The sequence below is a fragment of the Paraburkholderia sp. GAS41 genome (assembly GCF_050436545.1).
Classification (GTDB): Bacteria; Pseudomonadota; Gammaproteobacteria; order Burkholderiales; family Burkholderiaceae; genus Paraburkholderia.
In genome coordinates, this window is the sequence record NZ_JBNDMK010000014.1 from 1 (window position 1) to 114,446 (window position 114,446).

The 114,446-nt window shown below is 62.1% G+C and carries 101 protein-coding genes, 1 pseudogene and 1 riboswitch (1 of these 103 running past the window's edge); of the genes and pseudogenes, 70 read left to right on the forward strand and 32 right to left on the reverse strand.

From position 1 onward, the window contains the following. Positions 1 to 158: 158 nt before the first annotated feature. Positions 159 to 1,442 carry a 4-aminobutyrate--2-oxoglutarate transaminase gene (locus tag P3T43_RS19500; RefSeq protein ID WP_429282679.1) on the reverse strand — a complete coding sequence of 428 codons (1,284 nt, stop codon included), beginning with the start codon at positions 1,440 to 1,442 and terminating at the stop codon, positions 159 to 161. 121 nt (positions 1,443 to 1,563) lie between these two features. On the opposite strand from P3T43_RS19500, the gene P3T43_RS19505 reads away from it, so the two are divergent. Next, complete coding sequence (locus P3T43_RS19505) at positions 1,564 to 3,066, forward strand: PLP-dependent aminotransferase family protein (protein ID WP_429282680.1); 1,503 nt, start codon at positions 1,564 to 1,566, stop codon at positions 3,064 to 3,066. A 17-nt stretch (positions 3,067 to 3,083) separates the two neighbouring features. Here the strand turns inward: P3T43_RS19505 and phnE are convergent, their stop codons facing one another. Genes phnE through phnC form a run of 3 tightly spaced genes read right to left on the reverse strand, consistent with a single transcriptional unit; the run spans position 3,084 to position 5,804 of the window. Continuing rightward, positions 3,084 to 3,908, reverse strand: coding sequence for a phosphonate ABC transporter, permease protein PhnE (gene phnE, locus P3T43_RS19510; RefSeq protein WP_429282681.1), 825 nt, complete (start codon positions 3,906 to 3,908; stop codon positions 3,084 to 3,086). Then, positions 3,905 to 4,870, reverse strand: a complete 966-nt coding sequence (phnD, locus tag P3T43_RS19515; RefSeq protein ID WP_429282682.1) for a phosphonate ABC transporter substrate-binding protein — start codon at positions 4,868 to 4,870, stop codon at positions 3,905 to 3,907. Before phnD ends, phnE begins: the two co-directional genes overlap by 4 nt. A 58-nt stretch (positions 4,871 to 4,928) precedes the next feature. Continuing rightward, positions 4,929 to 5,804 carry a phosphonate ABC transporter ATP-binding protein gene (gene phnC / locus P3T43_RS19520; protein ID WP_429282683.1) on the reverse strand — a complete coding sequence of 292 codons (876 nt, stop codon included), beginning with the start codon at positions 5,802 to 5,804 and terminating at the stop codon, positions 4,929 to 4,931. A gap of 262 nt (positions 5,805 to 6,066) precedes the next feature. Here phnC and P3T43_RS19525 point away from each other — a divergent pair, with 262 nt between their 5' ends. Both P3T43_RS19525 and P3T43_RS19530 read left to right on the forward strand, forming a co-directional pair. Beyond that, positions 6,067 to 6,906, forward strand: a complete 840-nt coding sequence (locus P3T43_RS19525) for a hypothetical protein (protein ID WP_429282684.1) — start codon at positions 6,067 to 6,069, stop codon at positions 6,904 to 6,906. Between the two features lie 173 nt (positions 6,907 to 7,079). Further along, a complete protein-coding gene (locus P3T43_RS19530; protein WP_429282685.1) occupies positions 7,080 to 10,136 on the forward strand; it encodes an EAL domain-containing protein in 3,057 nt (1,018 codons plus the stop codon). Here P3T43_RS19530 and P3T43_RS19535 read toward each other — a convergent pair. Beyond that, positions 10,035 to 10,412 (reverse strand): SDR family NAD(P)-dependent oxidoreductase, encoded by a 378-nt coding sequence (locus P3T43_RS19535; RefSeq protein WP_429282686.1) that lies wholly within the window; start codon positions 10,410 to 10,412, stop codon positions 10,035 to 10,037. The two genes, P3T43_RS19530 and P3T43_RS19535, sit on opposite strands and share 102 nt — an antisense overlap. A 261-nt stretch (positions 10,413 to 10,673) precedes the next feature. Here P3T43_RS19535 and P3T43_RS19540 point away from each other — a divergent pair, with 261 nt between their 5' ends. Beyond that, positions 10,674 to 11,234 (forward strand): MarR family winged helix-turn-helix transcriptional regulator, encoded by a 561-nt coding sequence (locus tag P3T43_RS19540; protein ID WP_429282687.1) that lies wholly within the window; start codon positions 10,674 to 10,676, stop codon positions 11,232 to 11,234. Between the two features lie 110 nt (positions 11,235 to 11,344). Then, positions 11,345 to 11,740: a tautomerase family protein gene (locus P3T43_RS19545; protein ID WP_238213078.1), complete on the forward strand. Its 396-nt coding sequence runs from the start codon at positions 11,345 to 11,347 to the stop codon at positions 11,738 to 11,740. A gap of 12 nt (positions 11,741 to 11,752) precedes the next feature. Here P3T43_RS19545 and P3T43_RS19550 read toward each other — a convergent pair whose 3' ends face one another. Then, positions 11,753 to 12,700: a GlxA family transcriptional regulator gene (locus tag P3T43_RS19550; RefSeq protein ID WP_429282843.1), complete on the reverse strand. Its 948-nt coding sequence runs from the start codon at positions 12,698 to 12,700 to the stop codon at positions 11,753 to 11,755. Positions 12,701 to 12,879: 179 nt separating this feature from the next. On the opposite strand from P3T43_RS19550, the gene P3T43_RS19555 reads away from it, so the two are divergent. Together P3T43_RS19555 and P3T43_RS19560 are read left to right on the forward strand one after the other, a co-directional pair. Beyond that, a complete protein-coding gene (locus P3T43_RS19555; protein ID WP_429282688.1) occupies positions 12,880 to 13,698 on the forward strand; it encodes an SDR family NAD(P)-dependent oxidoreductase in 819 nt (272 codons plus the stop codon). Between the two features lie 33 nt (positions 13,699 to 13,731). Then, the gene (locus P3T43_RS19560; RefSeq protein ID WP_429282689.1) at positions 13,732 to 14,598 is read left to right on the forward strand and encodes a type 1 glutamine amidotransferase domain-containing protein; all 867 of its coding nucleotides are present in this window, start codon (positions 13,732 to 13,734) and stop codon (positions 14,596 to 14,598) included. A gap of 162 nt (positions 14,599 to 14,760) precedes the next feature. On the opposite strand, the pseudogene P3T43_RS19565 reads toward P3T43_RS19560, so the two are convergent. Next, positions 14,761 to 15,411, reverse strand: a pseudogene (locus tag P3T43_RS19565) (branched-chain amino acid ABC transporter substrate-binding protein); the annotation flags it as partial. A 253-nt stretch (positions 15,412 to 15,664) separates the two neighbouring features. On the opposite strand from P3T43_RS19565, the gene P3T43_RS19570 reads away from it, so the two are divergent. From P3T43_RS19570 to P3T43_RS19615, 10 genes are all read left to right on the forward strand, one after another. Further along, positions 15,665 to 15,895 (forward strand): hypothetical protein, encoded by a 231-nt coding sequence (locus P3T43_RS19570; protein ID WP_429282690.1) that lies wholly within the window; start codon positions 15,665 to 15,667, stop codon positions 15,893 to 15,895. A 36-nt stretch (positions 15,896 to 15,931) separates the two neighbouring features. Then, positions 15,932 to 16,114 carry an AraC family transcriptional regulator gene (locus P3T43_RS19575; RefSeq protein ID WP_429282844.1) on the forward strand — a complete coding sequence of 61 codons (183 nt, stop codon included), beginning with the start codon at positions 15,932 to 15,934 and terminating at the stop codon, positions 16,112 to 16,114. A gap of 106 nt (positions 16,115 to 16,220) precedes the next feature. Then, entirely contained in the window at positions 16,221 to 17,264 is a 1,044-nt protein-coding gene (locus P3T43_RS19580) for a M14 family zinc carboxypeptidase (protein WP_429282691.1), read from the forward strand. After that, positions 17,261 to 18,037 carry an alpha/beta fold hydrolase gene (locus P3T43_RS19585; protein WP_429282692.1) on the forward strand — a complete coding sequence of 259 codons (777 nt, stop codon included), beginning with the start codon at positions 17,261 to 17,263 and terminating at the stop codon, positions 18,035 to 18,037. Before P3T43_RS19580 ends, P3T43_RS19585 begins: the two co-directional genes overlap by 4 nt. Positions 18,038 to 18,107: 70 nt before the next feature. Then, complete coding sequence (locus tag P3T43_RS19590) at positions 18,108 to 18,653, forward strand: DUF3455 domain-containing protein (protein WP_429282693.1); 546 nt, start codon at positions 18,108 to 18,110, stop codon at positions 18,651 to 18,653. An 881-nt stretch (positions 18,654 to 19,534) separates the two neighbouring features. Further along, the gene (locus P3T43_RS19595) at positions 19,535 to 20,767 is read left to right on the forward strand and encodes a hypothetical protein (protein ID WP_429282694.1); all 1,233 of its coding nucleotides are present in this window, start codon (positions 19,535 to 19,537) and stop codon (positions 20,765 to 20,767) included. A 16-nt stretch (positions 20,768 to 20,783) separates the two neighbouring features. Next, positions 20,784 to 22,016 (forward strand): hypothetical protein, encoded by a 1,233-nt coding sequence (locus P3T43_RS19600; protein ID WP_429282695.1) that lies wholly within the window; start codon positions 20,784 to 20,786, stop codon positions 22,014 to 22,016. Between the two features lie 206 nt (positions 22,017 to 22,222). Then, the gene (locus P3T43_RS19605) at positions 22,223 to 22,738 is read left to right on the forward strand and encodes a hypothetical protein (protein ID WP_429282696.1); all 516 of its coding nucleotides are present in this window, start codon (positions 22,223 to 22,225) and stop codon (positions 22,736 to 22,738) included. A 3-nt stretch (positions 22,739 to 22,741) separates the two neighbouring features. Continuing rightward, complete coding sequence (locus P3T43_RS19610; protein WP_429282697.1) at positions 22,742 to 23,434, forward strand: C39 family peptidase; 693 nt, start codon at positions 22,742 to 22,744, stop codon at positions 23,432 to 23,434. A 5-nt stretch (positions 23,435 to 23,439) separates the two neighbouring features. Further along, entirely contained in the window at positions 23,440 to 24,738 is a 1,299-nt protein-coding gene (locus tag P3T43_RS19615) for a hypothetical protein (protein WP_429282698.1), read from the forward strand. Between the two features lie 45 nt (positions 24,739 to 24,783). Here P3T43_RS19615 and P3T43_RS19620 read toward each other — a convergent pair whose 3' ends face one another. Next, entirely contained in the window at positions 24,784 to 26,172 is a 1,389-nt protein-coding gene (locus tag P3T43_RS19620; RefSeq protein ID WP_429282699.1) for an acetate kinase, read from the reverse strand. Positions 26,173 to 26,733: 561 nt separating this feature from the next. On the opposite strand from P3T43_RS19620, the gene P3T43_RS19625 reads away from it, so the two are divergent. The 3 genes from P3T43_RS19625 (at position 26,734) to P3T43_RS19635 (ending at position 33,729) form a co-directional block, all read left to right on the forward strand. Next, positions 26,734 to 31,569 (forward strand): NAD-glutamate dehydrogenase, encoded by a 4,836-nt coding sequence (locus tag P3T43_RS19625; RefSeq protein ID WP_429282700.1) that lies wholly within the window; start codon positions 26,734 to 26,736, stop codon positions 31,567 to 31,569. A 153-nt stretch (positions 31,570 to 31,722) separates the two neighbouring features. After that, positions 31,723 to 32,787 (forward strand): selenide, water dikinase SelD, encoded by a 1,065-nt coding sequence (gene selD / locus P3T43_RS19630; protein ID WP_429282701.1) that lies wholly within the window; start codon positions 31,723 to 31,725, stop codon positions 32,785 to 32,787. Then, a complete protein-coding gene (locus P3T43_RS19635; protein ID WP_429282702.1) occupies positions 32,788 to 33,729 on the forward strand; it encodes a cation diffusion facilitator family transporter in 942 nt (313 codons plus the stop codon). Between the two features lie 78 nt (positions 33,730 to 33,807). Here the strand turns inward: P3T43_RS19635 and P3T43_RS19640 are convergent, their stop codons facing one another. Beyond that, complete coding sequence (locus P3T43_RS19640) at positions 33,808 to 34,788, reverse strand: aldo/keto reductase (RefSeq protein ID WP_429282703.1); 981 nt, start codon at positions 34,786 to 34,788, stop codon at positions 33,808 to 33,810. Positions 34,789 to 35,027: 239 nt separating this feature from the next. On the opposite strand from P3T43_RS19640, the gene P3T43_RS19645 reads away from it, so the two are divergent. After that, the gene (locus tag P3T43_RS19645) at positions 35,028 to 36,098 is read left to right on the forward strand and encodes a purine nucleoside permease (protein ID WP_429282704.1); all 1,071 of its coding nucleotides are present in this window, start codon (positions 35,028 to 35,030) and stop codon (positions 36,096 to 36,098) included. A 178-nt stretch (positions 36,099 to 36,276) separates the two neighbouring features. On the opposite strand, the gene P3T43_RS19650 is transcribed toward P3T43_RS19645, so the two are convergent. Beyond that, on the reverse strand, positions 36,277 to 36,579 hold the full coding sequence (locus P3T43_RS19650) for a DUF4148 domain-containing protein (RefSeq protein ID WP_429282705.1): 303 nt from the start codon (positions 36,577 to 36,579) through the stop codon (positions 36,277 to 36,279). A gap of 169 nt (positions 36,580 to 36,748) precedes the next feature. Beyond that, a complete protein-coding gene (locus P3T43_RS19655) occupies positions 36,749 to 37,753 on the reverse strand; it encodes a LysR family transcriptional regulator (protein WP_429282706.1) in 1,005 nt (334 codons plus the stop codon). A gap of 193 nt (positions 37,754 to 37,946) precedes the next feature. Between P3T43_RS19655 and P3T43_RS19660 the strand changes: the two genes are divergently transcribed. From P3T43_RS19660 to P3T43_RS19685, 6 genes are all read left to right on the forward strand, one after another. Next, on the forward strand, positions 37,947 to 38,813 hold the full coding sequence (locus P3T43_RS19660) for an alpha/beta hydrolase (RefSeq protein ID WP_429282707.1): 867 nt from the start codon (positions 37,947 to 37,949) through the stop codon (positions 38,811 to 38,813). Positions 38,814 to 38,856: 43 nt separating this feature from the next. Further along, positions 38,857 to 40,077, forward strand: coding sequence for an efflux RND transporter periplasmic adaptor subunit (locus P3T43_RS19665; protein WP_429282708.1), 1,221 nt, complete (start codon positions 38,857 to 38,859; stop codon positions 40,075 to 40,077). Between the two features lie 64 nt (positions 40,078 to 40,141). Then, on the forward strand, positions 40,142 to 43,327 hold the full coding sequence (locus tag P3T43_RS19670; protein ID WP_429282709.1) for an efflux RND transporter permease subunit: 3,186 nt from the start codon (positions 40,142 to 40,144) through the stop codon (positions 43,325 to 43,327). Positions 43,328 to 43,338: 11 nt separating this feature from the next. Next, positions 43,339 to 44,910 carry an efflux transporter outer membrane subunit gene (locus P3T43_RS19675; RefSeq protein ID WP_429282710.1) on the forward strand — a complete coding sequence of 524 codons (1,572 nt, stop codon included), beginning with the start codon at positions 43,339 to 43,341 and terminating at the stop codon, positions 44,908 to 44,910. Positions 44,911 to 45,143: 233 nt separating this feature from the next. After that, on the forward strand, positions 45,144 to 46,346 hold the full coding sequence (locus P3T43_RS19680; RefSeq protein ID WP_429282711.1) for an acyl-CoA dehydrogenase family protein: 1,203 nt from the start codon (positions 45,144 to 45,146) through the stop codon (positions 46,344 to 46,346). 61 nt (positions 46,347 to 46,407) lie between these two features. Further along, the gene (locus tag P3T43_RS19685) at positions 46,408 to 47,733 is read left to right on the forward strand and encodes an Nramp family divalent metal transporter (protein ID WP_429282712.1); all 1,326 of its coding nucleotides are present in this window, start codon (positions 46,408 to 46,410) and stop codon (positions 47,731 to 47,733) included. A gap of 59 nt (positions 47,734 to 47,792) precedes the next feature. On the opposite strand, the gene flhC is transcribed toward P3T43_RS19685, so the two are convergent. The 3 genes from flhC to P3T43_RS19700 all read right to left on the reverse strand — a co-directional run bounded on the left by flhC (position 47,793) and on the right by P3T43_RS19700 (position 50,369). Next, entirely contained in the window at positions 47,793 to 48,392 is a 600-nt protein-coding gene (flhC, locus tag P3T43_RS19690) for a flagellar transcriptional regulator FlhC (RefSeq protein WP_429282713.1), read from the reverse strand. 13 nt (positions 48,393 to 48,405) lie between these two features. Next, entirely contained in the window at positions 48,406 to 48,726 is a 321-nt protein-coding gene (flhD, locus tag P3T43_RS19695) for a flagellar transcriptional regulator FlhD (protein ID WP_429282714.1), read from the reverse strand. A gap of 767 nt (positions 48,727 to 49,493) precedes the next feature. Beyond that, positions 49,494 to 50,369, reverse strand: a complete 876-nt coding sequence (locus P3T43_RS19700) for a helix-turn-helix domain-containing protein (protein ID WP_429282715.1) — start codon at positions 50,367 to 50,369, stop codon at positions 49,494 to 49,496. A 227-nt stretch (positions 50,370 to 50,596) separates the two neighbouring features. On the opposite strand from P3T43_RS19700, the gene P3T43_RS19705 reads away from it, so the two are divergent. From P3T43_RS19705 to P3T43_RS19735, 7 genes are all read left to right on the forward strand, one after another. Further along, the gene (locus tag P3T43_RS19705) at positions 50,597 to 50,851 is read left to right on the forward strand and encodes a type II toxin-antitoxin system RelE family toxin (RefSeq protein WP_429282716.1); all 255 of its coding nucleotides are present in this window, start codon (positions 50,597 to 50,599) and stop codon (positions 50,849 to 50,851) included. Further along, on the forward strand, positions 50,835 to 51,161 hold the full coding sequence (locus tag P3T43_RS19710; protein WP_429282717.1) for a helix-turn-helix domain-containing protein: 327 nt from the start codon (positions 50,835 to 50,837) through the stop codon (positions 51,159 to 51,161). Before P3T43_RS19705 ends, P3T43_RS19710 begins: the two co-directional genes overlap by 17 nt. Positions 51,162 to 51,472: 311 nt before the next feature. Beyond that, positions 51,473 to 51,754: a hypothetical protein gene (locus P3T43_RS19715; RefSeq protein WP_429282718.1), complete on the forward strand. Its 282-nt coding sequence runs from the start codon at positions 51,473 to 51,475 to the stop codon at positions 51,752 to 51,754. 431 nt (positions 51,755 to 52,185) lie between these two features. Then, positions 52,186 to 52,515: a DUF3876 domain-containing protein gene (locus tag P3T43_RS19720; protein WP_429282719.1), complete on the forward strand. Its 330-nt coding sequence runs from the start codon at positions 52,186 to 52,188 to the stop codon at positions 52,513 to 52,515. A 114-nt stretch (positions 52,516 to 52,629) separates the two neighbouring features. Beyond that, positions 52,630 to 53,511 (forward strand): cytochrome c oxidase assembly protein, encoded by an 882-nt coding sequence (locus P3T43_RS19725; protein ID WP_429282720.1) that lies wholly within the window; start codon positions 52,630 to 52,632, stop codon positions 53,509 to 53,511. A 35-nt stretch (positions 53,512 to 53,546) separates the two neighbouring features. Then, on the forward strand, positions 53,547 to 54,719 hold the full coding sequence (gene solA / locus P3T43_RS19730; RefSeq protein ID WP_429282721.1) for an N-methyl-L-tryptophan oxidase: 1,173 nt from the start codon (positions 53,547 to 53,549) through the stop codon (positions 54,717 to 54,719). Between the two features lie 69 nt (positions 54,720 to 54,788). Beyond that, complete coding sequence (locus tag P3T43_RS19735) at positions 54,789 to 55,772, forward strand: alpha/beta hydrolase family protein (RefSeq protein WP_429282722.1); 984 nt, start codon at positions 54,789 to 54,791, stop codon at positions 55,770 to 55,772. A gap of 92 nt (positions 55,773 to 55,864) precedes the next feature. Here the strand turns inward: P3T43_RS19735 and P3T43_RS19740 are convergent, their stop codons facing one another. The 4 genes from P3T43_RS19740 to P3T43_RS19755 all read right to left on the reverse strand — a co-directional run bounded on the left by P3T43_RS19740 (position 55,865) and on the right by P3T43_RS19755 (position 58,956). Continuing rightward, the gene (locus P3T43_RS19740; RefSeq protein ID WP_429282723.1) at positions 55,865 to 56,266 is read right to left on the reverse strand and encodes a hypothetical protein; all 402 of its coding nucleotides are present in this window, start codon (positions 56,264 to 56,266) and stop codon (positions 55,865 to 55,867) included. Positions 56,267 to 56,427: 161 nt separating this feature from the next. Continuing rightward, complete coding sequence (locus P3T43_RS19745; protein ID WP_429282724.1) at positions 56,428 to 57,870, reverse strand: catalase; 1,443 nt, start codon at positions 57,868 to 57,870, stop codon at positions 56,428 to 56,430. 102 nt (positions 57,871 to 57,972) lie between these two features. Then, positions 57,973 to 58,671, reverse strand: coding sequence for an HD domain-containing protein (locus P3T43_RS19750; RefSeq protein WP_429282725.1), 699 nt, complete (start codon positions 58,669 to 58,671; stop codon positions 57,973 to 57,975). Between the two features lie 102 nt (positions 58,672 to 58,773). Further along, the gene (locus tag P3T43_RS19755; RefSeq protein WP_429282726.1) at positions 58,774 to 58,956 is read right to left on the reverse strand and encodes a hypothetical protein; all 183 of its coding nucleotides are present in this window, start codon (positions 58,954 to 58,956) and stop codon (positions 58,774 to 58,776) included. Positions 58,957 to 59,310: 354 nt separating this feature from the next. Here P3T43_RS19755 and P3T43_RS19760 point away from each other — a divergent pair, with 354 nt between their 5' ends. Both P3T43_RS19760 and P3T43_RS19765 read left to right on the forward strand, forming a co-directional pair. Next, complete coding sequence (locus tag P3T43_RS19760; RefSeq protein WP_429282845.1) at positions 59,311 to 59,859, forward strand: N-acetyltransferase family protein; 549 nt, start codon at positions 59,311 to 59,313, stop codon at positions 59,857 to 59,859. Positions 59,860 to 59,996: 137 nt separating this feature from the next. Continuing rightward, positions 59,997 to 60,473: a VOC family protein gene (locus P3T43_RS19765; RefSeq protein ID WP_429282727.1), complete on the forward strand. Its 477-nt coding sequence runs from the start codon at positions 59,997 to 59,999 to the stop codon at positions 60,471 to 60,473. Between the two features lie 75 nt (positions 60,474 to 60,548). Here the strand turns inward: P3T43_RS19765 and P3T43_RS19770 are convergent, their stop codons facing one another. Next, a complete protein-coding gene (locus tag P3T43_RS19770; protein WP_429282728.1) occupies positions 60,549 to 61,391 on the reverse strand; it encodes an EamA family transporter in 843 nt (280 codons plus the stop codon). Between the two features lie 99 nt (positions 61,392 to 61,490). On the opposite strand from P3T43_RS19770, the gene gcvA reads away from it, so the two are divergent. Next, positions 61,491 to 62,402: a transcriptional regulator GcvA gene (gene gcvA / locus P3T43_RS19775; protein WP_429282729.1), complete on the forward strand. Its 912-nt coding sequence runs from the start codon at positions 61,491 to 61,493 to the stop codon at positions 62,400 to 62,402. Here gcvA and P3T43_RS19780 read toward each other — a convergent pair. Then, on the reverse strand, positions 62,399 to 62,989 hold the full coding sequence (locus P3T43_RS19780; protein WP_429282730.1) for a TMEM165/GDT1 family protein: 591 nt from the start codon (positions 62,987 to 62,989) through the stop codon (positions 62,399 to 62,401). The genes gcvA and P3T43_RS19780 overlap by 4 nt on opposite strands. A gap of 14 nt (positions 62,990 to 63,003) precedes the next feature. Then, a riboswitch (yybP-ykoY riboswitch) is annotated at positions 63,004 to 63,186 on the reverse strand. A gap of 119 nt (positions 63,187 to 63,305) precedes the next feature. On the opposite strand from P3T43_RS19780, the gene mntP reads away from it, so the two are divergent. The 3 genes from mntP to P3T43_RS19795 all read left to right on the forward strand — a co-directional run bounded on the left by mntP (position 63,306) and on the right by P3T43_RS19795 (position 65,660). After that, positions 63,306 to 63,875 carry a manganese efflux pump MntP gene (mntP, locus tag P3T43_RS19785; RefSeq protein ID WP_429282731.1) on the forward strand — a complete coding sequence of 190 codons (570 nt, stop codon included), beginning with the start codon at positions 63,306 to 63,308 and terminating at the stop codon, positions 63,873 to 63,875. 428 nt (positions 63,876 to 64,303) lie between these two features. Continuing rightward, positions 64,304 to 65,395: a TonB-dependent receptor plug domain-containing protein gene (locus tag P3T43_RS19790; RefSeq protein ID WP_429282732.1), complete on the forward strand. Its 1,092-nt coding sequence runs from the start codon at positions 64,304 to 64,306 to the stop codon at positions 65,393 to 65,395. Between the two features lie 16 nt (positions 65,396 to 65,411). Further along, positions 65,412 to 65,660 carry a hypothetical protein gene (locus P3T43_RS19795; protein ID WP_429282733.1) on the forward strand — a complete coding sequence of 83 codons (249 nt, stop codon included), beginning with the start codon at positions 65,412 to 65,414 and terminating at the stop codon, positions 65,658 to 65,660. 17 nt (positions 65,661 to 65,677) lie between these two features. Here P3T43_RS19795 and P3T43_RS19800 read toward each other — a convergent pair whose 3' ends face one another. Further along, on the reverse strand, positions 65,678 to 66,769 hold the full coding sequence (locus P3T43_RS19800; protein WP_429282734.1) for a LysR family transcriptional regulator: 1,092 nt from the start codon (positions 66,767 to 66,769) through the stop codon (positions 65,678 to 65,680). 124 nt (positions 66,770 to 66,893) lie between these two features. Here P3T43_RS19800 and P3T43_RS19805 point away from each other — a divergent pair, with 124 nt between their 5' ends. Continuing rightward, a complete protein-coding gene (locus P3T43_RS19805) occupies positions 66,894 to 67,844 on the forward strand; it encodes an aromatic alcohol reductase (RefSeq protein WP_429282735.1) in 951 nt (316 codons plus the stop codon). A 116-nt stretch (positions 67,845 to 67,960) separates the two neighbouring features. Here P3T43_RS19805 and P3T43_RS19810 read toward each other — a convergent pair whose 3' ends face one another. Further along, the gene (locus P3T43_RS19810; RefSeq protein ID WP_429282736.1) at positions 67,961 to 69,055 is read right to left on the reverse strand and encodes an MBL fold metallo-hydrolase; all 1,095 of its coding nucleotides are present in this window, start codon (positions 69,053 to 69,055) and stop codon (positions 67,961 to 67,963) included. Positions 69,056 to 69,139: 84 nt separating this feature from the next. On the opposite strand from P3T43_RS19810, the gene P3T43_RS19815 reads away from it, so the two are divergent. The 3 genes from P3T43_RS19815 to msrA all read left to right on the forward strand — a co-directional run bounded on the left by P3T43_RS19815 (position 69,140) and on the right by msrA (position 72,654). Beyond that, entirely contained in the window at positions 69,140 to 69,754 is a 615-nt protein-coding gene (locus tag P3T43_RS19815; protein WP_429282737.1) for a TetR/AcrR family transcriptional regulator, read from the forward strand. A 276-nt stretch (positions 69,755 to 70,030) separates the two neighbouring features. Further along, on the forward strand, positions 70,031 to 71,980 hold the full coding sequence (locus tag P3T43_RS19820) for a putative bifunctional diguanylate cyclase/phosphodiesterase (protein ID WP_429282738.1): 1,950 nt from the start codon (positions 70,031 to 70,033) through the stop codon (positions 71,978 to 71,980). A gap of 170 nt (positions 71,981 to 72,150) precedes the next feature. Next, complete coding sequence (gene msrA / locus P3T43_RS19825; protein WP_429282739.1) at positions 72,151 to 72,654, forward strand: peptide-methionine (S)-S-oxide reductase MsrA; 504 nt, start codon at positions 72,151 to 72,153, stop codon at positions 72,652 to 72,654. A 113-nt stretch (positions 72,655 to 72,767) separates the two neighbouring features. Here msrA and P3T43_RS19830 read toward each other — a convergent pair whose 3' ends face one another. After that, a complete protein-coding gene (locus P3T43_RS19830) occupies positions 72,768 to 73,334 on the reverse strand; it encodes a thioredoxin family protein (RefSeq protein ID WP_429282740.1) in 567 nt (188 codons plus the stop codon). Between the two features lie 200 nt (positions 73,335 to 73,534). Between P3T43_RS19830 and P3T43_RS19835 the strand changes: the two genes are divergently transcribed. From P3T43_RS19835 to P3T43_RS19845, 3 genes are all read left to right on the forward strand, one after another. Then, positions 73,535 to 73,906, forward strand: a complete 372-nt coding sequence (locus P3T43_RS19835) for a GFA family protein (RefSeq protein ID WP_429282741.1) — start codon at positions 73,535 to 73,537, stop codon at positions 73,904 to 73,906. A 189-nt stretch (positions 73,907 to 74,095) separates the two neighbouring features. Beyond that, positions 74,096 to 75,127: an alpha/beta fold hydrolase gene (locus P3T43_RS19840; RefSeq protein WP_429282742.1), complete on the forward strand. Its 1,032-nt coding sequence runs from the start codon at positions 74,096 to 74,098 to the stop codon at positions 75,125 to 75,127. 347 nt (positions 75,128 to 75,474) lie between these two features. Next, on the forward strand, positions 75,475 to 75,870 hold the full coding sequence (locus P3T43_RS19845; protein WP_429282743.1) for a hypothetical protein: 396 nt from the start codon (positions 75,475 to 75,477) through the stop codon (positions 75,868 to 75,870). A gap of 96 nt (positions 75,871 to 75,966) precedes the next feature. On the opposite strand, the gene P3T43_RS19850 is transcribed toward P3T43_RS19845, so the two are convergent. Both P3T43_RS19850 and P3T43_RS19855 read right to left on the reverse strand, forming a co-directional pair. After that, positions 75,967 to 76,368 carry a VOC family protein gene (locus P3T43_RS19850; protein WP_429282744.1) on the reverse strand — a complete coding sequence of 134 codons (402 nt, stop codon included), beginning with the start codon at positions 76,366 to 76,368 and terminating at the stop codon, positions 75,967 to 75,969. A 317-nt stretch (positions 76,369 to 76,685) separates the two neighbouring features. Continuing rightward, the gene (locus P3T43_RS19855; protein ID WP_429282745.1) at positions 76,686 to 77,327 is read right to left on the reverse strand and encodes a TetR/AcrR family transcriptional regulator; all 642 of its coding nucleotides are present in this window, start codon (positions 77,325 to 77,327) and stop codon (positions 76,686 to 76,688) included. A 201-nt stretch (positions 77,328 to 77,528) separates the two neighbouring features. Between P3T43_RS19855 and P3T43_RS19860 the strand changes: the two genes are divergently transcribed. Then, positions 77,529 to 78,680, forward strand: a complete 1,152-nt coding sequence (locus P3T43_RS19860; RefSeq protein WP_429282746.1) for a serine hydrolase domain-containing protein — start codon at positions 77,529 to 77,531, stop codon at positions 78,678 to 78,680. 89 nt (positions 78,681 to 78,769) lie between these two features. Next, positions 78,770 to 79,264 (forward strand): NUDIX domain-containing protein, encoded by a 495-nt coding sequence (locus tag P3T43_RS19865; protein WP_429282747.1) that lies wholly within the window; start codon positions 78,770 to 78,772, stop codon positions 79,262 to 79,264. A gap of 49 nt (positions 79,265 to 79,313) precedes the next feature. Here the strand turns inward: P3T43_RS19865 and P3T43_RS19870 are convergent, their stop codons facing one another. Then, on the reverse strand, positions 79,314 to 79,652 hold the full coding sequence (locus tag P3T43_RS19870; protein WP_429282748.1) for a c-type cytochrome: 339 nt from the start codon (positions 79,650 to 79,652) through the stop codon (positions 79,314 to 79,316). A gap of 522 nt (positions 79,653 to 80,174) precedes the next feature. On the opposite strand from P3T43_RS19870, the gene P3T43_RS19875 reads away from it, so the two are divergent. The 4 genes from P3T43_RS19875 (at position 80,175) to P3T43_RS19890 (ending at position 85,969) form a co-directional block, all read left to right on the forward strand. Beyond that, on the forward strand, positions 80,175 to 81,695 hold the full coding sequence (locus P3T43_RS19875; RefSeq protein ID WP_429282749.1) for a CoA-acylating methylmalonate-semialdehyde dehydrogenase: 1,521 nt from the start codon (positions 80,175 to 80,177) through the stop codon (positions 81,693 to 81,695). 79 nt (positions 81,696 to 81,774) lie between these two features. Then, positions 81,775 to 82,767 (forward strand): DnaJ C-terminal domain-containing protein, encoded by a 993-nt coding sequence (locus P3T43_RS19880; RefSeq protein ID WP_429282750.1) that lies wholly within the window; start codon positions 81,775 to 81,777, stop codon positions 82,765 to 82,767. Between the two features lie 204 nt (positions 82,768 to 82,971). Continuing rightward, a complete protein-coding gene (locus P3T43_RS19885) occupies positions 82,972 to 85,569 on the forward strand; it encodes a DNA-binding protein (RefSeq protein WP_429282751.1) in 2,598 nt (865 codons plus the stop codon). Positions 85,570 to 85,675: 106 nt separating this feature from the next. Continuing rightward, positions 85,676 to 85,969, forward strand: a complete 294-nt coding sequence (locus P3T43_RS19890; protein ID WP_429282752.1) for a hypothetical protein — start codon at positions 85,676 to 85,678, stop codon at positions 85,967 to 85,969. A gap of 33 nt (positions 85,970 to 86,002) precedes the next feature. Here P3T43_RS19890 and glgA read toward each other — a convergent pair whose 3' ends face one another. After that, positions 86,003 to 87,583 carry a glycogen synthase GlgA gene (gene glgA, locus P3T43_RS19895; RefSeq protein ID WP_429282753.1) on the reverse strand — a complete coding sequence of 527 codons (1,581 nt, stop codon included), beginning with the start codon at positions 87,581 to 87,583 and terminating at the stop codon, positions 86,003 to 86,005. Between the two features lie 500 nt (positions 87,584 to 88,083). Here glgA and P3T43_RS19900 point away from each other — a divergent pair, with 500 nt between their 5' ends. The 6 genes from P3T43_RS19900 to P3T43_RS19925 all read left to right on the forward strand — a co-directional run bounded on the left by P3T43_RS19900 (position 88,084) and on the right by P3T43_RS19925 (position 93,302). After that, positions 88,084 to 88,377, forward strand: coding sequence for a hypothetical protein (locus tag P3T43_RS19900; RefSeq protein ID WP_429282754.1), 294 nt, complete (start codon positions 88,084 to 88,086; stop codon positions 88,375 to 88,377). A gap of 368 nt (positions 88,378 to 88,745) precedes the next feature. Next, entirely contained in the window at positions 88,746 to 89,399 is a 654-nt protein-coding gene (locus P3T43_RS19905; protein ID WP_429282755.1) for a peroxiredoxin, read from the forward strand. Positions 89,400 to 89,452: 53 nt separating this feature from the next. Continuing rightward, complete coding sequence (locus tag P3T43_RS19910; protein ID WP_429282846.1) at positions 89,453 to 90,523, forward strand: rhodanese-like domain-containing protein; 1,071 nt, start codon at positions 89,453 to 89,455, stop codon at positions 90,521 to 90,523. A 108-nt stretch (positions 90,524 to 90,631) separates the two neighbouring features. After that, entirely contained in the window at positions 90,632 to 91,033 is a 402-nt protein-coding gene (locus P3T43_RS19915) for a DUF302 domain-containing protein (RefSeq protein WP_429282756.1), read from the forward strand. 149 nt (positions 91,034 to 91,182) lie between these two features. Beyond that, complete coding sequence (locus P3T43_RS19920; protein ID WP_429282757.1) at positions 91,183 to 91,404, forward strand: hypothetical protein; 222 nt, start codon at positions 91,183 to 91,185, stop codon at positions 91,402 to 91,404. Positions 91,405 to 91,472: 68 nt separating this feature from the next. Continuing rightward, the gene (locus tag P3T43_RS19925) at positions 91,473 to 93,302 is read left to right on the forward strand and encodes an ABC transporter transmembrane domain-containing protein (protein WP_429282758.1); all 1,830 of its coding nucleotides are present in this window, start codon (positions 91,473 to 91,475) and stop codon (positions 93,300 to 93,302) included. 73 nt (positions 93,303 to 93,375) lie between these two features. Here the strand turns inward: P3T43_RS19925 and P3T43_RS19930 are convergent, their stop codons facing one another. Continuing rightward, positions 93,376 to 94,608, reverse strand: a complete 1,233-nt coding sequence (locus P3T43_RS19930) for an NAD(P)/FAD-dependent oxidoreductase (RefSeq protein WP_429282847.1) — start codon at positions 94,606 to 94,608, stop codon at positions 93,376 to 93,378. A 206-nt stretch (positions 94,609 to 94,814) separates the two neighbouring features. Next, positions 94,815 to 95,090, reverse strand: coding sequence for a hypothetical protein (locus tag P3T43_RS19935; RefSeq protein ID WP_429282759.1), 276 nt, complete (start codon positions 95,088 to 95,090; stop codon positions 94,815 to 94,817). A 348-nt stretch (positions 95,091 to 95,438) separates the two neighbouring features. Between P3T43_RS19935 and deoC the strand changes: the two genes are divergently transcribed. From deoC to P3T43_RS19975, 8 genes are all read left to right on the forward strand, one after another. Beyond that, positions 95,439 to 96,452: a deoxyribose-phosphate aldolase gene (gene deoC / locus P3T43_RS19940; RefSeq protein WP_429282760.1), complete on the forward strand. Its 1,014-nt coding sequence runs from the start codon at positions 95,439 to 95,441 to the stop codon at positions 96,450 to 96,452. Positions 96,453 to 96,465: 13 nt separating this feature from the next. Continuing rightward, a complete protein-coding gene (locus P3T43_RS19945; protein ID WP_429282761.1) occupies positions 96,466 to 98,847 on the forward strand; it encodes an aldehyde dehydrogenase family protein in 2,382 nt (793 codons plus the stop codon). A gap of 50 nt (positions 98,848 to 98,897) precedes the next feature. Then, entirely contained in the window at positions 98,898 to 99,374 is a 477-nt protein-coding gene (locus P3T43_RS19950; protein ID WP_429282762.1) for an RbsD/FucU family protein, read from the forward strand. Then, positions 99,371 to 100,333, forward strand: a complete 963-nt coding sequence (rbsK, locus tag P3T43_RS19955; RefSeq protein WP_429282763.1) for a ribokinase — start codon at positions 99,371 to 99,373, stop codon at positions 100,331 to 100,333. Before P3T43_RS19950 ends, rbsK begins: the two co-directional genes overlap by 4 nt. 88 nt (positions 100,334 to 100,421) lie before the next feature. Then, positions 100,422 to 101,450, forward strand: coding sequence for an ABC transporter permease (locus P3T43_RS19960; RefSeq protein WP_429282764.1), 1,029 nt, complete (start codon positions 100,422 to 100,424; stop codon positions 101,448 to 101,450). A 125-nt stretch (positions 101,451 to 101,575) separates the two neighbouring features. Further along, positions 101,576 to 102,580, forward strand: a complete 1,005-nt coding sequence (locus P3T43_RS19965) for a substrate-binding domain-containing protein (RefSeq protein ID WP_429282765.1) — start codon at positions 101,576 to 101,578, stop codon at positions 102,578 to 102,580. 158 nt (positions 102,581 to 102,738) lie between these two features. Then, positions 102,739 to 104,271, forward strand: coding sequence for a sugar ABC transporter ATP-binding protein (locus P3T43_RS19970; RefSeq protein WP_429282766.1), 1,533 nt, complete (start codon positions 102,739 to 102,741; stop codon positions 104,269 to 104,271). A gap of 25 nt (positions 104,272 to 104,296) precedes the next feature. After that, positions 104,297 to 105,343: an ABC transporter permease gene (locus tag P3T43_RS19975; protein WP_429282767.1), complete on the forward strand. Its 1,047-nt coding sequence runs from the start codon at positions 104,297 to 104,299 to the stop codon at positions 105,341 to 105,343. Between the two features lie 39 nt (positions 105,344 to 105,382). On the opposite strand, the gene P3T43_RS19980 is transcribed toward P3T43_RS19975, so the two are convergent. Beyond that, entirely contained in the window at positions 105,383 to 105,739 is a 357-nt protein-coding gene (locus P3T43_RS19980; protein ID WP_429282768.1) for a hypothetical protein, read from the reverse strand. A 241-nt stretch (positions 105,740 to 105,980) separates the two neighbouring features. Beyond that, positions 105,981 to 107,297, reverse strand: a complete 1,317-nt coding sequence (locus P3T43_RS19985) for an MFS transporter (protein WP_429282769.1) — start codon at positions 107,295 to 107,297, stop codon at positions 105,981 to 105,983. Positions 107,298 to 107,608: 311 nt separating this feature from the next. Between P3T43_RS19985 and P3T43_RS19990 the strand changes: the two genes are divergently transcribed. From P3T43_RS19990 to P3T43_RS20000, 3 genes are all read left to right on the forward strand, one after another. Next, positions 107,609 to 108,364: an N-acyl amino acid synthase FeeM domain-containing protein gene (locus tag P3T43_RS19990; RefSeq protein WP_429282770.1), complete on the forward strand. Its 756-nt coding sequence runs from the start codon at positions 107,609 to 107,611 to the stop codon at positions 108,362 to 108,364. 144 nt (positions 108,365 to 108,508) lie between these two features. Then, positions 108,509 to 111,484 carry a putative bifunctional diguanylate cyclase/phosphodiesterase gene (locus tag P3T43_RS19995; protein WP_429282771.1) on the forward strand — a complete coding sequence of 992 codons (2,976 nt, stop codon included), beginning with the start codon at positions 108,509 to 108,511 and terminating at the stop codon, positions 111,482 to 111,484. 223 nt (positions 111,485 to 111,707) lie between these two features. Further along, entirely contained in the window at positions 111,708 to 113,864 is a 2,157-nt protein-coding gene (locus P3T43_RS20000; RefSeq protein WP_429282772.1) for a tetratricopeptide repeat protein, read from the forward strand. A gap of 93 nt (positions 113,865 to 113,957) precedes the next feature. Here P3T43_RS20000 and P3T43_RS20005 read toward each other — a convergent pair whose 3' ends face one another. Further along, positions 113,958 to 114,446 carry the 3' portion of a DeoR/GlpR family DNA-binding transcription regulator gene (locus P3T43_RS20005; protein ID WP_429282848.1) on the reverse strand. The gene runs 237 nt beyond the window's last position, so only the last 489 of its 726 coding nucleotides appear in the window; its start codon lies beyond the right edge, outside the window; its stop codon occupies positions 113,958 to 113,960.

Here is a 114,446-nt window from a genome sequence, read left to right on the forward strand (position 1 = left end):
CCAAAAACCAAAAACCAAAAACCAAAAACCAAAAACCAAAAACCAAAAACCAAAAACCAAAAACCAAAAACCAAAAACCAAAAACCAAAAACCAAGAAACCGCCTTCGCGGCAAACGCGATCAAAACCCCACTCACCGCGAAGGCAAAAAAATCAAAATCAAACCATCACAGAAACACTCTCCCGAACCACATCTTCAAGAATGGCGAGAGCCTCGTCGAAGACACTCTCCTGCACTGTAAGCGGGAACAAAAACCGAACAACATTCGAATACACACCACAAACAAGCAACAACAACCCGCGCTCAAGCGCGCGCGCCTGCACCCGCTTGGTAAACTCCGCATCCGGCTCATGTGTACCCGCCTTGCAGAACTCAACCGCAATCATCGCCCCAGGCCCGCGCACGTCTGCAATCTGCGGAACCTCGCTCTGCAACGCAACCAGCTTCGCCTTCAACCGGTCGCCCAGCACCACAGCCCGCTCGCAGAGCTTCTCTTCATCAATGATGTCGAGCACCGCATGCGCAGAGGCCACAGCAAGAGGATTCCCCGCATACGTGCCGCCCAGACCGCCCGGCGCGGCCGCATCCATGATCTCCGCGCGGCCCACTACACCCGACAACGGCATCCCGCCCGCCAGGCTCTTGGCGATCGTCATCAAATCCGGCACGACGTCGTAATGGTGCATCGCAAACAACTTGCCGGTACGCGCAAAACCGGTCTGCACTTCATCGGCAATCAGCAGAATTCCGTGCTCGTTGCACAGCTTGCGCAACGCCCGCACGAATTCCGCCGGCGCCGGATAGAAGCCGCCCTCACCCTGGACCGGTTCGAAAATGATCGCTGCCACGCGCTTCGGATCGATGTCGGCCTTGAGCAGATACTCGATCGCCTTCAACGAATCCGCCGTCGTCACGCCGTGCAGCGGATTCGGGAACGGAGCGTGGAACACGTCACCCGGGAACGGGCCAAAGCCGATCTTGTACGGCGCCACCTTGCCCGTCAGCGCCATGCCCATCATCGTGCGTCCGTGGAAGCCGCCCGTGAACGCAATGACGCCCGGCCGGCCCGTCGCGGCACGGGCAATCTTGATGGCGTTTTCCACCGCCTCGGCACCCGTCGTGAAGAACGCCGTCTTCTTAGGATGATCGCCGGGCGCACGCTCGTTGATCTTCTCCGCCAGCGAGACGTACGACTCGTACGGCACGATCTGATACGCCGTGTGCGTGAACTGATCCAGTTGCGCGCGGATCGCCTCGACGATCTTCGGATGCCGGTGGCCGGTGTTGCACACCGCAATCCCCGCCGCAAAATCGATGAAACGCCGGCCCTCGACGTCCCACAACTCGGCATTCTCGGCGCGTGCCGCGTAAAAATCGCACATCACCCCAACGCCCCGTGGCGTGGCGGCATCCTTGCGGCTCTTCAGATCAGCATTCTTCATTGTCATCTCCGTCATTCCTGGTTTGGCAGATGCCGTCCACACGGCTCGGCACATGCAGCGACTATAATTAGATTTGGCTCCGGAGTTCAGAGCCATTTAAATAAAAATGTAGGAGCCAATTATGCGTGCAAGCGTTTTGTCAGACTGGCTGGCGCAACGCCTTGACCGGGGCAACGGTCAGCCGATCTACCGCCAGCTCCATCGCTTGCTGCAGCAGGCCATCCTGTCGCGCGAACTGCCCGCCGGCAGCAAGGTGCCGTCTTCCCGCCTGCTAGCCAATGAACTCGGGATCGCCCGCAACACGGTGACGCAGGTCTACGAGCAACTCGCGCTCGAGGGTTATGTCACCTCCACCACCGGTCGCGGCACCTTTGTGGCCGATAGCGCCCCCGACGAAATCGTCGGGGCGCCGGACGCCGCAGCGCCCGCGGCTGCCGCACCGCAGCCGCTCTCCGCGCGGCGTGCGCTGTCCACCCGCGGCGCGCGGCTGATCGCCGGGGCGGGGGTGTCGAAGCGTCAATGGGGGGCGTTCATGCCAGGGGTGCCGGATGTTTCGAAGTTTCCGGCGCGGGTCTGGAGCCGTTTGCAGGCGAAGTATTGGCGCCGCTTGCGCCCCGATCTGCTGACCTATGCGCCGGGTGGCGGTCTCGCCTTGTTGCGCCACGCACTGGCCGACTATTTGCGCACCTCGCGTTCGGTGCGCTGCACGCCTGAGCAGATCATCATCACCACCGGGATTCACCAGTCGGTCGATCTGGCGGTGCGTCTGCTGACGGATTCCGGCGACGTCATCTGGACCGAAGACCCGTGCTATTGGGGCGTGCGCAGCGTCCTGCACGTGTCGGGGCTGCAATCGCGTCCCATTGCCGTCGACGCCGAAGGGATCAACCCGTCCGCCGAGGATCTCGCCCAGCCGCCCAAGCTGATGCTGGTGACGCCATCGCACCAGTATCCGCTCGGCATGGTGATGAGCCTCGCGCGGCGTCGCATGTTGCTCGAATACGCGCGCCAGCATCAATGCTGGATCATCGAGGACGACTACGACAGCGAGTTTCGCTATGGCAGCCGTCCGCTGGCTTCGCTACAGGGACTGGATACGGCGGGGCAGGTGATCTACGTGGGCAGTTTCGGCAAAACGCTGTTCCCCGGACTGCGCATCGGCTACCTCGTCGTGCCCGAGGCGCTCGCCGAGAGTTTCGCGACCGCCAGCGCCGAGCTGTATCGCGAAGGACAGCTGCTGCAGCAGGCGGTGCTCGCGGAATTCATCGCGGAGGGGCATTTCACGTCGCACATCCGCAAGATGCGCACGCTCTACGGGCAACGCCGCCAGACCGTGCTCGATGCCGCCGCGCGTCGCTACGGCGACGCGTTACCGGCGGTCGGTGGCGATGCGGGCCTGCACGTGGTGATGCAATTGCCGGCAGGCGCCGACGATCGTGCCGTTGCCGCGGCCGCGCTGGAGCGCAATATCGTCGTGCGGCCGCTGTCCGGATATTACGCGCAGCCGCAGCATGCGCCTTCGGGTTTGCTGATTGGCTACGCGTGCGTGCCGGATGAGGACATCGCGCCGGCCTTCAATACGCTGGCCGACGCGATTGACGCGAGCTTGCTGCAGTTCGCCTGACGCAGCCGCGGGCTGGCTCAGATCACTTTTTCCCGCAACCACGCGGAGACGAGGTCGATGGCCGTGACCACCGCAATCACCATGATCAGCACCGCCGAGGTGGACGCGTAGTCGAACGAGCGGATCGCTTCGTACAGCACCACGCCGATCCCGCCTGCGCCCACCATGCCCACCACCATCGCCGAACGCACGTTCGATTCGAAGCGGTACAGTGCGTACGAGATCCACAGCGGCAGCACTTGCGGCAGCACCGCGTAGACGATCTCATCGAGACTGGTAGCGCCGGTCGCGCGCACGCCTTCTGCCGGCCGTGGGTCGATGGCTTCGACGGCTTCCGCGAACAGCTTCGCCAGCACGCCAGTGGTATGCACCCACAAGGCGAGAACGCCGGCGAACGGGCCGAGCCCGACCGCGACGATGAACAGCATCGCAAAGACCATTTCGTTGATCGCGCGACAGGCGTCCATCAGACGGCGCACCGGTTGCACGACCCACTGCGGCGCCATGTTGCGCGCACACATCAGCCCGCACGGCACGGCGCACACGAGCGACAGCACCGTACCCCACACCGCCACTGATAACGTCACATACATTTCGTGCGCATAGGTGCGCCATTCGGCGAAATTCGGCGGGAAGAAGTCTTTGGCGAACTGGCCCATGTTGCCGGCGTCCGACCATAGATCGAGCGGCCGCATCTCCGCGCCGTGCCAGCCGACGCCCAACACGGCAATCAGCACGATCCAGCCGAGCAGCGACATCCAGCTTCGCTTGCCAGCTGCTGCTTCCACCGCAGCGCCGGCGGGCGGCGCTACGTGGGCGCGGGTCAGGTCGGCGGCGCTCATTGCTTGGTGGTGTCCGCGTTCAGCGCGCTCAGCTTCGCATCGAGCGCGGCGAGCTGGGTTTTGCGCTCGTCGTCGGACAGATGCGTGTCGGCCTGGATCTTCTGCTTCTGGGCGAACAGCGTGATCTGGCGAATCGGCAGCAGCTGCGCATCGGACGAAGCCACGAAGCCGCTATAGCCGGTAATCCCCGCCATTACGGCCTTTTCGTGCGGATCGGTCTTGCCGTAGTTGATGAAGAACGCACGCACCTTGTCTTTCGTGGCCTGCGGCAAATCCTTGCGCCACACCAGCGGATCCGACGCGATCAGGTCCGAACGCCACAGCACGCGGACCTGAGCGAACTTGTCCGGATGATCCCGCTGCAACGTGTCGAGCGCGTCGGTGTTGCAGGTCGCGATATCGACCTTGTTGTTCACCACGGCCAGCAGGTTCGCCTCGTGGCTCGACGGCAACACGGCCTTGAACGACGTGTTGACCGGCGCATTGTGGCGGGCAAACAGGTAGTAGGCCGGAACGAGCGTGCCCGAGGTCGAATTCGGATCGCCGAAGCCGAGCGTCACGTCCTTGGTATTCTTGAATACATCGTCAAGCGTCTTGAAGCGGCTATTGACGTTGGTGAGCAGCACCGACCGGTAGCCCGCGTCGCCGTTCGCGTAGGTGATCTTGGCAAACACTTCGCCGTTGGCGCGGTCCACCGCTTCGATCGCCGACGCGTTGCCGAAGTAGCCCACCTGCACCTTGTTGAAGCGCATGGCTTCGATGATGCCGGCGTAATCGGTGGCAAAAAAGGCTTTGACGTGCAGGCCGGTTTGCTTGCTCATGTCGTCGACCAGCGGTTGCCAGTGCTGCGCGAGCACCGCGGACGAATCGGTCGAGATGATGCCGAGACTGAAGTCTTCGGCGTGAGCGGCGAGGCAGGCGAACGCGGCCGCGCCGGCGATCAGTGAGCGCAGGAATTTCATCGGGTTAATCCAGTAGCTGAAGAAGGGCTGACAGTAGATAGGAGTGCAATGCGGTCTCTCAGGCGGAGTGCGCCGGATCCAGCGCAAACGCGTAGAGCTGCGGCCTGGGTGCGTCCGCGTCCGTCCCGTTGATTTGGGCAAGCGGCGCGCTGCTGGTGGTTTCTTCGAGCAGTTCGCGCGCGTCGTCGCCGTAGAGCTGCTTCAGCAGCGCGGGCGTGAGCGCGGCGGACGGTCCGTCGTAGACGATCTTGCCGCGTCGCAGGGCGACGGTGCGCGGGCAATACTGCATGGCGATGTCGACCTGATGCAGCGAGACCAGCACCGTGAGGCCGTGATCGCGATTCAGGTTGCGCAGCATGTCCATGACACGCCGCGACGATTCCGGGTCGAGCGAGGCAATCGGTTCATCGGCGAGCACGATGCGGGCGCGTTGCACCAGCGCACGGGCCAGCGCCGCGCGTTGCTGCTGACCGCCGGAGAGCGTCGCCGCGCGTTCCCGCGCGTGCTCCGCGATGCCGACTTCGCTGAGCGCCGCCAGCGAAAGCGCCCGCTCGCTGCGCGGGAAGCGTCCGGTGATACGCCGCCAGAAAGGCAAGCGCGCGAGCGCGCCGATCAGCACATTGGCTTCGACGGAAAGGCGGTTGACGAGGTTGAACTGCTGGAACACAAAGCCAATGTCGCGACGAATCCGCCGGACTTCGCGTACGAGGCGGCCGTTGTGCTGGATCGGCCGGCCGAGAATCGAGATCTGCGACGGCTGCGGATCCGAGACCGTGAAGCCGGCGATATGCCGCAGCAGCGTCGATTTGCCCGAACCCGAGGCGCCGATCAGCGCCACCATCTCGCCAGGCGCGACGCGCAGATCGATTTCATCGAGCGCCTTGCGGCCATTGGTGAACGTCTTGCTCAGCCGTTCGATACGGATTGCTTCCATACGTGTCCCGTCGATGCATCCGGCAAGTGCCAGAAAGTGTTGGACATTCTAGGAAGGCTCTGTGACGGTTGAGTGAAGGTATCTCAACGTCTAGACGACTATATCTTTTGATGACCATGCGTGCCGGAACGCAAAGCCTCGAACAGTCCGCGATATGTCAGCGGCGTGACACCAGGCGAGCTCCCGAAAGCCGCCAGTTAATGATCGTGCGAAGCTCCAGGTGCTGCCACTAGTCGGTGGTAGTTCAACCTGGAGATCAAAAATGCTAGAAAACACACGTGAAGTCGGGGCAGTCGATTCGTCCGCCACATTGGCCATGCCTGTTGAGACGGTCACCCAGCCTGACGTTGCGTTGGCGGGAGGGCGCGAAGGACGTCTGCCGTTCACCGTGCGGGTCGTCGACGATGACGAAGCACTTGCCCGGGCACTCAGGATGCGACAGGCGGCTTATCATCGGCACGTGCCGGAGTTTGCCCGGACCATGGATCAGCCGGAGACTTACGATCGAGACCCGGGTGGGCTGGTATTGCTGGCGGAGTCGAAACTTGGCCGGAGTCCGGTCGGCACGATGCGGATCCAGAGCAACTGCTTCCGGCCGCTCGCGCTCGAGCAGTCGCTGGAGCTGCCAGACTGGCTATCCGGGCGCCTCGCGGGCGCAACCCGGCTGGGCGTCGAAGCCGGCGAGGCCGGCCGGATGGTGAAAATGGGCTTGTTCAAGGCGCTTTATTTATACTGCGTGCGTGAACGGATCGACTGGATGGCCATTGCAGCGCGGACCCCGCTGGACCGACAATACGCCGCGCTGCAGTTTTGCGATGTTTTCGGCGTAAAGGAGTTTATTCCGCTTGCCCACGCCGCTAACATCCCGCACCGTATCATGGCATTCGAGGTCGGTACGACCGAGCGCCGGTGGCGCGAAGCGGCTCACCCGCTTTATGATTTCATGCTGGCTACGCATCATCCGGACATCGACCTGAGCGCCGCACCCTCACTCGATTGGCCCGATGCAGCGAAGCCCGTGCGAGATCAACGCAGGCAGATGACGGGCTCCGGGTCGAATTCCGCGGACGCCATGCACCGCCAGACCAGCCTGACGCAGTGAGCGTCCCGGCGCGCCGCCAGTTGGTGCAGTGGGGCGCAACAGGTAGAGTTGTAGTGAAATGATGGAACAGGTCGCCTGCGTCTGCGGGCGCGTGCGACCTCTAATAAGACCCGCCAACTGCCTGCACGAGTGGTCTGGCGGGACAACCCACGCTATCTTGATGGATACGCTGTATGGAATGGTTTGCAGGGGCGCGGCACGGGACATGGATCCGCTCGAGGCTGTCGATACATGCATTCTCGTTGCTGTTTTCCTACTACGCTGTCCCGGTTGCCATCGGCATTCTGTCGGTGCTGGTTTGGGCGTATCCGGCCGACCAGCCTGAAGTCGATACGAGCGTGCCGCTGTCGATGCGCGTACTGAGCGATCCGGGCGGGCGCATGAGTACCGAAAGCGCCGCTGCCGCGCTGGGTGCCCAAAGTTTGCGCATGAGCTATGACACCCATTTGAGCGAGGCCCCGGTCTGGTTTTCAGTCGCGGTGCCGGATACCGGCACGAGCAGCGCGGACCAGACGGGTGGGCTGCTGGCCGGGAGCGCAATCCTCCTTCCTTCCCGCCATATCCAGCAGATCAACTGTTTCGACGGCAAGACGCTTACGCCGATCGGCAACGTTTCGAGGAACGTGGAGTCGTCCGGCAACCTGACACGTTCGGGCAGCGGCATCGCCGTGTCCAACACGACCGGCGACGTCATTTGCCGGGCCATTTTCAGCGGCCCGGCGTTTCTCAGCGCGTCCGAACTGTCGGTGGACGACCTGAAGCAAAGAAACGATACGTTCTTTAGGCGATCGGGCTTGCTTGAGGGCGGCCTCGTCACGCTGGCGGCGTTCGTGCTGATTACCGCGATCGTCAACCGTGACTGGGTGTACGTCCTGTTCGCCGCGTGGCTCTTTGGCAATCTGCGACTCGGCGCGATCTCGATGGGTTGGGACGATCAATGGCTGGGTTATCCGATTCCGCTCGGCTGGATTTCATTGATCCGCAAAATCACCGTGCCGGTTTATTACGTTTTGACCTGCACGCTCTTTCAGACACTTTTCAAGAATGACCTGCCGCGCATAGGCTACCAGCGCTGGTTCAGCGCCGTTCTGTGCCTCGGGCCCGTGTTGCTGGTCGCCTCGATCGTTCTGCCCGTTCCGCTTTACCTGCCGTTGATGTGGAGCATCGCCAGCTTCGCGATCGCGGTACTCGTTTTCATGCTGGTCCGGCTGCTGCTGGTCGCACCGTCGAGAACCGCGCTCTGGTACAGCGCAGCATTGGGTGTCGCGTTGCTGGCGAGCCTCTCGGAGGTCATTTCGGCGGTCTTCAAGACGCGCGTTTTCATGCCGGCGCTCAACAGCGTGACGGCGGCGCTCGTCTCCAGCCTGATGGCGGCGCTTGCCATTGCCGAGCAGATCCGCGCCGAACGCTCCGAGCGCGTACGTGCGCAGGCCGAATTGCGTCATGCTTATGAAGCCACGCCGGTCGGGCTGTTTACGCTCGCCCCCGATGGGCGCTTCGTGCGCTGCAACCCGGCACTCGAGACCATGCTGGGAATGGCGCGGGGCGACGTCCGCCGGCACTGGAACGACTATTTCCCGGAGGGCAGCTGGAAGCGCATTTATCGCGAGGCTTTGGACGGCGGTTCGGTCGAGGTCGAACTGTCGCGCGATGACGCGAAGGCCGCCGCTAACCCGGCCGCTGTGACCGGCGAAGGGCTCACCGCGTACGACGAAGTGGTTGCGGCGCCCCGCGGCGGCGGCGACCACCGTCGCCACTACCTGGTCAAGGCCGCCTACGCGGGTGCGCAACTGGAAGGGTCGGTTCAGGATGTCACCGAACGGCACCAGGCGATCGACACCTTGAGTTTTCTGGCAGACCACGATCCGTTGACCGGTGCCCTGAACCGGCGCGGCATTGACCGGTTCATGGCCGAGGCGGCTCGGGCGCCGCTTGGCGGGGCCGTCTCGTTGACGATTGCCTATCTGGATCTCGACCGTTTCAAGCTGATCAACGACCTGTTTGGTCATCACGTCGGCGATGAGGTGCTGAAGCAGGTTTGCCTGCGTATCGAGGCGGGGCTGCGTCCGGCGGACCGCGTATGTCGCATCGGCGGCGACGAGTTCGTCATTCTGTTCCATGCAACGCCGGTTGCACTGGCGACCACGGCCGCGCAGGCGATCATCGATGCGATTGACCGGGAGCCGTACAAGATTGGCCGGCGAGCCTTCCACGTGCGGGCCTCGCTGGGACTGATCGAGTCGCCGCCCGGATTGCGCGCGGAGGAGGCGATTTCCGCGGCCGACAGCGCATGCCGTGAAGCGAAGCTGAACGGTAACGGTCGGGTGGTCGTTTATACGCGCGAAGCACCGATGTTTGCTGAACGGGCAAGTGAACTGAGCCTGATCGAAACGTTCAGTGGCGAACTCCCGCTTTCGGGCCTGTTTCTCGAAATGCAGCCGATCATGTCGTTGAAAACACCTTACGACGCGCTCGACTTCGAAGTCCTGCTGCGCATGCGCGGTCCTGACGGCGCGGTGATTCCGCCGGTCAAGGTCGTGTCCGCCGCGGAAGCCAACGGCACCATTTCCGCGCTCGACAAATGGGTGATCGAGACGACCTTGAAGTGGATCGACCGCAATCGCACCAGGCTCACGCATACCTTCTTCGTGTCCGTCAACGTGAGCGGCGCGTCGTTGAACGACGAGCACTTCGTCGCTGAGATCGACACACTGTTCCGGCGCTACCGGCACGTGGTTCCGCTGCTTTGCCTCGAGATCACCGAGGGTGTGGCGCTCCATGACCTGAACAACACCCGGCGTCTGGTCGACAGCGTGCAACGCATGGGCGCGAAGGTTGCGCTGGACGATTTCGGCGCAGGCTATACATCGTTCCCGTACTTGAGAGATCTGCCTGCTGACGCATTGAAAATTGATGGCGGCTTCGTCCGGAAAATTCACGAGCTTTCCGCGAATGGGGCGATTGTCGAAGCCATCGTCGGGCTAGCGCGCAATCTCGGCATGCAGAGCATTGCGGAGTGGGTCGAAGACGCGCGAACTCTTGAGGTTCTGCAATCGATGGGGGTGGATTACGTTCAGGGCTTCGCGATTGCGCGCCCGCAATCGCCGGACGTTATCCTGGCGGCTACGTCAGCGGCTGATTTCATTAAAGATCCTGACATTCTTGCTTTGATTGGGCCGCGGACGGCGCTGTCGTCGCAAGATGAGCATGCGCCGCGGTCGTTGCATTGAGTAGTAGCTCTGAACTCGAACACGGTGTAGGCCGCCGAGCGGCGCAGGCGCTGCGTACCCTGCATTCGCGAACACGATGTCGAGATGGCCAGCCTCGCGCTTAATTAGCTCATAGAGGCGATCCATATCGGCGGGACGGGTCACGTCAGCCGTCACCGCCACTGCGCGCTCACCCAGCGCCCTGGTCGCTTCCTCGAGTTCTGCCTTTCTGCGGCCGGTGATGTAGACGCGCGCCGCTCCCTGCCAGTCCGATGCCTGAATTTGCGCCTGTGACAAGCGCGATTTTTCCGTTGAGTTTCATTGGTTGTCCAAAATGCTAAATAAAAAGTTGATGAATGCGCTCCGGCGCGCGGCTTGCCTCGCGTCAGTGACCGGCCGGCACACCTGTCGGGCCACCGGGCAGGAATCGACTCTGGTTCGCGCTGGAACCGGAGAGCGGCAATAACATGAGTGCTCAAGTAAAATAAGTGAGGGCTCAAGTATATGTCAGGGCGATGGGCACTTGTCAATAGTGCTGTACTCAATCATTATTCGAGCATGACAAAAAATTCTGGCGAAACGAAGATGGGGCGCAATCGGAGCAAGGCGCGAACCGAAGAGAAGGACCTGCTCGCGGAACTGACCTGTACCAATACCGCGGTGCGGCTGGCCGCCCGGCGCCTTGGCACGCTGTATGACGAGGCGTTCGACGCAGTCGGCCTGAAGGCGACCCAGGTGAGCGTGTTGGCCGAGATCGACCGGCTGACGGCGGAAAATGATGGCGCGCCGCCCACGTTGCAGGACCTGGCGATCCGGCTCGCTATCCAGATTTCCGCCGTGACGCATGCGCTTCGGCCGCTGATTCGCGACGGCCTGGTCGAACTGCGGCCCGATGAGACGGATGGGCGGGCCAAACGCGCCGCGCTCACGCGCATGGGCGCAGCGCGGGTTCGTCAGGCGTTCATGCACTGGACCGAGGTGAACGAGCGGGTCGAGGGGGTGCTGGGGCGAAAATCGGCCGCGGCGTTGCGCGCGCTCGCCGATCACATCGCGTCGGATGAATTCCTCGCCGCCTACGAAAGCGCCCGCGCAAAGGGTCCCGCCGCGCCTGGCACGTAGTACACGGCAAAGGAACGCGATCACTCGCGTGTCCGGAAACCTTGCGCATCTGGCATTGGAGAAGCGCCAGATCCAATGAAAAAATGGGGCTTTCAAGGAGTGTGACGACGATGCCCTACCTGCAACTGGACGTGAACGACCACTATTCAGTGGAAGACAAGCGGCGCCTGGCGCTGAAGATGAGCGAGACCTATGCGCGAATGATGTCGGTTGACATCAGGCGAATCAGCGTAGCCATTCGGGAGCTGGGAGAGGGCGGTGTCTGGCGGATTCCCGAAGCCGGTGAAGAGCCCACCCCGGTTGCGGTCATGATGCTCGACATCAGAAAGGGCAGGCCGCCCGAGCTGCGCATGGACGTGGCCAAAGCGCTGTGCGCGCACTGCATCGACATTCTCGGCCTGCGTGAAGACCGGCTCAACGTCGAATTTACCCAGCATTCCGGGGACGAAATGTATCACCCGGCGCTGGGCGGCTATAGCCCGGAGTGGACGCCGGGCGAGCAGTAAGGCGAACCACGCTTAAAGCGCAAGGGGCGTGACACCCGACGCCCGCTGTATGGTTTGCGGTGGCTGACCGAATGCACGCAGGAACGCTTGACGCATCCGCTCCCGGTCACCAAAGCCCGTCTCTCTCGCAACGATCTCGATGGGATGGCGCGTCGTCTCCATCATCAGACGGGCGGCTTCAACGCGAAGCCGCTCGACTGCCTTGGCGGGCGATTGCCCCGTTTCCTCACGAAACACACGGCTGAACTGGCGCGGACTGAGCCGTGCCGCTTCTGCCAGCCGTTCGACCGACAAATCGCTCGCCAGATTTTCACTCGCGAAGGTGAGCGACATCTGAACGCGGTCCGAGCGCGCGCTCATCTCCAGCAACGCCGAAAACTGCGACTGGCCGCCACCGCGACGCTGATAAAGCACGAGCTTGCGCGCGACCATGCGCGAGGTGTCCAGCCCGAAGTCGTTTTCGATGATCGCCAGCGCGAGATCCATGCCGGCGCTCATGCCAGCCGAGGTCCAGATCTGTCCATCCACGACGAAGATGCGGTCTTCTTCGAGCTGGACGTCTGGATACTGCTTCTGGAAGTCACGCGCGTGGAACCAGTGGGTCGTTGCGCGCTTTCCATCCAGCAGACCTGCAGCGGCCAGAACAAAGGCTCCCGTGCAGATCGACGCAATTCGCCGTGAATGAAGCTGCGCTTCCCGAAGGTAATCCAACAGCGCAGCCGAAGGCAGGTGGCATTCGTTGTCGCCCGCCACGATGAGCGTGTCATAGCCCTCTTTGGCAAGCGGTTCGGTATTGACCGAAAAGCCCTGGGACGAAGCGATAGGTCCGCCGTGCTCGGACACGATGCTGAATTTGTAAGCGGATTCGCCGCGCAGCAGGTTGGCGTATTCGAACACGCTCGCCACTGCGAGCGCGAGCGACTGGAAGTTGGGATAGATAACAAGTCCGACGGTATGCATGGATGCCTCGCGAGTCATGGCTTGATTCGTTGAAGGTAGCACAGAACGGACAGAAGCGCCGAAGAAGGCATGGCATAAATCCTTGCATATATGGCATTGAGGTCGAGGGGAGCGGCGGTCAGAATTCACTCCATGAACTGACGCCCTGTTGGTTCAACCACTCACTCAAAGGATTGAAAATGACTTCCTCTACTCAAGGTTTCGCTCTGATCACCGGCGCATCGGCTGGCATTGGCGCCATCTACGCTGACCGTCTCGCCAGGCGCGGCTTCGACCTCATTCTGGTGGCACGTAACCAGAGCCGACTGGACGCGCTCGCCGAACGCCTCACGAAAGAGACGGGCCGTTCGATCGAAACCATCGCCGCGGATCTCAACGACAAGGCTGCGCTGGCAAAAGTCGAAACGCTGCTGCGCGAAGACTCGCGCATCACGATGCTGGTGAATAACGCGGGCGTCGGCTCGGTTGCATCGGTTCTCGACGGTCACGTCGACTCCATGGAGTCGATGATCGACCTGAACATCACGGCACTGACGCGGCTCACCTATGCGGTTGCGCCCGCCTTCGTCGCGAGAGGCGCGGGCACGATCATCAACATCAGCTCGGTGGTCGGCATTGCAGTCGAGCTGCTCAACGGTGTCTACAGCGCCTCGAAATCGTACGTGCTGAGCTTCGGCCACGCGCTGCAACGCGACCTCGCAGGCAAGGGCGTGCAGGTGCAGACCGTGCTGCCGGCAGCGACGGCCACCGAGTTCTGGGACGTCGCCGGCTATGCGAAGCAAAAGGAAGCCGCCAGCACGATGACCGCCGACGATCTGGTGGATGCCGCGCTCGCCGGCCTCGATCAGGGCGAACTCGTGACCATCCCGACGCTGCACGACGGCGACGACTGGACGAAGTGGGAAGCCGACCGTCGCGCGCTGGCTCCCCGGTTCGCGAATGCCAAGGCCGCGCCGCGCTACGCGTCGAACGTCACAAGCGCCACGACCGCCCAGTAAGCCCACCCACCCATACTGCGATAAAGATCGATCATGAACCTCCTTAAATTCGGCGCCGCCGCGCTCGCGATGGCCACTACCTTTGCATTGCCGGTGGGCGCGTCGGCACAGTCACGCGGCAAGGTCCTCGTCGTCATGTCGAGCGCGCACGAGCTGGACCTGCGCGATGGCAAGCGCTACGAGACCGGCTACTACCTGAACGAGTTCGTCGTGCCGTATCGCAAGCTTGTCGAAGCAGGCTACGAGCCGGTCATTGCGAACCCGAAAGGCGACATGCCCGTCATGGATGCCAATTCGAACAACAAGATGTTCTTCGGCGGCGATGATGCCGCGCGCGCTGACGCATTGAAGTACGCGCAAGGCATCGCGCAGTTGAAGCATCCGAAGACGCTTGCTTCAGTGGTCGCCGAGGGAACGGACGGCTATGTCGGGCTGTTCATTCCGGGCGGCCACGCGCCGATGGTCGATCTGCTGAAGGACCGCAATCTCGGCAAGATCCTGGTCAGCCTCCATGACAGCGGTCGTCCGACGGGAATCATCTGCCACGGCCCCATCGTGCTGCTGTCCACGCTGAAAGATCCGGATGCCTTCGTCGCATCGATGATCGCCAATGACGGCAAGGCGAATTCGCTTGCCGCAGGGTGGCCGTATGCCGGTTATCGCCTGACCGTGTTCTCCACGGGCGAAGAGCAACAACTCGAAGGCCCGAACGGTCTCGGCGGCGATGTTCAGTTCTATCCGGTGAATGCACTCGCAGAAGCGGGTGCGCATGTCGATACGGTTGCGAACTGGCACAGCAACGTCGTCGTCGATCGCGAACTGATCACGGGTCAGCAGCCGATGTCGGCACCGGAATTCGGTGACATGCTGGTGGCGAAACTGCAAGCGCGCACGCACTGATCCCCGAATCCTGCGCACGCTCGTGAAAGGACTGGATGCGTCGTATCCAGTCCTTTTTTACGGGTTTCCCGATGACCTGAAAGCCCTTCCTGTCCTGGCAACGGACATTACGCCGGCACCTGAAAGGCGGCATTAGAGTTGCCATCCGTCACGCCGCAATGTTCACATTTTCACGGTATCCAGAAGCGTCTTTTTCCCCGATTTGTAGAAGTAGAGCGAGACCACGCCGTGTCGCAAGTCGCCCTTCGCATCGAAAGTCGTTTCACCGATCACGCCGGTGTAATCCGTACTCGGCATCTCAGCCAGAATCTTCGCCTTGTCGACCGATTGTGCCCGCTTCATTGCGTCGACGACGATATACACGGCGTCATAGGCAAACGGTGCACAGATGTGGATGGGTTGACCAAAACGCTTGTCGTATTTCGCTTCGAACGCGTTACCGTCAGTCATTTTCTCGAGCGAAATGCCGGCTTCCGAGCAGACGACGTTGTCAGCGGCGTCGGCGGCGAGGTCCGACAGTTTGTCGGAACACATACCGTCCCCCGACAACATCTTCGCGCGCAAGCCGAGCTGTTTCGCCTGTTTCGCAAACGGACCACCCGTGTCGTCCGAGCCACCGTACGTGATCGCGTCGGGGTTTTCTCCCTTGATTTTGGTCAAGATCGCGTGGAAATCGACGGCCTTGTCATTGGTCGCGTCGTGTGACACGACGTTCAGGCCCAGCGACTGCGCCGTCTGAGTCGCCGTGCGCGGATCATTTGCGTCGTCTTGGGCGTCTAGCTGCAGCGTAATCTTCTGACCACCGATCGTGACTGAAGAATTCTGAAATCAGACGCCACATTTCGACAGGGTTTGAGCACATGGGAAAGTGTCCGCAGGAGCCGACCCTCGCCACGCTCACGCCATGCTCGCGGAGCTTCGGCAAGTAGGAGAGCGCTTCGTTCTGTTCGCCATACATGAACATGCGGGGACAACGCAGTGACAGGAAGCGTCGCAGCAAATCTCCGTGATCGGACAACTCGACCATCGACATGAAGATGCCCCTGACTGCGGGAGCACTTACCTTATGCCGGAGGACTACGGTGGCCCTGTGGGCTTTCGTCTCTTCACGCAGCGTCCGGAGGGCGTGAACGGCTTCATCATCCAGAACGCCAACGCATACATCGAAGGCGTGGGCGACGCACCCAAAAAGGTTCTACTGTCGTTGTGGCAGAAACGAACCGCCGAGACGGAACAGCCCGCACGGGACTTTGTCAGCCTGGAAGGCACCCGGCATCAGTGGCTGGTTATCAAGTAGCGTTACCCTGCACTGAAAACCTGCTCGCAAATCCAGCTGCGCAAGCGGCTGGATGCGAGCGCCGAACGCCTGCGCGATCCGCGCTTCAACCGATACAAGATCACCAGCATCGCGTATCAACGTGGATTCAAGGACCCGGCGCATTTCAGTCGCGTGTTCTCGAAACGGTTTGGCGTGACACCTCGGGCATGGCGGGCATGCGAAGGAATGTCGATCTGAGCCGCCTCGCCAACCCGCCGCCTCGCCGGACGCGCTTCACACGAAGCAGCTATATTGAGGGGCAGCATGAGGCACTGTCCCTGGAACGGCCCCCATCGAGCGATCAATGACCACAGCCAAAGCGCTTAGTTTGTTGCCTGAAAGCTTCGCCGAGTACGACGACCTGAAGGCACTGCTCGACGAGGGTTCACGCTGGTTCGACACCCGCAGTGTGGCAAGCGTCGAAATCAGCGATCGCAGGTTCGAACTTTTTGTCGCGAGCGTCGGGAGCAAAGACCCGCGCGCCCCCGCAGTCGGCTTTTTCGGCGGAATTCATGGCCTGGAGCGCATCGGCACGCGCCTGGTGCTGGAATACATGCGGTCGCTCATCTCCCGGCTGGAATGGGACGAGATTCTCATGCGTCAGCTCGAGTCGATCCGAATTTACTGCGTGCCGATCTGCAATCCGGGCGGCATGTGGGCGGCCACACGAGCCAATCCAAACGGCGTCGACCTGATGCGCAACGCCCCGCAGGATGCCGACGAACGCGTCCCGCCGCTCGCGGGCGGCCAGCGCCTCGGTCCGTGGCTGCCGTGGTATCGCGGACGGCGCGACGCTCCCATGGAGGTCGAGGCCGCAGCCTTGCTGAAGCTGGTTGAAAGCGAACTGGCTTCACGGCCGCTCAGCTTCGCACTCGATTGTCATTCGGGCTACGGCTGGAGCGACAGCATCTGGTTTCCGTACGCGCGCACTCGCAAGCTGATGCCGCATCTGCCCGAGATGTACATGCTCAAGACCATGTTCGAACGTGCTCATCCGCATCACGGCTATGCATTTGAACCACAGAGCCATCAGTATCTGCTGCATGGCGATCTATGGGACTGCGCGTACGACCGCGCGCCCGCGGAGAACGTGTTTTTGCCGATGACGCTCGAACTCGGCTCATGGCTGTGGATCAAGAAGAATCCGCGCCAGCTGTTTTCCCGCCAGGGCATGTTCAATCCCGTGAAAGCGCATCGTACGGCTCGCGTGCTGCGGCGCCACGCCAACCTGCTCGAATTCCTGACCCGCGCCGCGTTTGCCTCGCAGCGCTGGCTGCCGCAGGGCGGCGGCCGCCAGCAGCTGCTGGATCACGCCATTGAGCATTGGTACCGGGCGGCCAGCGTATGAGTACGTGGATCCTGCTGCGTGGACTGACACGCGAGACGCGTCACTGGGGCCGGTTTCCCGCCATCCTGCGGGACGCGGTCAGGACCGACAGCGTGCTGCAGCTCGACCTGCCGGGCAACGGCGCGCTTGCCGATCAGCGCGCGCCGGCCGACGTGGCCGCGATGGTCGGCTTCGTGCGGCTCGCGGTATCGCAAAGCAGCGTGCCGGGTCCGTACCGGGTGCTGGCGATGTCGCTGGGTGGCATGGTGGCGACCGCATGGGCGCAACAGTATCCCGACGACATCGAGCGGCTGGTGCTGATCAATACGAGCATGCGGCCGTTCAGCAGCATGACAGAGCGCCTGCGTCCGCAGGCATGGCCCGGACTACTGCGGGTAGCGCGTGACTGGCGCCGCGCGTCGGAGGCGGAGGCCGGCATTCACCGCTTGACCTGCAACAACCCGGCCGGCCTCGCGGACGATCTCGCGGCGTGGCGCGCGATTCACGAGAGCGCGCCGGTGAGCCGCGCCAATGCGCTGCGTCAGCTATGGGCGGCAGCCCGTTTTGACGCAGGCACGACGGCACCGCGCTGCGGCACCCTGGTCCTTTCCTCGGCCGCCGACCAGCTGGTCAACCCGGTATGTTCGACACGCCTGGCGGCGGCGTGGGGCGCGACGCATCTCCAGCATCCGTCCGCGGGACACGACTTGCCGCACGACGACCCGGTCTGGACGAGCGAGGCGGTCGGCGCATGGTTGCCGGAAATAGCGGACGCCGCCGGCAACAGGTTTTGAAACGACGTGTCCTGAAACGGTGCGATTAGAAATCGCACGCTGCCATCCATGCCTGTGAGGAGATCACTAAATGTATTCGCGTTTTGCGTCGCGTCGCACGTCGGCGCACATTTTCACCCGTCTAGCGCTTGCGCTTGCCTGCAGCGTCGCCGCGGTTGGCAGCGCGTTGGCACAAAGCGCGGTTCCGGCCGCGCTTACCCCAGCTGACGCCACGCACGTCGTCGCCACGCTCAAGGCAGGCGGTACGCAGATCTACCTCTGCAAACGCGATGCGAACAACGCACTCTCGTGGGTCTTCAAGGCACCGAGCGCCGAACTGTACGACGCGTCGGGCGAGCTGATCGTCACGCACAGCGCGGGGCCTACCTGGGCCGCCGCGGACGGCAGCAAGATCACCGGAGCAGTCCTGCAGCAGGCGCCAAGCGCCGATCAACCCGGCAGCATCCCGCTCCTGTTGCTGCGCGCCACCAACGGCGCTGGCCCCGGTTTGCTGGCTACGGTTCGCTACGTCCAACGGCTCGACACGCACGGCGGCGCAGCGCCCAGCGGTTCTTGCACGCAGGAAGGACAGGAAGGCCGCAGCCCGTATATTGCCGTCTACCGTTTTCTGGACTAGGGGCGCGCGGCCGCAACGGGGGATTGGCAAGCCGGCTTGCGATGTGGGGTTGTGCGGGCATGCGGGGTAGCACGCACAACGCCCGGCCCCACTGTGGCGTAGCGAACCGAATTCGCACCCGGCGCCGGACAAACTGGTTTCATGAAGCAGATACAGGAATTCGCTTTCGAATAAAACAAGCCACGTCGATACACATACCGTCAGTTACTAGTCTCACGCAGACAATCTGTGCTGGTTGATTAAAAGTCAGTTCCGTTAATGTCGTAATATCTGCATAATGCAAATGCTTAACAAGCCGGTGCGGATTCATTGAAGTTAGCGTAATGTGGTGTCAAGGTTTTATATCTGTTTTATACTTCGCGAAACGCGTTGAAAGACGTTGAGATTTCAGAAGATCGGACCAGGTAAATTTGACTGTTTCGATGCTGCATTTACGTTTTTCAAGCTAGCGAAAAGGTGTGCTTCGACCCCCTGTGAAACGCGTGTTTGATCTTGAGAAGGTAAGCTGGGAAAGGGTTTGCGGCCGATTCGCGCGATGCGACGTCATTCTATCCGGTTTCTTCTCATCAATTACGTATGTCAAAATAGAAACGTTTTTAATTTTATTGTCTTGCATTAAGGATCGCGTATAACAGTTTGAATTAAAATGTTTGTGCGAACGCACATAGACTTTATACCTGAGTGATGCGGCTTTTGGGCGTTGCATCCGAGAAACAAAATATACAGGTAAAAACCCCAAGAAAAAATTCCCACGCTGTCACAACGGCAAATTCTCCTTTTATTTCAATGCGTTACGTGCATGGCATCGCCTATGCATCGTGGTGCGGCGGATTGGTGCAGTCGGCCAAGCCCACCCCCGATTGACCCATCAGGAGGATTTCATGCGAAAGACTTTACTGGCGACCGCTGCGGCCTTGGCTTTAGGGTTCAGTGGCTACGCGATGGCAAATCCATGTAGTGACACCCAGTCGTCCTGTGATCAGAAAAGTAGTACGGGTAACAACAGCCTCGAGAGCACCGCAACCTCGGCTCAAACGAGCACAACTGGCAGCAACGCCAATGAGATTGCTTCTGGTGCTAGCGTCTGGCAGGACTCCGGTAACACGACCAAAGTAGTTGCACTGAGCAAGCTCGACGGCTACGTCAGTAACGTCGGCGTGTCCGGGATCGGCAACTACGCCACCAACTATGGCAACGCAACCGGCGGAAGTGGCGGCAAAGGTGGTTCCGGCTGGGGCGGCTCCGCGGCTGGTGGCAGTGGCGGCAACGGCGGCGCTGGCGGCAGCGGCGGCAGCGGCGGTAACGGGAACAATGGCAGCGCGACGGCAGGCAGTGCAACCAACGGCAGCGCAACGGCCGGCAAGGGCATTGCGGGCAACGGCGGCACAGGCGGCTCAGCGCATGCCGGCGGCACGCAAGGCGGCAGCGGCTCCGGCTCGGGCGGCTACGCAGCAGCAGGTAGCCTCGCAGGTGGCGGCTGGGCTGCGGCTGGCGGCGGCGGGGTAGGCGGCAGCGGCGGCGCAGGCGGCAGCGGCGGATCCGGCGGGCACGGCGGCGGCGGTTCTGCTGGCGACAGCTCGATGGTGACGGCAACGTCGGCAGGCGGTGCGGGCGCAGCAGGCGCAGCAGGCGGCGCGGGCGGCGGCACGGGCGGCGCTGGGTCGGGTACCGGTGGCGCAGCAACGACTGGCGCGGTTACGGGCACCGGCGGAGCAGGCGCTGGCGCTGGCGGCAATGGCGGTGCAGCAACCGCCACGGCGGCGGCAGGCGGTGCAGGCGGCACGGGCACCGGCGGCAGCGCGACCAACGGCGGCGCGAGCACCATGGCATCGAACGGCAGCGCAACCGGTGGTGTGGGTGCGGCTGGCGCAGCTGGCGGTGCAGGCGGCGCGGGTGCCACGGGCACGGGCGGCGTGGGCAATGGTGCCGTCGGCGGAGCCGGCGGCGCGGGCGGAGCCAACGCTGTGACGGCAGGTACGTTCGACATGGCTAACACCATGACGGGCGCAGCTCAATCGGCAGCCGGCATCGTGGTCATGAACCAGAACAGCGGGGCGGCGTCGCTTATACAGCAGGCCGTTACTGTTCAGGCAAATCTGACTGTCGGCCACTAGTCCTCAGGAGGCTGTAATGCGAAAAACTCTAATGGCGACCGCTGTAGCCCTGGCGCTGGGTTGCAGTGGGTACGCAATGGCCAATCCGTGTGCTGACGGCACGAAGTCGTGCGATCAGTCGTCTACCAGCGGGGCCAACAGTCTGACCGCATCCGCAACCAACACCCAAGGGTCGACGACCGGTGACAACGCCAACGAAGTCGCTGCGAATGCGAGTGTCACTCAGGACTCCTTCAACAACTCGACGGTCGTTGCGTTGAGCAAGCTGGATGGGTCGGTGACGCACCTCGGCGTATCGGGTATCGGCAACGTTGCCAGCAACTGGGGTAACGCATCTGGTGGTAGCGGCGGCAAGGCCGGTAACGGTTATGGCGGCGATGGCTACGGCGGCAATGGCGGCAATGCCGGCAACAGCGGCAACGGCGGCAATGGCGGCTCAGCCAAGAACGGCAGCGCAAGCGCAGGCAACGTCAAGAACGGCAGTGCCACGGCTGGTACCGGCTATGGCGGCGACGGCGGCAAAGGCGGTTCAGCCAGCGCCGGCGGCACGCAGGGCGGCAACGGCTGGGGCGGTGGCGGATCGGCGCTTAGTGCGAGCGCAGCCGGCGGCGGTTCCGCTATCGGTCTGGGTGGTGGCGATAGCGGCAACGGCGGCAAGGGCGGTGGTGGCGGCGGCGGCGGCAATGGTGGTTCCGCGAACGCTGGCAAGACCTCAAGTGCGGCCGCGAACTCGGCAGGCGGCGCAGGCGGAGCAGGTGGCGCAGGCGGAGCGGGCGCTGGCGCTGGCGGGGCCGGAACCGGCACTGCCGGTGCTGGGACGACTGGCGCCGTCGCGGCGACCGGCGGCGCAGGTGCTGGTACGGGCGGGGCCGGCGGCGCAGCGTCGGCGTCGGCGGGCGCAGGCGGCGCGGGCGGCACGGGTACCGGCGGTAGCGGTACCAATGGCAGCTCGATGTCGACGGCCAGCAATGGCAGCGGGACCGGAGGCGCAGGTGGAGCAGGCGCGGCAGGTGTGGCAGGCGCCGCAGGCGCGACCGGAACCGGTGGTGTTGGCAACGGTGGTGTAGGCGGAGCGGGAGGCGCAGGCGGTGGCAACAGCGTCAATGCGGGTTCGTTCGATATGAGCAATACGATGACGGCGGCAGCACAGTCGGCAGCGGGCATATCGGTGATGAACCAGACCAGCGGTGCTGCGTCCTTCGTGCAACAGGCGGTTACTGTCCAGGCCAATCTGACTGTTGGACATTGAGTCAGCGTGACCTGTATGTGATTGCCCGGGGGAATCTGCCGTGGGACGTTCACCGACGTCACACGGCACTTCCCCACCGTCAGGAGGATCAGGCGGCCAGGTTCGACACCCGGCCGCCCTTTCGCCCGGCGCCGCTCGAAGATAACCAACGGATATCCGGCCTTCGTGCAGTTGCTGCTGACTGCCCGCAGACCAAGGAGACACCCATGCAAGCGCGAAAGAGCATTTCGCTGCTGGTACTACCCGTCGTGATGGTGATGGCCCCCTTCGCTGCGCAGGCTGCTGACGAACCGGCTTCTCCACCGCCACCGGCGCAAGCCGTCGCAACGGCTGAGGGACCGGCGGCAACCGCGAGTGCGCATGTGTTCGTCATACCCGCGCCCGCTTCCACGACCGCCACCTCTGCGGCCGACGCTTCTGCAACCCCGTCCGGGACCACCGCCAGTGCAACGGCTGTGCAGCCGGCGTCGCAGAATGGCTTTGGGGTCGCCATGTCGAATGATCAGCTCGACGAACATCGCGGTGGCGATGCATTGATCGGGCAGAACTATCTCACCGGTTCGGTTGCCAGCAACTCGGCCTACAAGGTCGAGACCGGTTCGAACTCGATCAGCGACGGTTCGTTCACCAACTCCAATGGGTTGCCGACGGTCATCCAGAATACCGGGGCCAACGTGCTGATCCAGAACGCAACCGTGCTGAATGTACGCTTTGGGAATTGAGCGATGAAACCCCTCGCTCTGTGCATCGCGCTTTCGCTCTCGTGCGGGCTGGCGACGTCGGCCGCTATCGCGGATCCGATCGATGTCGTCGACGCGTCGGGCAGCTTTTACGCATTGCACGTGACGAGCCTGAAGGAGGCGCGCTTCAAGCGGACCATCAGGCAGCAGTACGACTTCAGTTGCGGCTCGGCGGCGGTGGCGACGCTCCTCACCTATCAATACCATTTTCCGGTGACCGAGCAGCAGGCCTTCGGCGAGATGTACGAGCACGGCAATCAGGCGAAGATCCGCAAGGAAGGGTTCTCTCTGCTCGACATTCGCAACTTTTTGCTGGCGCACGACTTCGCGGCCGATGGCTATGAGGCGCCGCTGGAAAAACTCGAGCAGACCAAGACGCCGGCCATCGTGCTGATCGTCGAGCACGGCTATCACCACTTCGTCGTGATCAAGGGCTTGCGCAATGGACGCGTTCTGATCGGCGATCCGGCCACCGGCACACGGGCGATGTCGAAAGAAAGTTTCATGGAAAAGTGGCAAGACCGTGTGCTGTTCGTGATTCACAACAGGCATGAGCAGGCGACGTTCAACGATGCGAGTGACTGGCATGTCGCGCCGGATGCGCCGTTATATACGGGCATTCCTCGCGAAGGTCTGTTCACCGTGGTGGTACCGAAACTCGGCCCGGGCGAATTCTGAGAACCATGATGAAACCTGAACACCTGAAGCTCGCGCGCATCGTTACGGTGGTGTGCGGTGGAATGTCCTCGCTGGGCGCCGGTGCGATGGGCAGCGATTCGCCGATGGTCACATCTGGGCGGATCATACCGTTGCTGAGTGCGCCGCAGGGCTCCGCGGTGGATGTAACGGATGTGACGTTGCCGGATAAGGCGCCCGTGACGGCGTATGCCATGTTGGACTCCGCGCCTGCGCTGGATATCGCATCGGTGCCGGTGGAGTCTTCCGGTGGGCCGGCGGTCGCAAGCGCAGAGTCTGACGATGCGCATGCGGTGAAGGCGAGTATCGCGCTCTCAGGCGATGCTACGCCGGTGACGGTTAGTCTTGCATCGAACGTGGCGGATGTTGCGGATACCATGCACGTGGCAGATGTGGCTGATGGTGTAGATGTCCCGCATGTGGCGAAAGCAGCGGATGTTGTAGACGTCCAGGACGTTGCGAAAGCAGCGGATGTTGTAGACGTCCAGGACGTTGCGAAAGTAGCTGATGTTGCAGACGTTCCGCGCGTGGCAGCGGTAGCGGATGTTGTAGACGTTCCGCATGTGGCAGAAGTGGCGGATGCTGTAGACGTCCCGAGCGCGGCAAAAGTGGCAAAGGTAGTAGAACTCCCACACGTGACACCTGCCGCACCCGTAGCAGACGTACCCACCCCACCCGCAACCGCTCAAAGGCCGCGCGACCAGGCGGTATTGAAACTCGGCAGCACTGTCGATGTCATCACGATGGCGGCGCATCGCATTCAGTCCGCGGACACGGGTACTCAAACACCTGACGTAGCCGTCGAACACCAGGCAGACGCGGTCACGCCGCGCGCAGCGAAAATAGATGATGCCGATCCGGCTTGGGCCTCCGCTGATCTCGTTGCAGTCAACGAAAACCGTCTGGACGATATGCGCGGCGGCTTCGACGCAGGCTCCGGCCTTGTGGTGTCGTTCGGCATTACGCGGGAGGCGTTCGTGAACGGCAATCTCGTCACGTCGACGAGCTTCAACATTCCGAACATTGCGCAGATGACCCCGCAGCAGGCCCAGATGCTCATGAATGCCAACGCCGGCGCGCTGGTTCAGAACGGACTGGGCAACACCGTGCAGCCGGGCGGGCTGCCTGGCGTGACTGGCGCGGTCATTCAGAACACGTTGAGCAATCAGCAGATTCAGGCGCTGACGACCATCAACACCACCGTCAATTCGCTATCGGCGTTCAAGTCAATGAATCTCGGTCAGACGCTGAACAGCGCGCTGATCGGCGCCGTGCGCACCCGATAGCGGTTCAGGGTCCGCGTCTGCTGCGAGAAAATCACTCAGGATGACTTAGAAGAAGGACATCGGCACGCGCAGAGTGAGCGTCACGTCAGGCGTGTCGCGTGTCAGCCCGGCGCCGATCGAAAAGTTGAGGGTGGTTTTCGGCGTCAGCCGATACGAATAGCCAATCAACAGGGTGCCCAGAATTTCCCGTACCGAGCCGACCACGGTCTGGCCGTTCTCCGAAGTGGGCTGAACGATGTCCATATCGTAACCGAGGCTGACCGAGGCCTTCTCATTCAGCGCGAGGCCCATGCCGACGCTGAAATCCCAGATGTCGCCCGGTTGGACGTGACCGAGGTTCTCCTGCACGCCGTTGACGAGCGTGAGACTCTCGCCTTTGCCGAAGTTGTGCAGATAGCTGAAGTTGCCGAAGAACACGACCGGGTCGGTCGGGAAGAGCCAGGTGAGACCTGGCTGGACCGCCCAGAAGCCCGATCCGGTCGGTTGCTGCAGCGGCAAACCGGTTCCGGTTGTATTGGCCACGCAGGTCGTGACGCAGTCGGTCACGACGTCGAACGGACTCTTGCCGGTGGCGGTCTTCACGCGCAGCCAGCCGACATAGTAGAACTTGTCGGGGCCGCCTTCGTTGAGCTGATAACGCATCGTCATTTCAACGTCGCCGATGCCGTTACCGTTACTGCTGATCACGCTGTTAGCCGCGGCGCCGGTGAAGATCTGCCGGGCCACCGTATCGTTGGTCTGGTACACGTAAGGTACGCGGACTTCGAATTCCAGACGATTCGTCAGGCCATAACGAAACGCAAGGCCGCCCGTCAACGTGGTCGTTTTCACCTCGCTCACATTGATGAGCCCGATCAGCAGCGCGGGAATGATCGTGTACCCGACCAGCGAAAGCTGATTCTCCGACGAGTACGCAAACTGGAAGTATGGTTCGACGACCAGCGTGCCCTTTGGTGTGAGCACGCCCGGCTGGTCGAAGATCGGTGCCACGGCAGGCGGACGCGAGTCCTCGATCGGTGCTTCGCCGACCGGCTGGGCAGGCTGCTGGGCAACATTGGTGGGATTCTGCGCGTTCTGCGCGTTCGCTGCTGGAGCCGCCCCCTGGGCCGCTGGCGCTGCGTTGCCAAGCGGTAGCCCGTTGGCATCTTCTCCACCGGTGCCACGCTCCGTGTCGAGCTTATTTGGCTCGAGTGCATGACTCAGTCGCGCGAAGTTCGCCTCTTCGTCGGCGAGCTTGCGCTTGATCGCATCGAGCTCCTGAATCCGTTGATTGAGTTCGTCGCGCAACGCGTTGATGCTGGCCTGGTCGGCCGGCGAAGCCTGGGCAGCCTGCGCGGCTTGTGTCTCAAGCGATTGCGCGTGCGCTTCTGCATTGAACAGCAGCAGCGCTGCATAGCTGATGGCACCGATGCGTCGATATGGCAGGCTCTTCATGGTTCCCTCTCCCATGATCCGGCTTGAATATCCCCCGGCAAAGTTTCGACAACAAGCCAGGGAGGGACATCAGATCCCTGAGCGCTGCGGCACGAACGGGCATCACCATGAGCACCACGGTCCAGCTTCATCGTGGAGCGCCTGACGAGACGCATGGAGATATAGTCGGTTTTACTAAATACCTGACTTTTGTTATCCGCTAATCGCCTCTGAGGCTGGCCATAAAAGACTAGCGTATCCATCGCATGGACGCTAATGAGGCGAACCCTGGGATGTGACATTTACGCATCATGGGCTGTACATTATATAAACTGCTTTGGACTCCGTTACGTTTAAAAGGCCGAAAAAAATCTGTTCGATAGATCACATTACGGTGCATCGGAATCGATAGAGGAGGGTGCCGCCGCACCGCGTCATGGAACCCGTCGGCACGCCTCGGCATACGCCGGATTCATCCGGCGCGCGGCAGGTGTTGTGCGCGCGCACAATGCCTTTTGGGCTAGCTGGCGCATAATCCGGTTGTGCCATTTCCGTTGATTGCCGCCCGTCGTGGAGGAGATCATGCAAGCGAAGAACGAAGAATCCGTTGCGCACCTGCTGAACGATGTCGTCGAATTCGCTCATGGACGATTGCCAGAACCGGCATTTGCCATCGTCGAGCCTTTCCTGCGTCACTATTACGACTTCGTCGACGCCGACGATCTGCAAAGCCGGGCGATAGCCGATCTGTATGGCGCCGCGCTGGCGCATTGGCAAACGGCGCAGCGTTTCGTTCCCGGCAGTCAACGGCTGCGCGTCTATAACCCCATCCTCGAACAGCACGGCTGGCATTCCGATCACACGGTGATCGAAATCGTCAACGACGACATGCCGTTTCTGGTCGATTCGGTCTCGATGGCGGTCAACCGGCTGGGGCTTGCGCTGCATTCGGTGGTGCATCCGGTGTTTCGCATCTGGCGCGGCGCGGATGGCAGCATCGTGCGGGTCGGGCAGGGCGCGGAAGATGCAGGCGACAAGCAATCGCAACTGGCTTCGTTCATTCACTTCGAAGTGGATCGCTGCGGCGACGCTGCCAAGCTGGACGGACTGCGGGACGATATCGCCAAAGTGCTCGGCGACGTGCGCGCGGCGGTGGAGGATTGGCCGAAGATCGTCGAGATCGCGCGCGCCACCATCAAGGATATGAAAGCGCGCGAAAGCGGCGTGGAAGCTGCCGAAGCGCGGGCCTTCCTCGAATGGATGGCGGACGACCACTTCACCTTCCTGGGTCAGCGCGACTACGAACTGGTGTCGCACGATGTGGGCTTCGGTCTGCGCGCGCTGCCGGAATCGGGTCTTGGTATTCTGCGCGACACGTTGCGGCCCATTGGCGCGGCCGACGTGACGCCGTTGCCGGCCGCGGCCGCGCAGATCATCACCGGCGCCTCGCCGATTTTCCTGACCAAAGCGAACTCGCGCGCCACCGTGCACCGCCCCGGCTATCTCGACTACGTGGGCATCAAGCTGACCGGCGCGGATGGCAAGACCATCGGCGAACGGCGTTTTATCGGCCTGTATACGTCGACCGCCTATTTTGTGTCCGCGGCCGAGATTCCGATTGTGCGCCGCAAGTGCGCGAACATCGTGCGGCGGGCCGGTTTCTTGCCGAAGGGGCATCTGGCGAAATCGCTGGTGACGGTGCTCGAAACCTATCCGCGCGACGAACTGTTTCAGGCCGAAGAGGACCAGCTCTACGACATCGCGCTCGGCGTGCTGCGTCTCCAGGAGCATCAGCGCACCCGGCTGTTCGTGCGGCGCGATCGCTTCGACCGCTTCGTGTCGTGTCTGGTGTTCGTGCCGCGCGACAAGTACAACACCGACTTGCGGCGGCGCATCGCCAATCTGCTCACCGAAGCATTCAACGGCGCGAGCGTCGAATTTACGCCCTTGCTTTCGGAGTCGACCCTCGCGCGGATTCACTTCGTCGTGCACGCCGAACCGGGCGCGATGCCGGACGTCGACACCCGTGAACTCGAGGCGCGGCTGGTGCAGGTGACGCGCCGCTGGCAGGACGATCTGGCCGACGCGCTGCTCGATGCGTTTGGCGAGGAGCAGGGCAACCGGCTGCTGCAGCACTACGCCGATTCATTTCCCGCCGGTTACCGTGACGATTATCCGGCCCGTACGGCGGTGCGCGACATCGAACTGATCGAACGCCTGCAAGGCAGCGAACGGATTGCGATGAACCTGTACCGTCCCATCGAGTCCGGACCGCGTGCGTTTCGCTTCAAGGTGTATCGCGCAGGACATCCGATCGCCTTGTCGCGCAGCTTGCCGATGCTCGAGCATCTCGGAGTGCGCGTCGATGAAGAGCGGCCCTACCTGATCGAAGCGCTCGACGCGACGCCCGCGTGGGTTCACGACTTCGGCCTCGAACTCGCGGACGATACCGAATTCGACATCGAGCGCGTGAAGAAGCTCTTCGAAGACGCCTTCGAGCAGGTCTGGACCGGCGAGATCGAAAGCGACGATTTCAACCGGCTCGTGCTGCGTGCGCAGCTTGGGGCTCGCGAAGTGACGATCTTGCGCGCCTATGCGAAGTATCTGCGCCAGGTCGGCTCAACGTTTAGTGATGCTTACATCGAGCGCGCGCTGACGGGCAATCCCACGATTGCCCGCAAGCTGGTCGAACTGTTCGTGGCGCGCTTCGATCCGGCGCTCGGCGCCAGCCGCGAAGCGCACGTGGAGTTGCTGCTCAAATGGATCGATACCGCGCTCGATCAGGTGCCGAATCTCGATGAGGACCGCATCCTGCGGCAGTTTCTCGGCGTCATCAAGGCCACCCAGCGCACCAATTACTATCGGCTGGATCAGGAAGGGCGTCCGAAGCCGTATCTGTCGCTCAAGTTCAATCCGGCCCAGGTGCCGGGCCTGCCTGAACCCAAACCGATGTTTGAAATCTGGGTATATTCGCCGCGCGTCGAAGGCGTGCATCTGCGCGGCGGACGTGCTGCGCGGGGCGGCTTGCGCTGGTCCGACCGGCGCGAGGACTTCCGCACGGAAGTGCTCGGCCTGATGAAAGCGCAGATGGTGAAAAACGTGGTGATCGTGCCGGTTGGCTCCAAGGGCGGCTTCGTGGTGAAGAACCCGCCGCCGGCCAGCGACCGCGAAGCGTGGCTGCGCGAGGGCATCGCCTGCTATCAGACCTTCCTGCGCGGGCTGCTCGATCTGACCGACAACCTGGCCGGCAACGAGATCGTGCCGCCGCCCGACGTGGTGCGGCACGATCCCGACGATCCTTATCTGGTGGTGGCGGCGGACAAGGGCACCGCGACGTTTTCCGATTACGCCAATGCCATTTCGCAGGAATACGGCTTCTGGCTCGACGATGCATTCGCGTCGGGCGGCTCGGTCGGCTACGACCACAAGAAGATGGCCATCACGGCACGCGGCGCCTGGGAGTCGGTGAAGCGGCATTTCCGCGAGATGGGCGTCGATACCCAGGCCACGGATTTCAGCGTGGTGGGTGTCGGCGACATGTCGGGCGACGTGTTCGGCAACGGCATGCTGCTGTCGCCGCATATCAGGCTGGTGGCCGCGTTCGATCACCGGCATATCTTTCTCGATCCGCAACCCGATCCCGCCACCAGTCTGGCCGAGCGCGGGCGCCTGTTTATCCTCGAACGGTCCAGCTGGGCCGACTACGATCCTGCCTTGATTTCCGCTGGCGGCGGCGTGTTTCCGCGCACGGCGAAAACGATACCGGTGTCGAGCGCCATGCAGGCCGTGCTCGGCATCAATGCTGCTGCGCTTGCGCCGAACGAACTGATTCGCGCGATCCTGCAGGCGCCGGTGGATCTGCTCTACAACGGCGGTGTCGGCACCTACGTCAAGGCGAGCCGTGAGACCAACGCGCAGGTGGGCGACCGCACCAACGACGCGCTACGCGTCAACGGCGCGGAGCTGCGCTGCAAGGTGGTGGCGGAGGGCGGCAACCTCGGACTCACGCATCTGGGACGTATCGAGTTTGCATTGCGCGGAGGCCGTATCAATACCGACGCCATCGACAACTCAGCCGGCGTCGATTGTTCGGACCACGAAGTCAACATCAAGATTCTGCTCGGCCTCGTGGTGAAAGACGGCGAGATGACCGAGAAGCAACGCAATGCGCTACTCGCCGATATGACCGATGAAGTCGGCCTGCTGGTGCTGCAGGACAACTACTATCAGACCCAGGCGCTGTCGATTGCCGGGCGCTACAGCGTCGAACTGTTCGATGCGGAGACGCGCTTCATGCGCTGGCTCGAACGCGCGGGGCGTTTGAATCGCGTGATCGAATTTTTGCCGACCGACGAGGAAATAGCGGAACGGCAAGCCGCAAAACAAGGCTTGACCTCGCCGGAGCGCGCGGTCCTGCTCGCCTACAGCAAGATGTGGCTATACGACGCGCTGCTGGAATCGGACATGCCGGAAGACCCGTTGGTGAGCAGCATGCTGATCGACTATTTTCCGAAGCCGTTGCGGCAGCGCTTCCGCGAGCCGATGCATCGTCATCCGCTGCGGCGCGAAATCCTTGCCACGTATCTGACCAATGCGCTGATCAACCGGGTAGGCTGCGAATTCGTCCATCGGCTCATGGAGGAGACCGATGCGCAGCCAGGCGATATCGTGCGGGCCTGCATCATGGCGCGCGACGTGTTCGATCTCGACGACGTGTGGCGCAACATCGATGCGCTCGACAACCGGGTGGCCGACGATGTCCAGGCAAGCATGTTTGTCGAGGTGGCGCGGCTCGTCGAGCGCGCGGCGCTGTGGTTCCTGCGGCAACTGCAATCCGGCGCCGTCAGCGACACCACGGACCTGCTGACGCGTTGCCGCGACGCGGCACAACGGCTCGCCTCGCAATGGCCGGCGCTGTTGCCGGCCGCCGATCTGGAAGCGCTGTCGGAGCGTCAGCGAATCCTCGTGGATGCGGGCGTGGATAGCGAACTCGCGGTGCGGGTGGCGAGCGGCGAGATCTCGGCTGCGGTGCTCGACATTGCCGAGGTGGCGGCCCGCTGCGGCAAGAATCTCGAACGGGTGGCAGGGGTGTATTTCGAGCTCGGCACGCTCCTCAACTACGGCTGGATCGGCGAGCGGGCGAATGCGTTGGCCACGCCGACCCATTGGGACACGCTGGCGCGTGCCGCCGCGCTTGCCGAACTGGCCCGCCTCAAACGGGCCCTGACAACGAGCGCGCTGGCCGGGGCCGACGAAGCCTCCACGCCCGATCAACTGGTCGAAACGTGGCAGGAAAAACGCGCCGCGCCGCTCGAACGCTATGCGCGTCTGCTGGCCGATCTGCGTGCATCGGGTGGTTCGAGCCTTTCGGTGCTGCTGGTGATCGTGCGGGAAATGGCGTTGCTCGAACGGGCTTGAGCAGGTTGTGCAGGTTGGGCAGGGGACGGCGCCGGGGCTGACGTGGCGGGCGCCGTCATGGCGCCAGTTGGACGGATGAGGCAAGGATTGCCCATAATGCTGACTATTGCCTTCCGGCTCAATCCGCACTTCACCACTCCGTCCTGACTCGCCATGACCGATCACGTTGCTTCAAATCCTGCTGTGCCGCGCCTCACGAGTCTCTCGCATGGCGGCGGCTGTGGCTGCAAGATTGCGCCCGGCGTGCTGTCCGATCTGCTCAGACGCAGCGTGCCGCTGCCGGCCTTTCCCGACCTGCTGGTGGGCACGGAAACCGCTGACGATGCCGCCGTCTATCGCCTGAACGACGAGCAGGCGATTATCGCCACCACCGACTTCTTCATGCCGATCGTCGACGATCCGTACGACTTCGGCCGCATTGCGGCGACCAACGCACTGTCCGATGTCTACGCGATGGGCGGCAAGCCGATTCTCGCGCTCGCGCTGGTCGGCATGCCGATCAACGTCTTGCCGCACGATGTCATCGCCGCCATCCTGCGCGGTGGCGAAGATGTGTGCACTCAGGCGGGCATTCCCGTGGCCGGCGGTCATTCGATCGATTCGGTCGAGCCGATCTATGGCCTCGCCGCACTGGGCCTGGTTCACCCGCAGCGCATCAAACGCAATGCGTCGGCTCGGGCCGGCGACGTGCTGGTGCTCGGCAAACCGCTGGGCGTGGGCGTGCTGTCCGCGGCGCTGAAGAAGAACCAGCTCGACGACGCGGGCTATGCGGCGATGATCGCCAACACCACCAAGCTCAATCGTCCGGGTACGGATCTCGCCGCCTTGCCGGGCGTGCATGCGCTCACCGACGTGACCGGCTTCGGCCTGCTCGGTCATACGCTGGAACTGGCGCGTGGCGCGGGCTTGAGCGCTCATTTGCGCTACGCGGATCTGCCCTGGCTCGCGGGCGTCGAAGCGTTCGCCACGGCCGGCGTGATTACCGGCGCGTCGGGACGCAACTGGGCTTCGTATGGCGAGAGCATTGCGCTGGGCGCCGGGCTTCCTGCAATCGCCCAGGCGCTGCTCACTGATCCGCAAACCTCCGGTGGCCTGCTGGTCTCCTGCACGCCCGATAGCGTCGACGACGTGCTGGCGATTTTCCGCGCGGACGGCTTCAATAGCGCGACCGTGATCGGCGAAATGCGGGACGGTGCGCCGCGTGTCGAGGTCGCGTAAATGACGGAGACGAAAGAGGAATCGCCGAAAGCCATCCTTTACGCGCTCGCCGCCAACCTCGGGATCGCAGTGTGCAAGTTTGCCGCTGCGATCTTTTCGCAGTCCGGTTCGATGTTCGCCGAGGCGATTCACTCCACGGCCGACTGCGGCAACCAGCTCTTGCTGCTATTCGGCCTGCGCGAGGCGCGCAAACCGCCGAGCCCGCTGCATCCCATGGGCGCCGGTCGCGAGATCAACTTCTATTCGCTGCTGGTGGCCTTGCTGCTGTTCTTTGTCGGCGGGGCTTTCTCCGTCTATGAGGGACTACACCGTCTGTTCGAACCCGAGCCGCTTTCCCATGCCTATGTGGCGTTGATCGTGCTCGGGGTCTCGGTGGTGCTCGAATCGTTGTCGCTCGCAGGGGCGGTCAAGGAGATACGCAAGACCCATCCGGACAAGTCCATGTGGCGCTGGTTTCGTGAAACGCGCGAATCGGACCTGCTGGTGGTCGCGGGCGAAGACATCGCCGCATTGTTCGGCCTTGCCATCGCCTTCGTTGCGGTGCTGCTGACCATGATCACCGGCAAGCCGCTGTACGACGCGCTCGGTTCGATCGGCGTGGGCCTGCTGCTGATGGTGATTGCGTGGCTGGTGGCGCGCGAGGTGAAGTCGATGATCGTCGGCGAATCGGCGGGTCCGGAAGTGCGGCGCGCCATCGAAGCGCATTTGCTGGCGCGTGCCGAGATTCGCAGCATCATCAATATCATCACGCTCCAATGGGGCCGCGACGTGGTGGTCGCGGTGCAGGCGGAGATGATCGAGTATCCCAGCGGCCGTGCGATGGTCGACGCCATCAACGTGGTGGAAGCGGACTTGCAGGCGACCTTCCCGCAAGTGCGCTGGGTGTTCTTCGAACCGGAAGTGCCGCGCGAGCAACGCGGCACTTCGTCACCTGACGCATGATGCTGCGGGGGCCTCGCGTGAGCGTATTGACGCGTTGACGCTTGACGAGGCCCGCGACCCTGCTACGCGGCCGGGTGCTTATTTGAACCCTGTTACTGCATGCGGCACATACAGTTCCTCTAGCTGCTTCACTTCGTCCGCGCTGAGTTTGAGCGAAAGCGCCGCGACGGCATCGTCCAGATGATGCGCCTTGGTGGCGCCCACAATCGGCGCGCTGATCACGCTCTTTTGCAGCACCCACGCGAGGGCAACCTGAGCGCGCGGCACACCGCGACTGGCTGCAATTTCGCTGACCCGTTCGACGACGCGGCGATCCGCGTCTTCCGTCTGTGCGTACAACGAACGACCGAATTCGTCGGTCTCCGAACGGGCGCTGCTGGTGTTCCAGTCGCGCGTGAGGCGGCCGCGCGCGAGCGGGCTCCAGGGAATCACGCCGATCCCTTCGCTTTCGCACAGCGGCAGCATCTCGCGTTCTTCTTCGCGGTACAACAGGTTCACGTAATTCTGCATCGTCACGAAGCGGGTCCAGCCGTGTTGTTCGGCCACATGCAGCGCTTTGGAAAATTGCCACGCGTACATTGAGGACGCGCCGATATACCGCGCCTTGCCCGCCTTCACGACGTCATGGAGCGCCTCCATGGTTTCCTCGATTGGCGTGGCGTAGTCCCAGCGGTGGATCTGATACAGGTCCACGTAGTCGGTGCCAAGTCGCTTCAGACTCGCGTCGATCTCCGCCATGATGACCTTGCGCGACAGGCCCATGCCGTTCGGACCGGCATGCATGCGGCCGTGGACTTTGGTCGCAAGCACGATCTCGTCGCGCTTGGCCATGTCCTTCAGCGCACGGCCGACGATCTCTTCACTGGTGCCGTCGGAGTAGACGTTGGCCGTATCGAAGAAGTTGATGCCGTGATCGAGGGCCTGTTTGATAAACGGACGCGATTCGCTCTCGCCAATCGTCCACGGATGGTTGCCGCGATCGGACGCGCCGTAACTCATGCAACCGAGGCAAAGTCGGGAGACATCGAGGCCCGTGCGGCCGAGTTTCACATAGTCCATGGTCCTGCTCCTGTGAGTGATGCAGATTGCAGATCGCGTTGATCAACGCGTCTTCGATAATCGGGCGCGATGCGAACGGCGTGAATCAGCCATGGCGCATACGGTGTTGAAGCATATTCGATATTGGAGCAGACTTCACGGGCCAAGGGGAACGTGCCGCTCCACCAGGCTTTGCGCCGGTCCGCTCCGCAGGCAGTGAAGCCCTCCCAATCCGTGTAACCGAAAAAGGAAGGACACCGATGCTGACTCGTATTCTTGCGGCAAGCGCCGCGTTGACATTTGGGGCGTGCGCAGCGGTATCGACTGCCCCGGCCCAGGCTGATGACGGCACCTTGACGCCAGGCGCAGACGCCTCGCATGGACGCCCCGTCAAGGTCGTGATCATTTCGATGTTTGGCCCGGAAGGGCAGGTCTGGCTCGATCATCTCGGGCCCTGGCAGAGTATTCCGGTTGATGGACTGTCGCCTGATTATCCCGCGGTTAACTGCAACAGGCAGGACGTCTGTGTGATGACCACCGGCATGGGACATGCGAACGCCGCCGCGTCGATCATGGCGCTGACCTTCTCGCCGCGCTTCGATCTGCGGCACACCTATTTCATGGTGGCCGGGATCGCCGGCATCGATCCGATGCGCGGCACGGTGGGGTCGGCCGCGTGGGCGAAGTATCTGGTCGACTTCGGCATTCAGTGGGAAATCGATGGTCGTGAAATTCCGCCGAACTGGAACACCGGATATCTCGGCATTAATACGCAGAATCCCACGCAGAAGCCACCATTGGACTATCGCACCGAAGTGTTCCAGCTCAATACGCAACTCGCCGACGCTGCGTTTGCGTTATCGCGCAACGTCACGCTGACGGACAACGCGCAGGCGCAAGCGGCGCGTGCCCGCTATGGCTACGCGCCGGCTGATTTGCCGCCAACGGTGATTCAGTGCGATACGCTCGCGGGCGACACGTGGTGGTCGGGCACGCTGCTCGGCGAGCGCGCGCGCGACTGGACCAAAATTCTGACCGACGGCAAAGGCGTGTATTGCACGACGCAGCAGGAAGACAACGCGACTTATGAAGCGCTGACGCGCGCGGCGAGCGTGCATCGCGTCGACCTCAACCGGGTCGCGGTGTTGCGCGCGGGCTCCGATTTCGACCGGCCGTATGCGGGCCAGACGAGCGCAGATAATCTGCTGAACTACGCAGCGCAAGGGGGTTTTACGATTGCGATCAGCAACCTGTTTCTCGCCGGCAATCCACTTGTGCAGCAGATTGTGACGCACTGGAACCAGTGGCGCGAAGGCGTGCCTCAACAGTGATTCGTAGCACGAAACACGCGGGCGCGCGCGACGATCCACGATCGCCACGCGCGCCTTTTTTCACGCCGCTTGTCTGTCCGCTTACTGCTGCGCCGGACGGAATGGAATCCACACAGGGGTGTCGCTATTCCAGTGATCGAGTTCTGATGGGCTCATGATGTACTCCTGCATTCTTCAATTATTCGCCACGCGCGAGGCTCGCTGTGCCTTCGTTGCTTTGGCCATCGGCGGCAAAACGTGCGGCCTGGCGCTGGCCTTCGAGACTCAGGTTCGGATAAGTGGTCTTGTTCAGTGCGGGCAGCGTGCCTTCGCGATACGACGCAGCGATTTCCGCCTTCACGTCCGCACGCGTCACGTGGCTGCGGCCCACTGACGTCTGACCATATGTACCGGCATGGCCGATTCCACCGCCACCGCCTGCAAACGCCGGTGCGCTGACGGCGAGCGAGAGAACAACTGCTGCGAAGAGATTGCGTTTCATGATTCACTCCTGTCGATTCGTTTGCGGCGCGTAGCAGCGCTGCGACAGGGTGAAATGTAGGCTTTGACGACCGGCGGATAAATCGTCGTTCAACGAAATGAATTATCGTGATTTCAGAACAATCGCGGCACACGGGCCGCGATTGCAGTACTTCGTATTGCGGGGCGGATCAGGCGACCCACTCCGTAATTACCGGTGTATCGAGCCCCGGCGCCGATTCGCGCTCCTCGAAAGTGCGTTTCGAGCAAGGCGTATCGAGGCTGCAGCGACCGCTCAGCAACGGGCAACGGTCGAATAACTCCGCAATCCAGTCAACGAACACGCGCACTTTGGGCGACAGATGGCGGCTGTGAGGATAGACCGCCGAAATCGGCATGGGCAGCGGTTTGAGTTCGGGCAGTACCTCGACCAGTTGGCCCGACTGCAAATGCGGCAGCACCATAAAAAGGGCCGGCTGGATCAGGCCGAAGCCTTCGAGACCACAGGTGACATAGGCGTCGGCGTCGTTGACCGACACCGTGCCCTTCATTTTCACCTCGATTTCCTTGCTGTCAACCATGAAGGACCAGTCCATGATGCGCCCTGTGCGGCTCGAAAAATAATTGACGGCACTGTGCGACTGGAGATCTTCGAGCGTTTGCGGTGTGCCGTTTTTCTGCAGATAAGCCGGCGCCGCGCACGTCACCCCTTCGAAGATGCCGATGCGGCGCGCTACCAGCGACGAATCCTGCAACGCCCCGACGCGCACCACGCAATCGACACCCTCTTGCAACAGATCGACGGGCCGGTCAGTCAGGCCGAGTTGCAAGTCGATATCCGGGTAACGCGTATGGAATTCACACAGGGACGGGATCACCAGCAGCCGCCCAATCGAGCCCGGCATGTCGATGCGCAGCTTGCCATGCGGCTTCTTGTTGCCGCTCTGGAAACTGGCTTCGGTCTCCTCGACATCCGCCAGAATGCGCACGCAGCGCTCGTAGTACGCGGCGCCGTCCGGCGTGAGCGACAGGCGGCGCGTCGTGCGATGCATGAGACGCGTGCCGAGGAACGATTCGAGATTCTGGATGATGGTGGTGACCGAGGCGCGCGGCAGATCGAGCGTTTCCGCGGCACGGGTGAAGCTATTCGTGTCGACGACACGGGTGAACACTTGCATGGCCTGAAGACGGTCCATGGCTGACCTCCAAAAGGGGCGGGCGGCCCGCAATGCCAATCGACTGGGCGAGGATTAGCCCGGTTTGACCGGGGCGCGGATTCGATTGTTGGGGCATGCCGAATTGTGTTGCCGGATTATAGGCATTTATTTAGGAGTCTGCCGAAGCCACAATTCGCACCATTCCAGTAATGAAGCTCTTGCGCTGTCCGATATGAATGCATTCAAACCGCCGTACTCCTCATTTGTGCCGTCTGACGTCGTGCAGGCGGCGGATGCACCGGCGGCACGCGCGTCACTCGACGTGACCGACGTGACGATCGAGGGGCACGCGCAGGACATCATGTTGCGTTTGTATCGCCCGGCCGCAAAAAGTGCGCTACCCGTACTGCTTTATTTTCATGGCGGTGGCTTCGTGCGCGGTTCGCTCGCCGACGCCGACTTCGCCGCGCGCTATTTCGCAGAGCATTTACCGGCGCTCGTCGTGTCAGTGGGTTATTCGCTGGCGCCGCAGTTTCCGTTTCCCGCCGCGCCCGAAGATGCGCACCGTGCGGCGCTGTGGGTACAGACCCGGGCACGGGCGTTCGGTGGCAATACGAAACATATTGGCGTCGCGGGACACGACGCGGGTGGCCAGCTTGCCAATTGCCTCGCGTTTATCGCGCGCGATCGCGGCGACGTCCGGATCGGCGCTCAAGCGTTGTTCGGACCCATGCTGGACCCGAGTCTGACGCGCCTTGGCGACGAACAGCGGCTCGGCTCCGATATCACCGCGAAGGAGTGCGCGGCCTGCTATCGCGCGTATTTGCCGCAGGCTTCGCAGCGCATGCATCCGTATGCCGCGCCGCTCGAATCGTCGCGTCTGGCGGGCTTGCCGGCCACCTTGATTGCGACCGCGCAAAACGATGTGCTGCACGTCGAAGCCGAAAAATATGCCAGCAACCTGATCGATGCAGGCGTGCTGACCCAGGTGGTGCGTTATCCGAGCGTCTCGCATGCGGCGCTGGCCGATCATGCGCCCGCGCTGCAGGAAGCCGTGCGCTTCTTCCAGTGGCGTTTCGACGCCCGCGCCCACCGATAAACCGATTTCAATCCTACTAACTATCAAAACTCGGGAGCTGTTCATGTCTATTTTTTCTACCAAGCGCCATCGTCTGGCGCTAGCCGTACTGACTGTTGTCGTGATCGCCGGGCTCGGGACCTTCGGCGCAATTCGCGTCGATGCCAGCGCGCCTGCCCAGGCCGCGCCGACCATCGTGCCGGAAGTGGACGTGGCGGCGGTGATCGAGAAAACCATCACCGACTGGCAAAGCTATTCGGGGCGCCTGCAGGCGGTGGAGAAAGTCGAGGTGCGTCCGCAGGTGTCGGGTACGATCGTTTCGGTGGATTTCAAGGACGGTGCGCTCGTCAAGAAAGGCGACACGCTGTTCGTGATCGATCCGCGCCCGTATCAGGCGGAAGTGGACCGCGCCGCGGCGCAACTGGCGGCGGCGCAGGCGCAGGCCGGTTATACGCAGAGCGACTGGGAACGCGCGCAACGTCTGATCGGCGATAACGCCATCGCCAAACGCGACTATGACGAGAAGCAGAACGCCGCGCGCGGCGCGAGCGCCAACGTCAAGGCCGCGCAGGCCGCGCTCGAAACCGCGCAGATCAACCTGGGCTATACCAAGGTGATCGCGCCGGTGGCGGGGCGCGTGTCGCGGGCTGAAATTACCGTGGGCAACGTGGTCTCGGCGGGCGCCAGTTCGCCGCCGCTGACGACGCTGGTGTCGGTCTCACCGATCTACGCCTCGTTCGATGCCGACGAGCAGACCTATCTGCAATACATCGGTCGCGAGAAAGACGGCACCAAGGTGCCGGTGCAGTTGGGTCTTGCCGACGAAGCGGGCTATTCGCGCACCGGCGTGATCGATTCGGTCGACAACCAGCTCGATACCTCCTCCGGCACGATCCGCGTGCGCGCACGTTTCGACAATCAGGACGGCATGCTGATTCCGGGCCTCTATGCGCGTATCAAGGTGAGTGGTAGCGCGCCGCACACGGCGGTGCTGATCGACGATGCCGCGGTCGGCACCGATCAGGACAAGAAGTTCGTGTTCGTGGTCGACAAGAGCGATCAGGTCGTTTACCGCGAGGTGTCGCTGGGCGCGATGCAGGGCAATTTGCGGGTCGTCAAGTCAGGCCTGCAAAGCGGCGACCGGATCGTCGTCAACGGCACGCAACGTGTGCGTCCGGGCGAGACCGTGCGCGCGCACGCGGTGCCAATGAACGGCGACGACGCTGCGGACAGCGCCTCGGTCGCACAGACGCAGGGCCATGCGAAAACGCAGAAGAGCTCGTGAGCCGCGTGCTTAACGGTTGCTTTTTGCGCGTCGCTTCCCCGCGCTTCAATTTCAAGAGCCTCTCATGAACATATCTAAATTCTTCATCGACCGGCCGATCTTTGCGGGCGTGCTATCGGTCCTGATCCTGCTGGCGGGCGTGATTTCGCTCTTCAAGCTGCCGATCTCCGAGTACCCCGAAGTGGTGCCGCCTTCGGTGGTGGTGCATGCGCAGTATCCGGGCGCCAATCCGAAAGTGATTGCCGAAGCCGTGGCGTCGCCGCTCGAAGAGCAGATCAACGGCGTCGAAAACATGCTGTATATGCAGTCGCAAGCGAATAGCGACGGCAACCTGACCTTGACGGTGACGTTCAAGCTCGGCACCAATCCGGACCTCGCGACGCAACTGGTGCAGAACCGCGTCAATCAGGCGTTGCCGCGCCTGCCGGACGACGTGCAGCGTCTGGGCGTGACGACCATCAAGAGCTCGCCGACGCTCACGATGGTGGTCCACCTGATCTCGCCGAACAATCAGTACGACATGACGTATCTGCGCAATTACGCGCTGCTGAACGTCAAGGACCGGCTCGAACGTATCCAGGGCGTGGGCGAAGTGCAGTTGTGGGGCTCGGGTGACTACGCCATGCGCGTCTGGCTCGATCCGCAAAAGGTGGCGCAACGCGGCCTGACGGCGACCGATGTCGTGAATGCGATCCGCGAGCAGAACATTCAGGTGGCCGCCGGCGTGATTGGCGCATCGCCTTCGGTGCCGGGCACGCAACTGCAGTTGTCGGTGAATGCGCGCGGCCGTTTGCAGACCACGGGTGAGTTCGGCGACATCGTCGTCAAGACCGCGCCGGATGGTGCCGTAACCTATTTGCGCGACATCGCGCGCATCGAACTGGCTGCATCGGAATACGGCCTGCGTTCGCTGCTGGACAACAAACCGGCCGTGGCGCTCGCGATCAACCAGGCTCCGGGTGCGAACTCGCTGCAGATCTCGGATCAGGTGCGCGAGCAGATGAAGGAACTGAAGGAAGACATGCCGGCGGGCGTCGACTACAAGATCGTCTACGACCCGACCCAGTTCGTGCGTTCGAGTATCGAGGCCGTGATTCACACGCTGCTCGAAGCGATCGCACTGGTGGTGATCGTGGTGATCGTGTTCCTGCAGACGTGGCGTGCATCGATCATTCCGTTGATCGCGGTGCCGGTGTCGATCGTGGGGACCTTCTCGCTGCTGCTCGCGTTTGGCTTCTCGATCAATGCGCTGTCGCTGTTCGGGATGGTGCTGGCGATCGGGATCGTGGTCGACGATGCGATCGTGGTGGTGGAGAACGTCGAGCGGAATATTGAAAGCGGGCTCAGTGCGCGCGATGCGACCTATAAGGCCATGCAGGAAGTGAGCGGGCCGATTATCGCCATTGCGTTGACGCTGGTCGCCGTGTTCGTGCCGCTCGCGTTCATGACCGGTTTGACGGGCCAGTTCTACAAGCAGTTCGCCATGACCATCGCGATCTCGACGGTGATCTCGGCCTTCAATTCGTTGACGCTGTCGCCGGCGCTGTCTGCGATGCTGCTGCGCAGCCATGGCGCGAAGCCGGACTTCCTGACACGGGTGATGGATCGCGTGCTGGGCCGCTTTTTCAAGGGCTTCAACAAGGTGTTCCACCGTGGTTCGAGCGCCTATGGGCGAGGTGTGACCGGCGTGTTGCGGCGTAAGGGCGGCATGCTGGCGGTCTATGCCATCTTGCTCGGCGCGACGGTGTTGATCACGCGTATCGTGCCGGGCGGCTTCGTGCCGGCGCAGGACAAGGAATACCTGATCGCGTTTGCGCAGTTGCCCAACGGTGCTTCGCTCGACCGGACCGAGAAGGTGATCCGCGATATGAGCTCGATTGCGCTGAAGCAACCGGGTGTCGAAAGCGCGGTGGCGTTCCCGGGCCTCTCGGTGAATGGCTTTACCAATAGTTCGAGCGCCGGGATCGTGTTCGTCACGCTCAAGCCGTTCAAGGAACGCGGCAACAAGGCGCTTTCCGCTGGTGCGATTGCGGGTGCATTGAACCAGCAGTACGGCGCGATCAAGGATTCGTTCGTGGCCGTGTTCCCACCGCCGCCGGTGTTGGGTCTCGGCACGCTGGGCGGCTTCAAGATGCAGCTGGAGGATCACGGCGCGCTGGGTTACGCCGAGTTGAACAAGGCGACGGAAGCGTTCATCAAGAAGGCCGCGACCACGCCCGAACTGGGACCGACCTTCTCGAGCTATCAGATCAACGTGCCGCAACTGAATGTGGATCTGGACCGCGTCAAGGCCAAGCAACTGGGTGTGCCGGTGACGGACGTGTTCGACACCATGCAGATCTATCTGGGCTCGCTGTACGTGAACGACTTCAACCGTTTTGGGCGGGTGTACCAGGTGCGCGTGCAAGCCGATGCGCCGTTCCGTCAGCGTGCCGACGACATCGGGCAACTGAAGACGCGCAATGCGGCTGGCGACATGGTGCCGCTGTCGTCGCTGGTGACGGTGACGCCGACCTTCGGTCCGGAAATGGTGGTGCGCTACAACGGCTATACGGCGGCCGACATCAACGGTGGACCGGCGCCCGGTTTCTCCTCGGGGCAGGCTCAGGCCGCAGCCGAACGTGTAGCTGCAGAAACCTTGCCGCGTGGCGTGAAGCTCGAATGGACCGACCTGACGTATCAGCAGATCATCGCCGGCAATGCGGGTATGTGGGTGTTCCCGATCAGCGTGCTGCTGGTGTTCCTGGTGCTGGCGGCGCTGTATGAAAGCCTGACGCTGCCGCTCGCCGTGATCCTGATCGTGCCGATGAGCTTGCTGTCGGCGTTGACCGGGGTCTGGCTCACGCATGGCGACAACAATATCTTCACGCAGATTGGTTTGATGGTGCTGGTGGGGCTTGCCTCGAAGAACGCGATTCTGATTGTCGAGTTCGCTCGCGAACTCGAACACGACGGACACACGCCGCTGTCGGCGGCTATCGAAGCGAGCCGCATGCGGCTGCGCCCGATCCTGATGACGTCGATCGCTTTCGTCATGGGCGTGGTGCCGCTGGTGCTGTCGAGCGGGGCGGGTTCGGAGATGCGTCACGCGATGGGGATCGCGGTGTTCTTCGGCATGCTCGGCGTCACGCTGTTCGGCCTGATGCTGACCCCTGTGTTCTACGTGGTACTGCGTACGCTCGCCGGCGGCAAGATTCACGTCGCGCAAAAAGACTCGCCGCACTATGCGTTGCCGGTCACGGACGCTTGAGGAGAAAAACAATGAAACGGTTTGAATCATTACCAGGGTGGGGCCGGGCGGCGGCGAGCGGTTTGCTGGTAGCGCTGCTCGCAGCGTGCTCGGTGGAGCCGACCTATAAGCGTCCGGACGTCGACACGTCGGCGGCATTCAAGGAAGCGCCGGTCATCTCGGCCCAGGACGCCGGCACGTGGAAGCCGGCGCAACCTGCCGACGACGCGCATCGCGGCGAATGGTGGCGCGTCTTCGGCGACCCGACGCTCGACGATCTGGAGCAGCAGGCGGCAGCGGCCAACCAGGACCTGAAGGCCGCAGCGGCACGCGTGCAGCAGTCGCGGGCGTCGTTGCAGGCCGCCCGTTCCGACTGGTTCCCGAAACTCGATGCCGGTTTTGGACCGACGCGCGAAACCTTGTCGCCGGCTTCGCAGTTCCTGCCGCAGAGCAATGGTCCGGAAACCACGACGTTGTGGCGCGCACAGGGCACGGTGTCGTACGAGACGGATCTGTTTGGACGGGTCGGCTCGAACGTGAACGCGACCCAGGCCGATGCGCAGCAGAGCGAAGCATTGTTCCGTTCGGTACAACTGGCCTTGCAGGCGGATGTCGCGCAGAACTATTTCCAGCTGCGCGAACTCGATACCGACCAGGACCTGTATCGTCAGACGGTAACCTTGCGGGAAAACACGCTGAAGCTGATCCAGCGGCGCTTCAACGAAGGCGATATCAGCGAACTCGATCTGGCGCAGGCTCGTAACGAACTGGCGAGTGCGCGTGCGGATGCGGTGGGCGTGGCACGTCAACGCGCGGCGTCCGAGCATAGCCTCGCGATCCTGCTAGGCAAGGCGCCGGCGAACTTCTCGTTCCCGGAAACGCCGCTCGCGCCGGTCACCGCACGCGTGCCGCCGGGCTTGCCGTCGGCGTTGCTGGAGCGCCGTCCGGACGTGGCGGCCGCTGAGCGCGCGATGGCCGCGGCCAATGCGCGGGTCGGGCTGGCGAAGTCGGCATTCTTCCCGAAGCTTGATATCACCGGTGCAGCCGGGTTTGAATCGGTCACGCTGGCTGACCTGTTCATGTGGTCGAGCCGGACGTTCCTGCTCGGACCGTTCGCCGGCACGGCGTTGACGATGCCGCTGTTCGACGGTGGCCGTCGCAAGGCCAATCTGGCCCAGGCGCGCAGTAAGTACGACGAAGATGTCGCGCAGTATCGTCAGCAGGTTCTGGTGGCCTTCAAGGAAGTCGAAGACAACCTTTCCGATCTGCGATTGCTCGACGACCAGATTCAGGCGCAGGACGACGCGGTCAACGCCTCGCAGCGCGCTTCGCACCTGTCGCAGACGCAGTATCAGGAAGGGCAGGTGAGCTATCTGGATGTGATCGACAGCGAGCGGCAAGTGTTGCAGACGCAGTTGCAGGCGAGTCATCTGGAAGGCACGCAAGCAGTCTCGACGGTCAACCTGATTCGCGCGCTGGGCGGTGGTTGGGGCGCGGATGGTGCGGCCTCGGATGCGCCGGTGGCAGCGGCGCCCGCATCCGGTGCCACTGTGGCCAGTGCGGCTGTGAAGGATGTGCCGCAGCAGCAGGTGGCGAAGCAGTGATGGTCTAGCGGTCAGCGGTAAAAGCCGTACGACAAAGGGCTGAGCTTATGCGCTCAGCCCTTTGTCGTTTATCGCCCGGCGCGATTTCCTTTTCAACATCCCTTCGTAGACCGCCGTTTGGCGCGCGTCTATCATGCCAGGCTGCGCAATGAAAACGCGCATAATGCACCCGTATTCGACACTGACAGGACCGCGTTCGGACTACGTGCGAGCGCCGTTTATCCGGAGATTGCATGAACGAATTGGGCCATCCCGCGGCGTCTGATCCGCGGACGTCAGCCGCGCCGCGCGATCTGTCGAGTCTGCTGGAAGCCTTGCGCGCCACCGCTGCAGAGCGCGATCGCGACGGCGGACACGCCGCGCAGGAAAAACAGTGGATTGCAGACGCGGGACTGCTTACGCTTGCCGTGCCGCGCGAATTCGGCGGCCAGGGCGCGCCCTGGCCCGCGATCTACGAAACGATTCGCGCGATCGCCCGGGTGGACAGCGCGCTGGCGCATCTGCTGGGCTTCCAGTGCCTGCAGGTGGTGAGCGTCGACGTCTGGGGCAATCAGGCGCAACGAGCCCGCTATCTGCGTGGCACCGTCGAGGCGCGCTGGTGGTGGGGCAACGCCGTCAATCCGCTCGACACCCGACTGGTTGCAACCGCAACGACCGACGGTGGCTTCCGGCTGAACGGGCAGAAAGGTTTTTGCTCGGGCACGCGCGGCTCGCAGATGATGACCGTGTCGGCTCAGGACCCGCAATCCGGCAAACCGATTTTCGCGGTGGTGCCGACCACGCGAGAAGGCATCACGGTCCACGAGGACTGGAATCCGATCGGCCAGCGGCAGACCGATAGCGGCAGTGTGTCGTTTGCCGAAGTCAAGATCGACGCGGACGAAGTGCTGCACCGCTCCGAGACCTTGCCCATCCCACACGCCACGTTGCGCACGCTGGTGTCGCAACTGGTGCTGACCAACCTGTTCGTCGGCATTGCGCAAGGCGCGCTGGAAGAAGCGCGCCGCTACGTGACGCAGAACGGGCGGCCCTGGATCAGTTCGGGAGTCGAGAAGGCCACCGACGATCCGTATCTGATCCAGCGTTTCGGTGAAATGCGTCTGCAGACCCTCGGCGCGGAAGCGTTGACCGAGCGCGCCGCGCAGGCGCTCGAGATTGCGTGGCAAAAGGGCGCAGCCCTCACGGCCGAAGAACGGGCGCACGTGGCGCTTGCCACTTCGGAAGCGAAGATCCTCGCGCATCGGGCCGCGCTCGAAGTCAGCCAGAACCTGTTCGATGCATGCGGGGCGCGCGCCACCCACGCGCCGCTCGCGCTGGATCGATTCTGGCGCAATGCCCGCGTCCATACCCTGCACGATCCGCTCGACTACCGTGTGCGCGACGTGGGACGTTATGCGTTGAGCGGCACATTGCCGGACGTTTCTTTGTACACTTGAGCACGATTGCGGCGCGCGACGAGGGGCGCCGCTACTACGTCTGTCTCAAGAGGGCACCGGCTTGTTCAATCTCCCGACTACCGCAACTGCGCCGTTCTGCCCGTCCGAGGTGCAGGGTACGGTCGCCGTCCCGCAAGGCGCGCCGCTATGGAAGCGGATCCTGCAGTTCGCGGGCCCTGGCCTGCTGATTTCGATTGGCTACATGGACCCGGGCAACTGGGCTACCGACATCGAAGCCGGCTCGCGTTACGGTTATAGCCTGCTGTTCGTCGTAGTGCTGTCGAGTCTCGCGGCGATGGCGCTGCAGTGTCTGAGCATGCGGCTCGGCATTGCGACCGGCCAGGACCTCGCGCAATTGTCGCGCAGCCGCTACTCGCCGGCGGTGGCTCGCGTGCAATGGTTTCTCGCCGAAGTGTCGATCGTTGCCTGCGATCTCGCGGAAGTGCTGGGCGGCGCACTCGCGTTTCATCTGCTGTTCAAGTGCTCGCTGACGACGGGCGTGATCCTGACGGCATTCGATACGCTGATCGTGCTCGGCCTGAAGGGCAAGAACTTCCGCGACCTCGAAGCGATCATTCTCGGCCTGATCGCCACCATCGGCATTGGCTACCTCGTGCAACTGGTGCTGGTGCATCCGCACTGGCCGTCGGTGGTGACGGGGCTGCTGCCGTCGTGGCATGCCATCAATTCGCGCGAGCCGCTGTATCTGTCAATTGGCATCCTCGGGGCGACCGTGATGCCGCACAACCTGTATCTGCATTCGTCGATCGTGCAGACGCGCGCGGTCAAGCGCGATTCGCGCAGCATCGCCTCGGCTATCAGTCTGTCGCGGCTCGATACGATCGTCGCGCTGGTGATCGCACTGCTGATCAACGCGGCGATCCTGATTCTCGCGGCGGCCGCCTTCAATGCAACCGGGCACAACCAGGTCACGGATATCGAAGACGCTTACCGTTTGCTTGCGCCGATCGTCGGCACGGGACTCGCTGCCGTGCTGTTCGCCATCACGCTACTCGCGTCCGGACAAAGTTCGACGTTCACCGGCACCGTTGCCGGGCAAGTCATCATGGAAGGCTTTCTTAAGCTGAAGATTCCCTGCTGGCAGCGCCGCTTCATCACCCGCGCGCTGGCGCTGATTCCAGCGCTGGTCGGCGTTCGGATGCTGGGTAACGGCGCGGTCGGCACGCTGCTGGTCGCAAGCCAGGTGGTGTTGAGCCTGCAATTGCCGTTCGCGCTCTATCCGTTGATCCGCATGACCAACGACCGGGCGCTGATGGGCGAATTTGCCAATCGTCTGCCGACCCGGTTGCTCGCGTGGGTGCTGTTCGTCGTGATTAGCGCGGCGAACGTCTGGCTGGTGGTGCAGACAGTGGGATGGTTGGGGTAAGGACCAAGAATAAAGACCGGGCAGCCGGCCTGCAGCGAGCCAACCGGACTACGGCTGGCTCAGGCGGCTTCCGCGATCTGCATGGCTTCGAGCGCTTGCTGGGCTACTTGTGCTTCTTGCGCTTCCAGCTTGGCCGCTGCGGCGGCTTTCTTGGTTTTGCCGGCGCGCGAGGGCGGCTGGCAGGCGCCACAAACGACGTTGTGCTGCAAGTCGTGCTTGTGCGCGACGAACTTGCCAGTGCAACGGCAGCAGGGCGTCAGTTGCAGGATGTTGGCGTCGAAAAAGCGCACCAGCGTCCACGCACGCGTCAGATCGAGCACCGGTTCGGTGTCGCTGTGGTTGCAATGTTCGAGATACAGCCGGTAACCCTTCGTCAGCGCGTCCAGATGCGAGCAACGTGCTTCATTCTTGAGGAACAGGTACGTGTTGTAGAACAGCGATGCGTGGATGTTGGCCAGCCACGTCATGTACCAGTCTGCCGAGAACGGCAACATACCTTTGGGCGGCGATACGCCTTTCACCTCGCGATAGAGGCGGATCATGCGGTCGCGCGACAGCGTCAGTTCGCTCTCGAGCACTTGCATGCGCGCGCCGAGTTCGATCAGCGCGATGGCGCGGAATACTTCCTGTGCGTCTTCCGTCAGGCTTCGCTTGAGCATCGCAGTCACCTCTTTAAGCGAATTGCTCTGCGGGCTGGCCTGCAAGCAGGATAGCCGCATGCGTCGGCGCCACTTCAGCGTGCCGGGTCGTTTGCGTCAACGCCGACAACATGGCGTGATCGTTGAAACGGAAGAAGCACAGAAGCTGATCGGAAGAGGCCAGTTTGACGATTTGCGCAAGCGACAGCCCGGCAAGCAAATCGGCCAGTTCCGACGACAAACCCAAGCGGAACATCCCGACCGGTTTGTCCTCGCGCAACATACGTTGTGCGAGCATGATGTAAGACAAATTAATCTCGCGGATAGATTCCCGCGTCTCGCTGCTACGGTCCATTTTTGCTTTTCCGAAGCCCCGAATTGCTGTGTCGGCTTATTTGCGCCGTTATGCTTTTTGTACCTAGCCGGACACTGATGAACTCCGGCTACATTTAATTCTCGACACCCGGTCCTGCGACTTTGATACAGGATGTTACATCTCGTAACACCTTGGAAGCAATTGTATGAAGAGCATTTCAGGAAATCAATACCTTCTCAAAAAAATATCTCACAAAAATACAACATTCATCGGTAACTCTTTCATGTCGCCGTAATAGAAGCGCCAACGGCGGCATCCAGAAGCAGGCGAAGTCCGCCGAACCGGCCTCTGGCCTAGCGAAGCAGCTTCCCCGGGAATGTTGTGAGGAAATTCCTGGCCCGCTCTGTGATTACCCTAATAGCCAAATGAATTTAGAAAGCTAAAAGAAAGAATGCGGAATATTGAGTAATAAATACTGCTTCGCAAGAGGCGTATGGCGTGAATGAGGATGTAACAAGTTGGTGCCACCCTGGTTACAAACTCCGAGGCAAATGTAACGCGTTACAGATTCTGCCGATCCATACCCTGACCGATCGGTCAGTTGAGGTCGGAGACATCCAATTAGGGGCTGATGGTGGGTTGGTCTGGTGTGGTTGGCGGGAACAATCCGCCGATCGTCAGCGCGACGGACATGCTGCCTGACACTGAGATCCCAATAGGTGGATCGATAAGACAACCTGGTACAAAAGCCGTGCAGTGGGGCCGGGAGGTCCAGTTGTCAGATAAACCGGGCTATCAATGCCGCCTTATTCCTCGTTTTTATTGGCAGCGTGGGAGGACGGGGCTTCGGCGTAAGCACGCAGCGCTGCGGCGGTTTGCGGATCGGCGGGGAAAAACGCTTCGATGGCGAGCTCGGAGAGCGTGACGTCGACGGGAGTGCCGAACACCGTCGTGGTGCTGTAGAACGACAGCACGCCGAGCGGCGTACGCAGACGCAGCGGCACGGCAATCTGGTGGAAGACGGTATTGCTGTCGTCGTCCGGACTCTGTGCGCCAAACGGCGCGGGATAACCGGCCAACTCGTCGCGCAGTGCGGCGAGCGTGTCATCTGCACTGGCGTCGACCTGGCGTTGCAGCCGCGCCAGCACATGCGCGCGCCACGCGTGCCAGTTGACGATCGACGACGCGATGCCCTCTGGATGCAGGCTCAGACGCAACGCATTGACTGGCGCTTCCAGAAGCGCGGCGCTTGCGCTGCCGACCAGCGGCGCGAGCGCGCGGTTGGCCGCGACGATCGTCCAATGCCGGTCGACTGCAAGCGCCGGATAGGGCTCATGTCCCTTCAATACTAGTTCCACTGCTTCGCGGGCGGCGCTCAGTTGCGGGTCGGTCAACGGCCGCTCGCGAAACAGCGGCGCATAGCCGGCCGCGACCAGCAGCGCGTTGCGGGCGCGCAGCGGAACCTCTAGCCGCTCGGCGAGGTGCATCACCATTTCGCGGCTGGGCACGGCGCGGCCCGATTCGACGAAGCTCAGATGGCGGGTCGAAATCTCGGCTTCCGTCGCCAGCAGCAATTGGCTCATCCGGCGCCGCTGGCGCCATTCGCGCAGTAATTCGCCGACGTTGCGGCTGACCGACGGTTTGCCCGACGGAATGGCTTGGGGTAGGGAGAGGGTGCTCATGGAGGGATCATAGTCAACGCTGACCAGGAATCCATTACCTGGGAGGTTATGGCGAAGAGCGGGCCTTCTTCTTGACGCCCGGCGCCGTAATAAACCTTTTGGGCGCACGCGGCAATGTGGATGCCTCAACTCTTCTACGACGCCCTTTTTAAGATGGGCTTCGCCGCGCCTCGCTTAGACTTATATGGAGACGATTTTTGACTTATATTTAACTTATAATTTGATCGATGACTGCAATAAACTGGACGCAAAAGGCCACCAGGCAGTTGCGCAAACTGGATCGCCAGCAGCAGGTTGCGATACGCGATGGAATCGGCAGGCTGGCGGCGATACCGGAATGCTGGGAGGTCAAGTCGCTGACGCATCGTCAATATGGCTACCGGCTCCGGGTAGGCAACCACCGGGTGCTGTTCAACTGGGACGGCGCAATCAACGTCGTCGAAATGGAAGAAATCAGGACGCGCGATGAAGGAACTGGCTGATATTCAGGTCATCAATGGGCCTGATGGAAAACCGGCGTTCGTGGTCATTCCTTATGTGGACTTCGTCAAGCAGCTGAACGCGGGGCGCGGGCTGATTCCGCATGATGTCGTGAGCCGCACGGTCGATGGCGTGACGCTGATGCGCGCGTGGCGGGAGCATCGCGGTCTCACGCAAGCGGAAGTCGCCAGGCGCCTCGATATCAGCCAGTCGGCGTATGCGCAGCAGGAAGCCAGCGACCGCCTGCGCAAGTCATCGCGCGACAAGATTGCCGCGGCGCTGGGTATCGCGCCGGAACAGCTCGATCTCTGAAGGCAATCCGGCGCCGTCAGCGGCGAGCCTTCGAATGGTGCGCTTGCCCGGCGTGCTTGTCCTTAGTGAAGTGCCAACGCTTCGAATGTGCCCGTGCGAGCGGCGCCGCGGGCTACATCAGCAGTCCTCCGCCTTAATTCCATTACCTCCTGCGTAATCGACTCGCGACGCTCCGTTGCCGATTCTTCATTCCGAGCCCGCCGCAAACACACGGTTTGAGAGGTGTAGCGCTCACCCTGGTGAAGCACTCTGTCTGACGCCCACGCGCATTGCGTGAGGTCGCGAGCCTGCCAGACTTCAAGGAGACGATCATGCACGAGTCTCGTGCCGCTGGTTTTGGCGTGAAGTTTGCGTTCACGCGCATGTTCGGCGTTCTCGACGCGGCCAGTACGAGCGTCGCCGGTTTTGCGCTACTGGCCGGCACGCGGGCGTTTGCTTTCACTGCGCTGCTGGCGTGGCGTGAGCCGGTGCTGGGCGGCGCGGGTCTCGTGCTGCTAGGGCTGGTGGGCTGGCTGCGCTGGTGTTGCAGCAAACGCAACGGGGCAGGCGCGTCGCCGGCAGGTCAACGCCGCGTGAATGCTGATGCGGTGTAGCCTCGCCCCGAGGCGCAAATGGCCCGGCACCCCGGGTGTCTGCCTGTGCCCGGTACGCCAGATTAACAAAGGAATGCCAGGCAATTATCGAAGGAAAATTGCCAATTGTGATCTCAGTTTTGACGAGATTTTCGCTATTGCTGCATAGCGGAATTTGATAAAAAAATTGGGAATTTTTATGGTATTTCCATTGAGTTGAGGCAATGGAAAGGATTCGCGTGTGCGAACTCTGGCGGGCGCTCTGCACCTTGCTACCACGCGCTCGGAGTGAACAATTTTCATTGACACAATGAACCGGATTGACGTGGATTTATGTATTATCAAGGGCATTGTTTGAAATGGATTGGGCGTAGAAATTTGCCCTTTTATTCAGACCAAACGCTGCCGCTTCGAAGGCCGGCTGACAAAACGATCATAAAACGGGGGACCTCATGATACGGGGCAGTGTAGTGGTGCTGGCTGCTGTGGCGCTGGGTTTGCTCGGCGGCTGCGGGGCCAGGGATGGCGACGAATTCGTCGGGAAATGGCAGAGCGCCAAGACCAGGCAAAGTGTGGAGATCTCGCGGAACGACGATGGTTTCATCATCGCCAATACCACGGGTGGCGGCACGAAGGGCGTGGCGATCGCGGCGGCCTACCGGAACGGTTCGCTGGAGGTCAACACCGGCGGCGGCACCGAAAGCATCGCCTATAACAAGGAACACGACCTGATCGTGTTGCCGACCATGGCGGGCGCCACGCCGTTCACCCGCGTGAAGTGAGATTTCGCCGCAGGCTGTCCCGCTGCCAGGCACCTGCTAACATGCGGGTCTGTGGGCCGAACCATGGCAACATCGGTCTGGCCGCGCAGCCCCGCTGTTACTGTCGAATTCATCATGTCGCTGATTAGCCTGCTTGATCCGTGGGAGCCGTCGTTCACGCTCGTCGCCGTTTTCGTCGTCGTTGCGGTGCTGTTTGCGCGCGGTTCGCGTCGCGTGCGCATCAGCATGGCGCGGCGGCTGGCCTTCTGGATCGGCCTCGGGCTGTTCTATATCGCGCTCCATACCCGGCTCGATTACTACGCCGAACACCAGTTCTTCGTCCATCGTCTGCAGCATCTGGTGCTGCACCACCTCGCGCCGCTGATCCTGATGGCCGCCTATCCGGGCAGTGCGCTACGCGCCGGCCTGCCGCTGCGCTGGCGTAGCGCGCTGCGCCGCTGGCAACGCACGAAACCCGCGCGGATCGTGGCGGCCGTCGTGCTGAACCCGGCTTTTATCTCGGTGGCCTTCGTCGTCTCGGTGGTGTTCTGGCTGATTCCATCCGTCCAGTTCGTGGCCATGCTCGACTGGCGCATCTATACGTTCATGAACTGGTCGGTGGCGGTGAGTGGGCTGCTCTACTGGTGGATGCTGCTCGATCATCGCCCATGCCCGCCTAGCCGGACCCGGCCGGGCTTGCGTGTGCTCTCGCCGGTGATCACGATGACGCCGCAGATTCTGGTCGGCGCCATCATCACCTTCTCCTCGCAAGATCTCTATCCGATCTTCACGTTATGCGGCCGGGCGTTTACTTCGGTGCCGCCTTCGCTGGATCAAAGCCTGGGCGGTCTGATCATGTGGGTGCCCGCCGGTGTGCTCGAAGCGATCGGCGCGATGATGGCGTTGCGCCACGTCATGCGCCTGTCGACGTTGCCATCCCGGGTTCCACCCAAGGCACGCCGCGGCGCGGCCCGCAGCGACGCCGGTACGTCTGCGGCCACCAAAGCGGCAAGCTAACCTTCCAGATATCGTCAACTGAATAAGGGAATGCTGTGCAGGCAGAGCGATGCGATGTGGTGGTAGTGGGTTTAGGCGCGATGGGCGCAGCGACGCTGTTCCAGCTCGCGAAAGCCGGAGTGAAGGCGGTGGGCATCGACCGGTTCGCGCCGCCGCACGATCAGGGATCGAGTCACGGCGACACGCGTATCACCCGGCTCGCGGTGGGAGAAGGGGCCGCTTACGTGCCACTGGTGCACCGGTCTCATCAGATCTGGCGCGAACTCGAGGCGCACAGCGATGAAGCGCTATTCGAACAGTGCGGCGTCCTCGTGATGAGTTCGACCACGACTGCGGCATCGCATCATGGCGCGGAAGATTTTGTTGCGCAGACCATCGAACTGGCGCGCACCTATGGCATTGCTCACGAAATTCTGACGTCGTCGCAGATCCATGCACGTTTCCCGCAATTCGGGCCGATCCGCGATGGCGCGATAGGCTATTTCGAACCTGAAGGGGGCTTCGTGCGGCCGGAGCGGTGCATCGCGACGCAATTGGCCGCTGCGCAGGCGCTCGGTGCCACCTTGATCACGGGTACAACCGTCTCCGCGCTGGAATCGGAGGACGGTGTGGTTCGGATCAAAGCCGGCGAGCGCACCCTGGTCGCTGACAAGGTCATCGTCTGCGCCGGCATGTGGTCCGCCAGTCTGTTGGGTGAGCCATTCAGCAGCTTGTTGAAGGTCTGCAGGCAAAAGCTGTTCTGGTTCAAGCTTGCCGATCCGGTGATCTTCCCCGAAGTGTCGCCGAGCTTCATTCTGGTTCATGGTCCGCGGGAAACCGACTCATGCTATGGATTTCCGCCCATTCCCGGCGAAGGCAGCATGAAGATTGCGACCGAGCACTACCTGCCGCTCCAGTCGGTCGACGCGCTCGATCGCACCGTCTCCGCAGCAGAAGTCGACGAGATGTATCGAACCCAGGTGGCTGGCAATATCGCGGGTGTGACGCCGGAATTGGTCAAGGCGCGCGTGTGCACCTACACGGTGACCCCCGACCATGGTTTCATCATCGACGATCATCCAACGCTCGACAACGTCACCGTGATTTCAGCCTGTTCGGGCCACGGATTCAAGCATTCAGCGGCGATTGGTGAAGCGGTGGCGCAGCGGTGTCTGAGCGGAGCGAGCCAGATCGATCTATCCGCGTTTTCGTTGAGCCGGTTTGCCTGAACACGCTGACGTGCGGACACGGCCTTTCACGACCGCGTGAGGCGACCGGCACCCAGCAAGGAGACTGTCGTGAGACTTGCCGCCGTACTCGCTACCGTCATTGCCCTCGTTACCGCACCGGTCTTCGCCGCGAGTGTCGGTTTCGAGGAAGTGAAGATACCGAACGGCGACGAGCTGCCGCTGACGGTTGGAATCTGGTATCCAACCGATGCGCCCGCGACGCAACACGCGCTCGGCGATATTAGCCAGGTGGTGGCGCCGGATGCTCCGCTCGCGGGCTATGATCTGCCCTTGGTCGTGATGTCGCACGGCGGCGGTGGCTCGTACAGCGGGCACAACGACACGGCACTCGCGCTGGCGCAGGCGGGGTTCGTCGCAGCGGCGGTCAGCCATGCAGGCGACACGTTCGACGACCAGAGCCGGGTCTTGCAGCCATGGCTGCGTGTGGTCCAGTTGCGCCGGCTGGTGGACTATATGCTCGGTGCGTGGCCTGGGCACGCAAGACTCGACGCACAGCGCATCGGTGCATTCGGTTTTTCCAATGGCGGGCTTACCGTGCTCGTCGCCGCGGGCGGCGTGCCGGATCTTGCCGCGATCGGTCCGTATTGCGAGGCGCATCCAGAGCATGATCTGTGCGCGGCGTTAAAGCATGCCGGCGTCGATGTGCACGTTGGTTCGGATGTTCCCGCCAGCGTCTGGACGCACGACCCGCGCATCAAGGCGGTGGTCGTCGCTGCGCCGGCCTTCGGTTTCGCTTTCAGCCGCGCTGGGCTAAATGGTGTGCACGTGCCGGTTCAACTCTGGCGAGCGGCGCAGGATCGTCATCAGCCGGACCCGTACTATGAGGAAGTCGTGCGCGCAGACTTGCCTCGCCCGCCCGAATATCACGTGGTCGAGAACGCGGGCCACTATGATTTCCTGCCAGCGTGTGGCGCATCCATGGCGCGGAACAGGCCGGATATCTGCACCAGTTTGCCGGGCTTCGGCCGGGCGGCATTTCATGAACAGTTCAACGCCGAAGTGGTGCGGTTTTTCCGCACGACGCTGCGATAAGAAACGCCCGGTGATCTACGTGCCGGCATGCGTGGCGGTGCGTTTTGAAGGGCCGCGGCGAATGACGCAAGCGCAAGCACGCATGAAGTCCGTCACTGGGCGCATTGCAGATCCTGCTTAGGCACCACGATGATGACCGGGTAGGTGCCGTGGTCGAGTTCCACGCGCGCAGTCACGGTGGTCGTCACGCTGTCGCTATCGTCGTAGACGCTCGCTTGCTCGTGCTGCAGGCTTGTGATGCCCGTACAGGCAGACGCGCGGCCTTCGTCGGAGACATCGCATTTGATCGGGTGGTCAACCACATAGCGGACTTTGTCTCGGTCAGGGAGCGCAAGATATTCACGAATGGCCTGTGCCGACCCGCCCACGCCGGTGACATAGCCCGTGTCGCATGACTGTCTGGGCGCCGCGCTGCTGCTGGATGCCTGGGCTAGTGCAACTGGGCTGGCGGCCACGAGGATCGTCGCGAATGTCGATGCAAGAAGGGATCTCATGGGCAACACGGTTATCGGATCGAAGTGCCCGATTGTAGTGGGATTTTGCCGGGCGGGTGATCTCTCTCGGGTGATCGAAAATTATGGGGGCTGGTTAAAAGCCCACAAGTTTGCCGATCACCCAAGCTTCGTGCCCAAAAGGGCGAAGCGATCTACGCGGATTACCCGTTCAGCATTTCAATTGCGTTGGCGACTCCCGCACCGTAAGCGGGATCCGCCTTCGTGCAGTGCTCGATGTGCAATTGTTGAATCGGCTTCGATACCCCTGTCAGCGCCCGCGCCGTGTTTTCGAACAAGGTCTGCTGTTGCGTGGGCGTCATCAGACGGAACAGCGCGCCGGGTTGCGAATAGTAGTCGTCGTCCACGCGATGATTCCAGTGATCGGCGGCACCTTCAACCGACAGCGGCGGTTCGCGGAAATCGGGCTGCTCCTGCCATTCGCCGCGCGTGTTAGGCTCGTAGGGTGTCGCGCCGCCGGCGTTGGTGTCGACGCGCATGAGGCCGTCCCGATGGTAGCTGTGCACGTATTTGGCGCCGCGCGGCGCGTTCACCGGGATCTGATGGAAATTCACGCTCAGACGATAGCGCTGAGCGTCGCCATAGGAGAAGAGCCGCCCCTGCAGCATTTTGTCGGGTGAGAAACTGATACCTGGCACGACATTGGCGGGCGAAAACGCGGCCTGCTCGACATCGGCGAAGTGGTTCTCCGCATTGCGATTCAACTCGAACACGCCGACTTCGATAAGCGGGTAGTCGCTTTTCGGCCAGACCTTGGTCAGATCGAATGGGTTGATGCGATAGCTGCCTGCATCGTTCTCCGGCATGATCTGCACCAGCAGCGTCCAGCGCGGGAAGTCCTTACGCTCGATCGATTCGTAAAGGTCGCGATGATGCGTCTCGCGATCACGGCCAACCCGCGCTTCGGCCTCGGCGTCGCTCAGATTCTCGATGCCTTGCTGTGAGCGGAAATGGAACTTTACCCAATGCCGTTCATTATTGGCATTGATGAAACTGAATGTGTGGCTGCCGAACCCGTGCATATGGCGGAACGTCTTCGGAATGCCCCGATCGCTCATCACGATCGTGACCTGGTGCAAGGCTTCCGGCAACTGCGTCCAGAAGTCCCAGTTGCTTTCCGCGCTGCGCAAACCCGTGCGCGGATCGCGCTTGATGGCGTGGTTCAGGTCGGGAAATTTGAGGGGGTCGCGCAGGAAAAAAACCGGCGTATTGTTGCCGACCAGGTCCCAATTGCCTTCCTCGGTATAGAACTTGAGTGCGAAGCCGCGAATGTCACGTTCCGCGTCGGCCGCGCCGCGTTCGCCCGCAACGGTGGAAAAGCGCGCAAACATCTCCGTCTTCTTGCCGATCTCCGAGAAGATTCTGGCGCGCGTATATTGCGTGATGTCGTGCGTCACGGTGAATGTGCCGAATGCGCCCGAACCCTTCGCGTGCATGCGCCGTTCAGGAATTACCTCGCGATCGAAGTGCGCCAGCTTTTCAAGGAACCACACGTCCTCCAGCAACGCCGGGCCGCGTGGTCCGACGGTCTTGATGTTCTGGTTGTCGACGACAGGAGCGCCGAATGAAGTGGTGAGTTTCGCCATGTTTATCAACTCCTTTGATGTCAAAGTTGTAGAGCACGATAACGAGAAGCGCAACCGCGCTCATTCAGGGCGAGTGCGCGCTCCCCTATCTTTCTACCACTCCTATGCGTTCTGTGTGTCAGAACATCCGCAACCAGCGCCATGTGCATGGCCGGCCTGGCTGTCGTCCCATGCTGAACCGAGAATGATCTGGCAGAAATTCAGGCGCTTGTAGGTCGGATCGCGAAGCTCGAGCACATCGGCCTTGACGTTGCCGAACGTGGTTTCGGGCTTCTTGATGGTGCCGTGCGCGAAGGCGTCGATGATGTCGTTTTTGAACGACTGCTCGCGCGGGTGCGCGGCCACCACCTGAATGCGTTGTTCTTCGCTGAACTCGTTATACGCGAGCCCCAGCACGTCCATTTCGACGCCCGCGGTGACCAGCGCGACCACCGGCTTCATGTGTTCGGGCACGCCCGGCGTCGTATGCAAGGCGATGGACGCCCACACCTGTTCGATGTCGTATTCGTTCGCGCCGTATTGCGTGAGGAAGTCACGCGCAGCGTTGGCGCCATCGACTTCGAAGCGGTTCGTCTTGCTGCTGTACGCATCGATCAGTCCCATATCGTGGAACATGGCGCCGATGTACAACAGTTCCGGATCGAACTTCAATTTTTTGCGCTCACCGGCGAGTGCACCAAACAGGTACACGCGGCGGGAGTGGTTGTAGAGCAGATCGGGTTCGGTGTCGCGCACCAGTTCGGTGGCGGCGCGCGCCATGATGCTGTCGGGGATCTTGATGCCGGCGATGGTCGTAGTCATGGGATGTTCCTCAATGGTAAGAGATGGGAAGTCGGGTGAAGCATTAGCGAGCGTCGCAGCCGGTCTCAATGAAGCGCCCCGACAACGAAGCCATTCCGTTGATCAGGTGATGAAACCCGGTGAAATAGGGTCGCTCGCGGGAAACGTCAGCATTAAATACTCGTCCAGAAGATACTCTTTGTCCGCGTGCAGAGTGATTTCGGAGCCCTTCGCAAATGGGGCACCGGCATGCGTACGAGAACCCCGTGCGGTAGCGCCCGAAAGGTGTTCGACAGGCTGGTTCATGGCATCCGTCCGAGGTCGTGTTGATGCAGACCAGTATTGGTCAACGCCGCCTGGCGGGCAACGATAAAGGACGGTGCAACCCTGCCAGGCACACGACGTTTTCTGCCGTGCTGGCAGAGTCGGAGGAACTATTGGGATGATTGTTTTTTTTGTAGCGGAGATCTTCAGTGAGTCCGGACGCAGGCGCTTCATGTCGAAGAACGGCTCATTGATTGCATGAGATGGACAATCTTCCTTTCCATGCATGAGCGGTGCATCATGTGTTTTTGGCGTCGAAGTTGAGCGGCCCAGGGCTTTGTGCCGCGATCTCGATCCGACCCACGAGGCACGCGGGGAGAACACGGGGGAGTGTCAATGGTTCAAAGCGGGATTCGGATTCGCGATGCGCTAACGGCGGACATGTCTGCCGTTCAGGCTATCTATGCATATCACGTGTCGAATGGCAGCGCCTCATTCGAAGAAGCGCCGCCTGCTACTGACGAGATGATCCGGCGCCACGACGCGGTGTCGAAGTCGGGGCTGCCTTACCTCGTGGCAGAAATGCAGGGTCGCGTGGTGGGCTATGCCTACGCGACGGCCTATCGGCCTCGTCCTGCCTATCGCTACACCATCGAAGATTCAGTCTATGTGGAACATGGCCTCGACCGTCATGGAATCGGACGGGCGCTGCTCACGGAATTGATCGCCCGGTGCGAACTGGGGCCGTGGCGGCAGATGCTCGCCGTGATAGGTAACAGTGGCAATGAGGGGTCGCTGGCGCTGCATGAGCGTCTTGGATTCCGCACGGTCGGCACGCTGAGATCGGTTGGCTTCAAGTTCGGCCAATGGGTGGACACGGTGTTGATGCAGCGGGAGTTAGGACGTGGCGCAGCGAGTTTGCCGTCCGGTCTCGGGGATAGGTGAGGCTGTCCGCGAGAGACGGTAGCGCGCCAGCGTCTCGACGGGCCGATCGCGTCGACGGCGCTATAGTGGGTGCTGCCTGCGCGTGGCGGTGCAAGCCGTCATATACGGATGGCGCGTGTTTGTGAAAGGAGATTGCGATGGCCGAGCTTGTCACTTGTCTGTGGTTCGATCAAGGCAGAGCGCGCGAGGCAGCGGAATTTTATGCCGCCACGTTTCCCGATAGTCACGTCGATGCGGGCCATGTCTCGCCTATAGCGGGCGTGGGACAAGGCGCGGAACTGACGGTCGAGTTCACCGTGCTTGGCCGGCGCTTCGTCGGCCTGAATGGCGGGCCGAACTTCAAGCCGAATGAGGCGGTGAGTTTCATGGTCCAGACGGATAGTCAGCAAGAAACCGACCGATACTGGAACGCGATTCTCGGCCATGGTGGCACCGAATCGGCGTGTGGCTGGTGTAAGGACCGCTGGGGCTTCTCGTGGCAGATCACGCCCCGGCGGCTGCTCGAACTCGTCGGCGGAGCGGATCTCGACGCCGCAAAGCGTGCAATGGACGCGATGATGAGCATGAAGAAGATCGACATTGCGACGATAGAACGCGCGGCAGCGGGCAAGTAAGAGCGGCGGACTAGAACGCGTGCGCGTTTTGCGGTCTATGCTTGCCACGCATTCGCGGATCGGCGCGGTGCCGCGTCATAGCCCGAGGCACACCGCGCCGCCAGCGACGATCACGCAGGCCAGCCAGCGTTTGCGACTGACCGCTTCGCGCAGAAACACGCGGCCAATCAGCACCGCGAACACGACGCTGGTCTCACGCAATGCGGATACCATGCCCATCGCACCCGACTGCAGCGCCCAGATCACGATGCCATACGCCGCGATCGACACCAGGCCGCCAATCAGCGACGAGCCCACGGTCATGGGCGCAGCCCGGAGCGGCGCCCATAGCGCCGCGCTCCCGCGCCTCGCGACGAACAGCAGCGGCATCAGCCAATAAAACAGGAACATCCACGCGGTGTAGGCGAGCGCCTCGCCGCCCGATAGGCGCACGCCAATGCCGTCGATCACGGTGTAGAGCGCGATCGTCACACCCGTGGTCAACGCGGCGAGCACACCCGCCCGCGACACGTGCTGCCCCTGCAGCGCGATGGCGACGATGCCTCCCGATATCATCACGATCCCCAGCACGTGCAAAGGGCCGATGGCCTCATGCGCAAAGAGCGCTGCGCCGAGCGTGACCAGCAGCGGCGACGAGCCGCGTGCGATCGGGTACGCCAGCGCCAGATCGTTGCGGCGGTACGAGCGCACGAGGGTGACGTTGTAGACGATATGCACGAGGCCCGAGGCGATCAGATACGGCCACGCCGCATGCGCGGGCCTCGGCGTGAACAGGATCACGAACGTGGCCACCGCCCCGATGGCGATACTCATCCACGTCATGGACAGGAAGCGGTCGTCGTTGCTGTGGAGCATCGCGTTCCAGCTCGCGTGAAGCAGGGCGGCAAAAAGGACGAAAACGCCGGCATAACTGAGCATGCGAATCCTGGAGAAGGAATTTTGTAAGAAGGATATCTATCTTGTCGCTCGCCAACAAACCAGATAAATTGACTGTTCACGTTAGATAAACTCTTGCGAATGAAGCGGCCCCTGCCTCCACTCAATGCGCTGCGTGCCTTCGAGGCGGCAGGCCGCCTCGGCAGCTTCAAGGACGCGGCCGCGGAATTGCACGTCACTCAAGGTGCGGTGAGCCAGCACGTGCGGCTGCTGGAAGCGTGGTTAGGGGCATCGCTATTCGAACGACACAACCGGCGTGTGCTGCTGACGTCGGCGGCGAAGGCTTATCTGGCGCAAATCGGCCCGTTGTTCGAGCAGCTCGGCCAGGCAACCGCCCGATATGGTTTGCCTGAAACGGTTTCGCGCACGCTCTCGGTGAATGCGTCGGCCACTTTCGCATTGCGCTGGCTGGTGCCGCGCCTGGCGCAATTTCGCACGCAGCATCCTGCCGTGGAGGTCAACCTCGAGACATCGAACGAGTCCGTGGAAAGTCTTAAGGACACCTACGACATCGTCATTCGCGGCGGTCCCGACACGTTTTACGGCTATTCGATGCAGCCTTTCCTGATCGAGGAACGGCTGCCGGTCTGCAGCGCTGCGCTGTTGCAGCAACTGCCGCTGCGCAGTCCAAGCGATCTGCGGCAGCATACGTTGCTGCACACATCGAGCTTGCCGCGACTCTGGCCGGACTGGCTGGCGCGGGTGGCGATGCCCGCGCTCAAACCCGCCGCGACGCTGACCTTTGACCACTTCTATCTGACGTTGCAGGCTGCCATCGACGGAGTCGGCATTGCCATGGGTCCGCTTGCGCTGGTATCCGACGATCTCGCCGCCGGCCGCCTGGTCGCGCCGTTCGATGGCCCGCGTCTGCCGTCGCGGAGCTATTGCACTTATGTTCCCGATCGAAAGCTGACGGACGACCTCGTCGTGCTATTCCGCGCGTGGCTCGAGCGTGAAGGGATGCGGTCGTCCGAAGCTAACGAGCGGCGTTAAAACATGGGATGGGCCGCAGGATAGAGGGCCGTTCTCAACGCGAGTCCACCGAGCACGACGAAGATGATGGCAGCGAGGATGTGGACGGCTTTCGTCGGCAAGCGGTCGGCGAACTTGTGTCCGAGGTAAATGACCGGCACGTTCGCCAGCATCATGCCAAGTGTCGTACCCGCGACGACGCCAAAGAACTCGTGAAAACGCGCGGCGAGCGCGATAGTCACGATTTGCGTCTTGTCGCCCATTTCGGCGAGAAAGAAGGTCACGGCCGTCGTGCCGAAGACGCCCAGCGTATTCTTCGTGACTGCCGAGTCGGCGTCGTCCAGTTTGTCCGGAATGAGGATCCACACGGCCATGACCGCAAACGATGCCACTACGGCCCAATTCAGGATGTTTGGACTGAGCACGCTCGCGAGCCATGCCCCCAGGGCACCGGATGCCGCATGGTTGATGAGCGTCGCGGCCAGCACGCCGAGGACGATGGGAATGGGCTTGCGATACCGCGCGGCCAGTACGAGGGACAGCAGTTGAGTTTTATCGCCGATTTCGGCGAGTCCGACGACACTGGTCGAAACGAGGAACGATTGCATGGGACTCTTGTACCCGGGCCGCGCTGATCAAACGCGATGACGCGCATTCCGGCGACCCGGTTAGGTCGGAATGCGTGTCATCGGTCTTGCCAGACATTTAGCTGCGTACGCCATGGTGAGTCTCGCGACTCGCCAAGTATGTTGACGTGCGCCCCCGAACATCGCGTTCGAGGCGGCTACTCCCCAATGAGCAGGGGGATTCTATCGCGCCATCTATTGAAAATGCAACCTTGCAGTCGGAAGACGGCGGACAGAGTGGGGCATCGCGGGTAGCGGGTTATATTACGTCATCCTTTCATCGATGGCGCGTGCTCATATGAACCCTGTCGCAACACTGTTCCTTGCTTTTGCCATGTCTACCGATGCCTTCGCGGCTGCAATCGGCAAAGGCACCACACTGCATCGTCCGCGCTGGAGCGAAGCCGTCCGGACGGGACTGATCTTTGGTGTTATCGAAGCATTGACGCCTTTGGCCGGATGGTTCGTGGGTAAAGCAGCCGCACACTATGTCTCCGCGTGGGATCACTGGATCGCCTTCACGTTGCTGTTCATTCTGGGCGCGCGCATGGTCGTCAACAGCTTCGGCGCGGAAAAGGTGGCTGAGCAGAAACCCGCCAGCCATTCATTCTGGGTACTTGCGTTGACCGGCTTCGCAACGAGTATCGATGCGATGGCGGTCGGCGCGGGCCTCGCTTTCGTCGACGTCAACATCTATGCGACGGCTGCCGCAATCGGTCTCGCCACCATGGCGATGGTCACACTGGGTGTCATGCTCGGCCGCGTAGTCGGCCACGTGGTGGGCAGGCGCGCAGAAGCAGCGGGCGGTGTGGTGCTGATTGGAATTGGCAGCGCGATCCTTGTCGAACATCTGCAGCTATTCCGCTGACCGTCGATTGACGACTTCGCGATGGCGGGTAGATCCGCCGGTCGTTGCACCAGCGCATCCTCTCCGTAAAAAAATCTGAACCGACGCGGAATAAAGTCGCCGGTCCCTTCGTTTGTTCGTCTGTTAATAAGAATCACCTTGATTTGCATTAACTCAACGATGCCGCGGAATTGCAGCAGGCAAGGCAGTCACAACGACTGTCGAATCCTGCGGAAACCGTAAGGAATCTGTCATGAGAACACGAACAGGGGATTCACGATGAGCGTAAAGGGGAGCCGGGAGACGAAACGGCTGGTCGATGTGTACAGATACATTGGCAGCACGGTGTTTTCTCTGGCGGTATGGGCGACGCTGGAACAAGCTGACTGGCGCAGCAGGAAGCGCCACAAGCGCTGTCCTCGCAAAACGGGCCAACAGGGACGACGACATTGCCGGCGGTTCACGTCAACGGCAAGGCACCGTCCGACTATGGTCCGTTCGGCGGCAACGACAATGTGGACGATCCGAAACAGGTCGTCGGCGCCAGCAAGACCGGCACGAAGCTGCAAGACCTGCCTGCCAACGTCCAGATCATCCCGCGCGCGTTGCTGTCCGAACAGGGCGTGACGATGTTGCGGGAGAGTGTCAGCAACGCGAGCGGAATCAACGTGGGTGGTCAGGATAGCAAGGGCTATTACGACCACTTCCTGATTCGCGGCCTGAACGCGCAGATCTATAGCGACGGCTTCTCCGACGGCGATCTGCTCGGCGGGATTTCGCATTCGCTGAATGGCGTCGAACGGATTGAAATTCTCGAGGGACCCGGTTCTGCGTTGTTCGGAAGCGGACCTCCGGGCCGGACCATCAATATCGTCCACTACACGCCGTCGCCTGAATTCCATCTGGGGGGAAGCGTGGAGGCGGGCTCGTTCGGCACTCTCTCGACCACCGACTACATCACCGGCCCCACGGGCATCGTGGGTCTGAACTACCGGGTGGACGCAACGTTCTCGCGTTCCGATGGTTTTCGCGATCTGTACAGCCGCGACGACGAGATCAGGCCGCAGCTTCAGTGGCAGCTGGGCAGCCATACGATCAACTTCGCACTCGACCTGCGGCAGATTCACGAAACGCCGGATTCCTATGGGCTGATTTATTTCCATGGATCGCCCATCAGCGATGTTTCGATCGATTCGAAGTACTCAACGCCCTTTGCGTTCGCGAACGGGAACATCGTTCGCCCGACGCTCTCGGACGCGTGGAAGGTGAACGACTTCCTGACGATCAACAATCGCTTCTCCTATCTGCACCGCACGCTCGACGTATTAAGCAACGGCGACAGTACCAGCACGAAGATCGTCGGCGATGAAGTCGTCGGGCGGCAGCTTCGCCAGCAGGACGACAATGACAACAGCTTTGACTATCAGCTCGAGCCGGTCTGGAAATTCGCAACCGGAAGCGTCGGACACACGCTGCTGACGGGCTTCGAATTCCAGCATCAGACGATCGATACGAGCCGCACCACCGCGGACGACTTATGATTTCTCGATTGCGGGCATGCCGGGTTTCCACATTGGTGCGGGTGTGAATTACGTGGGCAAGAGCTACAGCGACATTACCGACGTCAATTCAATTCCGTCCTATGTGATTGCCAACGCCGCCTTCGGCTATGAGACGCGGAAGTGGGGCGTCGACGTCAACGTCCATAATCTCACCGACCGGCGATATTTCGTGGCGGCTAATGCGGCCGGCGCCTATGTGGGTCAACCGCTGAGTGCGTTCGTGAACCTGCATGGGAATATCTGACCCGTGCCGGGTACGCGCTACCCGGCACCATGCTGCGCAAAAATTTCCATGATCCAGTCGACGAACACCTTGACCGCGGTCGCCACGTTGCGGCCGTTTGCATAAACGATAGAAATCGGCACGGGCGTGGATCGTGCGTCGCCCAGCACCTCTTTCAGACGGCCACTCTTGAGGTAAGGCGAGGCCACCAGTTCGGACAACTGGACAAGCCCCAGTCCTTCAAGCGCGCATTGCAGATAGGCTTCAGTTTCATTGACGGAAAAGCGGCTTTGCATCGTCATCGCGAGCGTTTCGCCGTCCACGGTAAAGCGCCAGTCGAGTGGCCTGCCCGTCGCGTTCGACAGGTAGTTTACGACGCGATGTCCGCGCAGTGCCACGACGCTCTCAGGTTCGCCGTGTTCTTTCAGATACCGCGGCGAAGCGCAGGTGATCCAGCTTAGTTCTCCCAGGCGGCGGGCGACCAGGGACGAATCGGTCAGCTCGCCGGTGCGGATGACGCAGTCTATGCCGTCGTATATCAGGTCGGCAGGCCGATCGCTCAGACCGAGTACGAGCTCGATGTCCGGAAAGCGTTGCTCGAACTCGCGTAACGCGGGCAGCACGATCGCGCGCCCGAGCACGCCTGGCATATCGACCCGCACGCGTCCGCGGGGCGACGCGGCGTCGCTCGTGAGGCCGGTTTCTGCTTGCGCGATGTCCGCGAGGATGGCACGGCACGACGCATGGTAGCGCTCGCCCGCATCGGTCAGGCTGAGGGTTCGGGTGCTTCGCCGCAACAGCACGGTATCCAGATGCCGCTCGAGGTTCTTGATCGTCGTCGTGACGCTGGAGCGTGGCATCGATAGCGTCTCTGCCGCCTTGCTGAAGCTTCGCGCTTCGACGACACGCACGAAGATGGCCATCGCTTGAAGTTTGTCCATTGGACCGGGCAGGCATCCCAGGGGGCCGGCAGGTCGCTGCTCTCTGCTCTCTGCTGGCGGTTGGCAAGCAATCGCCATCTTACTGCCAATACAGGCGCAGCAAGCCGGCCGGCTTTTGCTTCGATCGGGGCGGTTCGTCGCGAGTGCGTTCTGAATTCCACCACAACGAACAATGCCGTTCGGGTCCAACACTACACTGCGAACGTCGTGCTGATATCGGTCAGCGAAACCAGGTAGCCAATTCGCCAGGAACTGCTGACAGTGTCATGGCACGCTCTCTACATTCAATCTGTCATTTCCGAAGGGTACGCAAATGCTGCATAACAACTCGATTCTTGTCCTTGGTGCCGGCGAGCTGGGTATGGCGATGCTGCGCAGTCTGGTGCGCCGTCGCGCGGGTGTTTCGGTTCCTTCCGTTGCCGTGCTTCTGCGTCCGTCGACTATCGATTCGAACGAGCCGCATAAACGAAAGGATATTGACGAGCTGCGGGCACTGGGCGTCGAGCTGATTCCCGGTGACCTGTCCGGTCAGTCCGCGGCTGATCTCGCCACAGTCTTTGCCCGCTTCGATACGCTGATTTCGTGCACAGGTTTCGTAGGTGGCAGCGGCGTGCAGCGCAAGATCGCGCGCGCCGCACTGGGGGCCGGGGTCAAACGGTACTTCCCCTGGCAGTTCGGCGTCGATTACGACGTGATAGGCCGGGGCAGCGCGCAGGATCTGTTCGACGAGCAGCTCGATGTGCGCGATCTTCTCCGCGCCCAGGATCAGACAGAGTGGGTCATCGTCTCGACCGGCATGTTCACCAGTTTCCTGTTCGAGCCGTCTTTCGGCGTGGTGGATCTCGCACGGAACACGGTCAATGCGCTTGGAAGCTGGGATAACGCCGTGACGGTGACAACGGCGGACGACATCGGCGCGCTCACCGCGGAGATCGTGTTTGCCGAGCCGCGTTTCGTGAACGAGGTCGTGCATGTGGCCGGTGACACGATTACTTATCGGCAACTGGCGGATGCGCTCGATGCATTGCTGGACCGCACTGTCCAACGTGTGGCGTGGAGCGTCCCGCAACTGGAGCGCGAGTTAGCCGAAGAGCCTGGCGATTCGCTCAGAAAATACCGCGCTGTGTTCGCCGCCGGACAAGGGGTGGCGTGGGACAAAAACCAGACTTTCAACGCGCAACGTGGGATTACTGTTTGCGGGCTGGAGGACTGGATGCGCCAGAACCTGTCGACGGATGCGGACGCTTGGCTGCAGGCAACGTAATCAAGCTAATGACGCGGCCTGCTTTGCGCTGTTTCGTTTCAAGCTTCCGCAAAAGTCGTGGGCGTGACGTTTCCTTCAAGGTGCCGGCGCAGGTAAGGCTTGGCGTATCGGCTAGGTCACGTGGGCAGCGAATTCAGGCTGTAACTGCCCGCGGCGGCGGGATTGCGCCACCAGCGCTCGCCGCGATGCGGTGCGGCCAAATCCAGCCGCTCGCCCATGCGCGGTGTGGCGAGCGGAATGCCGCGCGCCGTGGTGAGGCCCGTCACGCGCTCGAACGGCTCCTGCCAGCGATGCATCGCCAGATCGAAGGTCCCGTTGTGCACCGGCATGAGCCAGCGGCCGCGCAGATCGACGTGCGCCTGCACGGTTTGTTCGGGCTGCATATGAACGTAGGGCCATTGGGCGTCGTAGGCGCCGGTTTCGAGGAAGGTCACGTCGAACGGTCCAAAGCGCTCGCCGATGGCCTTGAAGCCGTCGAAGTAACCGGTGTCGCCACTGAAGAAAACCCGCAGATCGTCATCGATGATGACCCACGAGGCCCACAAGGTACTGTTACCGTCGAACAGGCTGCGGCCGGAGAAATGCTGAGCCGGCGTCGCCGTGAAGGCGAGGCCGTCGATCTCCGTGCCCTGCCACCAGTCAAACTGACGCACCTTCGACGCATCGATACCCCATTCGATCAACCGGTCGCCGACACCCAGCGGCGTCAGAAACACGCCAGTTTTGCCGGCGAGAGCAAGCACGGTCTCATGGTCGAGGTGGTCATAGTGATCGTGCGACAGAATCACGCCGCGCAGTGGCGGCAGGTCGTCGAGCGCAATGGGCGGCGCATGAAAGCGCTTGGGACCGAAGCGGCGGAATGGCGATGCACGTTCCGCGAAAACCGGGTCGGTCAGCCAGAACTGGCCACGCAATTTGAGCAGCATCGTCGAATGCCCGAGACGGAACAGACTGCGGTCGGGCGCTACATCCAGCTGCGCGCGCGTCAGCGTATCGACAGGGAGTGGGTTGGCGGGCGCGGTGCCGTCCGGCTTCCTGAACAGGACATTCCACGCAATCCTCAAGGTCTTGCCGAATCCCTCCACGGGACGCGGTTTGACGTTGCGAAAGCGCTCGCTGTCATGCTGGGCCGACGCGCCAAACGATGCACGCCCACGTTGCGCGGCTGTCAGGCCCAACACGCGGCGGATGGATTCGGTGAACAGGGTCATGTCTGGCGTTCCGATACACAAAGTAGACTGTTCAGTGTAGTTTATCCTGAAAAAAAGTAAACTGCATGGTGTAAAATTTTACCTATGGATGCCATTGATACCCGTCTCCGTCTGACCGACCGCAAGCGCGCCGCCATCATCGGCGCGGCCATCGAAGAATTTCTCGCGGCCGGCTTCGACGCCACCAGCATGGACCGCGTCGCCGCCCGCGCGAGCGTTTCCAAGCGGACGGTCTACAACCATTTTCCGAGCAAGGAAGCGCTGTTCGCAGCGATTCTGCGGCAGTTGTGGGATTCGAGTGATGCCGGTGAGGCTCCCGTTTATTCGTCATCGCAACCGTTGCGGGGGCAACTGCTCGAGCTGTTGTTAAAAAAGCTGGCTCTCCTGAACAACGAGGCGTTCCTGTCGCTTGCGCGCGTGGCGATCGCCGCGGGCATTCATTCGCCGGAACGGGCCCGCGACATGGTGGCGCGCATGGGCGAGCGTGAAGAGGATCTGACGGTATGGATCCGCGCGGCCGCTGCCGACGGCCGTCTCAAGACTGCGGACCCGGTCTTCGCCTCGCTGCAATTGCAAGGCCTCGTGAAAGGCTTCGCGTTCTGGCCGCAGGTGACAATGGGCCAGCCGCCGCTTGGCAAAGCCGAGCAAAAGCAGATTGCAGAATCGGCCGCCGACATGTTTCTGGCGCGCTACGCCTGACTGACATCCACGCAACGCCCGACATTCAGTTCAGCGTCGAAGGACGCCGCGAGCGTCGTTTACGCGCGCTCGTCGCCGCCTGATCCGTAATCTATTGCGTACGCCTGCAAAGAAAAAAGACTTTGTAGGCTGATGGGCATGTCTCGCAGGCATACGCGATCACAAAGACAGACGTCCAGCCCTTCAGCACGCCAAATTAACCTGATGATTGGCGTTTACGTAATAATTGCGGCACACGTCGGGTCCGATCCACTCACCATCGAAGATGCGCAGGTCATGGCTTTTAGCGAACCAAGGTCGCCGTTTTTCAAGTGGATCGTCTCCTCCACCCAACATCTGAGTGCTGATAATCGGCAAGTATTACTTGCTAATCTGTTCACGCGAACGGCGTCCATCGTATTCGCGTCGGTCTGCGAAATCAGTGTCTGCGCGACCGCGCTTTACCTCTATCCGAGCCGCCACCTCTACGCGTTTTGGGTCAGCGCAGTCGTCGCATTGCTGCTTGCCCGCCTGAGCCTGATCTATATCTGTTGCAAACGGAGCGCGCGCGGACAGCCTACGCCCACCTCGGCATTCCTCTTCGCCAGCATCCTGTGGAGCGCGGTGTTCGGCTTCGGCAGCCTGCTGTGCAATATCAGCGGCGAACCCGCGCTGTTTCTGCTCGGCAACGTGTGTGCGGTGGGGGTCATCGGCGGGCTGGCTGGGCGCAATGCGGGCACGCCTCGTCTCGTGCTGATCCAGATCACGTTCATTCTCGGCCTGCTGGGCCTAGGGGCGGCACTCTCTCCCGGTTCGGGCAAGCTGGTTCTGTTGTTCGAGGCGCCGTTCTGCGCGGCGGGCTTTTTCACGGTTGCCGTGCGTAGCAACCGCGACACCGTTGCATTGCTGACGGCACGCGAAAACAGCCATCGCCTGGCGCGTCACGACAGTCTCACGGGGCTGCCCAATCGCGCGCGTATCAGCGAGCTCCTGCTGGAGCGAACCGAGGCCGACTATGCGCGCGCAGAGCAATCATTCGCGGTACTCCTGATCGATCTCGACGGCTTCAAGGCGATCAACGATAGCCTGGGTCACGCCGCCGGCGATCAGATTCTCGAGGAAGCGGCGATCCGGCTGCATGAAATACTGCCCGGCGGCGATCTGGTCGGACGTCTCGCTGGCGATGAGTTCGTGGCCATTTCCGATGGCGATGCGCAGGTTAATGATGTTCGCGCGCTGGCGGCGCGTATCGTCAAGACCTTGGCGCATCCGTTCGCGCTGACCGAAGCACGTGTGCATATCGGCGCGAGCGTCGGGATTGCGCTTTATCCGGAGCATGGAAGAACCGGGCCGCAATTGCTGATCTGCGCGGATCGCGCCTTGTACGCGGTCAAGCGCAACGGCAAGAGTGCGTTTGCGGTATTCGACGCGGACAAGCATGCGTCCGATGAGAGTTTGAGCCTTCTGCGCAGCGACCTCGAAGGCGCGATGCAGTCGTTTAGCGGTCTGCGGATGGAATATCAGCCGATCTTCGATCTGAGCGACGGCACCATTTCGGGCCGCGAGGCCCTGCTTCGCTGGACGCATCCGACGCGTGGCGAATTGTCTCCGCTGGCCTTCATTCCAACCGCCGAGCGTACCGGTCTCGTGCTTGCGTTGGGCGAGTGGGCGCTGCTGCAATCCTGCACCGAGGCCGCTGCATGGCGTGAACCGGTTGCGGTGGCAGTCAACGTGTCGCCTGTGCAGTTGCGCGAGGAATCGTTCGCCGCGTCGGTCGCATCGATCCTTCGGAAAACGAAGTTACCGCCGGAGCGGCTGAATATCGAGGTCACCGAATCCGTGCTGCTGAGCGACGACGCCGCGACCCGGCGTAACGTCGCCCAACTCCGTTCGCTGGGCGTCGCGCTGTCGCTCGATGACTTTGGAACCGGCTTTTCGACCATGTCGACGCTGGTGCGATTTTCGTTCGACAAGCTCAAGATCGACAGTTCGTTCGTCGTGGATGCGGTTCATCGGCGCGAATCCGCCGCCGTGGTGCGGGGCATCGTGGCTTTGGCGCGGGAAATGGGCATGCCGACCACGGCGGAAGGCATCGAGACACCGGAGCATCTGGAATTCGTGCGCGCCTGCGGATGCACGCACGGCCAAGGCTTTCTGCTCGGAAAGGCCGAGCGGGCGGACGAGATTGCGCGCCTTGAAGAAAGCTTCGCTGAACCGCATATCGACAAGGGGCAGGTCGTCGGTTAGCGGAATGAACACCGCCCGGGGACTTCTGCGAATCGAGTCGATTTCTGGCATGCTGCCGGGAACGCCGGGACACTCGCCCCCCGCCGCGCCCATCGCGCCGAAAGGCGAGCTCACTCACTTACGATTCTTGCATTCAGCAGAGTCACACCACTGATGGAGATGAACGAATAATGACGACGCAAACCGAAACCGCGATTCTGGCCGGCGGGTGCTTCTGGGGCATGCAGGATCTGCTGCGACGCTATCCGGGCGTGCTCACCACGCGGGTCGGCTACACGGGCGGCGACGTACCCAATGCCACCTACCGCAATCACGGCACGCACGCAGAGGGCATCGAAATCGTCTTCGACCCGAGCCAGATCAGCTATCGTCAGATTCTGGAGTTTTTCTTCCAGATTCACGACCCGTCAACCGCGAACCGTCAGGGCAACGACATTGGTACGAGCTACCGCTCGGCCATTTTCTATCTGAACGACGAGCAGAAGCAGGTGGCCCTGAACACCGTGGCCGATGTCGATGCATCCGATTTGTGGCCGGGCAAGGTCGTCACGGAAATCGTTGCGGCGGGCCCGTTCTGGGAAGCCGAGCCGGAACATCAGGACTACCTGGAACGCCTCCCCAACGGGTACACGTGCCACTTCATCCGGCCAGACTGGAAATTGCCCGCTCGTTAAGCCAGCGCATCGGGTCGGACCATTGAACCTTCGACCCGATCAATCAAGTCCGCAACGGTGCTAAACCCGCGCGGACTTTCTCAGGAAAACGCCCGGATACGTCGCGATCCGGATTACGCTTTTTCCGCCAGCAGCGCCTTGATCTTTGCTTCAGTCTGGTCGTAGTCACCTTCGCCAAAGTGCGTGTAGACGACGTTCCCTTTCTTGTCGACCAGATAAAACGCCGGCCAATACTGATTGTCGTAGGCGCTCCACGTTGCGTAGTGATTGTCCTGTGCTACGGGGTACGTAATGCCAAGATGCTTGATGGCCTTCTGGACGTTGTCCGTATCGCGCTCGAACGAATACTCGGGCGTGTGGACGCCGACCACCACCAGGCCCTGGTCCTTGTATTTTTGATTCCAACTTTCGACATACGGCAGCACGTGAATGCAGTTAATGCACGTGTAGGTCCAGAAATCGACCAGCACGACCTTACCGCGCAACTGCTGCATGGTCAGCGGATCGCTATTGAGCCATTTGTCGATACCTGTGAAGTTCGGTGCTGGCTGGTTGATGGCGGGAGCAGAACCATCATCGGAAACAGGGCTTGTAACGAAGCCTGCGATGGCTGCGGCGCTGCTTGCCACTGCGACGACAGCGAGCGCAACGGTCACGGTGGTCTTGAGTCGGGAGAACATGTCAGAGTCCTTTAGAGGGAGCCGGGCGGGCATTGCGGTGATGAGCGATGACTGCATTGGAACGCCCGTTCGTATCTGGCATATGTCGCTGAGGCCCTCCGGTGCAATGTTTTGTATCGGGACAATGCCCAGATACATTGCGATACAAAGCGCCGCGCGTACCAGGCTATAAAGCTCCCATTCCTACTGCGGAGAACACCATGAGCACCGAACTGCTGCACGGATCCTGTCACTGCGGGAGCGTGAAATTCGAAGTCCGTACCGCCGTCGAACCTGCTACGCGCTGCAATTGCAGCCTGTGCCGTCGCAAGGGCGCGTTGATGAGTCCGACGTTCGCGGCAGGCGAGCTAAAAATCCTGAGCGGCGAAGATTCGTTGACCTTGTACCAGTTCAATACACGCACGGCGAAGCACTACTTCTGCAAGCATTGCGGCATTTATCCGTTTCACCAGACGCGCAAGGATCCACAGCTTTGGCGCGTCAACCTCGGTTGCCTCGAAGGCGTGGACCCATACGCGCTAACGGCTGAGGTGGCCAACGGCGCCAGCTTGTCGGTCGTGGAAGACGCATGAGGCGGCGCGCGTCTTCTTCCGGCTGCGTAAGCCGGATAGTCGAGAGGACGTCTGCTGGAAAAGGTCTTTTTTCAGGCTGGAAATAATGAAGGCCGCTCAATCGCTGTTGCTCGCTACAACGGTTGCGCTGCCGGTGATGTCGTTTGCACAATCGAAAAACTGTGGCGCAATCTTTAAGGAGAATCGGCCATGACGGAAGAGATCAATACGCGCCGGCGTCGTCTGCTGGGGACGACCGTAGCGGGCATCGGCTTGCTGGAACTGGGCTTGAGCGGACTTGCCCACGCGCAATCGAACGACACGAAAGCTGCCACCCGCGTGGCTTCGTTCGATACGATTCGCCAGATCAATGCAGGAACACTGAATATCGGCTATGCCGAAGCCGGGCCGCAGAACGGACCGGTGGTCATTCTGCTGCACGGCTGGCCTTACGATATTTACAGCTTCGCTGAAGTGACGCCAATCCTGGCGGCCGCCGGCTATCGGGTCATCGTGCCGTATCTGCGCGGCTTCGGCTCGACGCGTTTCCTGTCCACGGATACGCCGCGCAACGGGCAGCAGTCGGTTGTCGCCGTCGACGTCATTGCGTTGATGGACGCATTGAAAATCGACCAGGCGATTCTTGGCGGCTTCGATTGGGGCGCGCGTACGGTCGATATCGTGGCGGCGCTGTGGCCGCAACGTGTCAAGGGCATCGTCTCGGTGAGCGGATATCTGATCGGCAATCAGGCAGCAGGCAAGGCGCCGCTTCCGCCGAAGGCCGAACTGCAGTGGTGGTATCAGTTCTATTTCGCAACGGAGCGTGGCTACGAGGGTTATCAAGCGAACCGCCACGACTTCAACAAGCTGATCTGGCGTCTCGCGTCGCCCAAGTGGAATTTTGACGATGCGACCTTCGACCGTACGGCTGAGTCGTTCAACAACCCGGATCATGTCGCCGTGGTGATTCACAACTACCGCTGGCGCATGGGACTGGCCCAGGGCGAGTCGCAATACGATTCGCTCGAAGCGCGTCTGGCAACCGGGCCCGCCATCTCGGTTCCGTCCATCACGATGGAGGGCGACGCCAACGGCGCACCGCATCCGGAACCGGCAGCGTATGCGAAGAAGTTCACGGGCAAGTATCAGCACCGGAACATCGACGGCGGTGTCGGGCATAACCTTCCACAGGAAGCGCCGAAGGCATTTGCGCAGGCTATTGTCGACGTGGTGCGTCTCTAACCGGACTGCGACCGCAAGAGAGCAGTGCGACGCTGCTCTCTTTACCTGTAGCGCAAGGCGTAGTTAAGACCGCTAACGGTCATGTGGCGATTCTGCAGCAGCGGCCAAGGCGACGCTTTGGCCGCTGCCAGCCATTGATCTGGCTAGCGTGACACCTCCGTACAGGACGCATATATCTCACGCACCGGTTGGCAACGTCCGTAGACGGTGCTCTTCCTGTAAGGGCGAGCCCGGGTAGAAAAGTGTCCGAAAGCGGGCTAGATTGCCGTTTGAAATCAGAGCCGCGAATAAGCAGCATGCCGGCGATCCAGCAGGACGACAGCAGGTCTTCTGAACGAGGAGAACGCATGGGCACGCAATTGAGCCATCGCTGCAAAACCTCGCTGTACCGTTTGATGTTCGGCCACGCGCAAGCCGAAAGTATTGTGTTCCTAATGGCCGCCAGTCGCGATGCCGCGCGAAAAGAGGCGACTGATGCGCTGGCGGCGATTCATAACATCGCACCCGACAACGTATGTCTCTACAACCTCATCTCGTTCCGCGAACTGGTCGAGAGCGGCGTCAGCGAAGATGAGGACTTGCGCGTCTTCGAAGTGACCCGGGAAGGTCCCGACGTGAGCGCATGGGCGGAGCATCCGCTTTTCCTGACCGACGATGCCAGCTTGCTCGGCAAGTGGGCGGAGCTATACGCGGACCTCGCGCGGGAACTGGCTGCCAGCGCGATCAATCGCGCCCGGCGTTGAGACTTGACCTTGCGTCCGTAAAGTCCCGCTGCAAGATGGAAAGCAGAAGCGCGACAGACGTCGCGCCCGTTTTCTCATTGATCGCCGGAAGCCCTTTTAGAACAGCTTTTGCCAATGATCCTGCTGGCGCATATCTGCGCGCGTGTTGATTTCGATCAGGACGCCTCCTGGCGAACGACAAAAGAAACGCGACCCGCGCGAGTTGTTGTAGACCTCCGTCTCCATACGGACGCCGCCTTCCATGAATTCCTTGTAAAGGACATGGACGTCAGCCAGACTCTCGACCTCCAGGCCAAAGTGAAAGTTTTTGGGCCAAACCGGCACTTCCTCCGTAACGTGCTCCAGAACGATGTCGAAACCATTCCTTTTGAGCAGACAGCTCTGCCCGGCTGCAACGATCTCGCAGCCGAGGTATTTTTCAAAAAATGCAGCTGTCTCGGCGACGTTGGTAGTCGGGAAGCTTAGATGGTTCAGCTTCGCGTCTTGACGAAGGTTCATGATAGCTCTCGCAGAAAGGTTGAAATGGGCTGTAGTGGAGTCGGTCAGTGACGCAGCCGCTTTGCGGCAGTGCAGATTGAGTCACCGTCCACAGAAGTCATTTTGCGAGTAATTGCTCGATTTTAAAACTCGCATTGGGCGTGCGCTATGTCTGCGCGGTTCGACTCGCGAGTGAAGGGGTTGCTGGTTCGATGCGGTAACGATATGAACAATTACTCGCATTTTTGAAGCGCCCGCGAGGGACTGGACTCGACATGCCAGCGGCACAGAAGATGTGCGGCGATGGCGGCAGCGCTTTCCCGCGTCCCATGCGCCGTCTATTTCCTGAGTTTTGATTTTTCGGGCTGACGGTCCGCGATCCCGAGGTATCCGAACAAGGCACGGCCGATACGGGCCTCCAGCGCAACACGGTCCACTTCGCCACGCTCTCCGGCGGCGTCGGTCAAGGCACGTACGATGGCGAGAAGGTCATCCACCGCTATTTCCGTGTTCGGCTGCGGCGGGATATCGTCATGGGCAAGAATCTGCTGGATCAACTCGGCAAAGGCGCCTTTGCCTTTCGCGAGTTCCTTGGCGATAGCAGGACGGTTCTCCTCGAAATCGAGCGCGCGCGCAAGTACGGGACGACGCAGTTGCTGGTGGACGGAGACGGCAATCAGGTACTTTAATGCGCGCTGACCGGATGCCTGGCCCAGCGCAGCTTTAGCCTCCGCGAGGAACATGGCATGCTCACGCTTGCTCAGGGCAACGATAATGGCGTCTTTGCCAGGAAAGTACTGATACAGGGTGCCGACGCTAACGCCCGCGCGCTGTGCAACGAGATTGGTGTTCAGGCCGTCCATGCCTTTGCTTTCGAGCACGCGCGCCGCGGCCTCCAGAATCGTGGCAACGGTTTGTTCGGCACGGGATTGCTGGGGAATTTTTCGCGGCTTTAATGATTGACGTCGATTCGTCGCCATGATGTGGCCTGCTAAAAAGCGAGTATTGACTCGGATTCTACCGCGGAGTGAACCTTGCGCGGCACAGGGGCCCGGCGCTACCACGGTGTGATGCCCCGCATAGCCGCACATTGGTGCAAAATGGCGCGACCCGTACTGCGGGCGACGCGACGTGACGCAACGCGGCGTACGGACTTCCCACCACGAACGCAGGAGGCACGCATGAGTTTTGACGGTTCTGCCATCAAGGCGCTGCTGGACGATGCAGTTTCGAAGAGCGCTATCCACGGCGTTGCGGCGGCAGTCGTGGACCGCAGCGGCGTGCTGTTCCATCACGCGGCAGGCGAAGCGACCCAAAACACGATGTTCCGCAATGCCTCGATGACGAAGGCCGTCGCCACGACGGCGGCACTCCAGTTGGTGGAAAAGGGGCTGTTGAGCCTCGATACCACGGTCGAATCGGTTTTGCCGGAGTTCGGCCAGTTGCAGGTGCTGGATGGCTTCGATGGCGACGAGCCACGCCTGCGCGCGCCTGCCAGCAAGGCCACGATCCGGCAACTGATGACACATACCGGCGGCGCGGGTTACTTCTTCCTCAATGAGAAGTTAAAGCGCTATCACGAGTTGACCGGCGAGCCTCATCCTTTGACGGGACTCAAGCGCAGTCTTCACGCGCCGCTTGTCAACGATCCTGGCACTGCCTGGGAATACGGCACCAACACGGACTGGCTCGGGATGGTTGTCGAGAAACTATCCGGACAAAGTTTGGGAGACTACCTCAAGCAACATGTCTACGGTCCGCTGGGAATGAGCGACTCGACCTTCGCGCCGAGCGCGGAGCAGCGCGGCCGGTTGCTCCGCGTGATGCAGCGCCAGGCGAACGGCAAGCTCGTGCCTTCAGACATCGATTTGCCGGCGGTTTCCGAATGGGATGCGGCCGGCCACGGTTCGTACGGCACCGTGCAGGACTACGGTCGCTTCCTGAAGGCCTGGCTCAACGATGGTGCTGGCATCCTTGAGCCGGCAACCGTGCGCATGGCGCTGCAAGACCATCTCGCGCCGATCACGCTTCCCGAGGCAATGAAGCCTACGGTGCCCGAACTGTCGAACGAGGTGCCTCCATCGCCGGCGCCGCAGAGTTGGGGGCTAGGCTTCTGCCTGACGCTTGCGGACCTGCCGGGCATGCGTAGCCGCGGCACCGCCGACTGGGCCGGCATCTTCAACTCCTTCTACTGGTTCGACCGCTCGAGCGGCATCGGCGGGGTGCTGATGACACAGATCCTGCCGTTCTTCGACATGCCTGTGATCGAAACGTTGATCGGCTTCGAGACTGCGGTGTACCAGCAGGTGGGCGCGGCCGTACCGGCTGCGTGACGGCGCAATGAGTGACGCTGAACGACCCACGCCACACTAACTCGATGCCCAGGAAGACCCGCTGACCATGAAAGGAAAGGATCAACCTCATGCCGAGCCCTGAGCGAGTGCGACGGGGCACGCTTCTCGACGCTGTCTGGCGCGTTGTGCTGCGGGTCGGATTCCGCTTCGCTCGGGCGTGGTGGCACCTTCGACGGCCTCGCCACGAGGGCGCGCTCGTCGCAATCTATGTCGGGCAGGCGCTGTTGCTGGTGAAGTCGTCGTACCGCAGCGAATGGAATTTTCCCGGCGGCAGCATCCATCCCGGTGAAGCGCCTGACGCCGCCGCGCAGCGCGAAATGGACGAGGAGATCGGACTGCCGTCGTGCGCGTTACGGCCTGCGGGCCGCGTCTGCGGCAATTGGGACGGGCGAAGAGATCGGGTGTATTTCTTTGAACTGCATCTCGATCGCCTGCCCGAATTGCGGCTTGATAATCGCGAGATTATCGCTGTGCATCTGGCGTCGCCGGAGGAGTTACAGGGTATTGCGCTGACGGGGCCGGTTGTTGAGTATCTCGCGTCGAAACGGAGCGAGCGGGTTTAGCCGTCTATTACGCAGCGATGCCGTGTCGAAATTGCCGGGCCGCACCCGTTCACTGGGTCAATAGCCACTGAGCGACGGTTTGTGCATCGTCGGGCGAAAGCGGATCGGGGCGGTCCGCGACCGGCATCGCTATGTCGCCCCAATGGGCCGGCCCTTCAAGAGACAGTTTCCGCGCGAGTGCGGAGCCCGCACCCGGTACCTGGCGATAGTGTTGCGCGATCTGCGGGAACGAGGGCGCAAGACGCGGCGCCTCGGTCGTGTGGCAGAACATGCAATGCTGTTCGTCGACCAGCGCGGCGGCTTCGGGGTGAGCGAACGCGTCACCGTTTTTCACCAGCGCGGCGGCGACCAACGCCATTATCAAACATAGTTGTGTCCGGCTTTTCATGAGACGTGCTCCGTCTCTGGCTGCGTTCGAAGCCGGAGCGCGTCACGTTCCGCTTCAAGCGCAGCGGATTACGAATCGACGATAACCCACTCCACCCCGGACCTATCAGTCGTGTTCGGGGATGCAGTGAATTCTGGGCGATTTTCCCCACAAAAACAGCATGGTGCGGGGCAATTCAATTGTGCGCTTCGGTCAACCGTGCGGCGGCTACAAGCCTGCATCGTTGCCTGGCGGACACAAGCGCGAGGCAGTGAGTGCCGTGTGGAAAAAGTGAGCAACCCTTAGGAATATTTCACCCACCCTTCCAGGTCGCGCGGCGACGCGGCGTGCCTTGCTTGACGCACTAATCTGTCTGATCTGATGCGGCAAACCACCTGAGCTGCCGTGGGGAAAAACGTCGCGCGCCCCGTAGCGTTGCGGTTCGACAGCACCCAACGCCGAGCGTAGTCTGCATGACGAGGCGTGGCGTGAGCGACGGCGAACAGCGCTGCAGCAACGCCCTTATTCCCTATTGGAGGACCTATGAGCGAAGCAGATCAAGGCGCCGCGCGCGTACGCGAACTCAGTCATTTCATCGACGGTCGACGTGCTGCCGGCACGAGCGGGCAGTTCGCCGACGTGTACGATCCGGCGCTAGGCCGGATATCGGCGCGTGTGCCGGTTGCCAGTACCACTGAAGTGGCCGCCGCCGTCGCTGCTGCGAAAGCTGCGTTTCCAGCGTGGAGCGAAACCGCGCCGTTGACGCGCGCGCGTCTGATGTTCAAGTTCAAGGAATTGCTCGACGCGCACAGCGACGAACTCGCCGAACTTATTACGCTCGATCACGGCAAGCTGTTTTCGGACGCGAAGGGCGAAGTGGTGCGCGGCATCGAAATCGTCGAATTTGCGTGTGGCATCCCGACCCTGCTCAAGACCGAGTTCACCGATCAGATCAGCGGCGGCATCGACAACTGGAATCTGCGTCAGCCGCTCGGCGTTGCGGCGGGCGTCACGCCGTTCAATTTTCCGATGGTGGTGCCATGCTGGATGTTCGTGATGGCCGCCGCGTGCGGCAACACGTTCATCCTCAAGCCCTCGGAGCGCACGCCGTCGGCTTCGATCCGGCTTGCCGAACTGTTCATCGAAGCAGGCTTTCCGAAAGGTGTCTTCAATGTCGTGCATGGCAGCAAGCCGGTCGTCGATGCGCTGATCGACAACCCCGATGTCGTGGCGATGTCGGTCGTCGCCTCGACGCCGGTCGCCGAATACATCTATGGCGAATTTTCGAAGCGCGGCAAGCGCGTGCAAGCACTAGGGAGTGCGAAGAACCATCTGGTCGTGATGCCGGATGCCGATCTCGATCAAGCCGTCGACGCACTCATCAACTCAAGCTATGGCTCGGCCGGCGAGCGGTGCATGGCGACCTCGGTCGCGGTGGCGGTAGGACGGATTGGCGATGAACTGGTCGAGCGTCTCGTGCCGCGCGTGCACGCGCTCAGGATCGGCGGCGGCATGGAGCCCGATCTGGACATGGGGCCGCTCATCAGCGCCGCACATCGCACCAAGGTGCTGGGTTATATCGATGCAGGCGTCAAGGCGGGTGCCAAGCTCGTTGTGGATGGTCGTGGCCATGCCGTGGCGGGGCGCGACGGTTTCTTCCTGGGCGGCTCGCTGTTCGACGACGTCAAGCCTGATATGAGCATCTACCGGGAAGAGATTTTCGGGCCGGTGCTGTCGGTGGTTCGCGTGCCTGATCTCGCCAGCGCGATCGCCCTCGTCAATGCGCACGAACTGGGCAACTGCGTTTCGCTGTTCACGTCCGACGGCAACGCGGCGCGCTCGTTCTCCCGGCAGATTCACATTGGCATGGTGGGCATCAATATACCGAGCCCGGTGCCGCCGGCATGGCATTCGTTTGGCGGCTGGAAGCGCTCGCTGTTCGGCGATCATCACGCGTACGGCGAGGAAGCGGTGCGCTTTTACACGCACTACAAGAGCGTCATGCAGCGCTGGCCCGCCAGCACCTCCAAGGGCGCGGAATTCACGATGACGCAGCCCAAATAAGCCGCGCCGGGCGTGACGGGCCATCTCTCCGCTCCCTTCTTGATAGACTCGCGGTATCAGAAGGAGAGCGGGGAAACGGGTGGGTCTCGAGGAATATTACAAGCGACTGGAACTGCCGGGCACAGCGTCGCCGGCAGACGTCAAGCGCGCATACCGGCGGCTGCGGGCAAAGTACCATCCGGACCGCAACAAGGGGCGTGAAGCAACCGTCGAGCCGGCGTTCAAGCGGATTCAGGAAGCGTTCGAGATTCTGACCGGCAAACGCAAGCGGCCCGCGTCCAGCCCGGCGTCGACGTCGGCAGCGAGCGGCGAGCGCAAGCAGGAAGCCGCGCCGCCCGAGCACCGCAGCACGCCGCCAATGCGCGGCGCGAACTGCCTGGTCGAACTTTTCGTGCCGCTCGAAGCCGCCATTCATGGCGGCGACGTGGCCGCGTCCTACGCGGTGAACGGGCCGTGCCGCCCGTGTCAGGAAAAAGCCTCGGAATGCGTGCGCTGCTACGGTAGCGGCCAGACGGTGTCGGGCACGCGCTGCACTGCTTGTGCGGGCACCGGGCGGCCGCTGACCGGCGACCGGTGCCCCACATGTGCCGGCACGGGCATTGGAACCTACCGGATGCTGGAGACCGTCAAGGTTCCGGCGGGTGCGTGGGACGGCCAGCGTCTGGTCGTCGAAGGCGGCGGGCATCCTGGCGTAAATGGCGGTCCGGCGGGCGATGCCATCTTCTCGGTCGCGATCGTGTGTGACTCGAGCTGGCGCCGCAGCGGGCTGAATCTCGCGTGCGAGATTGAAGTCGATTTCTTGACGGCCACGCTCGGCGGCGCCTTCGCGACCCAGATCCTGGGACGCGCGCAAGAGATAACGATTGCACCCAACACGCAGCCGGGAAGTACGATCCGTTTGCGCGGGCATGGGCTGGCAGACCGCAAGGGCTCGCATGGCGATATGACGCTACACGTGGTGCTCGGGATGCCGGCAGCGGCGGCGCACTTGAGTTTCGACGACCGCCAGCGGTTACGCGAGATGTTTGCCGAAGCGGAGCGTCGCGGCGCCCGTACCTCAATATTTCCTTAAGACCGTCGTTAATACCAAGGTAGATTATCCGGTTCCATGGCGACGTTGGCGTTGGCGAGTCAAATCATCGACGAGCCAGCCGGCGTTCCAGATTACGCCCGCGACGGGCACCCATCATTTCCCTTTCAACGGCGCTTTCGCGCGACGTAGTAAGGTATCGGGGACTTTATCCTTCGCCAGGCCACACCGATTTTTGAGGCGCTTATGTCCAAAGACGCAGAGTTAATCACCGACGAGCTGGTCGCGGCCATTGCCGATCGCATGGTCGAAGCAGGCAAACGCGTGTCCCCCGTGACCATCTGGTCCGAGGCTCGTGGTGGTTCGCTGGTGGAGATCGTGGCGGCGCTCGAACGCTGGCGCGAAACGCGCCAGCCCCGAACGCCGGATCTGCAGGTCGAGACCGGCCTGCCTGAAGGACTTGCCGAAGCCATCATGAGCGCCGCGGGGCGCATCTGGACAACGTCCCAGGATGAAGCGGAGAAGGCATTCAATCCGCGCCTGACCGCAATGGGCGAGCGTGTCGAAGCCGCATTGGCAGAGCGGGACGAGGCGCTTGCCGAATTTCAAAGGCTGAATGACGAAATCGATGCAGGCCGCGAGCGGCTCGCTGCGTCGAACGATGCGCTGAACAGTTCGGAACTTATGGCCACACGTCTCGAAGCGGAACTCGCGACAGCGACTGGTCGGGCCGATGTGGCCGAGACACGCGAAGCCGATCTGGTGCAGCGCGTCGCGGTGATCGAGGCCGATCTGGAAACCACGCTGGCGGCGCTTGCGGAAGAGCGCAGGGCGCGCGACGAACTGCGCCTCGTCGTCGAGGGCAAGGACTTCGAGATCGCGCAACTGACGCTGGAGCGTGACGATTCGCGGCAGGAAGCGGCGTCGCAGCGCGATGCGTGCCGGGCGAAGTCGGAAGAGGTCGAGTGGTGGTCACAGGAAGCGGGTACGGTCACACTGCGTGCGCAGGCAGCCGAGGCGCGTGTCGAGGAGGTCACGCAGCGACTGGCGATGGCGGACGCCGGACTGGCAGCAGCGAACGTATCGCTCGAGGAAGAGCGTAGGGCGCGTGAAGAGTCGGCCACGCTAATCGCGGGCAAAAATGACGAGATCGCGCTGCTGCGCCAGGATCTGGATCACGCGCGGCAGGAAGTCGCGACACTGAGCGCCACCTGTCAAACGAGGTTGGAGGAAGTCGAAAAGTGGTCGCAGGAAGCCAACGCGGCCGCAACACGTGCGCAAGCGGCCGAATTTCGCGGCGAGGAACTCGCGCAACGTATCTCGGTGGCGGATAGCGATCTGGACGCGACCCGGGCCTCACTCGAAGATGCACGCAGGGCACGTGACGAATCGGCCACGCTGCTAGCAAGCAAAAACGACGAACTGGCGCGGCTTACGCAGGATTTCGACGGCGCCCAGCAACAGGTCGCAAGTTTGAGCGCCGCCTGCGATGCGAAGTCGGAAGAAGTTGAAAAGTGGTCGCAGGAGGCGAGCGCGGTCACTACACGGGCGCAGGCTGCGGAGATGCGCGTGGACGAACTCCTGCAACGCGCGTCGAGCGCACAGGCCGAGCTGGACGGCACCAGAACATCGCTTGACGAAGAGCGCAGCGCGCGTGAAGCGTTGGCAGCGACGCTTGCCGGCAAGAGCGACGAGCTCATTCGGCTCGCGCAAGAGCGTGACGAAGGATTGCAGCAGATTGCCAGCTTGAGCGATGCCAATCGCACGAAGGCTGACGAGGTCGAACGATGGTCGCTGGAGTCGAGCGCAGCCAACTCACGCGCTCAACTGGCCGAACAGCGCGTGGAGGAACTGCTGCACCGCGCGTCGGTAGACAACGCCAATCTGGAAACCACCAGGATCTCGCTTGAAAAAGCGCAGCGGGAGCGTGAAGCGCTGTCCGCGACGCTCGGAAGCAAAAGCGATGAGCTTGCGCAACTTATCCAGCAGCATGATGACGCGCGGCAACAGATCGCCATGCTAAGCAACACGTCCCAGGCGAAGTCCGAGGAAGTCGACAAGTGGACCCAGGAAGCGAGCGCGGCGAACTCACGCGCCCAAAACGCCGAGGCACACGCAAACGACAGCCTCACGCGCCTGGCCGCCCGGGAGGCGGAACTGGACGAAGCCCGCACGGCGCTGGCCGCCGAACATCAGACAGCCGCGACACGGCTTGCTGAAGCTTCGACGCAACGCGATGAACTGCAGCGCATCAGCCAGCAGCTCGACGCAACCCGCGAACAACTTGGCACGCTCAATGACGCGAAAGCAGCCGCGAGCGCCGAATTGACCCGCGTTTCTCAGGATGCCTCAGCAGCGAAGGAGCGGGCTGATGCCGCCGAACGGTACGCTGCCCAGTTGGCGCAACGCCTGGCAGAACTGGCTGAAGCCGCCGCACAGGACGCGCAAGGTGGTCCGCATCCAGGCGCCCGGGCGGATGATTCGGAGAGTGCAGAGGAAGTGGCGGTATTGCAGCGCCAGCTATCGGCCCAGACCAAAGCGCATGAAAAGGCGCTTAACGATCTGCGTAGTAATGCCGAACAATGGGTGGTTCACGCCAGAGATCTCAAACAACGACTGGGTCAGGCTGGCGAGAGGATGTTGTTCGTCGATGCGCGTAGCACGGGAGAAGTCGCGCTGGTGCGCAGGCTCGCATCGGAACTGGAACGCCTCAAGCCGGATCACGAATTGATATCCCGGGACGCACAGCAAAAACTGATCGCCGCGACGATGAGCCAGCAACTTGCCCAGAAGGGCTACCAGTATGACCCGGCTACCGCCGTCATGTCGAAGATAGATAGCTGAGGGGCCCACAAGCCGTCACCCTTGCAGGCGCGACGGCTCACGTGGGCCATGGAAGCGTCCCAGGCATTGTCCATGCTGCGGGTCCGTTATCCATGGGGGAATCGTCATGACCCGCGAACAGTTCGAAAACAATCTGGCTATGATTTTGCAGGACATCGCATTAGGCACGACTGCCGACCTGGCGAATCGCGCGGTTGCCTACTGGAACGGCCAGCGGGTGGTGTACGCGTACCTGCGGGACGACGGCAGCGGTGCGATTGCCGATGAATTCTGCCTCGCCGAAAACTGGAGCGAATGGCGCGAATGGCTCGACGAATGGATGGTCGAGCCGCTCTTCACCGTCCGTCCGGAGTTACAGGACGAGATTCTGCGCACGCCGTCTTCCGGCACGGATTCATAGACTCATAGCGTTGTCGCTTCGAGCTTCGGAGTGCTACCGGACGGCTGCGAGCGAATGATCGACGCTCGCGGTCATGGGCAGCAAGCCAGCACGAACTGTCTCGGCCGGAGCCACGGCCGGCTGCGGTCGCGGTGCGACCGGGCGTGCCTCCGTCAATTCGCAATACAGATCGACATAGCGTTTGACGGCTGCACCCCAACCCGAATCGCGGGTCATCGCATTGCGTTGCAGCGCGCGCCATAGCGACGGATTCCTGAATGCTTCGACCGCACGCGCCACGCCGCCAGCCACGTCGTCGACCGTTTCGCCCTCAAACAGGAAGCCGGTCGCGGCGCTTGTCTTGCCGAATTCGAGCGCGTAGTCGGAGATCGTGTCGGCGAGTCCGCCCACGCGCGAGGCGACAGGAATCGTACCGAAGCGCATCGCATACAGTTGCGTGAGCCCGCAGGGCTCGAAGCGGCTCGCATGCAGCAGCATGTCCGCGCCTGCATGAAGCCTATGAGCGAGCGTTTCGTCGTAGCCGATGTGGGTGCCCACGCGGCCTGGCCACCGTGCCGCGAGTGCCTGCATCTGGGCTTCGATTGGCGCATCGCCCTGACCGAGAACGGCGAACTGAAGCCGGTCGTGTCGAGCCAGCATGGTGGGGATGGCGTCGGCCACCACCTCTGCCAGTTTCTGCCCGGTCAACCGGCTACCGATGGCGACGAGCGGCACGAACGGCTCGCGGGCCAGCCCAAATGTCTGCTGCAGTGCGCGTTTACAGGCATATTTGCCGGCTACGTTGTCCGCGCAGTAAGGACTGGCGATCAACGGATCGGCAGATGGGTCCCACCGTTTCATGTCGATGCCGTTGGTGATGCCGTGGAGCTTATGCTCCTCTGCATTCAAGACCCCTTCCATGCGATGGCCGAAGCGGGGCGTCAGAATCTCTCTGGCGTACCGGTCACTCACGGTTGTCACACGTTCGGCGTGGACGATCCCCGCCTTGATGAGGCTGAGCGAATCGTAGAACTCGATGCTGCGCTCGTCGCTGAGCGCCGGCACCAGCAATTCAGGCGGCACGCCGATCCAGGCACCGGCGGCGAGCGGATAGTTGCCCTGAAACGCCAGATTGTGGATGGTGAAGACGCTGCGCGCCTGCACGCCTCCGAGTTTCATATAGAGGGGCGTGAGTCCGGCGTGCCAGTCGTGCGCATGAACGATGTCCGGCCGCCGGATGCCGCGCACGCCGCGTGCGATTCGCGCCGCCGCTGCCGCAAGCGATGCGAAGCGGACGAGATTGTCCACGTAGTCGCGGCCGTGCCGATCCTGATAGACGCCTTCGCGTGCATATAGATGGTCCATCCGCAAGAGCAGCACGGAAAGTCCCGTATCGGGCATGCAGGCGCGAATGATCTCGCCGTCGCCGCCTGGAAGTCCCGAAAGTTTCGCCACGCGGGTCGCGCCGAGTACCTGCTGGAGCGCGGCGGGATAGGCGGGCATGAGAATCGATGCGGCGACACCGGCGTCACAGAGAGCGGCACCGTAGGCGCTGACCATGTCAGCCAGTCCGCCAGTTTTTGCAAGGGGGGCCGCCTCGGAGGCGACCAGTAAGACGTTGAGCGGCGTCGGCATGGATAAAGATAGATCGGCGGTTGGGCATCAGTGGGTGCAGTGGCACCAGTCAAAACCGATGGTGTTTAGCAAGCGCTGTGCCCATTCGTATCTGACGCTCGACGGGCAAGCGAATCGGAGCAGCGCGAAGCGGGCAGAACACGGGTGCCGAGCCGCGCTGCGAAGGTCGGAATGGCGTCAATTGCTGTGCCGCGCAGGGCGTCAGGGGCTGCGGCCCGAGGTCGGTCGTCGAAATGCGGTTCGTCATCCGCGCTGTGGAGCGGGGTGCGTCCTTGCAATTCTCGTCCTTCCCTCATGACGCTTTCATGGCAACGCGCTGTGAAAGACCGCACGAATGTATAGCCGCTTTTACACACGCTTGCTTCGCGACATGTGAGGACGCGTCTTCTGCACTCAGCCTACCGTTTGATCAACGGCACAGCCCTTGCTGAATCTGGTCAGGCCTGCGCGCAATTCGACGCGCAGCCGCTCACAACCGGAGTGTCACTGAGGAGTAGGTCATGAAGATCCAGAAGGTGGTATTGATTTCGGCCTTATTGCTAGGCTCGAGCGTCGCGTTGGCGGCGGGTGGCGAAGGGGGGGCAGGCGCAGGTGGGAACGGCGGAGGGGGGAATGGTGGAGGTGGTGCGGGACCGAGCGGCACTGACCCGGCAATGAGCGCCGCCAGCGGCTCGGCGCCGAGCACCAAAACTCACACCATGAAGAAGACCCACAAGACCACGACCAAGGCAGCGAACGATACGGCCAACATGCCAGGTGCCGTTTCCGGCAGCGATGCGAAGGGCGGCAAGTGATCCTGAGGATTTAACGGGATCCTGCACGGATCCCGTTTCCAGATTTCCCGATACATGGTTTTGTCAGGAGCAGTCGCATGACAATCTCGGCTTGTCTCTAAGGGTTGATCGGAGTCAGGTGAAAGCCACTTTTGTTCTACCCTATATACGCGACCCGCAGGGAGTCCCGGGGCCTGCCCCGCTTCGCGGCTTTGGGGGAGGGCTATCGAATCCGCTGCGTCCGCCGATAGCCCTCCTGCGCGATGCCGTTCAACCAGCCGGAGGCTGATCGCGAGGTAGTCCAATCGCCTGACTAAACGGTCAGGCAACCCGGGGACGCCGCTGTAATCGCGGCGCGCGAACCTTGGGACTCCCAATGGAGGATCGAGATGTCAATTCGACTAGGAGAAGAAGCTCCGGATTTCACTGCGGAAACCACCGAAGGCACGATCCGCTTTCACGAATGGATCGGCGACAAGTGGGTGATCCTGTTTTCCCATCCCAAAGATTTCACGCCGGTTTGCACGACTGAGCTCGGATACCTCGCGGGGCTCAAGCCGGAATTCGACGCGCGCAACACCAAGATCATCGGACTCAGTGTGGATCCTGTCAGCGACCACCAGAAGTGGATGAGCGATATCGAGGAAACCCAGGGGCATGCGATCAATTACCCGCTGATCGGAGACGCAGACCTGAATGTCGCGAAGCTCTACGACATGATTCACCCGAACGCGAGCGGGGGCCCGCGTACCGCGGTGGACAACGCCACGGTACGCTCGGTCTTTCTCATCGGTCCGGACAAGAAGGTCAAAGCCATGCTCGTGTATCCCATGAGCGCGGGCCGCAATTTCGACGAAGTGCTGCGTCTGCTCGATGCATTGCAACTCAACGCGAAGCACACGGTGGCGACGCCCGTGAACTGGCAGCCGGGACAGGACGTCATCATCCCAACCTCCGTTTCGAACGAGGACGCGATGCGGAAATATCCGCAGGGCTTCAAGACGGTGAAGCCCTACTTGCGATATGTCGCCCAACCGAAATGAAATTCGCGTAGAGCGATTCGCTCAGGCATGCCAGGTAATGGAGTGAAAGCGTGTTGATTTTCCGGCAGCTATTCGATCAGCAATCGTCTACCTACACCTATCTTCTTGCGGATAGCGCAACGGGAGAGGCCTTGCTGATCGATCCGGTATTCGAGCAGGTGCGCCGCGATACCGCCTTGATCGAAGAACTGGAATTGCACCTGCTGTACACCATCGACACCCATGTGCACGCCGATCACGTGACGGGCGCATGGGTGCTGAAACGCCGTACCGGCAGCCAGATCGCGATTTCAGCCGCCAGCGGCGCCGAAGGCGCGGACCGATATCTGAGTCACGGCGACCGCGTTGAATTCGGCGGCCGGCATCTGGAAGCGCGCGCCACGCCTGGCCATACGAACGGATGCATCAGCCTCAGGCTCGACGATGAAAGCATGGCGTTTACAGGCGATTGCCTGTTGATCAGGGGTACAGGTCGCACCGATTTCCAGCATGGCGACGCGCGCGCGATGTTCCAGGCGGTCCACCAGCAGATTTTCACTTTGCCCGACACCTGTCTGCTTTATCCGGCTCACGATTACCGCGGTTTGACGGTCACGAGCGTGGGCGAAGAGCGCCGCTTCAACCCCCGTCTTGGCGGCGAACTGTGCGAAGACGATTTCTCCGTTTACATGACCAACCTGCGCTTGCCGCATCCCAAGCAGATTGATGTCGCGGTGCCGGCCAACCTGAAATGCGGCATGGCCGCCAGCGACCCCACGCGGATGGCCGAGCCGGATTGGGCACCGTTGACGTACACCTTCGCGGGCATCTGGGAAATCAATCCTCAATGGCTGGAGGAAAATCTGCGTTCCGTGCAGATCGTCGACGTGCGCGAGCCTGATGAGTTCGAAGGTGCGCTGGGACGCATTCCCGCAGCGAGGCTGATTTCGCTCGGCGATCTGGCAGCGCGCGTGACCGAACTCTCGAAGGAGCGTCCGATCGTGACGGTATGCCGGGCCGGCGGACGGTCGGCGCAGGCCACGGTCATCTTGCGGCAGTCGGGATTCGAGGACGTGGCCAACCTGGCGGGCGGCATGCTTCGTTGGCGCGCGGAAGGTCGCGTGGTGGAAAACGCTAGTATGTAGCCGTCTGTAGCCGTCTGTAGCCGTCGCTCCGGTTGCTGCAGTTGCTGCGGCTCGGGCTCACCTCTTCGTGTCATACCCATCTGTGTTGCACCGCTCTCAGGAGAAACCATGTCCAGTCAGGCAGCCGATAACGGCATCGTTACCGTACCGACACATCGCTCGGTGGAGGAGGCCGCCAATAAGCTCGCCTCGTTGATCGAAGCGAAGCAGATCATTCTGTTCGCCCGCATCGATTTTGCGGCGGACGCGCAGCGTGCAGGGCTCGCGATGAATCCGTCGCAGTTGCTGGTGTTCGGCAATCCGCGCGCCGGCACGCCGCTGATGCAGGCGGCGCCGACCGCGGCGCTCGATCTGCCGCTCAAGGTGCTGGTGTGGCAGGACGACGACAGCCGCGTCTGGCTCTCCTATAACGCGACGAGTTACCTGCAGGCACGCCACGGGGCTTCTGCAGAGTTGATGAAGCCCATTGAAAGCGTCGTCGCGCTCGTGCAGGCGGCCGCCGCCGACTGAGTTGGCCACGCGGTCGACGCGCGCTCACAGGCGCAGACGGACGCTCACAGGCGCTCACAGGCAAACGGCCCACGCCACTAGCGGCGGCCGCTGCGGCCCCACACATAGCGCACCCAACGTTGCCACCGGCTTTGCGGCGGTGCCTGTGCGTGATGCGCGTGCTCTGCGCGGTCGCGCTGGACGCTCTTCTGGACCTGTTCGTGGATCTGGCGCAAGGTCATGCCGCCGGGACCTTTCAGCTGGTCAGGATCGGCGTCGGGATCCGGATCGGGGTGATCTGTCATGAGAATGGCGGATTCCAGTTGAGTGTGCATCTGATCTTGATCCAGATGGACAGCAGCGGCAAGCACGTCGTTACCGCCGCGCTTTAGTACGGTCCGGCTTCGGATGCCCAAGACTGGCACAATCGGGATTACCTTCGCTCCGCCCGGAAATCCCGATGTCAGACCCCGCAGCACCCGCACCCGCACCCGCACCCGCACCGCGTATCGCGCCGCTCTTTGCGCTGTTTCCCTTCCTGCGACCGTACGCCGGGCGTTGGGCACTCGCATTCCTCGCACTGGTGACGTCGGCCGGCGCCACGCTGGTGTTGCCGGTGGCGTTCAAATACCTGATCGACCGTGGCTTTGCCAGCGGCGAGCGCGCGCACATCGACCGTTATTTCCTCGCGCTATTCGTCGTCTCGCTCGTGCTGGCCGGCGCCACGGCGCTGCGCTTCTACCTGGTGTCGTGGCTCGGCGAGCGGGTGACGGCCGACTTGCGGCGCGCGGTCTACGAGCATGTGCTGGAGATGAGCCCGCAGTTCTTCGAGACCACCCAGACCGGCGAGGTCCTGTCGCGGTTGACGGCCGACACCACCTTGATCCAGGCCGTGGTGGGCACCAGCCTGTCGCTGGGATTGCGCAATTTCTTCCTGCTGACCGGCGGTGTCGCGATGCTGGTGGTGACGAGTCCGGTGCTGTCCGGCTACATCATCGTCACGCTGCTGGTCGTCGTGGCGCCCATCGTCATCTTCGGACGGCGCGTGCGGCGTCTGTCGCGCGCCAGTCAGGACAAGGTGGCGAACGCGAGCGCCATGGCGGGCGAGGTGCTCAACGCCATGCCGACGGTGCAGTCGTTCACGCAGGAGCCTTTCGAGGCGCGCCGCTTTGCCGGCGCGGTTGAAACCGCCTTCGAGACCGCGCTCACGCGAATCCGGGCGCGCGCCTGGCTGACCGCGGTCGTGATCGTGCTGGTCTTCTCGGCCATCGTGTTCGTGCTGTGGCTGGGTGCGCAGGCGGTGCTGGCCGGGCGCATGACGGGCGGCCAGTTGTCGCAGTTCATTCTGTACGCGGTGTTCACGGCTGGCGCGGTGGGAGCGGTTGCCGAGGTGTGGGGCGATCTGCAGCGCGCCGCCGGCGCGACCGAGCGTTTGCTGCAATTGCTGGCAGCGCGCTCGCCGGTCGTGCAGGCCACCACCACGGTCGCGTTGCCGCTGCACGGCGACGGCATCCAGTTCGACAACGTGAGTTTTTCGTATCCGTCACGCCCCGGTATTGCCGCGCTTTCCGGTTTGTCGCTGCATGTTCGGGGCGGCGAGCATGTTGCGTTGGTCGGTCCTTCCGGTGCGGGTAAGACCACGCTGTTCCAGTTGCTGCTGCGCTTTTACGATCCACAGGACGGCAATATCCGCATCCATGGCGTCGCCACGCGCGACGTGCCGCTCGTCGAATTGCGGCGGGAAATCGGCGTCGTCCTGCAGGAGTCCGTCATTTTCTCGGGCAGTGTGCTGGATAACATCCGCTACGGCGCGCCCAACGCGACCCTTGCGCAAGTTCAGGAGGCCGCGGCAATGGCCGCCGCGGCCGGTTTTATCGAAGCGTTGCCGCAAGGGTACGACACGTTTCTCGGCGAGCGCGGCGTGCGGTTGTCCGGCGGGCAGCGTCAGCGCATCGCCATTGCCCGTGCAATCCTGAAGAATCCGCCCATTCTGCTGCTCGACGAGGCCACCAGCGCGCTCGATGCCGCCAGCGAACGGCTGGTCCAGACGGCCCTCGACAACGCCGCGCAGAACCGCACCACGCTCGTGATCGCGCACCGCCTTGCCACCGTGCAGCAGGCCGACCGCATTATCGTGCTGGAGCAAGGCCGCATCGTGGCGCAGGGTCGTCACGCGGAACTGCTGCAGAGTTCGCCGCTCTATGCCCAGCTTGCGGCCCTGCAATTCGGCGCGCAGCTTGCGCAGACGGCGTCGCAGGACGCGCTGCGCGACCCCATCGATTCCGCGTGAAGTGCCAATGGCAAAGCCGTTTCACCAGCCGGCGCCCCCCCACCGCGGGCTTCGACATGACCCGCCGGGGTGACTAGAACCGTTCCACCCTGAATGGCCGCGGGTCCACCACGGTCGCCTCGCCGGTCATCATCTCGGCGATCAGGCGGCCCGTGATGGGACCGAGCGTCAAGCCGTGATGCGCATGGCCGAAGGAGAACCACAGACCCCGGTGATTTTTCGCGGGCCCAATGATGGGCATCATGTCGGCGGTGCAGGGGCGCGCGCCCATCCAGGGTTCTGCGTCGAGGCGTTCGCCCAGCGGAAACAGCGTGCGCGCGACGGGCTCGACCGCTGCGAGTTGGGTCGGCGTCCTGGGTGCATCGAGACGGGCGATTTCCGTGCCCGTCGTCAAGCGGATGCCGCGTGCCATGGGAGCCAGCACGAAGCCGCCTTCGACGTCGAGGATCGGATGGTTCAGGCGAGCCGCCGCGTGGGGCGCGTAATGCATGTGGTAGCCGCGTTTCACGCCGAGCGGCAGACGGTAGCCGAGACGCGCACTCGCACGCGCCGACCACGGTCCCAACGCAACCACCGCCGACGCAGCCGTAATCGTTCCGGCCTGCGTATCCACTTCCCAACCCTCGCGAAGCGAGTCCGCCTCGCCGATGAAAAAGCGCCCGCCGAGCGCGGCGAAATAGTTGGCGTAAGCGGTGACGAGCGCATTCGGGTCGCTCACGGAGTCGGATTGCGGATAGTGCAAGCCGCCGCACAAGGTGTCGGTGAGATCGGGTTCGGCCCGGCGCAGGCTGGCCGTGTCGAGCGCTTCGAATGCCACGCCATATTCGCGCTGCCACCGTTCGGCGAGTCCGATTTCCGCGTCGCGTGCCGCTGCGGTGCGAAACACCTTGATCCAGCCCGTGGGCCGCATCAGCGCGCTGACACCGGCATCTGCGGCGAGCGCGCGATGCTCGCTCACGCAACGTTCGATCAGGGGCGAGTAGGACTTCGCAATGGCCGCATGTTTCGCGGGATGCGAATTGCGCCAGTATTGCCACAGGAACGGTGCGGCCTTGAGCATTGCATCGGCGTGATAGCGAACGTCCGGCGACTGGTTGCGCGCGTACTGCAACAGCGTGCCGAGTCCGCGTGGAAACGCATAGGGATAAACGCCTTCGCGCTGGATCAGCCCTGCATTGCCGAACGAGGTCTCGTTGCCGGGCAGCTTGCGGTCCACCAGGGCCACCTGGCGGCCGCGCCTTTGCAGATGCAGGGCAACACACACGCCGACAATGCCCGCGCCGAGCACGACGGTATCGAAGTTCAATCTGGTCATGGGCTCACAGTTGCCGGTCAGGCGAGGCGTGGCGTAACAGATTCGGAGTGATTGGCCGGCACGCGGACGATGGCGAGCGATCAGATCGAAGTCATCGGGGCGAAGGCGGCCGGTCTGGATTTTGCCCTGTTACGGCGGGCGGCGTCGAGAGGATTGATTTGCAATGGACCGCACGAAGCAGGGAAGGGCGAACCTTTCTAGGCGACAGCTCCGCCCGCCAACCCGTCCGTGTGGGCCGACGACGCCCCGGAATGGTCTTCGCTCGCGCAGCGGCAATCGAGCGATTGCCAGATGCAATCGCAACTCGCGCCGATCAGCACGCGCGAAAACGACGAGCCGCAGGCAACACAGCGATAGTGCTCGACCGCGGGCACGCCACATAGCTCGCCCACGCCAAGCAGCGCCATTTCACATAACTCGGTGGTCCAGGACGGACGACCGTGAAGGTCCGAACACGATTGGCAGGTCGGCATGCTGTGCTCCCGTGGCGGCTCTTAATTCGAGACTAGCACGAGGTGCGAATGCTGCAAAGAATTTGCCGGCATCGACCTGTGAATCGGTCGAATTTGCTGGTTCAGAGGGCGTGACGGGGCGCAATCAAACGCGTGCTCACACCGTGCGTATCCACCGCTTTTCCTGGTGAAAATACGGATGGGCAAACACTTTCCCGCCAGGCGGTTGGCGCTGCGCGCCAGTTCCTCCAACTCGATATAAGGAAATGATCGTAACGCCACTTGTTACGATCCTATCATTCGATGTACGATGGTTGCGAACAAACCATCAGCCGTTGGTGTGCACTGCACAAAATCATGGACATCCCCATGCCCGAAGCTCCTTCTTCTTCTTCTTCGTCGGTCATCGCGCTGCGGCGCGATTTGACCGTTCATCCGGAACGCAATCCAGGCGTGCCGTTCGACGCTGCCTGGCTTGACGGCCTGCGGGTCAACCAGTCTGCCGTCGAGCGGCGTACCGCCACACTCGGTACGCGGCGCACCGTCAAGAAAGATGCGCAGGCGGCGTGGCTCCTGAAGGCCATCACCTGCATCGACCTGACCACCCTGAACGGCGACGACACCGAAGGCCGCGTGCGGCGCCTGTGCGCGAAAGCGCGCCAGCCGGTGCGGCCCGACATTCTCAGCGCGCTCGGCATTGCGCCTCAGACCATTACCACCGGCGCGGTCTGCGTGTATCACCGCTTCGTGGCTGCCGCCGTGGATGCGCTGCAAGGCAGCGGTATTCCGGTCGCGGCGGTGTCCACCGGTTTTCCGGCTGGCCTGATCCCGCATCCGCTGAAGCTGAAAGAGATCGAGGCGTCGGTGGCGGACGGTGCGCAAGAGATCGATATCGTCGTCACGCGCGAACACGTCCTGACGGGTAACTGGCAGGCGCTGTACAACGAAGTGCGCGATTTCCGCGCGGCGTGCGGCCCGGCCCATCTGAAAGCCATTCTCGCCACCGGCGATATCCGCACGCTGTCGAACGTGGCGCGTGCGTCGATGATCTGCATGATGGCGGGCGCTGATTTCATCAAGACCTCAACCGGCAAGGAAGGCGTCAATGCAACGCTGGACGTCTCGCTGGTAATGGTGCGCATGATCCGCGATTACTACGAGCGCACCGGCATCCTGATTGGTTTCAAACCTGCTGGCGGCGTGTCCAGCGCAAAGTCCGTGCTGACCTACCAGATCCTCATGAAAGAGGAACTGGGGCGCGCATGGCTCGAGCCGGAGCTGTTCCGCGTTGGTGCGTCGAGCCTGCTGGCCGACATCGAACGCCAGCTCGAACATCACGTAAGCGGCCGTTACTCCTCCTTCAATCGTCACCCCGTTGCCTGAGCAGACCGATCCCATGAGCGTAGCCGAATATTTTTCATCAATGGAGTACGGTCCCGCACCCGAGGACGATCAGCCCGCGCGTGCCTGGCTCGCGCAGCATGCGTCCAGCTTCGGCCATTTCATTGGCGGTGGATGGCGTGCGCCGGCCTCGGGCGAGCGCTTCGAATCGCGCGAACCCGCCACCGGTGAGTTGCTCGCGCACATCGCCCAGGGCGATGCGGCCGACGTCGATGCCGCAGTGGCCGCCGCGCGCGCAGCGCAGCCTGGCTGGGTCGCGTTGGGCGGTGCGGGGCGCGCACGTCATCTGTATGCGCTGGCGCGCATGGTGCAGCGGCATAGCCGGCTGTTCGCGGTGCTCGAAGCGCTCGATAACGGCAAGCCGATCCGCGAAACGCGCGACATCGACGTGCCGCTGGTAGCGCGTCACTTCCTGCATCACGCCGGTTGGGCGCAGTTGCAGGACAGCGAGTTCGCGGAGTTTGCGCCGCTCGGCGTGGTCGGCCAGATCGTGCCGTGGAATTTCCCCTTGCTGATGCTGTCGTGGAAGATCGCGCCGGCTCTCGCAACCGGCAACTGCGTGGTGTTGAAGCCGGCCGAATACACGCCGCTCACCGCGTTGCTGTTCGCTGAACTGGCGCATCGCGCCGGTTTGCCCGCTGGCGTGCTGAACGTCGTGACGGGCGATGGCCGCACCGGCGCCGCGCTCGTCGAGCATCCCGAAGTGGACAAGCTCGCCTTTACCGGTTCGACCGAAGTCGGCCGGCAGATCCGCTCGGTGACCGCAGGCTCGGGCAAGTCGCTGACGCTCGAACTGGGCGGCAAGTCGCCGTTCATCGTGTTCGACGACGCCGATCTGGATGGCGCGGTCGAAGGTGTGGTCGACGCCATCTGGTTCAACCAGGGGCAGGTCTGCTGCGCCGGTTCGCGTCTGCTCGTGCAAGAGGGCATTGAAGCGCGCTTCATCGACAAGCTAAAGCGGCGCATGGAAACCTTGCGCGTCGGGTCTTCGCTCGACAAGAGCATCGATATCGGCGCGATTGTCGATCCGGTGCAGCTCGAACGGATTCAGTCGCTGGTGGAAGCCGGGCGTCGTGAAGGTTGCGCGGTGTGGCAGTCGCCGGATGCGACGGTGCCCGCACAGGGTTGCTATTACCCGCCCACGCTGGTGACCGGTGTCGCGCCCGCTTCGATGCTCGCGCAGGAAGAGATCTTCGGCCCCGTGCTGATTACGATGAGCTTCCGCACACCTGACGAAGCGGTGGCGCTGGCTAACAACACGCGCTACGGCCTCGCGGCGAGCGTGTGGAGCGAAACGATCGGCCGTGCGCTGGATATCGCGCCGCGCCTCGCCAGCGGTGTGGTGTGGATCAACGCGACCAATCTGTTCGATGCGGCGGTCGGCTTTGGCGGTTATCGCGAGTCGGGCTACGGCCGCGAAGGTGGCCGCGAGGGCATCTACGAATATTTGAAGCCACGCGCATGGCTTAAGCTCCGCGAGCGTCCGGTACGCGCTGCGGTGACGGCTTCGCTCGAAGCGTCGTCGAACGTGGCGCCGATCGACCGCACCGCGAAGCTCTTTATCGGCGGCAAGCAGGTCCGTCCCGATGCAGGTTATTCGCTGCCAGTCTATGATGCAGACGGTGGGCTCGTGGGCGAAGTGGGCGAGGGTAACCGCAAGGACATTCGCAACGCCGTCGAGGCAGCACGCGGCGCAGGGAAATGGTCGCAGGCCAGCACGCATAATCGCGCGCAGGTCCTGTACTACCTCGCTGAGAATCTCACGGTACGGGCCGACGAATTCGCGCGGCAACTGGTGGTGCGCACGGGCGTCGCTGAAAGCGCTGCGCACGCGGAAGTGGAAGCCGCTGTAACGAGGCTCTTCACGTACGCCGCGTGGGCCGACAAGTTCGACGGCGCGGTGCACACGCCGCCGTTGCGCGGGGTTGCGCTGGCCATGCATGAACCGCTTGGCGTGATCGGCATTGCGTGCCCGGATGAAGCGCCGCTGCTGGCCTTCGTCTCGCTGGTGGGACCCGCACTGGCGATGGGCAATCGCGTCGTGGTGCTGCCGAGCGAGGCTTGCCCGCTCACGGCAACGGATCTGTATCAGGTGGTGGAAACCTCGGATGTGCCTGGTGGCGTGCTGAACATCGTCACGGGCGAGCGCGCAGCCTTGCTACCTGCGCTGGCAAAACACGACGACGTCGACGCGCTCTGGTGCTTCGGCAGCGCGGCGGATTCGACGCTCGTCGAACGTGCCTCGGTGGGCAATCTGAAGCGCACTTTCGTCGATCATGGGCGCCAGTTTGACTGGTTCGACCGCTCGACCGAAGGTCCCGCCTGGCTGCGTCACGCTGTGCAAGTAAAGAACATCTGGATCCCTTACGGAGACTGACCGTCTGAGAGTGGACGGAAAGCAGGCCGATCGAACATGGAGGAGACACCGTGCTGAAGAATCTGGACCCGCTGCTGAATGCCGATGTGTTGCATGCACTGCGTGCAATGGGCCACGGCGATGAAGTGGTGATTTGCGATGCGAATTTCCCCGGCGACTCCGTTGCGCGTGCAACGGTGCTGGGCAAGCTGCTGCGTTTTGACGGCGCGGATGCGGCCCGCGCGGTTCGCGCGGTGCTCTCCGTGCTGCCGCTCGATACCTTTATGGAGCATGCGGCGTTCCGCATGGAAGTGGTCGGCGAGCCGAACACGATTCCCGCGGTGCAACGCGAGGCGCAAGCCGAAGTGAATGCGGCTGAAGGACGTGACCTGCCGTTTGCTTCCATCGAACGCTTCGCTTTTTATGAGCGCGCGAAAAAAGCGTATTGCGTGATCGCCACCGGCGAGCAGCGCGGTTACGGCTGCTTCGTGTTTACAAAGGGCGTGTTGCTGGCGCCGGACGCGCCGCGCAACGAGGGACATCAATGAGCAAGCAGTCGCAACCGAATGGGCGTGTCGTCATTCTCGGCATCTATGTGACCGACCTGACGTTCCGCGCCGAACGTATGCCCCTGATCGGCGAGACCATCGCCGGTTCGGCCTTCGCAATGGGCCCCGGCGGCAAGGGTTCGAATCAGGCGGTGGCGGCCGCGCGCGCCGGTGCGCAGGTGGTCTTCTGCACGCGTCTCGGTAACGACGCCTTCGGCGCGATCGCCCGTTCGACGTGGGCCGCGGAAGGCATCACCGCGCGCGCTACGACCGTGGACGGCGTGTCGACCGGCGCGGCACACATCTTCGTCGACGACACCGATGGCAGGAACGCGATCATCGTCGCTTCCGGCGCCGCGGCCACCATGAACGCCTCCGATGTCGATGCGATCGAAGCGGACATCGCCGAGGCGCAGGTCTTCGTCACACAACTGGAACAACCGATCGCGGCGGCGCGGCGCGGTCTCGAAGTCGCACGTCGGCACGGTGTCGTTACGGTGTTCAATCCGGCACCCGCCGTGCCGCTCGCCGACGATATTTTCCCGTTGTGCGACTACATCACGCCGAACGAAACAGAGGCGACCACGCTGACCGGTGTGCCGATCCAGAACGCCGACGACGCACGGCGCGCGGCGGACGTGCTGCTTGCCAAAGGCGTGGGTACCGTGATCGTGACGCTGGGTGAAGCCGGTGCGCTGCTGCACTCGGCCACGCAGTCGGTGCTGGTGCCCGCATTCCAGGCCGGCCGGGTGGTGGAGACAGCCGGCGCGGGCGATGGCTTCACGGGCGGTTTCGCGGCGGCGTTGGCACGCGGTGTGAATCCCGTTGAAGCGATGCGCTTTGGCTGTGCGCTAGCGGGTATCTCCGTGACGCGTGCCGGCACGGCACCGTCGATGCCGACCTTGAGCGAAGTGAACCAGCTCTTGAGTCAGTCGGGCCAGCAGGTCTCTGCGCACTGAAGCTACATTCGCTGCTCGCTGAGGTCTCATGGCCCCCCCTCAGCGGCCCGCTGAAGTTTCATGCAGTTTGAAGGAGTCTCTCTTCACCATGAAGTCCTCGTTTGCTGTTGGAAAACTGTTCGGCGACCGGCAACTGAATTTCTTGCTGATCGTCAACGTGCTGGTTGTATTGGTCGCGACTGCGCTGTCGCACGGCCAGTTTGTCGATATCGACAATTTGCAGTCGATGGGCAGTCAGTTGCCCGAACTCGGGCTGCTGGCGCTCGGCATCATGCTCTCGATGATCTCCGGCAACGGCGGTATCGATCTGTCCGGCGTCGGTCTGGCCAACCTGTCAGGCATGATCGCCGCGCTGGTGGTGCCGAAGTTCGTGGGCGCCGACGCCTCGCCGGTGGCTTACACGGCGTTGTTCTGCGCGATCGTCGTCGCGATCGGCGTGCTGGGCGGGATGCTCAATGGCGTCGTCATCGCAAAGCTGCGGCTCACGCCGATTCTCTGCACGCTGGGTACGCAATTACTGTTCACCGGCATCGCCGTGGTGTTGAGTAACGGCGCATCGGTCCCGGTCGAGTATGTCGATCAGCTTTCGGATATCGGCAACGGCACGGCCTTTCAGGTGCCGATCTCTTTCATCATCTTTGTCGCCGCGATCATCGTACTGGGATGGCTGCTCAGGCGCAGTCCGTTCGGTCTGCGTCTGTATCTGATGGGCACCAATCCGAAGGCCGCCTTCTACGCGGGGATTCCGCGCGCGCGCATGCTGATCGTGACCTACACGATGTGCGGCGTGCTCGCTTCGTTGGCCGGCCTGATCAGCGCGACGCATACGTCGAGCGCGAAATGGGATTACGGCAACTCGTATCTGCTGATCTCGATCCTGATTGCCGTGATGGGCGGGGTGAACCCCGCAGGCGGCCGCGGCCGCATCATCTCGGTGTTCTTCGCCGCGCTGGTGCTGCAGTTTCTGGCGAGCCTGTTCAATCTGCTGGGCGTGTCGCAGTTCTTCGGCGACTGCGCGTGGGGTTTTCTGTTGCTGCTGTCGCTGGCTTTCGCGGGTGGCGAGCGGGTGAGCGCGATCTTCGGTTTCACGCGCTGGAGTTCGACTTCCCGGCGATAGCGTGAAGGTGAGCGTTAGCGTGAGCAGCGGCAGGTAGGCAAGGTTTAGTACGCGGCGGACATCGGGGCCCTGGATGTACGCAACCGTGAAGCAGGGCGACATCGAAAGAAAAAAGGAGACGTAGTATGAAACTGACTCGATTGGCCACCGCACTGGCAGCAGGCGTTCTCGCGGTAGGCGTCGTTGCTGCGGCGCAGGCGGCGAACCCTGTGACGATCGTCACCGTCGTGAAGGTGACGGGCATCAACTGGTTCAACCGCATGGACGAAGGCGTGAAGGAATTCGCCAAGGACAACCCAGGTGTCACGGCGTATCAGACCGGACCAGGGCAAGCCGACGCGGCGCAGCAGTTGAAGATCATCGAAGATCTGGTCGCGAAGAAGGTCGATGCTCTGGCCGTGGTGCCGTACGATCCGCCGACGCTCGAACCCGTGCTGAAGAAGGCCATGGATCGCGGCATCAAGGTGGTCACCCATGAGGCCGACAATGAAAAGAACACCATGGTCGACATCGAAGCTTTCGATAACACCGCCTATGGTGCCAACCTGAACGAACACCTGGCCTCGTGCATGCACGACGAGGGCAAATGGGCCGTGCTGGTGGGCTCGCTCGGCAGCCGCTCGCAAGTGCAGTGGGCCGATGGCGGGATCAATAACGCCAAGGCCAAGTATTCGAAAATGGATCTGGTCGAGCCGAAACTCGAAACCAACAACGACGGTGAGCGCGCCTATGAAGTCGCCAAGGAAGTGCTGCGCAAGCATCCGGACCTGAAGGGCTTCCAGGGTTCGTCGTCGCTCGACGTGATCGGCATTGGCCGGGCCGTTGAAGAAGCCGGTCTGCAGGGCAAGATCTGCGTGTACGGCACGGGTCTGCCGGGTGAAGCGGGCAAGTTCCTCGAAAGCGGTGCCGTCAACGGCATCTCGTTCTGGGATCCGAAGCTGGCTGGCATTGCGATGAACAAGATCGCGTTGATGCTGGTTCACGGCCAGACGGTGCATGACGGCGACAACCTCGGTATTCCGGGCTACACGAAGGTGACGGTGTCCAAGGGTCCGGGCAAGGGCATCATCGTGCGCGGCCAGGGCTGGGTCGACGTCGACAAGTCGAACTATAAGAATTACTCGTTCTAAGTCGATTTTCGTGTCACGGTGTGCCTGCTTCGGCCTGCGATCGTTGCGGGCACACCTTCCAGGAAAACACCGGACCGCCCCAGGTTTTTCCGGTCCCTTCGGGGGGCTTGCCGCGCAGCGGCAGGTTTAGGGGCACTCTTCCAGGTTGTGATTGCACTATGAATTCAGACGTTGCTTCCGTACCGTTCCTGCAGGTCGTGGGTGTGCACAAGCGCTTTACCGGTGTGCACGCGCTGCGTGGCGTAAGCCTGTCATTCCAGCGCGGACAGATATATCACCTGCTCGGCGAGAACGGCTGCGGCAAGAGCACGCTGATCAAGATTATTGCCGGCGCGCAGCCGCCGGATGAAGGCGAGCTCATTATCGGAGGCGTGTCGCATGCGCGCCTGTCGGCGCTGGAATCGCTCGCGGCGGGGATCGAAACGGTGTACCAGGATCTCTCGCTGCTGCCGAACATGAGCGTGGCCGAAAACGTCGGGCTGACCTCGGAACTCGCTGAACACAACGGCCGCCTGAGCCGCACTTTCGACCGCCGCGCATTGGCGAAGACCGCAGCGCGTGCGCTCGCGGCCGTCGGCCTGCCCGGCGATGCCGAGTTCCAGTCGACGCTCGTCGAACTCCTGCCGCTCGCCACACGCCAGCTGGTCGCGATCGCACGCGTCATTGCGAGCGAGGCGAAATTCGTCATCATGGACGAACCCACCACGTCGTTGACGCAGAAGGAAGTCGACAACCTGATTGCAGTGCTAACCAATCTGCGCGCGCAGGGTGTGACGGTGCTGTTCGTCAGTCACAAGCTCGACGAATGCTATGCGATCGGCGGCGAAGTGATCGTACTGCGTGATGGCCAGACCATGGCGCAAGGGCCGATCACGGATTACACGAAGGCGCAGATCAGCGAACTGATGACGGGCCGGCATCTGTCGAGCGAGCGCTATCGTGAAGGGGGTTTCGGCGCCGAGGTGGTGCTCGATGTCAGCGGCCTCACGCGCGCCGGACAGTTCACCGATGTGTCGTTCGCGCTGCATCGCGGCGAGATTCTCGGCGTCACTGGGCTGCTCGACTCGGGGCGTAACGAACTAGCCCGCGCGCTCGCGGGCGTGGCGCCCGCACAGCATGGCGAGATCGTGCTGGACGGCCAGCGCATCGTCTTGCACACGCCTTCGGACGCGAAGAATCACCGGATTGGCTATGTGCCGGAAGACCGCCTGAACGAAGGGCTGTTTCTCGACAAGTCGATTCGCGAGAACGTGATTACCGCGATGATCTCGAGCCTGCGCGACCGCTTTGGCCAGATCGATAGGGGCCGTGCGCAAGCGCTGGCGGTCGAGACGGTCAAGGAGTTGCAGATCGCGACACCGGACGTCGACAAGCCCGTGCAGTCGCTGTCGGGCGGCAATCAGCAGCGCGTGTTGATCGGCCGCTGGCTCGCCATCGATCCGCGCGTGCTGATCCTGCACGGTCCGACGGTCGGGGTGGACGTGGGTTCCAAAGACATCATCTACCGCATCATGCAGGGCCTGTCGCAACGGGGCATCGGCATCATCCTGATCAGCGACGACCTGCCCGAACTGCTGCAGAACTGCGACCGTATTCTCATGATGAAAAAGGGGCGCGTCGCCAACGAATACGAGGCCGACCAGTTGAAAGAGGCCGAGTTGTACCACGCGCTGCTGTCGGAAGCGGCATAGAGTAAGCTGAAAGGACGTGACCCGCATGAACCCGCGCATCAATCAGACCATGACCACACCCACCGTCGTCGACGTCGCACCGCAGGTCAAGCCGCTTGGCTTGCGGGCCAGACTCGCGCGTCAACCCGAGTGGTTCACCTTCGGGCTCATCGTCGTGATGTGCCTGGTTGTCGGCGCCATCAATCCGCGCTTCTTTCAACTGGCGACGCTGTTCGACACGCTGCATTCGGCCACGACGGTGTCGCTGTTCGCGCTCGGTACGCTGGTCGTGCTGGCCTCGGGCGGTATCGACGTATCGTTCACGGCGATCGGCGCACTGACCATGTATGCGATCACCAAGGCGGTGTTCGCATGGTGGCCCGATGAGCCGTTCGCATTGATCCTGATTACCGGGGCGCTGGGCGGTATCGTGCTCGGTCTGATCAACGGCTTGCTCGTGTACCGGTTGAAGGCGCCTTCGCTGATCGTGACGATCGGCACGCAATATCTGTATCGCGGCATCCTGCTGACCTTCGTCGGCACGACGTTCTTCATGAACATTCCGCACAGCATGGATCACTTCGGCCGCATCCCGCTGTTTTTCTATCAGACGGCCGACGGCTTGCGCGCCGTGTTGCCGGTTTCGGTGCTGGCGCTCGTGCTGGCGGCGGTGGTCACGTGGTGGCTGCTGAACCGGACCATGATGGGACGCGGCGTGTATGCCATGGGCGGCAGTCTCGCGATTGCCGAGCGCCTCGGCTACAACCTGCGCGCGATCCATTTGTTCGTATTCGGTTATACAGGGATGCTGGCAGGCATTGCGGGCATTCTGCACGTGGCCAATAACCGGCTCGCGAATCCGTTCGACCTGGTCGGCTCCGAACTCGATGTGATCGCGGCGGTGATTCTCGGCGGCGCGCGCATTACGGGCGGCACGGGCACCGTAGCGGGCACGCTGCTGGGCGTGGTGCTAGTCACGCTGATCAACAACGTGCTGATCCTGATCGGCGTGCCGAGCACCTGGCAGAAGGTGATTATCGGCGCGTTCATTCTGCTGGCCGGCACGCTGTTCGCGTTGCAGCGCAAGAGCTAAGTAGGGGTGTGGGGCACGCGCTGCGTGCCCGTGCTCCGCTTAAAGCGCGTACTGCAAGGCCATGTCGAAGGCAAGCACAACGAACGAGCAGCCAATCCCCACCAGAACGTTCGACACCCGATGCTCGAAGTCCGGATGCCGCGTGATACCGGCGCCCGCAAGGAACACGATTTCGACCAGAATCTGCAGGCCCACGAATGTCAGCATGAGCAGGAATTCATAGCCCATGTATCTGAAATTCGCGAAGTTCATGCCGTAGTCGAAAATCCAGTGCCCAACCCGCCAGACCTCATAGACGAGTAGCAGAAGCGGAAACAGGTAGCTCGTCACATAAGTGGGTACGGTTGCGTGACGCAGTTCGAGATGGAAATGGTGAGGTTGATGAGCGGTCTGCATGTCTCCTCCGTTTTCACGTCAGTCTTAAACCCATGCTACTCGTTTGACTGGCGATTCGCAGAATCGTGCGAATCGCCGGCAGCCCGCTATGGCCCAGTTTGACGATCGGTCGTTTTATCCGCGAGACATGGAGCGGCCGGTAAGAATGACGCCCGGAATGCCTCCACTCGCTTGTTCCTCAGCAGTGCCTGGATGTCGCCTCGCCGCAACAAGCGCTCCTGGTGTATTCACCTGGCCGATCTCATGAGCCCGTCGCCACGGGCTCGTCCTCATGCCCCAGCTTGCGAATGTGCACGAGTTCGGGGAACAGCTTCATCCACAGCAGCGCAACCGCAATGGTTGCCACGCCACCTACCAGCACGGCAGGCTGGGCACCCCACCATCCAGCAGTCAGGCCTGATTCGAATTCGCCGAGCTGATTCGACGAACCGATGAACAGCGCATTGACCGCGCTCACGCGTCCCAGCATCTCATCAGGTGTCCGTAATTGCACGAGCGAGAGGCGCACCACGACGCTAATCACATCCGCGGCGCCAAGCACCGCGAGCGCGACCAGCGAGATGGCGATCTGATGCGATAGCCCGAACACGAGCGTTGCCAGGCCAAACGCAATGACTCCGCCGAACATCGCGAGGCCTGGGCGTTTGCGCAACGGAAAGTGCGCGAGCCAGATCGTGCCGCTCAGCGCACCGACTGCCGAGGCCGAGCGCAACAGGCCGAGCGCCAGCGGTCCGGCGTGCAGGATGTCGCGGGCGAATACCGGCAGCAGGGCGGTGGCGCCACCAAACAGGACAGCGAACAGATCGAGCGACAGCGCGCCCAGAATGACGGGCTGTCTGCGGATAAAGGCGATGCCTGAGAAAACCGAGGCCAGTGTGACCGGCGCGCGGGTGGCGGGGCGGGTCTGTAGTGGAATACCCCATACGAGCGCAGCCGCGCAAGCAAAGGCCACCGCACACACCAGGTAAGCGGGAGCCGCGCCTACCGCATAGAGCAGGCCGCCCAGCGCGGGACCGACGATCTGTGCAGTCTGACCGGCCGAGGTCGCCCACGCCGTGGCCTGCGGCAACTGGCTTCGCGGCACCACGCCGGGCAGGAGCGACGACACGGCGGGCGATTCGAAAGCACGTGCGGCGCCGACGCAGGCCGCCAGCCCGTAGATGACCGGAGCGCTCAGCCAGCCGCCGAAGGTCCCCAATGCAAACACCAGCGCGGCAACCGCTTCGGCGCTTTGACAGACGGCAGCGATGCGCCGGCGGTCGTAGCGATCGGCGACGTGGCCCACGACCAGCGTCAGCGTGAACATCGGTAGAAATTGCGCCAGGCCGAGCAGGCCTAAGGCAAAGGCGCTGTGCGTGATGCCGTAGATGTGCCAGCCCATCGCAACCGCCAGCATCTGGAAGGACAGGGAAGAAAGGATCCGCGTAAACCAGAAGCGCTGAAACGGCTTGCTGCGCGGCAGGCTGCGGAGCACTTCAGTGGCGGGCGTCTCGCCGGCCGCGGCGGTGGAGGGCTGAGGTCGAGGCTCGTCGGACGTGGCAGGAGGGCGAGGGGGCATGGTTTCGCAAGGCGCGATTCAGCAAGCGCGGCAGGGTGACAGGAGGCGGCAAGTTTAGTGCAAGCGCAACAATCTGGCTTGTCCGCTGGTCATGCGGTGCGACAGGTCTGCCGGTACGCGCCAGTCTGGTATTCGCGATCGAGATGCATTGGCATCCTCACTAATGTATTCAGGTCCATTAAATATTAAATAGGAGTCACCCATCAATTTGAGTTCGTGAGAGGCTTGATTTGTTGTACTGAAGCACGCAATGGAATTTGTGCCCAGTACGACAGTTTCTTTTCTCTCGTTATCCAAGTGGGGTCACAAAAATGGATCGCCTAAATCCTTCAGTATTACTTTCCGATTTTCATTCCGAACGCGCCGCCAATCTGGAACTCGTAGAGACGAGTTCAAACAGGAAAACGGAAAGATTGCCATTTACCATTCGCATTGCCGCTGATGGCGAAGCGCTCGAGAAAGCTGTCATGATGCGTCAGATGGCTTACGGTCGGCACTTGCCTGAGTTTGCCAGCAGCATGACCCTTGAAAACGGGGATTCCGCGCCTGGAACAACCGTGCTGCTCGCGCAATCGAAGCTGGACGGCGGTCCGCTTGGCACCCTGCGGATTCAGACCAACGAATTTGCGCCGCTGGCGCTCGAGCAGTCGGTCGCGTTGCCGGGCTGGCTGCAGGGCGCGCGCATGGCGGAAGCCACGCGGCTCGGCGTGGCTGGCGGAACGATCGGCAGGATGGTGAAAATCGGGCTGTGCAAAGCCTTGTTTTTGTACTGCCAGCAACAGCAGATCGACTGGATGGTCATCACAGCGCGTGCGCCATTGGATCGGGAGTACGAAGCCATGCTGTTCGGCGATGTGTTTGGCAAGAATGAGTTCTTACCCATGGCGCATGTCGGCGGGCTGCCGCACCGGGTGATGGCCAAGCCGGTGGCCGTGGCGCACGAGCGTTGGGCGGCGGCCGGCCACCCGTTGCTGAAGTTCATGGTGGACACGTATCACCCGGACATCGATCTGGCTCCCGCAGATTTATCTTTTGAGCGGGAAACTGTAGGATGCCTGGAAGCTTAGGTCATTGTTGATGGCAGCTAAAACAAAACAATCCGGCGAGCCAACTGATGTTTCACGCTGTAATGTATAAGGTAGTGAGGGCGGGGTCTCGCGGCTCCACCCCTTTCTACGCCAGGGCTTTGCCGCATAGGGGGAATTCCGGGTATGGGGTCGGCGACGTTCTTTTCGCGGTCGAAATACATGCGCGCGGGGTCGTTTATCGACTGGCTGTTGTACGCATTCGCGGTCTATGTCGTACCCACGCTGATTGCGCTCGCTACGGTCGCCGCCTTGTTGTGGGCGCCGCGGCAATTCCAGTCTGAGGGCGCGGTCCCGCTCGTTCTGCATGTCGTGCCGGACAAGAGCGCATCCCTGAGTCCTGCCGAGGCGCTGGCCCAATTGCAGGCAACGCAACAAACTCCTGCCACGAAGCGCTACGGCACGCGCCTTGCCGAATCCCCATTCTGGTTCCTGTTCGACGTGCCGCCGGTGCAGGCGGGGCGCTCGAGCGTGATTGAGTTTCCCTCGCGCCACGCGCAAACATTGGCTTGCTGGAATGCCACGACCCTGGCTCCGCTTGGCCACGCCGATCGCCGCAGCGCCGGCGGCGGCCTGAGCCCGGTCAAGGCGGGCTTCGCGTTGCCGGTCACGCCGGCCGACCCTGTCACGCAGATCGTGTGCCGCGGCACGTTTTCGGGTCCCGCGTACCTGAGTGTGCTCGGCTGGGACGGCGAGGCGCTGCGCGCCTCCGCGCTCGACTTTCAGGTGAATTCGGCGTTGATCGCCGGTGGGCTGCTGACGCTCGCCGTTTTCGTGTTCGTGACGGCACTCATCAATCGTGAGTTGACCTATGTCATTTTCGCGGCGTGGCTGGTCGGCAATCTGCGGATCTGCGCGAATGCCATGGGCTGGGACATGCAATGGCTCGACCGCATCATTCCTCCCGGGTACATGCCTGCGCTGCGTCAGTACACGTTCGCCGTGTACTACCTGCTGACAGGGGCGTTGTTCAATCAGTTGTTCCGGCGCGAACTGAAGGTGGTGGGCTATCGCTGGATGCTGCGTACGGTGCTATACGCCGGCCTGTTGAATCTCGTGGCTGCGGCGGTGTTGCCGTACTCGAAGTTCATTCCGGTGATGTGGACGTTCAGCAGTTTCGGCATGGGCGTGCTCGTTTTTCTGCTCGCGCGGCTAGTCTGGATGACGCGTTCGCGCACGGTGTTGTGGTACGTGGCGTCGATGGTCATCGTACTGTTTTCGATCTTCTCCGAAGTGCTGGGCGCGGCGTTTGGCATCAAGCTGTTGTTCGGCGGCGTGAATCCGGTGATTGCCGCATTGTCGTCGAGCATGATGGCTGCGTTTGCCATTGCCGAACAGATGCGCGCAGAGCGCGAGCGGCGTCGGCGGATGCAAACGGAGTTGCGCAACACCTACGACGTCACGCCAATCGGTCTCTTCACGCTGGATGAGAATGGTCATTTCGTGCGCGCGAATCCCGCGTTGCGGGCGATGCTCGATCTGCGCAAGGCGCAATACAAGGTACGTCTCTGGAAGGATTACTTCGAGCCGGGCGCGTGGGGTTCATTACAGGCGCTCGCGCAGCGAGGCAGCGAAGGCGAACTCGAACTCAGCGGTTCGCTCGAATGGGGCACGGCAGAGCGGCGTTATTCGCTCAAGGCCACGCATTCGAACGGCTGGATAGAAGGCTCGCTGCAGGATGTCACGGAGCGCGCCAAAGCGATCGAACGCCTGCATTTTCTGGTCGATCACGATCCGCTGACCGGTTCACTGAATCGCCGCGGTGTGGAGCGTGCCATCGCGCTGCAAAGTGAGGAACACACGCCGTGGGCGCTGGCGTATATCGACCTCGACCGCTTCAAGCTCGTCAACGATCTGTTCGGTCACCGCGCGGGCGACGAGGTGCTCAAGCAGGTGGCCGTGCGCGCGCGGACGTTGTTCAGGCCTGAGTACGCGGTGGGACGCATCGGCGGCGACGAGTTCATCTGCGTGATGAGCAACACCACGATTGAAGACGCGATCGCGCAGTGCCGCGAACTGGTTACCTTGCTCAGCGCGGCGCCGTATCAGGTCGGAAACTGCTCGTTTCAGGTGAAGGCCTCGATTGGTCTCGTAGAGTGCTCGCATGGCGTGCGCGTGCAGGACGCGCTGTCCCACGCGGACGGTGCGTGCCGCGAAGCCAAAGGCGTGACGCACGGGCATCTCGTCACATATCACAAGGGCGCGGCGGCGTTCGAGGAACGCGCCCAGGAACTGATGCTGGTCGAAACGCTGGGTCAAAACCGGCTGCCCGGTGGGCTGTTCCTCGTGATGCAGCCGATCATGTCGCTCGCCGCGCCAACCGCGTCGCTCGACTTCGAAGTGCTGCTGCGCTGGCGTGCGCCGGACGGCTCCATTCTGCCGGCCGGCAAAGTGATCGTGGCGGCGGAGGAATCCGGCAATATCGCGGGCATCGACAGATGGGTGCTCGCCACGGTGCTCGAATGGATCGAGACGAACCGGCAGGCATTGTCCAAAACGCGTTTCATCTGCGTCAACCTGAGCGGCGGGTCGCTCAACGACGAGCAGTTCATGGAAGACATCTTCGCGCTGTTTGCGCGCTACCGTTCGATCGTCCGCTACCTGTGCCTCGAAATCACCGAGAGCGTGGCGCTGCACGATCTGGAGAACACGCAGCGGTTTATTGCGCGCGTCCACGATATGGGCGGCAAGATCGCGCTCGACGACTTCGGCGCAGGCTATACCTCGTTCAAGTATCTGAAGGAGTTGTCGGCCGACGCGTTGAAGATCGATGGCGAGTTCATTCGCACGATGTGCGAGCATCCGGCCGATACGGCGATCGTCGAGGCAATCGTTGCGCTTGCACGCAACCTCGGCATGCGCAGCATTGCCGAGTGGGTCGAGGATGCGACTACGCTGCGCGCGCTCAAGGAGATCGGCGTGGACTATGTGCAAGGCTTCGTGATCGCGAAGCCTCAGGAGTGCGCGGCGATTCTGAGCGCCGGGTCGGCGGCCAGCTTCATTGGCGATCCGGCCACGCAGGGCTTTGTCGATAGCTTGAGCGAACCCGCGCCGAGCCTCGAAACGGTCTATGACATGCGCGTGCGGGCCGGTTTGCATTGAGCGCGCACTTCGCCGGGAAACCGAATCTGGCGGCCTCGCCTATCCGCTGAATAAGATGCCGCTACACCCTCAGTTCGCCCCATCGCGCGGGCCTCGATTACCGTACGCTGCTTGCTGGGGCGTTCCCATTGCATGGCGAACGCTGAACCGCATGTGCGCATCGCATCCGTCAGGCACATAGCCTTCTCCGACCTTACAACCGCTAACAGCAGCGTTACTACTCATGACTTCGGCATCAACGCGCGCGACTCCGAAAACAGCACCTCATCAGTTGGCGGCTTCACTCTGCGCGACCGGAAAATACGCCGAAGCCATGGCCTTGCTCCAGCCCGTGCTCGAGGCACCGGAGAGCGTCGCCGAAGACCTGCTGGTGCCGACACTGAACGTCGCGGCGGTCGTGGCGCTTGGGTTGAACCAGCTGGCGGACGCGGAAAAGTACTGGCGCCAGTCGATTGCGGTCAAGCCCGATTTCGCGGACGCGTACAACAACCTCGGCATCCTGCTTAAGGGGCTTAACCGCTTGGCCGAGGCAGAGGCGATGTTTCGCCGCGTGGCCGCCATCCGGCCCGAGCAGGCCCAGGCTTACAACAATCTCGGCGCCGTGCTGTACAGCCTGAATCGTCCGGATGATGCGGAAGCGGCCTACCGACAGGCCATCGGCGTGCGCTTCGATTATGCCGAGGCTCACTACAACCTCGGAATCGTGCTCTACGATCGTCGCCGCCTGCCCGAGGCCGAGGCGGCTTACCGGCAATCGCTGGCGGTGCGGCCCGACTGCGCCGAGGCACATAACAATCTGGGCAACGTGCTCAGGGAACTCGGGCGCCTTCCCGAAGCGGAGCAGGCCTACCGGCAGGCGCTGACGGTTCGCCCTCAGTATGCCGAGGCGCTCAATAACCTCGGCAGCATCCTGAAGATTTTCAAACGGCTGCCCGAAGCAGAACTGGCGTGCCGGCTGGCGGTGACGCTGCGTCCCAACTACACGGAAGCCCACAATAACCTTGGCATCGTACTGGCGGACCTGCAGCGTTTCTCCGAAGCCGAAGCATGCTACCGCCAGGCGATGGCAATGCGCCCCGATTATGCCGAGGCGTACTACAACCTCGGGATCGCGCTGGACAAACTGGAGCGGGTGCCCGAGGCAGAGGCCGCGTATCGCGAGGCGCTGCGCATCAATCCGGAGGGCGTCGAAGCGCACAATAACCTGGGCGGTGTACTGCAGGCCCAGGAGCGCTGGCTGGAAGCCGCCGCGGCTTACCGGCAGGCGCTCGCGCTACGCCCCGAGCTGGTCGAATCGCTCTACAACCTCGGCACCGTGCTCGCGCAACTCCACCGTTTGCCCGAGGCCGAGGCGGCTTACCGTCGAGCCGTCGCGATCCGCGAGGACTATGCCGAAGCGCAATTCGCGCTGGCAACGCTGCTGATCAGTAACGGCGAGTTCGAAGAAGGATGGCAGCGCTACGAGTTCCGCTACAGGAAAGACGAGGTCATCTATCACAGGACGCCGACGCTGTTGCCCTGTCCGCAATGGCAGGGCGATTCGCTTGAGGGCAAGTCCCTGCTGGTCTGGCAAGAGGACGGTCTCGGCGACATGCTGCACTTCGCACGCTATCTGCCGCTGCTGAAAGCGCAGGGCGCCGCGCATATCACCGTCGCCTGCCTCGCACCGTTGCATCGCCTGATGGCCGCGATCGAGGGCGTGGATGCGGTCATGGATCACCACGGCGCCGCCCCGCGGGCGGCTGGCTTCGATTACTGGACCAGCCTGCTGAGCGCGCCGCTGCATCTGAACACGACGCTGGACACGATTCCACCGGTCGATCCGGTGCGACCGGCTGAGTCCATTGTCGAACAGTGGCGCTCGCGGCTGGCGACGCTGCCCGCAGGTCGCAAGATCGGTCTGGTATGGAAGGGCAACCCGAAACACCATAACGATGCCAACCGTTCGCTGCCGTCGTTCGCGACGCTAGCGCCGCTGTGGAGCGTGCCGGATTTGCAGTTCGTGAGTCTGCAAAAAGGCGCGGGGGAAGATGAGGTCCAGTCGCCGCCAGCCGGGCAGCCGGTGCTGCATCTGGGCTCCCAGACGGCGGATATGGTCGACACCGCGGCGATCATCGCGCAACTCGATCTGGTGATTTGTGTCGATACATCCGTTGCCCACCTGGCAGCCACTGTGGGCAAGCCGTGCTGGGTGATGCTGCCGAATCAGGGGCTCGACTGGCGCTGGATGCACACGCGCACCGATTCGCCGTGGTATCCGCAAACCATGCGGCTGTTCCGGCGCGCACCGGACGAGAGCTGGGCTTCGGTCGTCGAACGGGTTCGCGCGGCGTGCGTGGCGGAGTTCGCTCAGCCACTCGCACTTGCTTCGGAAGCCTAAGGAACTGGTCTGGCTGCGAGGAGGCGATGTTGGTGCAATGCCTCCTCTCTCCTGACGGCAGTCCGATCGAGGCAGTCAGGTTTCCTTGCGGTATTACTCCGACCGACGCAACTCCTGGCCTTTCTCCGTGATGATCGAATCGAAATCGTCGACCTGCGAGAAACGGACCGCCTTGACGACGCCGAACTTGCTGGTATCCACCACGAGATGCCGCTCGACGGCACTCGCCATGGCCGCCTGCTTCAGTGCGACTTCATGGAAATTCCAGCACGTGACGCCGCGCGCCTGATCCACTCCGCCTGCCGAAATAAACGCCTTGTTGATGCCCATGCGACGCAGCATCTCGATGCTTTCTTCGCCCGCGAACGAATCCGATGACGGCACGTAGACGCCGCCGAGCAGGATCATCCGGACGTTGGGTTTACGTCGCAAAATTTCCGCGACATTCAGCGAATAGCACACCACGGTGACGTGCCGCTCGGCGGGAATCAGCCGCGCCAGTGTGGTGAGCGTGGTGCCGCAATCGATGAAAAGCGTTTCGTTGTTGGAGATGAGCCTCGCGGCGAATGCCGAGGCCTCCGC

What these genes read in the sequence shown, in the direction of transcription:
- P3T43_RS19500 (WP_429282679.1), bottom strand. Translation starts at nt 1,442, where the DNA reads ATGAAGAATGCTGATCTGAAGAGCCGCAAGGATGCCGCCACGCCACGG.
- P3T43_RS19505 (WP_429282680.1), top strand. Translation starts at nt 1,564, where the DNA reads ATGCGTGCAAGCGTTTTGTCAGACTGGCTGGCGCAACGCCTTGACCGG.
- phnE (WP_429282681.1), bottom strand. Translation starts at nt 3,908, where the DNA reads ATGAGCGCCGCCGACCTGACCCGCGCCCACGTAGCGCCGCCCGCCGGC.
- phnD (WP_429282682.1), bottom strand. Translation starts at nt 4,870, where the DNA reads ATGAAATTCCTGCGCTCACTGATCGCCGGCGCGGCCGCGTTCGCCTGC.
- phnC (WP_429282683.1), bottom strand. Translation starts at nt 5,804, where the DNA reads ATGGAAGCAATCCGTATCGAACGGCTGAGCAAGACGTTCACCAATGGC.
- P3T43_RS19525 (WP_429282684.1), top strand. Translation starts at nt 6,067, where the DNA reads ATGCTAGAAAACACACGTGAAGTCGGGGCAGTCGATTCGTCCGCCACA.
- P3T43_RS19530 (WP_429282685.1), top strand. Translation starts at nt 7,080, where the DNA reads ATGGAATGGTTTGCAGGGGCGCGGCACGGGACATGGATCCGCTCGAGG.
- P3T43_RS19540 (WP_429282687.1), top strand. Translation starts at nt 10,674, where the DNA reads ATGACAAAAAATTCTGGCGAAACGAAGATGGGGCGCAATCGGAGCAAG.
- P3T43_RS19545 (WP_238213078.1), top strand. Translation starts at nt 11,345, where the DNA reads ATGCCCTACCTGCAACTGGACGTGAACGACCACTATTCAGTGGAAGAC.
- P3T43_RS19550 (WP_429282843.1), bottom strand. Translation starts at nt 12,700, where the DNA reads ATGCATACCGTCGGACTTGTTATCTATCCCAACTTCCAGTCGCTCGCG.
- P3T43_RS19555 (WP_429282688.1), top strand. Translation starts at nt 12,880, where the DNA reads ATGACTTCCTCTACTCAAGGTTTCGCTCTGATCACCGGCGCATCGGCT.
- P3T43_RS19560 (WP_429282689.1), top strand. Translation starts at nt 13,732, where the DNA reads ATGAACCTCCTTAAATTCGGCGCCGCCGCGCTCGCGATGGCCACTACC.
- P3T43_RS19570 (WP_429282690.1), top strand. Translation starts at nt 15,665, where the DNA reads ATGCCGGAGGACTACGGTGGCCCTGTGGGCTTTCGTCTCTTCACGCAG.
- P3T43_RS19580 (WP_429282691.1), top strand. Translation starts at nt 16,221, where the DNA reads ATGACCACAGCCAAAGCGCTTAGTTTGTTGCCTGAAAGCTTCGCCGAG.
- P3T43_RS19585 (WP_429282692.1), top strand. Translation starts at nt 17,261, where the DNA reads ATGAGTACGTGGATCCTGCTGCGTGGACTGACACGCGAGACGCGTCAC.
- P3T43_RS19590 (WP_429282693.1), top strand. Translation starts at nt 18,108, where the DNA reads ATGTATTCGCGTTTTGCGTCGCGTCGCACGTCGGCGCACATTTTCACC.
- P3T43_RS19595 (WP_429282694.1), top strand. Translation starts at nt 19,535, where the DNA reads ATGCGAAAGACTTTACTGGCGACCGCTGCGGCCTTGGCTTTAGGGTTC.
- P3T43_RS19600 (WP_429282695.1), top strand. Translation starts at nt 20,784, where the DNA reads ATGCGAAAAACTCTAATGGCGACCGCTGTAGCCCTGGCGCTGGGTTGC.
- P3T43_RS19605 (WP_429282696.1), top strand. Translation starts at nt 22,223, where the DNA reads ATGCAAGCGCGAAAGAGCATTTCGCTGCTGGTACTACCCGTCGTGATG.
- P3T43_RS19610 (WP_429282697.1), top strand. Translation starts at nt 22,742, where the DNA reads ATGAAACCCCTCGCTCTGTGCATCGCGCTTTCGCTCTCGTGCGGGCTG.
- P3T43_RS19615 (WP_429282698.1), top strand. Translation starts at nt 23,440, where the DNA reads ATGATGAAACCTGAACACCTGAAGCTCGCGCGCATCGTTACGGTGGTG.
- P3T43_RS19620 (WP_429282699.1), bottom strand. Translation starts at nt 26,172, where the DNA reads ATGAAGAGCCTGCCATATCGACGCATCGGTGCCATCAGCTATGCAGCG.
- P3T43_RS19625 (WP_429282700.1), top strand. Translation starts at nt 26,734, where the DNA reads ATGCAAGCGAAGAACGAAGAATCCGTTGCGCACCTGCTGAACGATGTC.
- selD (WP_429282701.1), top strand. Translation starts at nt 31,723, where the DNA reads ATGACCGATCACGTTGCTTCAAATCCTGCTGTGCCGCGCCTCACGAGT.
- P3T43_RS19635 (WP_429282702.1), top strand. Translation starts at nt 32,788, where the DNA reads ATGACGGAGACGAAAGAGGAATCGCCGAAAGCCATCCTTTACGCGCTC.
- P3T43_RS19640 (WP_429282703.1), bottom strand. Translation starts at nt 34,788, where the DNA reads ATGGACTATGTGAAACTCGGCCGCACGGGCCTCGATGTCTCCCGACTT.
- P3T43_RS19645 (WP_429282704.1), top strand. Translation starts at nt 35,028, where the DNA reads ATGCTGACTCGTATTCTTGCGGCAAGCGCCGCGTTGACATTTGGGGCG.
- P3T43_RS19650 (WP_429282705.1), bottom strand. Translation starts at nt 36,579, where the DNA reads ATGAAACGCAATCTCTTCGCAGCAGTTGTTCTCTCGCTCGCCGTCAGC.
- P3T43_RS19655 (WP_429282706.1), bottom strand. Translation starts at nt 37,753, where the DNA reads ATGGACCGTCTTCAGGCCATGCAAGTGTTCACCCGTGTCGTCGACACG.
- P3T43_RS19660 (WP_429282707.1), top strand. Translation starts at nt 37,947, where the DNA reads ATGAATGCATTCAAACCGCCGTACTCCTCATTTGTGCCGTCTGACGTC.
- P3T43_RS19665 (WP_429282708.1), top strand. Translation starts at nt 38,857, where the DNA reads ATGTCTATTTTTTCTACCAAGCGCCATCGTCTGGCGCTAGCCGTACTG.
- P3T43_RS19670 (WP_429282709.1), top strand. Translation starts at nt 40,142, where the DNA reads ATGAACATATCTAAATTCTTCATCGACCGGCCGATCTTTGCGGGCGTG.
- P3T43_RS19675 (WP_429282710.1), top strand. Translation starts at nt 43,339, where the DNA reads ATGAAACGGTTTGAATCATTACCAGGGTGGGGCCGGGCGGCGGCGAGC.
- P3T43_RS19680 (WP_429282711.1), top strand. Translation starts at nt 45,144, where the DNA reads ATGAACGAATTGGGCCATCCCGCGGCGTCTGATCCGCGGACGTCAGCC.
- flhC (WP_429282713.1), bottom strand. Translation starts at nt 48,392, where the DNA reads ATGCTCAAGCGAAGCCTGACGGAAGACGCACAGGAAGTATTCCGCGCC.
- flhD (WP_429282714.1), bottom strand. Translation starts at nt 48,726, where the DNA reads ATGGACCGTAGCAGCGAGACGCGGGAATCTATCCGCGAGATTAATTTG.
- P3T43_RS19700 (WP_429282715.1), bottom strand. Translation starts at nt 50,369, where the DNA reads ATGAGCACCCTCTCCCTACCCCAAGCCATTCCGTCGGGCAAACCGTCG.
- P3T43_RS19705 (WP_429282716.1), top strand. Translation starts at nt 50,597, where the DNA reads ATGACTGCAATAAACTGGACGCAAAAGGCCACCAGGCAGTTGCGCAAA.
- P3T43_RS19710 (WP_429282717.1), top strand. Translation starts at nt 50,835, where the DNA reads ATGAAGGAACTGGCTGATATTCAGGTCATCAATGGGCCTGATGGAAAA.
- P3T43_RS19715 (WP_429282718.1), top strand. Translation starts at nt 51,473, where the DNA reads ATGCACGAGTCTCGTGCCGCTGGTTTTGGCGTGAAGTTTGCGTTCACG.
- P3T43_RS19720 (WP_429282719.1), top strand. Translation starts at nt 52,186, where the DNA reads ATGATACGGGGCAGTGTAGTGGTGCTGGCTGCTGTGGCGCTGGGTTTG.
- P3T43_RS19725 (WP_429282720.1), top strand. Translation starts at nt 52,630, where the DNA reads ATGTCGCTGATTAGCCTGCTTGATCCGTGGGAGCCGTCGTTCACGCTC.
- P3T43_RS19740 (WP_429282723.1), bottom strand. Translation starts at nt 56,266, where the DNA reads ATGAGATCCCTTCTTGCATCGACATTCGCGACGATCCTCGTGGCCGCC.
- P3T43_RS19745 (WP_429282724.1), bottom strand. Translation starts at nt 57,870, where the DNA reads ATGGCGAAACTCACCACTTCATTCGGCGCTCCTGTCGTCGACAACCAG.
- P3T43_RS19750 (WP_429282725.1), bottom strand. Translation starts at nt 58,671, where the DNA reads ATGACTACGACCATCGCCGGCATCAAGATCCCCGACAGCATCATGGCG.
- P3T43_RS19755 (WP_429282726.1), bottom strand. Translation starts at nt 58,956, where the DNA reads ATGAACCAGCCTGTCGAACACCTTTCGGGCGCTACCGCACGGGGTTCT.
- P3T43_RS19760 (WP_429282845.1), top strand. Translation starts at nt 59,311, where the DNA reads ATGGTTCAAAGCGGGATTCGGATTCGCGATGCGCTAACGGCGGACATG.
- P3T43_RS19765 (WP_429282727.1), top strand. Translation starts at nt 59,997, where the DNA reads ATGGCCGAGCTTGTCACTTGTCTGTGGTTCGATCAAGGCAGAGCGCGC.
- P3T43_RS19770 (WP_429282728.1), bottom strand. Translation starts at nt 61,391, where the DNA reads ATGCTCAGTTATGCCGGCGTTTTCGTCCTTTTTGCCGCCCTGCTTCAC.
- gcvA (WP_429282729.1), top strand. Translation starts at nt 61,491, where the DNA reads ATGAAGCGGCCCCTGCCTCCACTCAATGCGCTGCGTGCCTTCGAGGCG.
- P3T43_RS19780 (WP_429282730.1), bottom strand. Translation starts at nt 62,989, where the DNA reads ATGCAATCGTTCCTCGTTTCGACCAGTGTCGTCGGACTCGCCGAAATC.
- mntP (WP_429282731.1), top strand. Translation starts at nt 63,306, where the DNA reads ATGAACCCTGTCGCAACACTGTTCCTTGCTTTTGCCATGTCTACCGAT.
- P3T43_RS19795 (WP_429282733.1), top strand. Translation starts at nt 65,412, where the DNA reads ATGCCGGGTTTCCACATTGGTGCGGGTGTGAATTACGTGGGCAAGAGC.
- P3T43_RS19805 (WP_429282735.1), top strand. Translation starts at nt 66,894, where the DNA reads ATGCTGCATAACAACTCGATTCTTGTCCTTGGTGCCGGCGAGCTGGGT.
- P3T43_RS19810 (WP_429282736.1), bottom strand. Translation starts at nt 69,055, where the DNA reads ATGACCCTGTTCACCGAATCCATCCGCCGCGTGTTGGGCCTGACAGCC.
- P3T43_RS19815 (WP_429282737.1), top strand. Translation starts at nt 69,140, where the DNA reads ATGGATGCCATTGATACCCGTCTCCGTCTGACCGACCGCAAGCGCGCC.
- P3T43_RS19820 (WP_429282738.1), top strand. Translation starts at nt 70,031, where the DNA reads ATGGCTTTTAGCGAACCAAGGTCGCCGTTTTTCAAGTGGATCGTCTCC.
- msrA (WP_429282739.1), top strand. Translation starts at nt 72,151, where the DNA reads ATGACGACGCAAACCGAAACCGCGATTCTGGCCGGCGGGTGCTTCTGG.
- P3T43_RS19830 (WP_429282740.1), bottom strand. Translation starts at nt 73,334, where the DNA reads ATGTTCTCCCGACTCAAGACCACCGTGACCGTTGCGCTCGCTGTCGTC.
- P3T43_RS19835 (WP_429282741.1), top strand. Translation starts at nt 73,535, where the DNA reads ATGAGCACCGAACTGCTGCACGGATCCTGTCACTGCGGGAGCGTGAAA.
- P3T43_RS19840 (WP_429282742.1), top strand. Translation starts at nt 74,096, where the DNA reads ATGACGGAAGAGATCAATACGCGCCGGCGTCGTCTGCTGGGGACGACC.
- P3T43_RS19845 (WP_429282743.1), top strand. Translation starts at nt 75,475, where the DNA reads ATGGGCACGCAATTGAGCCATCGCTGCAAAACCTCGCTGTACCGTTTG.
- P3T43_RS19850 (WP_429282744.1), bottom strand. Translation starts at nt 76,368, where the DNA reads ATGAACCTTCGTCAAGACGCGAAGCTGAACCATCTAAGCTTCCCGACT.
- P3T43_RS19855 (WP_429282745.1), bottom strand. Translation starts at nt 77,327, where the DNA reads ATGGCGACGAATCGACGTCAATCATTAAAGCCGCGAAAAATTCCCCAG.
- P3T43_RS19860 (WP_429282746.1), top strand. Translation starts at nt 77,529, where the DNA reads ATGAGTTTTGACGGTTCTGCCATCAAGGCGCTGCTGGACGATGCAGTT.
- P3T43_RS19865 (WP_429282747.1), top strand. Translation starts at nt 78,770, where the DNA reads ATGCCGAGCCCTGAGCGAGTGCGACGGGGCACGCTTCTCGACGCTGTC.
- P3T43_RS19870 (WP_429282748.1), bottom strand. Translation starts at nt 79,652, where the DNA reads ATGAAAAGCCGGACACAACTATGTTTGATAATGGCGTTGGTCGCCGCC.
- P3T43_RS19875 (WP_429282749.1), top strand. Translation starts at nt 80,175, where the DNA reads ATGAGCGAAGCAGATCAAGGCGCCGCGCGCGTACGCGAACTCAGTCAT.
- P3T43_RS19885 (WP_429282751.1), top strand. Translation starts at nt 82,972, where the DNA reads ATGTCCAAAGACGCAGAGTTAATCACCGACGAGCTGGTCGCGGCCATT.
- P3T43_RS19890 (WP_429282752.1), top strand. Translation starts at nt 85,676, where the DNA reads ATGACCCGCGAACAGTTCGAAAACAATCTGGCTATGATTTTGCAGGAC.
- glgA (WP_429282753.1), bottom strand. Translation starts at nt 87,583, where the DNA reads ATGCCGACGCCGCTCAACGTCTTACTGGTCGCCTCCGAGGCGGCCCCC.
- P3T43_RS19900 (WP_429282754.1), top strand. Translation starts at nt 88,084, where the DNA reads ATGAAGATCCAGAAGGTGGTATTGATTTCGGCCTTATTGCTAGGCTCG.
- P3T43_RS19905 (WP_429282755.1), top strand. Translation starts at nt 88,746, where the DNA reads ATGTCAATTCGACTAGGAGAAGAAGCTCCGGATTTCACTGCGGAAACC.
- P3T43_RS19915 (WP_429282756.1), top strand. Translation starts at nt 90,632, where the DNA reads ATGTCCAGTCAGGCAGCCGATAACGGCATCGTTACCGTACCGACACAT.
- P3T43_RS19925 (WP_429282758.1), top strand. Translation starts at nt 91,473, where the DNA reads ATGTCAGACCCCGCAGCACCCGCACCCGCACCCGCACCCGCACCGCGT.
- P3T43_RS19935 (WP_429282759.1), bottom strand. Translation starts at nt 95,090, where the DNA reads ATGCCGACCTGCCAATCGTGTTCGGACCTTCACGGTCGTCCGTCCTGG.
- deoC (WP_429282760.1), top strand. Translation starts at nt 95,439, where the DNA reads ATGCCCGAAGCTCCTTCTTCTTCTTCTTCGTCGGTCATCGCGCTGCGG.
- P3T43_RS19945 (WP_429282761.1), top strand. Translation starts at nt 96,466, where the DNA reads ATGAGCGTAGCCGAATATTTTTCATCAATGGAGTACGGTCCCGCACCC.
- rbsK (WP_429282763.1), top strand. Translation starts at nt 99,371, where the DNA reads ATGAGCAAGCAGTCGCAACCGAATGGGCGTGTCGTCATTCTCGGCATC.
- P3T43_RS19960 (WP_429282764.1), top strand. Translation starts at nt 100,422, where the DNA reads ATGAAGTCCTCGTTTGCTGTTGGAAAACTGTTCGGCGACCGGCAACTG.
- P3T43_RS19965 (WP_429282765.1), top strand. Translation starts at nt 101,576, where the DNA reads ATGAAACTGACTCGATTGGCCACCGCACTGGCAGCAGGCGTTCTCGCG.
- P3T43_RS19970 (WP_429282766.1), top strand. Translation starts at nt 102,739, where the DNA reads ATGAATTCAGACGTTGCTTCCGTACCGTTCCTGCAGGTCGTGGGTGTG.
- P3T43_RS19975 (WP_429282767.1), top strand. Translation starts at nt 104,297, where the DNA reads ATGAACCCGCGCATCAATCAGACCATGACCACACCCACCGTCGTCGAC.
- P3T43_RS19980 (WP_429282768.1), bottom strand. Translation starts at nt 105,739, where the DNA reads ATGCAGACCGCTCATCAACCTCACCATTTCCATCTCGAACTGCGTCAC.
- P3T43_RS19985 (WP_429282769.1), bottom strand. Translation starts at nt 107,297, where the DNA reads ATGCCCCCTCGCCCTCCTGCCACGTCCGACGAGCCTCGACCTCAGCCC.
- P3T43_RS19990 (WP_429282770.1), top strand. Translation starts at nt 107,609, where the DNA reads ATGGATCGCCTAAATCCTTCAGTATTACTTTCCGATTTTCATTCCGAA.
- P3T43_RS19995 (WP_429282771.1), top strand. Translation starts at nt 108,509, where the DNA reads ATGGGGTCGGCGACGTTCTTTTCGCGGTCGAAATACATGCGCGCGGGG.
- P3T43_RS20000 (WP_429282772.1), top strand. Translation starts at nt 111,708, where the DNA reads ATGACTTCGGCATCAACGCGCGCGACTCCGAAAACAGCACCTCATCAG.